Annotated in this window: 105 protein-coding genes and 1 pseudogene (1 of these 106 only partly in view); 59 read left to right on the top strand and 47 right to left on the bottom strand. The window is 67.4% G+C overall.

Going from position 1 to position 112,079, the window contains the following annotated elements; all coding sequences use genetic code 11:
• Positions 1 to 1,152 precede the first annotated feature (1,152 nt).
• The 10 genes from ACLJRL_RS36535 to ACLJRL_RS36490 all read left to right on the top strand — a co-directional run bounded on the left by ACLJRL_RS36535 (position 1,153) and on the right by ACLJRL_RS36490 (position 9,474).
• A complete protein-coding gene (locus tag ACLJRL_RS36535) occupies positions 1,153 to 1,917 on the top strand; it encodes a hypothetical protein (protein WP_410660942.1) in 765 nt (254 codons plus the stop codon).
• A 554-nt stretch (positions 1,918 to 2,471) separates the two neighbouring features.
• On the top strand, positions 2,472 to 3,476 hold the full coding sequence (locus ACLJRL_RS36530; RefSeq protein ID WP_410660941.1) for a DUF932 domain-containing protein: 1,005 nt from the start codon (positions 2,472 to 2,474) through the stop codon (positions 3,474 to 3,476).
• 133 nt (positions 3,477 to 3,609) lie between these two features.
• Positions 3,610 to 4,248: a hypothetical protein gene (locus ACLJRL_RS36525; protein WP_410660940.1), complete on the top strand. Its 639-nt coding sequence runs from the start codon at positions 3,610 to 3,612 to the stop codon at positions 4,246 to 4,248.
• Positions 4,249 to 4,768: 520 nt separating this feature from the next.
• Positions 4,769 to 5,848, top strand: coding sequence for a DUF3560 domain-containing protein (locus ACLJRL_RS36520; RefSeq protein WP_410660939.1), 1,080 nt, complete (start codon positions 4,769 to 4,771; stop codon positions 5,846 to 5,848).
• A gap of 294 nt (positions 5,849 to 6,142) precedes the next feature.
• Positions 6,143 to 6,859, top strand: coding sequence for a hypothetical protein (locus tag ACLJRL_RS36515; RefSeq protein WP_410660938.1), 717 nt, complete (start codon positions 6,143 to 6,145; stop codon positions 6,857 to 6,859).
• Positions 6,860 to 7,012: 153 nt separating this feature from the next.
• Positions 7,013 to 7,342: a hypothetical protein gene (locus tag ACLJRL_RS36510; RefSeq protein WP_410660937.1), complete on the top strand. Its 330-nt coding sequence runs from the start codon at positions 7,013 to 7,015 to the stop codon at positions 7,340 to 7,342.
• 54 nt (positions 7,343 to 7,396) lie between these two features.
• Positions 7,397 to 7,738 (top strand): hypothetical protein, encoded by a 342-nt coding sequence (locus tag ACLJRL_RS36505; RefSeq protein ID WP_410660936.1) that lies wholly within the window; start codon positions 7,397 to 7,399, stop codon positions 7,736 to 7,738.
• Positions 7,739 to 8,049: 311 nt separating this feature from the next.
• A complete protein-coding gene (locus tag ACLJRL_RS36500) occupies positions 8,050 to 8,325 on the top strand; it encodes a hypothetical protein (protein WP_410660935.1) in 276 nt (91 codons plus the stop codon).
• A gap of 98 nt (positions 8,326 to 8,423) precedes the next feature.
• Entirely contained in the window at positions 8,424 to 9,299 is an 876-nt protein-coding gene (locus ACLJRL_RS36495; RefSeq protein WP_410660934.1) for a hypothetical protein, read from the top strand.
• A 34-nt stretch (positions 9,300 to 9,333) separates the two neighbouring features.
• A complete protein-coding gene (locus ACLJRL_RS36490; protein ID WP_410660933.1) occupies positions 9,334 to 9,474 on the top strand; it encodes a hypothetical protein in 141 nt (46 codons plus the stop codon).
• Positions 9,475 to 9,483: 9 nt separating this feature from the next.
• On the opposite strand, the gene ACLJRL_RS36485 is transcribed toward ACLJRL_RS36490, so the two are convergent.
• Together ACLJRL_RS36485 and ACLJRL_RS36480 are read right to left on the bottom strand one after the other, a co-directional pair.
• The gene (locus ACLJRL_RS36485) at positions 9,484 to 10,458 is read right to left on the bottom strand and encodes a hypothetical protein (protein WP_410660932.1); all 975 of its coding nucleotides are present in this window, start codon (positions 10,456 to 10,458) and stop codon (positions 9,484 to 9,486) included.
• A gap of 7 nt (positions 10,459 to 10,465) precedes the next feature.
• Entirely contained in the window at positions 10,466 to 11,497 is a 1,032-nt protein-coding gene (locus tag ACLJRL_RS36480; protein WP_410660931.1) for a replication-relaxation family protein, read from the bottom strand.
• 153 nt (positions 11,498 to 11,650) lie between these two features.
• Here ACLJRL_RS36480 and ACLJRL_RS36475 point away from each other — a divergent pair, with 153 nt between their 5' ends.
• On the top strand, positions 11,651 to 13,378 hold the full coding sequence (locus ACLJRL_RS36475) for a hypothetical protein (RefSeq protein WP_410660930.1): 1,728 nt from the start codon (positions 11,651 to 11,653) through the stop codon (positions 13,376 to 13,378).
• Between the two features lie 103 nt (positions 13,379 to 13,481).
• Here ACLJRL_RS36475 and ACLJRL_RS36470 read toward each other — a convergent pair whose 3' ends face one another.
• Both ACLJRL_RS36470 and ACLJRL_RS36465 read right to left on the bottom strand, forming a co-directional pair.
• A complete protein-coding gene (locus ACLJRL_RS36470) occupies positions 13,482 to 15,983 on the bottom strand; it encodes a type IV secretory system conjugative DNA transfer family protein (RefSeq protein ID WP_410660929.1) in 2,502 nt (833 codons plus the stop codon).
• Between the two features lie 42 nt (positions 15,984 to 16,025).
• Positions 16,026 to 16,862 carry a GP88 family protein gene (locus ACLJRL_RS36465; protein WP_410660928.1) on the bottom strand — a complete coding sequence of 279 codons (837 nt, stop codon included), beginning with the start codon at positions 16,860 to 16,862 and terminating at the stop codon, positions 16,026 to 16,028.
• 285 nt (positions 16,863 to 17,147) lie between these two features.
• Between ACLJRL_RS36465 and ACLJRL_RS36460 the strand changes: the two genes are divergently transcribed.
• The gene (locus ACLJRL_RS36460) at positions 17,148 to 17,792 is read left to right on the top strand and encodes a class I SAM-dependent methyltransferase (RefSeq protein ID WP_410660954.1); all 645 of its coding nucleotides are present in this window, start codon (positions 17,148 to 17,150) and stop codon (positions 17,790 to 17,792) included.
• 113 nt (positions 17,793 to 17,905) lie between these two features.
• On the opposite strand, the gene ACLJRL_RS36455 is transcribed toward ACLJRL_RS36460, so the two are convergent.
• The 5 genes from ACLJRL_RS36455 to ACLJRL_RS36435 all read right to left on the bottom strand — a co-directional run bounded on the left by ACLJRL_RS36455 (position 17,906) and on the right by ACLJRL_RS36435 (position 24,446).
• The gene (locus ACLJRL_RS36455; protein ID WP_410660927.1) at positions 17,906 to 19,738 is read right to left on the bottom strand and encodes a VirB4 family type IV secretion system protein; all 1,833 of its coding nucleotides are present in this window, start codon (positions 19,736 to 19,738) and stop codon (positions 17,906 to 17,908) included.
• Positions 19,735 to 20,892, bottom strand: a complete 1,158-nt coding sequence (locus tag ACLJRL_RS36450) for a PrgI family protein (protein ID WP_410660926.1) — start codon at positions 20,890 to 20,892, stop codon at positions 19,735 to 19,737. Before ACLJRL_RS36450 ends, ACLJRL_RS36455 begins: the two co-directional genes overlap by 4 nt.
• The gene (locus ACLJRL_RS36445; RefSeq protein WP_410660925.1) at positions 20,889 to 22,928 is read right to left on the bottom strand and encodes a hypothetical protein; all 2,040 of its coding nucleotides are present in this window, start codon (positions 22,926 to 22,928) and stop codon (positions 20,889 to 20,891) included. Before ACLJRL_RS36445 ends, ACLJRL_RS36450 begins: the two co-directional genes overlap by 4 nt.
• Before the next feature lie 4 nt (positions 22,929 to 22,932).
• On the bottom strand, positions 22,933 to 23,262 hold the full coding sequence (locus ACLJRL_RS36440) for a pilin (RefSeq protein WP_410660924.1): 330 nt from the start codon (positions 23,260 to 23,262) through the stop codon (positions 22,933 to 22,935).
• Positions 23,263 to 23,423: 161 nt separating this feature from the next.
• Entirely contained in the window at positions 23,424 to 24,446 is a 1,023-nt protein-coding gene (locus ACLJRL_RS36435) for a hypothetical protein (protein ID WP_410660923.1), read from the bottom strand.
• Between the two features lie 530 nt (positions 24,447 to 24,976).
• On the opposite strand from ACLJRL_RS36435, the gene ACLJRL_RS36430 reads away from it, so the two are divergent.
• From ACLJRL_RS36430 to ACLJRL_RS36390, 9 genes are all read left to right on the top strand, one after another.
• Entirely contained in the window at positions 24,977 to 25,966 is a 990-nt protein-coding gene (locus ACLJRL_RS36430; protein WP_410660922.1) for a hypothetical protein, read from the top strand.
• Complete coding sequence (locus tag ACLJRL_RS36425) at positions 25,959 to 26,882, top strand: DNA methyltransferase (protein WP_410660921.1); 924 nt, start codon at positions 25,959 to 25,961, stop codon at positions 26,880 to 26,882. The genes ACLJRL_RS36430 and ACLJRL_RS36425 overlap by 8 nt, the downstream gene beginning before the upstream one ends.
• A 304-nt stretch (positions 26,883 to 27,186) precedes the next feature.
• Positions 27,187 to 27,759 (top strand): recombinase family protein, encoded by a 573-nt coding sequence (locus tag ACLJRL_RS36420; protein WP_410660920.1) that lies wholly within the window; start codon positions 27,187 to 27,189, stop codon positions 27,757 to 27,759.
• Complete coding sequence (locus ACLJRL_RS36415; protein ID WP_410660919.1) at positions 27,756 to 29,006, top strand: DNA-methyltransferase; 1,251 nt, start codon at positions 27,756 to 27,758, stop codon at positions 29,004 to 29,006. Before ACLJRL_RS36420 ends, ACLJRL_RS36415 begins: the two co-directional genes overlap by 4 nt.
• Positions 29,003 to 30,043, top strand: coding sequence for a DNA-methyltransferase (locus ACLJRL_RS36410; protein ID WP_410660918.1), 1,041 nt, complete (start codon positions 29,003 to 29,005; stop codon positions 30,041 to 30,043). Before ACLJRL_RS36415 ends, ACLJRL_RS36410 begins: the two co-directional genes overlap by 4 nt.
• Positions 30,044 to 30,347: 304 nt before the next feature.
• The gene (locus ACLJRL_RS36405) at positions 30,348 to 30,485 is read left to right on the top strand and encodes a hypothetical protein (RefSeq protein ID WP_410660917.1); all 138 of its coding nucleotides are present in this window, start codon (positions 30,348 to 30,350) and stop codon (positions 30,483 to 30,485) included.
• Between the two features lie 61 nt (positions 30,486 to 30,546).
• A complete protein-coding gene (locus ACLJRL_RS36400) occupies positions 30,547 to 33,807 on the top strand; it encodes a molybdopterin-dependent oxidoreductase (RefSeq protein ID WP_410660916.1) in 3,261 nt (1,086 codons plus the stop codon).
• A gap of 1 nt (position 33,808) precedes the next feature.
• Positions 33,809 to 34,012, top strand: coding sequence for a hypothetical protein (locus tag ACLJRL_RS36395; RefSeq protein WP_410660915.1), 204 nt, complete (start codon positions 33,809 to 33,811; stop codon positions 34,010 to 34,012).
• On the top strand, positions 34,012 to 34,173 hold the full coding sequence (locus tag ACLJRL_RS36390) for a winged helix-turn-helix domain-containing protein (protein WP_410660914.1): 162 nt from the start codon (positions 34,012 to 34,014) through the stop codon (positions 34,171 to 34,173). Before ACLJRL_RS36395 ends, ACLJRL_RS36390 begins: the two co-directional genes overlap by 1 nt.
• Here the strand turns inward: ACLJRL_RS36390 and ACLJRL_RS36385 are convergent.
• A complete protein-coding gene (locus ACLJRL_RS36385; protein WP_410660913.1) occupies positions 34,160 to 35,353 on the bottom strand; it encodes a type I restriction endonuclease in 1,194 nt (397 codons plus the stop codon). The genes ACLJRL_RS36390 and ACLJRL_RS36385 overlap by 14 nt on opposite strands.
• 173 nt (positions 35,354 to 35,526) lie before the next feature.
• Between ACLJRL_RS36385 and ACLJRL_RS36380 the strand changes: the two genes are divergently transcribed.
• A complete protein-coding gene (locus tag ACLJRL_RS36380; protein WP_410660912.1) occupies positions 35,527 to 36,360 on the top strand; it encodes an alpha/beta fold hydrolase in 834 nt (277 codons plus the stop codon).
• Between the two features lie 55 nt (positions 36,361 to 36,415).
• Complete coding sequence (locus ACLJRL_RS36375) at positions 36,416 to 37,003, top strand: DUF7010 family protein (RefSeq protein WP_410660911.1); 588 nt, start codon at positions 36,416 to 36,418, stop codon at positions 37,001 to 37,003.
• Here the strand turns inward: ACLJRL_RS36375 and ACLJRL_RS36370 are convergent.
• Entirely contained in the window at positions 36,976 to 37,623 is a 648-nt protein-coding gene (locus tag ACLJRL_RS36370; protein WP_410660953.1) for a response regulator transcription factor, read from the bottom strand. The genes ACLJRL_RS36375 and ACLJRL_RS36370 overlap by 28 nt on opposite strands.
• Before the next feature lie 30 nt (positions 37,624 to 37,653).
• A complete protein-coding gene (locus tag ACLJRL_RS36365; protein ID WP_410660910.1) occupies positions 37,654 to 38,853 on the bottom strand; it encodes a sensor histidine kinase in 1,200 nt (399 codons plus the stop codon).
• Positions 38,854 to 39,025: 172 nt separating this feature from the next.
• Here ACLJRL_RS36365 and ACLJRL_RS36360 point away from each other — a divergent pair, with 172 nt between their 5' ends.
• A complete protein-coding gene (locus ACLJRL_RS36360; protein WP_410660909.1) occupies positions 39,026 to 39,628 on the top strand; it encodes a DUF4190 domain-containing protein in 603 nt (200 codons plus the stop codon).
• Positions 39,629 to 39,754: 126 nt separating this feature from the next.
• On the opposite strand, the gene ACLJRL_RS36355 is transcribed toward ACLJRL_RS36360, so the two are convergent.
• Positions 39,755 to 40,192 (bottom strand): heavy metal-responsive transcriptional regulator, encoded by a 438-nt coding sequence (locus ACLJRL_RS36355; protein ID WP_410660908.1) that lies wholly within the window; start codon positions 40,190 to 40,192, stop codon positions 39,755 to 39,757.
• Between the two features lie 136 nt (positions 40,193 to 40,328).
• Between ACLJRL_RS36355 and ACLJRL_RS36350 the strand changes: the two genes are divergently transcribed.
• The gene (locus ACLJRL_RS36350) at positions 40,329 to 41,126 is read left to right on the top strand and encodes a TIGR03084 family metal-binding protein (RefSeq protein WP_410660907.1); all 798 of its coding nucleotides are present in this window, start codon (positions 40,329 to 40,331) and stop codon (positions 41,124 to 41,126) included.
• 74 nt (positions 41,127 to 41,200) lie between these two features.
• Complete coding sequence (locus ACLJRL_RS36345) at positions 41,201 to 41,842, top strand: histidine phosphatase family protein (protein WP_410660906.1); 642 nt, start codon at positions 41,201 to 41,203, stop codon at positions 41,840 to 41,842.
• Here ACLJRL_RS36345 and ACLJRL_RS36340 read toward each other — a convergent pair.
• The 4 genes from ACLJRL_RS36340 to ACLJRL_RS36325 all read right to left on the bottom strand — a co-directional run bounded on the left by ACLJRL_RS36340 (position 41,839) and on the right by ACLJRL_RS36325 (position 46,204).
• Entirely contained in the window at positions 41,839 to 43,044 is a 1,206-nt protein-coding gene (locus ACLJRL_RS36340) for a cytochrome P450 (protein ID WP_410660905.1), read from the bottom strand. The two genes, ACLJRL_RS36345 and ACLJRL_RS36340, sit on opposite strands and share 4 nt — an antisense overlap.
• 37 nt (positions 43,045 to 43,081) lie before the next feature.
• Entirely contained in the window at positions 43,082 to 43,786 is a 705-nt protein-coding gene (locus ACLJRL_RS36335) for a TetR/AcrR family transcriptional regulator (protein ID WP_410660904.1), read from the bottom strand.
• A gap of 106 nt (positions 43,787 to 43,892) precedes the next feature.
• Positions 43,893 to 44,825 (bottom strand): alpha/beta hydrolase family esterase, encoded by a 933-nt coding sequence (locus tag ACLJRL_RS36330; protein WP_410660903.1) that lies wholly within the window; start codon positions 44,823 to 44,825, stop codon positions 43,893 to 43,895.
• A gap of 137 nt (positions 44,826 to 44,962) precedes the next feature.
• Entirely contained in the window at positions 44,963 to 46,204 is a 1,242-nt protein-coding gene (locus ACLJRL_RS36325; RefSeq protein ID WP_410660902.1) for a glycoside hydrolase family 3 N-terminal domain-containing protein, read from the bottom strand.
• A gap of 258 nt (positions 46,205 to 46,462) precedes the next feature.
• Here ACLJRL_RS36325 and ACLJRL_RS36320 point away from each other — a divergent pair, with 258 nt between their 5' ends.
• The 3 genes from ACLJRL_RS36320 to ACLJRL_RS36310 are packed head-to-tail and all read left to right on the top strand — an operon-like array spanning position 46,463 to position 47,913.
• Positions 46,463 to 46,813, top strand: a complete 351-nt coding sequence (locus tag ACLJRL_RS36320) for an ArsR/SmtB family transcription factor (protein WP_410660901.1) — start codon at positions 46,463 to 46,465, stop codon at positions 46,811 to 46,813.
• Positions 46,814 to 46,843: 30 nt separating this feature from the next.
• A complete protein-coding gene (locus tag ACLJRL_RS36315; protein ID WP_410660900.1) occupies positions 46,844 to 47,329 on the top strand; it encodes an SRPBCC family protein in 486 nt (161 codons plus the stop codon).
• A gap of 5 nt (positions 47,330 to 47,334) precedes the next feature.
• Positions 47,335 to 47,913, top strand: coding sequence for a TIGR03086 family metal-binding protein (locus ACLJRL_RS36310; RefSeq protein ID WP_410660952.1), 579 nt, complete (start codon positions 47,335 to 47,337; stop codon positions 47,911 to 47,913).
• A gap of 4 nt (positions 47,914 to 47,917) precedes the next feature.
• Here ACLJRL_RS36310 and ACLJRL_RS36305 read toward each other — a convergent pair whose 3' ends face one another.
• Entirely contained in the window at positions 47,918 to 48,331 is a 414-nt protein-coding gene (locus tag ACLJRL_RS36305) for a MerR family transcriptional regulator (RefSeq protein ID WP_410660899.1), read from the bottom strand.
• Positions 48,332 to 48,398: 67 nt separating this feature from the next.
• Here ACLJRL_RS36305 and ACLJRL_RS36300 point away from each other — a divergent pair, with 67 nt between their 5' ends.
• Together ACLJRL_RS36300 and ACLJRL_RS36295 are read left to right on the top strand one after the other, a co-directional pair.
• A complete protein-coding gene (locus ACLJRL_RS36300; RefSeq protein ID WP_410660898.1) occupies positions 48,399 to 49,493 on the top strand; it encodes an alkene reductase in 1,095 nt (364 codons plus the stop codon).
• A gap of 28 nt (positions 49,494 to 49,521) precedes the next feature.
• Positions 49,522 to 50,847: an amidase gene (locus ACLJRL_RS36295; RefSeq protein WP_410660897.1), complete on the top strand. Its 1,326-nt coding sequence runs from the start codon at positions 49,522 to 49,524 to the stop codon at positions 50,845 to 50,847.
• Between the two features lie 80 nt (positions 50,848 to 50,927).
• Here the strand turns inward: ACLJRL_RS36295 and ACLJRL_RS36290 are convergent, their stop codons facing one another.
• The 4 genes from ACLJRL_RS36290 to ACLJRL_RS36275 form a co-directional block, all read right to left on the bottom strand.
• Positions 50,928 to 52,061 (bottom strand): cell division protein DivIVA, encoded by a 1,134-nt coding sequence (locus tag ACLJRL_RS36290; RefSeq protein WP_410660896.1) that lies wholly within the window; start codon positions 52,059 to 52,061, stop codon positions 50,928 to 50,930.
• A gap of 118 nt (positions 52,062 to 52,179) precedes the next feature.
• Positions 52,180 to 54,171 carry an SDR family oxidoreductase gene (locus tag ACLJRL_RS36285; RefSeq protein WP_410660895.1) on the bottom strand — a complete coding sequence of 664 codons (1,992 nt, stop codon included), beginning with the start codon at positions 54,169 to 54,171 and terminating at the stop codon, positions 52,180 to 52,182.
• Positions 54,172 to 54,271: 100 nt separating this feature from the next.
• A complete protein-coding gene (locus ACLJRL_RS36280; protein ID WP_410660894.1) occupies positions 54,272 to 54,952 on the bottom strand; it encodes a class F sortase in 681 nt (226 codons plus the stop codon).
• A 27-nt stretch (positions 54,953 to 54,979) separates the two neighbouring features.
• Complete coding sequence (locus ACLJRL_RS36275; protein ID WP_410660893.1) at positions 54,980 to 56,443, bottom strand: SpaA isopeptide-forming pilin-related protein; 1,464 nt, start codon at positions 56,441 to 56,443, stop codon at positions 54,980 to 54,982.
• 314 nt (positions 56,444 to 56,757) lie between these two features.
• On the opposite strand from ACLJRL_RS36275, the gene ACLJRL_RS36270 reads away from it, so the two are divergent.
• The 5 genes from ACLJRL_RS36270 to ACLJRL_RS36250 all read left to right on the top strand — a co-directional run bounded on the left by ACLJRL_RS36270 (position 56,758) and on the right by ACLJRL_RS36250 (position 62,137).
• On the top strand, positions 56,758 to 57,597 hold the full coding sequence (locus tag ACLJRL_RS36270; RefSeq protein WP_410660892.1) for a Bax inhibitor-1/YccA family protein: 840 nt from the start codon (positions 56,758 to 56,760) through the stop codon (positions 57,595 to 57,597).
• Between the two features lie 74 nt (positions 57,598 to 57,671).
• Complete coding sequence (locus ACLJRL_RS36265) at positions 57,672 to 58,214, top strand: hypothetical protein (protein ID WP_410660891.1); 543 nt, start codon at positions 57,672 to 57,674, stop codon at positions 58,212 to 58,214.
• Between the two features lie 223 nt (positions 58,215 to 58,437).
• Positions 58,438 to 58,920: a hypothetical protein gene (locus ACLJRL_RS36260; RefSeq protein WP_410660890.1), complete on the top strand. Its 483-nt coding sequence runs from the start codon at positions 58,438 to 58,440 to the stop codon at positions 58,918 to 58,920.
• 190 nt (positions 58,921 to 59,110) lie between these two features.
• On the top strand, positions 59,111 to 60,379 hold the full coding sequence (locus ACLJRL_RS36255) for a YeeE/YedE family protein (RefSeq protein ID WP_410660889.1): 1,269 nt from the start codon (positions 59,111 to 59,113) through the stop codon (positions 60,377 to 60,379).
• Between the two features lie 225 nt (positions 60,380 to 60,604).
• Positions 60,605 to 62,137: a DHA2 family efflux MFS transporter permease subunit gene (locus tag ACLJRL_RS36250; RefSeq protein ID WP_410660888.1), complete on the top strand. Its 1,533-nt coding sequence runs from the start codon at positions 60,605 to 60,607 to the stop codon at positions 62,135 to 62,137.
• Between the two features lie 238 nt (positions 62,138 to 62,375).
• Here ACLJRL_RS36250 and ACLJRL_RS36245 read toward each other — a convergent pair whose 3' ends face one another.
• Entirely contained in the window at positions 62,376 to 63,596 is a 1,221-nt protein-coding gene (locus ACLJRL_RS36245; protein WP_410660887.1) for an acetyl-CoA C-acetyltransferase, read from the bottom strand.
• A 160-nt stretch (positions 63,597 to 63,756) separates the two neighbouring features.
• Between ACLJRL_RS36245 and ACLJRL_RS36240 the strand changes: the two genes are divergently transcribed.
• From ACLJRL_RS36240 to ACLJRL_RS36210, 7 genes are all read left to right on the top strand, one after another.
• Positions 63,757 to 64,725: a pentapeptide repeat-containing protein gene (locus ACLJRL_RS36240; RefSeq protein ID WP_410660886.1), complete on the top strand. Its 969-nt coding sequence runs from the start codon at positions 63,757 to 63,759 to the stop codon at positions 64,723 to 64,725.
• 53 nt (positions 64,726 to 64,778) lie between these two features.
• Positions 64,779 to 66,149 carry a cystathionine beta-synthase gene (locus ACLJRL_RS36235; RefSeq protein ID WP_410660885.1) on the top strand — a complete coding sequence of 457 codons (1,371 nt, stop codon included), beginning with the start codon at positions 64,779 to 64,781 and terminating at the stop codon, positions 66,147 to 66,149.
• Positions 66,150 to 66,382: 233 nt separating this feature from the next.
• Entirely contained in the window at positions 66,383 to 67,792 is a 1,410-nt protein-coding gene (locus ACLJRL_RS36230; RefSeq protein ID WP_410660884.1) for a hypothetical protein, read from the top strand.
• A 153-nt stretch (positions 67,793 to 67,945) separates the two neighbouring features.
• On the top strand, positions 67,946 to 68,506 hold the full coding sequence (locus ACLJRL_RS36225) for a hypothetical protein (RefSeq protein ID WP_410660883.1): 561 nt from the start codon (positions 67,946 to 67,948) through the stop codon (positions 68,504 to 68,506).
• Between the two features lie 38 nt (positions 68,507 to 68,544).
• Positions 68,545 to 69,021, top strand: a complete 477-nt coding sequence (locus ACLJRL_RS36220; protein ID WP_410660882.1) for a hypothetical protein — start codon at positions 68,545 to 68,547, stop codon at positions 69,019 to 69,021.
• A gap of 108 nt (positions 69,022 to 69,129) precedes the next feature.
• Entirely contained in the window at positions 69,130 to 69,675 is a 546-nt protein-coding gene (locus ACLJRL_RS36215; protein ID WP_410660881.1) for a hypothetical protein, read from the top strand.
• A 51-nt stretch (positions 69,676 to 69,726) separates the two neighbouring features.
• A complete protein-coding gene (locus ACLJRL_RS36210) occupies positions 69,727 to 70,884 on the top strand; it encodes a cystathionine gamma-synthase (protein WP_410660880.1) in 1,158 nt (385 codons plus the stop codon).
• A gap of 124 nt (positions 70,885 to 71,008) precedes the next feature.
• Here the strand turns inward: ACLJRL_RS36210 and ACLJRL_RS36205 are convergent, their stop codons facing one another.
• Positions 71,009 to 71,290, bottom strand: a complete 282-nt coding sequence (locus tag ACLJRL_RS36205; protein ID WP_410660879.1) for a hypothetical protein — start codon at positions 71,288 to 71,290, stop codon at positions 71,009 to 71,011.
• 92 nt (positions 71,291 to 71,382) lie between these two features.
• On the opposite strand from ACLJRL_RS36205, the gene ilvA reads away from it, so the two are divergent.
• On the top strand, positions 71,383 to 72,585 hold the full coding sequence (gene ilvA / locus ACLJRL_RS36200) for a threonine ammonia-lyase (RefSeq protein ID WP_410660878.1): 1,203 nt from the start codon (positions 71,383 to 71,385) through the stop codon (positions 72,583 to 72,585).
• Between the two features lie 64 nt (positions 72,586 to 72,649).
• Here ilvA and ACLJRL_RS36195 read toward each other — a convergent pair whose 3' ends face one another.
• The 7 genes from ACLJRL_RS36195 to hppD form a co-directional block, all read right to left on the bottom strand.
• Positions 72,650 to 73,516, bottom strand: coding sequence for a ferredoxin (locus ACLJRL_RS36195; RefSeq protein ID WP_410660877.1), 867 nt, complete (start codon positions 73,514 to 73,516; stop codon positions 72,650 to 72,652).
• A gap of 11 nt (positions 73,517 to 73,527) precedes the next feature.
• Positions 73,528 to 73,944 (bottom strand): hypothetical protein, encoded by a 417-nt coding sequence (locus ACLJRL_RS36190; protein ID WP_410660876.1) that lies wholly within the window; start codon positions 73,942 to 73,944, stop codon positions 73,528 to 73,530.
• Between the two features lie 61 nt (positions 73,945 to 74,005).
• Positions 74,006 to 74,443, bottom strand: coding sequence for a hypothetical protein (locus ACLJRL_RS36185; RefSeq protein ID WP_410660875.1), 438 nt, complete (start codon positions 74,441 to 74,443; stop codon positions 74,006 to 74,008).
• The gene (locus ACLJRL_RS36180) at positions 74,430 to 78,485 is read right to left on the bottom strand and encodes a hypothetical protein (RefSeq protein WP_410660874.1); all 4,056 of its coding nucleotides are present in this window, start codon (positions 78,483 to 78,485) and stop codon (positions 74,430 to 74,432) included. The genes ACLJRL_RS36185 and ACLJRL_RS36180 overlap by 14 nt, the downstream gene beginning before the upstream one ends.
• The gene (locus ACLJRL_RS36175) at positions 78,485 to 78,799 is read right to left on the bottom strand and encodes a type VII secretion target (RefSeq protein WP_410660873.1); all 315 of its coding nucleotides are present in this window, start codon (positions 78,797 to 78,799) and stop codon (positions 78,485 to 78,487) included. Before ACLJRL_RS36175 ends, ACLJRL_RS36180 begins: the two co-directional genes overlap by 1 nt.
• A 33-nt stretch (positions 78,800 to 78,832) precedes the next feature.
• The gene (locus ACLJRL_RS36170) at positions 78,833 to 79,375 is read right to left on the bottom strand and encodes a YbaB/EbfC family nucleoid-associated protein (RefSeq protein ID WP_410660872.1); all 543 of its coding nucleotides are present in this window, start codon (positions 79,373 to 79,375) and stop codon (positions 78,833 to 78,835) included.
• A gap of 250 nt (positions 79,376 to 79,625) precedes the next feature.
• Complete coding sequence (hppD, locus tag ACLJRL_RS36165) at positions 79,626 to 80,825, bottom strand: 4-hydroxyphenylpyruvate dioxygenase (RefSeq protein ID WP_410660871.1); 1,200 nt, start codon at positions 80,823 to 80,825, stop codon at positions 79,626 to 79,628.
• A 121-nt stretch (positions 80,826 to 80,946) separates the two neighbouring features.
• Here hppD and ACLJRL_RS36160 point away from each other — a divergent pair, with 121 nt between their 5' ends.
• Positions 80,947 to 81,420, top strand: a complete 474-nt coding sequence (locus tag ACLJRL_RS36160) for an Lrp/AsnC family transcriptional regulator (protein WP_410660870.1) — start codon at positions 80,947 to 80,949, stop codon at positions 81,418 to 81,420.
• Here the strand turns inward: ACLJRL_RS36160 and ACLJRL_RS36155 are convergent.
• From ACLJRL_RS36155 to ACLJRL_RS36145, 3 genes are all read right to left on the bottom strand, one after another.
• Positions 81,417 to 82,220, bottom strand: a complete 804-nt coding sequence (locus ACLJRL_RS36155) for an MBL fold metallo-hydrolase (RefSeq protein WP_410660869.1) — start codon at positions 82,218 to 82,220, stop codon at positions 81,417 to 81,419. The genes ACLJRL_RS36160 and ACLJRL_RS36155 overlap by 4 nt on opposite strands.
• A gap of 84 nt (positions 82,221 to 82,304) precedes the next feature.
• On the bottom strand, positions 82,305 to 82,805 hold the full coding sequence (gene greA / locus ACLJRL_RS36150; protein WP_410660868.1) for a transcription elongation factor GreA: 501 nt from the start codon (positions 82,803 to 82,805) through the stop codon (positions 82,305 to 82,307).
• A gap of 201 nt (positions 82,806 to 83,006) precedes the next feature.
• Positions 83,007 to 83,462: a DUF4307 domain-containing protein gene (locus tag ACLJRL_RS36145; RefSeq protein WP_410660867.1), complete on the bottom strand. Its 456-nt coding sequence runs from the start codon at positions 83,460 to 83,462 to the stop codon at positions 83,007 to 83,009.
• Between the two features lie 146 nt (positions 83,463 to 83,608).
• Between ACLJRL_RS36145 and mca the strand changes: the two genes are divergently transcribed.
• Both mca and ACLJRL_RS36135 read left to right on the top strand, forming a co-directional pair.
• Positions 83,609 to 84,508 carry a mycothiol conjugate amidase Mca gene (gene mca / locus ACLJRL_RS36140; protein WP_410660866.1) on the top strand — a complete coding sequence of 300 codons (900 nt, stop codon included), beginning with the start codon at positions 83,609 to 83,611 and terminating at the stop codon, positions 84,506 to 84,508.
• On the top strand, positions 84,509 to 84,832 hold the full coding sequence (locus ACLJRL_RS36135) for a hypothetical protein (protein ID WP_410660865.1): 324 nt from the start codon (positions 84,509 to 84,511) through the stop codon (positions 84,830 to 84,832).
• A 71-nt stretch (positions 84,833 to 84,903) separates the two neighbouring features.
• Here the strand turns inward: ACLJRL_RS36135 and ACLJRL_RS36130 are convergent, their stop codons facing one another.
• Positions 84,904 to 87,396 carry a polynucleotide kinase-phosphatase gene (locus ACLJRL_RS36130; RefSeq protein ID WP_410660864.1) on the bottom strand — a complete coding sequence of 831 codons (2,493 nt, stop codon included), beginning with the start codon at positions 87,394 to 87,396 and terminating at the stop codon, positions 84,904 to 84,906.
• Positions 87,393 to 88,760, bottom strand: a complete 1,368-nt coding sequence (locus ACLJRL_RS36125) for a 3' terminal RNA ribose 2'-O-methyltransferase Hen1 (protein WP_410660863.1) — start codon at positions 88,758 to 88,760, stop codon at positions 87,393 to 87,395. The genes ACLJRL_RS36130 and ACLJRL_RS36125 overlap by 4 nt, the downstream gene beginning before the upstream one ends.
• Before the next feature lie 63 nt (positions 88,761 to 88,823).
• Between ACLJRL_RS36125 and ACLJRL_RS36120 the strand changes: the two genes are divergently transcribed.
• On the top strand, positions 88,824 to 90,836 hold the full coding sequence (locus ACLJRL_RS36120) for a thioredoxin domain-containing protein (protein WP_410660862.1): 2,013 nt from the start codon (positions 88,824 to 88,826) through the stop codon (positions 90,834 to 90,836).
• Positions 90,837 to 90,905: 69 nt separating this feature from the next.
• Here ACLJRL_RS36120 and ACLJRL_RS36115 read toward each other — a convergent pair whose 3' ends face one another.
• Positions 90,906 to 91,100, bottom strand: a complete 195-nt coding sequence (locus tag ACLJRL_RS36115; protein WP_410660861.1) for a hypothetical protein — start codon at positions 91,098 to 91,100, stop codon at positions 90,906 to 90,908.
• Between the two features lie 246 nt (positions 91,101 to 91,346).
• Between ACLJRL_RS36115 and ACLJRL_RS36110 the strand changes: the two genes are divergently transcribed.
• From ACLJRL_RS36110 to ACLJRL_RS36100, 3 genes and pseudogenes are all read left to right on the top strand, one after another.
• The gene (locus tag ACLJRL_RS36110) at positions 91,347 to 91,907 is read left to right on the top strand and encodes a hypothetical protein (protein ID WP_410660951.1); all 561 of its coding nucleotides are present in this window, start codon (positions 91,347 to 91,349) and stop codon (positions 91,905 to 91,907) included.
• A 68-nt stretch (positions 91,908 to 91,975) separates the two neighbouring features.
• Complete coding sequence (locus ACLJRL_RS36105) at positions 91,976 to 93,367, top strand: glycoside hydrolase family 28 protein (RefSeq protein ID WP_410660860.1); 1,392 nt, start codon at positions 91,976 to 91,978, stop codon at positions 93,365 to 93,367.
• Positions 93,368 to 93,434: 67 nt separating this feature from the next.
• A pseudogene (locus tag ACLJRL_RS36100) lies at positions 93,435 to 95,320 on the top strand (acyl-CoA dehydrogenase).
• On the opposite strand, the gene ACLJRL_RS36095 reads toward ACLJRL_RS36100, so the two are convergent.
• The 3 genes from ACLJRL_RS36095 to trhA form a co-directional block, all read right to left on the bottom strand.
• Positions 95,277 to 96,008, bottom strand: coding sequence for an ion channel (locus ACLJRL_RS36095; RefSeq protein ID WP_410660859.1), 732 nt, complete (start codon positions 96,006 to 96,008; stop codon positions 95,277 to 95,279). The pseudogene ACLJRL_RS36100 and the gene ACLJRL_RS36095 overlap by 44 nt on opposite strands.
• A gap of 55 nt (positions 96,009 to 96,063) precedes the next feature.
• Entirely contained in the window at positions 96,064 to 96,429 is a 366-nt protein-coding gene (locus tag ACLJRL_RS36090; protein ID WP_410660858.1) for a pyridoxamine 5'-phosphate oxidase family protein, read from the bottom strand.
• A gap of 151 nt (positions 96,430 to 96,580) precedes the next feature.
• Positions 96,581 to 97,222, bottom strand: coding sequence for a PAQR family membrane homeostasis protein TrhA (gene trhA, locus ACLJRL_RS36085; protein ID WP_410660950.1), 642 nt, complete (start codon positions 97,220 to 97,222; stop codon positions 96,581 to 96,583).
• 131 nt (positions 97,223 to 97,353) lie between these two features.
• Between trhA and ACLJRL_RS36080 the strand changes: the two genes are divergently transcribed.
• Positions 97,354 to 98,130 (top strand): isoprenyl transferase, encoded by a 777-nt coding sequence (locus tag ACLJRL_RS36080; RefSeq protein WP_410660857.1) that lies wholly within the window; start codon positions 97,354 to 97,356, stop codon positions 98,128 to 98,130.
• A 64-nt stretch (positions 98,131 to 98,194) separates the two neighbouring features.
• Here the strand turns inward: ACLJRL_RS36080 and ACLJRL_RS36075 are convergent, their stop codons facing one another.
• Positions 98,195 to 98,434 (bottom strand): hypothetical protein, encoded by a 240-nt coding sequence (locus tag ACLJRL_RS36075; protein WP_410660856.1) that lies wholly within the window; start codon positions 98,432 to 98,434, stop codon positions 98,195 to 98,197.
• Positions 98,435 to 99,164: 730 nt separating this feature from the next.
• Between ACLJRL_RS36075 and ACLJRL_RS36070 the strand changes: the two genes are divergently transcribed.
• Positions 99,165 to 100,451: a PhoH family protein gene (locus ACLJRL_RS36070; RefSeq protein ID WP_410660949.1), complete on the top strand. Its 1,287-nt coding sequence runs from the start codon at positions 99,165 to 99,167 to the stop codon at positions 100,449 to 100,451.
• A gap of 72 nt (positions 100,452 to 100,523) precedes the next feature.
• Here the strand turns inward: ACLJRL_RS36070 and ACLJRL_RS36065 are convergent, their stop codons facing one another.
• The 3 genes from ACLJRL_RS36065 to ACLJRL_RS36055 are packed head-to-tail and all read right to left on the bottom strand — an operon-like array spanning position 100,524 to position 104,632.
• Positions 100,524 to 102,122, bottom strand: coding sequence for an alkaline phosphatase family protein (locus ACLJRL_RS36065; RefSeq protein ID WP_410660855.1), 1,599 nt, complete (start codon positions 102,120 to 102,122; stop codon positions 100,524 to 100,526).
• The gene (locus tag ACLJRL_RS36060) at positions 102,119 to 103,159 is read right to left on the bottom strand and encodes a glycosyltransferase family 2 protein (RefSeq protein WP_410660854.1); all 1,041 of its coding nucleotides are present in this window, start codon (positions 103,157 to 103,159) and stop codon (positions 102,119 to 102,121) included. The genes ACLJRL_RS36065 and ACLJRL_RS36060 overlap by 4 nt, the downstream gene beginning before the upstream one ends.
• A 33-nt stretch (positions 103,160 to 103,192) precedes the next feature.
• Positions 103,193 to 104,632: a GuaB1 family IMP dehydrogenase-related protein gene (locus tag ACLJRL_RS36055; protein ID WP_410660853.1), complete on the bottom strand. Its 1,440-nt coding sequence runs from the start codon at positions 104,630 to 104,632 to the stop codon at positions 103,193 to 103,195.
• Positions 104,633 to 104,667: 35 nt separating this feature from the next.
• Between ACLJRL_RS36055 and ACLJRL_RS36050 the strand changes: the two genes are divergently transcribed.
• Positions 104,668 to 105,138, top strand: a complete 471-nt coding sequence (locus tag ACLJRL_RS36050; protein WP_410660852.1) for a DUF309 domain-containing protein — start codon at positions 104,668 to 104,670, stop codon at positions 105,136 to 105,138.
• Positions 105,139 to 105,308: 170 nt separating this feature from the next.
• Positions 105,309 to 106,538, top strand: coding sequence for an NADH:flavin oxidoreductase/NADH oxidase family protein (locus ACLJRL_RS36045; RefSeq protein WP_410660851.1), 1,230 nt, complete (start codon positions 105,309 to 105,311; stop codon positions 106,536 to 106,538).
• Here ACLJRL_RS36045 and ACLJRL_RS36040 read toward each other — a convergent pair.
• Complete coding sequence (locus ACLJRL_RS36040; protein WP_410660850.1) at positions 106,482 to 107,192, bottom strand: Pr6Pr family membrane protein; 711 nt, start codon at positions 107,190 to 107,192, stop codon at positions 106,482 to 106,484. The two genes, ACLJRL_RS36045 and ACLJRL_RS36040, sit on opposite strands and share 57 nt — an antisense overlap.
• A gap of 115 nt (positions 107,193 to 107,307) precedes the next feature.
• Here ACLJRL_RS36040 and ACLJRL_RS36035 point away from each other — a divergent pair, with 115 nt between their 5' ends.
• The 3 genes from ACLJRL_RS36035 (at position 107,308) to ACLJRL_RS36025 (ending at position 109,022) form a co-directional block, all read left to right on the top strand.
• Complete coding sequence (locus ACLJRL_RS36035) at positions 107,308 to 108,123, top strand: NBR1-Ig-like domain-containing protein (RefSeq protein WP_410660849.1); 816 nt, start codon at positions 107,308 to 107,310, stop codon at positions 108,121 to 108,123.
• Between the two features lie 180 nt (positions 108,124 to 108,303).
• The gene (locus tag ACLJRL_RS36030) at positions 108,304 to 108,645 is read left to right on the top strand and encodes a hypothetical protein (protein WP_410660848.1); all 342 of its coding nucleotides are present in this window, start codon (positions 108,304 to 108,306) and stop codon (positions 108,643 to 108,645) included.
• Complete coding sequence (locus ACLJRL_RS36025; RefSeq protein WP_410660847.1) at positions 108,642 to 109,022, top strand: hypothetical protein; 381 nt, start codon at positions 108,642 to 108,644, stop codon at positions 109,020 to 109,022. Before ACLJRL_RS36030 ends, ACLJRL_RS36025 begins: the two co-directional genes overlap by 4 nt.
• A 60-nt stretch (positions 109,023 to 109,082) precedes the next feature.
• Here ACLJRL_RS36025 and ACLJRL_RS36020 read toward each other — a convergent pair whose 3' ends face one another.
• The gene (locus tag ACLJRL_RS36020; protein ID WP_410660846.1) at positions 109,083 to 110,600 is read right to left on the bottom strand and encodes an ATP-dependent DNA ligase; all 1,518 of its coding nucleotides are present in this window, start codon (positions 110,598 to 110,600) and stop codon (positions 109,083 to 109,085) included.
• A 45-nt stretch (positions 110,601 to 110,645) separates the two neighbouring features.
• Entirely contained in the window at positions 110,646 to 111,488 is an 843-nt protein-coding gene (locus ACLJRL_RS36015) for a helix-turn-helix domain-containing protein (protein WP_410660845.1), read from the bottom strand.
• A gap of 103 nt (positions 111,489 to 111,591) precedes the next feature.
• Here ACLJRL_RS36015 and ACLJRL_RS36010 point away from each other — a divergent pair, with 103 nt between their 5' ends.
• Positions 111,592 to 112,079, top strand: the start of a protein-coding gene (locus tag ACLJRL_RS36010; protein ID WP_410660844.1) for an aldo/keto reductase. Its footprint extends 538 nt past the window's final position; the window shows 488 of its 1,026 coding nt (coding positions 1–488); its start codon is at positions 111,592 to 111,594; its stop codon lies off the right edge, out of view.

The following is a 112,079-nucleotide window of genomic DNA, read 5'->3' as shown; positions in this document are numbered from 1 at the left end:
CGGGCGCTGGCTGGCGCTGTGCGGGTCGCGGTCGCGGGCGCTGGCTGGCGCTGTGCGGGTCGCGGTCGCGGGCGCTGGCTGGCGCTGTGCGGGTCGCGGTCGCGGGCGCTGGCTGGCGCTGTGCGGGCCTTCTCTTCCTCTGCGTCTTACCTGCTCAAGGGCCCGACCGGCCCCGGGTAGCAAGGTCGACGCCGAAGGTAACGGCGAGATAACGGAACGCGCCTGAAGCTTGAAAGTGTATAGGCAGTGTGTCAACCTAGACATGTAACCGATACAGGCCGGAGTGGATGAGGCAGAGAAGGGCGTGAGGACCGGGACACGGCGTCCCGCGAGCGATCTCCTTCCCTTCTTTTCCTCAAAGGTTTGGTCGTTACGAACCATAAGACCCGCACAGCGCGGGCAGCGGCTTGGGCCGCGCGGACAGCAGCGAAACCGTGCAGGGTAGTAGTGGGGAACGACGCGTAGCCAAACGCGCATTTCGGTTTGAGATGCGTAGTAACTGCGCTTGCAGCTCCGTTATGTGAATCCTTGCTATAGAGCGGAGTAGCGCGCATAAAAGGCACGTCTGTCAGAGGTGTGTCCCCAAGACAACTAAATGGTGGTCTAGCACCGACAAACGTCACAACGTGTGGGCGTCCGGATTGTGTAAAGCGGTTGCCGACATTGAACGACTCTCTCAAGCGCGTCGCGCTTTTGTCGTTCATAGCACGCTATGTCTTACGGGCATGGTTCCCTGCGTTGTGTACTAGACATAACGGCTTCCCCTTGGGGAGGTTCAGGGAATGCGCGACCGGCCGACCGGGTGCTATCGCTTGCGATTCCGCATTGCGCGGACATAGAAGATGATCCCATTTGCATGACTTGCACCCGACGGTGTTCATATTTCGGCCCGTACCAGTTCGCAACTGGCCTGAACCGCCAAACAGTATGAGACCACAACAAGATTGGAGAATCTGCCATGACTCGTAAGGACTTCAAAGAGATTGCGGATTCCGTACGTCGGGAAGTTTTCGCCGACGACGAACGAAAAGCGCTCGCCGACGCCTTGTGCACGTACTTCAAATCGGTCAACCCCCGATTCAGTCGCGACCGTTTCTTTGCTGCATGTGGCCTGTGATACGTACTCATCCGCACCCGCTGGGAGTGTCCATCATGAACAATGTTGAAATTTCCCTGTCCGAAGACGCGCACCTGTACTTCAGGCAGAATTTCCGCTACGGGACATGGGACGGTGAAGACTGTGCCCGAGATAATGACTGGTCCGGTTTCGGATTCGCGCTCGGAACGGGCGGTGATCCGCTGCCGATTCCTGGCGACTACCTCACCGGGCACCAGTGCGCCCATTTGGCGGACGTGTCCAATGGGCATGCGGCAATGCGGCTTATGGAGGAGGCTGCACCAGGTAAAGCGGCAGAGTGGAACGGTCTTCTTGCTTACGACTACGGGGATTCCGTCGCCCGTGAGGCTGCTACCCGTATCGGCGCCTCTCTCACGGGATACCCACTGCTCGACGACGAAGACCTGTCCGAACGGGAATCGGAGAACGCCGCGCGCGTTCTGGTCGATTCCTACGATGTTCCGAAAGACATCGCGGCCGACGTCGTGTCCGCGCTGGGCGATGACGGACAGGGCTTGTGCACCGACTGTCACGGTTGGGATATCGACCACATCATGTCCAATCTGGGCTATCGGGAATGCGCTGGATGCGACAAGTGGCTCGCGACAACGGTTGATGAGCCGCTGCATTACGACTGTGCCGAATACTACGCAGAAGACGACTGCGAATGCATTTCCGCCATGGTCGACGGATACCGGCACGGTAACCACGCCGTGACCATGTCCGACGTCCGCGAAACCCTGCGTGGCTGCGAACACTGCTACCCCATTATCTACCCCTACGGCAAGAATGTGGCTTAGGGAACAAGTCAACCGCGCAACAAAGATCGAGCGACACGCGCCCGTGAATACCAACAATCAACCTGCCGGAACGAGCGGGACCGACAAGATGTGATCTTTAGCGACTATGCAGACAGACGCGGAGTCCGGCGCGCTTATCAAGCGCTGTCCATCCCTGGCGCCGACCATGAACTTTATGGTGAGCCTGGTCGTTCGCTGCCTCGCCGAATCAAGTCCCGTGATCGCGAACAGTCCGGCGACGTGTTCGTATTCGCCTACGCCGCCGAACGCGGACACGTGCGGGTCGTTCTTCGATGGCGCGGATTATGGTGAGGGTGGCGTTCTGTTTGGTCGAACTGGACGAAATCGAGGTATGGCACCGGAATTTCATCGATGTCGAACGGTGGCTTACGCAACGCGCCGTACTGAACCAAGCGCAAGAAATTATGAAGTCTCACTACGGCGACTAGGCGCACCGTGTTGTGTCGTTTCAGTGCCGCGCGCGTTGGCGTGCGGCCGCCGCGACCGCATAACGGGTTTCCCGTATCACCTCCGATAACGAAAGTGGGTTCGTCATGTCCAAAGAAACCAGCGAATGGCTCAACAACAATGTGCTGATCGGGTTCACCGACAAGCGCGGGCGCGCGTGGCACTACCGGGCATCTGCACAGGGCAGCGAGCCGAACCACTACATCGGCGCTATCCCGGTAGTCGACGTTCAGCGCCGCCTGTTCCACTGGACCGCCGAGCCGGAACCGGTGCTCGTTGCAGGCAAGTTCGGACTGCGCCGAGTGCCGAACAAGCAGGCCATTACCGCATCAGATACCGGGGACGTCCTCGGTATCTTCGCCGACGGGTACGCCGTGCACCAGTACCAGGAATGGCTACTGGACAAGGTCGGCACGATCCTGGACGACGGTCTGTCGATCGGTTCCGCGGGCTTGCTGCGCGACCGCCGACAGGCCTGGGTGAGCGTGGAAGTGCCCGAGAACATCACCACCCCGGAAGGGGTGGAGTTTCGGCCGAACCTGGTCGCCTGCACTAGTCACGACGGCAGCCTGGCCACCACGTACAAGCGGACTGTCACTAACGTGGTGTGCGACAACACGATGGCGGCCGGTCTGCGCGAGTACGGCCAGCAGTTCAAGGTCAAGCACTCCAAGAACGGCAAATTCCGCATCGTGGAGGCCCGCGACGCGCTCGCGATGGTCCACACCGTGGCCGAGGAGTTCGCCGCCGAGGTCAAGGCGCTGTGCGAAACAACCGTGACCGACCAGGCATGGCGCGCCTTCCTGGACGCACACACTCCGGTGCCTGAGGAGAAGGGACGCGCCCGCACCACCGCGACGAACGAGCGGGCCGCGCTGACCCGGTTGTGGAACAGCGACAACCGGGTCAGCCCTTGGCGCGGTACCGCGTGGGGAGTGGTGCAGGCCATCAACACCTACACCCATCACGAAGCGATCGTGCGCAACGCCTCCCGCGCCGAACGCAACATGTCCCGCGCGGTGGACGGCAAGGCCGACGCGCTCGACCAGGAAACCGTAAAGACGCTCGGCAAGGTGCTGGCTTCGGTCTGAAAAGGACCGTCGCCGCTTCGGTGCCCGCGCGGCCAGCCGCCGCGCGGGTGCCGTGGCCGCGACCAGGGCCACACTCCGCGCCTGAACCGACTACGGCGCAACCAAATCCGACACAGAAAGAAAGGAAACAGCCATGGACATAGGGGAATTCGCGGCAGCGATGGCGGAAGCGCTCGACGGAACGTGGACAATCGAATCGGGCTACCACGGCCAACGAGACCGCTACCTCATCGGCCCAGACAGCGAACAAGTTCACGTGTGCTACTCCGATTGGGAGAAGACACCGCGACTCAGGCTGTCCGCCAGCCTCCCGGCCGAGCTGTCCACTATTCGGCACCGGCGCGGGAACCCGGTGCCATCACACGAAATAACGGTCTCGCCGACCAAGACACCGGAAAAGGTCGCGTCCGAGGCCACCCGGCGGCTGCTTCCCGCCTACCGGGTCACCCTCGCAGAATCCCGTGAGCTGAAACAGCGGCTCGACAACCAATCAGCCGCGCGGGACCGGCTCGCGTACGCCATCGCGGGCCCGCTCGGCGCGACCGTTCAGCATCCCCGGCCCGCCGCGACCGGCTGCGACCCGCAGGAAGCGGTCGTGCGCTACGCGGGCCCGCTGGCCGGCACCGCGACAGTGGCGCGCAACGCCGGACGCGTGGCGTTCACCTTCTCCGTCGCCTCGGATCACGCCGCCCAGGTCGCCGCGTTCCTGGCCACCTTTCCGGCGGCCGAACCGGCCACTGTTCCCGCCCCAGACAGGACGGCGAAGTCATGAGTAAAGGAGATTTCAGCGACGAGTGCGGCACCGAGGGGTGCGACAAACCTCGGCATGGGCGTTTCTATTGCCGTGTCACGACCCAGCATCTAACGGTGCAGCTCTTGCCTGGACGGCATCAACGCGCTGGCGCCGCTGTGGATACCCGGCCTGACCGACCGGGACGCCTACGAAGGCCGCAATCGCGCGATCGGTGAGATGGACGCGGAAACCTTGCACAACGAGGCAGCGCCGATCCTCGCGGCGTCTCACCGCCTCGGGATCGGCACCGTCCGCCGCATCACCGAGGGCGACCGCGAAGCGCTACACCGCTCGCGATTTCACCGGCGGCAACATCCGGCCCGACCTACTGGCCGCCGAGGTACCCACCTACGGCACCCCGCACGAGGCCGCGCGCGCATACGCCACGTGGGCCGCTCGCATGGGATGGGACCAGGACCACTGACCCCGCCCGGAGTCACGCGGTTGTACCGAAACGGCCCGCACCACAAGCGAAACGGAGTCAAGGAGGCACATCGCTATGTCCCTGGGAACCCTGACGATCCACCACGAATACGAGTCCGGCACCACCGTCGAGGGCACCACCCGCAACAGTCCCGCGCACCTGGCACTGAAAGCTCACCCGTCGTGGACTTGGTCCCGCTACGCCACGGCGTGGCTGCTGCGTTCTTCCCGGCACCGCCAGTCCAAGCCGTATGCCATCGACGATGTCGAGCGTGTTCTCAAACGGGTGGGCTACACCGTCGAGCGCGACATCGACGACAACATGCCCAGCGTCGAGCAGCAGGAAGCCGATCGCGCCGAGCGGATGGACGGCCGGGCCGACCGGCTCACCGAACGCGCCGGAAAGCAGCAAGCCAAGGCCGACGCCACGCGCGCCAAAGCCGACGCCGTGTTCGACAACATCCCAATGGGCCAGCCCATGCTGGTCGACCACTACAGCTACAGGGCCGACCGCAACCGGCGCGAACGGGCCTGGAACAACCTCGGCAAGTCCATCGAGCAAGGCGCCCACGCTGACGAGTTGACTTGCCGGGCCGAGACCGCGTCGCACCACATGGGCGCCCGGAACAACACGGTCACCATCGGGAACCGGATCGAGAAGCTGGAGGCCGACCGGCGGCGGCTCCAGCGCGAGCTCGACGGCGAGCCGGGCTGGCTCACAGAGTCAGACCAGTACGGCCAGGACCGGAACCGGTGGGGCATCCGATACCCCACCGAGGAGCGCGCGGATTACCTGCGGCGCGAGATCGCCACCCTCACCGAGCAGATCGACTATTGGAAAGGCGTCTACGTCCAGCTCCAGGCCGCGGGCAAGGCATCCAGGCTGGGCCCGGACACGGTCGCCAAAGGCGACTGGGTGCTCTGCAGCGGCATGTGGATGCGCGTACGGCGGGTCAACAAGAAGTCGGTGACCGTGCCGAACCCGGTGTTCCCGACCCCGCGGCCCGGAGAGAAAGAGGTCACCTGGACCGTCGCCTGGCACAAGCTACGCGGCCACCGGACCACTGAGCAGATGCCGTCGGAGGTCGTCGAGGCGTACGAGGCGCCGGGTAGCGACCGGATCAGCCGAGCCCCGCGCCTCAACGACGCGCAGTGATGACCTGCCGGTAGTGGGCAGGACTTCGGCTCGAAGCATCCACCTGCAACGAAACCGACGGCGGCAGCTCGTTCTGCGTCCTTCCTCTACTGCCTCAGGGTGTGCAACTGGCAAACCGAATTTGGCAACGGAAGTGCGCTGCACTCTGCCGCCGCCGTGCGACCCAGCAGATCAGCGGCGCTGCACACCCCTCTAATGCCGCCACCACGCCCGCATGACGTTCGACCTTTAGGCCTGGACCACCCAGGCGATCACATCCGCCCGATAACCCGGCAACAGAAGAAAGGATCTGACATGTCCACGCCACCGATTCCCACCGCGACCGACGGCGAGGTGTACGTCGCGTTGTACGTGCCCGAGGCACCAGCCTTCCCCGCAGTGATCGATGACAAGCGATGGAACACCTTCGCAGTGCCCAGGTTCTGCCGGGAGACGGCCAACGCCGTCGTGTCCTGGCTCAATACGATGCACGAGCAAGACCCCGACGAGTGGCCAGGCACAGCCAGGTTCGACAATGACATACTGACAGTGCTGGACTCAGACGGGCACGACCCGGTTCAGGTTGAACCCGATGATCACGGCCGATACACAATGGGCGTCCCTGGCTGGAGCTGGGTTCTCGGCACTCCGCCCGCTGACGAGCGCGCGGAAGCCGCGCTTCTAGCCGATACCGCGCGGCTCGCCGCCGAAGACGACGAAATCCTGGTCACGGTCAACGTCGACGGCACAGACCCCGTGTTCCCAGCGCTCGCCTCGGCCACCCACGGATGGAGCAGGGCCGGATGCCCGCGCTTCCGCCGCCCCGTGGCCGAGATGGTGGTCGCCTGGATCAGCGACACCGCCCGGAAACATTCCGCAGGCACCGACCGCGCCTACTGGGACGGTGACACGATCGTTGTGCTCGATTTCCAGCAGGTCGCCGAGGACGGGTACCTGCCTGCCCGGATCACGGCCGACGACGATGGCCGCTACTCGATTGGCGCCACCTGGGAGTGGGAGCGTGCCGACTGAACCACGGTCGGTATTCGACCAAACGCCGGTCATACCCGGCTTTCGAAACAAGGGAGGGCCGTCACCGACGGCCCTCCCTTGTTTCGAAAGCCCTCCTGAAGCGCGGCAATGTCCGGGTGAAGCGACTGAATAGCAGCAGAAGCGGAGAAAGCTATGCAAGACAACCTATATCGCGTTCGTGCCCTACGTGACGTTGTCGTCGAGGAGCTCGACCCGGCGGCGTTCGCAGGTGACGGCGCGCCGCGAGACACCGCCGACCCGAACGACATCATCCACGACAACACCCGCAAGGCCGGATTCGCAGCAGCGGCTCTCAACGCCTACGCCAGCCAGATCGGCGATACCTACGAGAATTTCCAAGCCCTCATCAGCGACTTCCTCGCAGATCTGCACCACCTCGCTGACACTCTCGACGTCGACCTCAAGGCAGCAAGTCAAGGCGGCCGCGAGAACTGCCTGGCCGAGATCAGCGTTTCTCGATAGTCGCCAACTCTGTCGAAAGACATGACACCACAACGCAAGAAGGGAACAATCGTCATGCCCGAAATCAAGATCACAAAACTGACAAAAGATAACGTTCGCGCGCTCAAGGAAATGATGAGCAACGAGCAGGCGGCACAGGTGCGAATGACTGCGACAACTGCCGTCTTCGAGATGAGCGCCAAGGACGCCGCAGTCATGGTCTCCTACTTGCAAAGCCAGGCGGCTCACGATCACGGCGCGACGGGGCACCCGTACAAGTCGCTCACGGCCGTGCGGCGGAAGTTGGAAGCACTCGAAGCCTCCGAGGCGTCGGCAGCACCGTCCGTGCCTTCCTTGCTGCCCTCGCAGAAGGCGCCGAAGGCGCTGGCCGACCTACTCCGCCTGGACGGCAACTAGCGGTAGCTCGAACTGATCTCGAGTGGACCGATAAGCCCCGGCCCTGCTGGGCTCAGGGGCCACTGCGCACGGGATTGGCCATCGCGATCACCCGCGTCGACAAAGCCGCCGTCACACGGCGTTCGGAGACCTGCGGGGCCGTTCGAGGTGGGTCCGACAGAGGGTGGTGTGTCGTGACCAGAGATCCCTGGTCACGACACGCCGTGTACCGCGACCAGGTTGTCTCGCTAGGGTGTCTAGGGTGACACCGCTGCAGGCGGAAGCTCAGCAAGGCCGGAAGATCGGCTGACCCGACGCGAGAGGGGCTGCAAATGGACAAAGAGGAGCACATCGCGCAACTGCGCGCCCGCCGGCGCCGGGTCGAACTGATCGAGACTGCCTTAGAGAGCGTCCGAGACGTGGAAAGTTCGCTACAGGAAATGAAAGAGTTCCTGACTAAGCAGCTGAAGGTCGAACGCACTGAACGACTCTCCGACATCCAGGAAGCGGATAAGGCTGGTGTGCCGAAGACGAAGATCTCTCGCGAGGTCGGCCTCAGCCGCGCGAACCTCTACAACCACCTCAAAGGCGCCTCGGTCGACGGGTAGGCCCATCCGTCCCGGCCGAGGGCGCGATGTTCCTGGTGCCCCTGGGGGTACGGGTCATCGTCCGATCTCGCCGTGCTGTTGGATGCGATACTGGATGGATGATGTTTGACCCGTCGTGGCTGAGGCCGACGACGTCTTGGAACGCGAAGTTGGCGAGGGCGTCGGAGCACGTCGAGTCGCTGCGCGCGCTGGTGCGTCAGTATCGGGAGTCTGGGCCGTATGAGGTGCGGCCGGAGGCGACGGACACCCCGGGAAGACTGGCGTACCGGCTGAGTGTTTGGCGTCCGCAGCCGATCTCGATTAGCACGACGGTTGGTGACATCGTGCATAATCTTCGTGGCGCTTTGGAGAGTCTGGCGTTCGAGTTGGCGCTGCGTAGCCAAGGTGGGACTTTGACTGACAGTCAGGGGCAGGCCTCAACTTTTCCGATATGTGAGACCCCTGAAAAGTTTGACTCGTTCTTCACTGGCAAGCGCGCTGACCTGTTCGACGGTTCGGCGCGTGCGGTGCTTCGAGACGCGCAGCCGTTCAAACGGCATGAGGAAGCAGTTGCGGTTGGAGCCGTCGAAGCGATCGAGATCTTGGGTGCAAAGGCTGGCGGGTTCAAGGAAGATTTCACGCAAAGCCTTCTTCATCGGCTTAATGCGCTGTGGAATATCGACAAGCATCGTCGGCTTGTCCCGACGGAGTGGCTGCCGCGAGACTATTGGTGGTCCAGCAACGGTCCTACGAACAGGCGAATGGAGCATGGTGACCGAGATATTCGTGATGGGGCAGTCTTGTTCTACATGGTCGGCTCCGATGAAGGAATGGAGAACAAGGTTTACCATCAATTCAACCTTGTCCTGAAGGACGATCCTGCGTTTAATGCCTCGCAAGATTGGTCGGTGGATGTGGTGGCACTAATGGAGCAGTTTCTTAGCCACGTTGAAATGATCATCAGAAAAACCGCTTACCTGTTCGGCAACGGATAGCTGTCTAAGACTGTCTGGGCTGTAGGGACGCACAGTGCTGCCGAACAAGTGGTTGCAACACCTCGGCAGACTCGTCCGCGCCGGCGGCGATTTCTCCTTCTCTGGTGGCGCCGAATCCGGCGAAGTTGGCGACCTGGGCTCAACGGATGATTTAATCTCTCTTCTGATCGAATAATTGACAGAATTAATAAATCGAGACGTGAATGTGGTCGTAGTGGCAGCCAGTGAGGTTGTTTGGGTTGGGGCAGCCGTAAGCGCTGGATTGATAGGCGCCCCAGGTTGGGTTGTCAGCTGACCAGTACTTGCCCTGCCAGATGAGGTAGCGGATGCCCAGATTCGCTTGGTGGAAGATGAGCCAGTTTGTGACTTGCCATCCTTCGGCTACCGATGGCTGGCTGTGGGGATTGAACATGATGTCGCAGGCGCGGCCTTGTGGATGGTCGGAGTTCGGGTTGGCTGGTCGGTGAGCGAAGCAGCCGAGGCCGTTCCCGGTCATTCCGTTGGCTCGAAGGGTTTTCGCGAGGGTCAGGGTGCGTGGAGTGATTCGCCCACCGCTTGTGGGATCGGGCACGGTGGCCTGCTCGGATGGCCAGTCGGTCCGTAGCTGGCCCGGCGTACCGGTGGCGCATGTGGCACCCTGTGCGGCGGCCACGATCTGCCGGGCCGCATCTTCGAACTGGGTGTATCGGTCTGGAAATCCTGAGCGCTGAACTGTTTGAGCGGCTTCGGCGACGGGAATGCTTTGCCAGTTCTGCAGGGCGAGGAGGTGCCGGTAGAACTGTTCGCTGCTGTAGCTGGGATCCATGATCTGGTCCGGGGTTCCCCAACCCATGGATGGGCGTTGTTGGAATAGGCCGAGACTGTCGCGGTCGCCGTAGTCGAGGTTCTGCAGGCGGGACTCGGTGAGCGCGGTGGTGACGGCGACGACCCAGCCGTGTTCGGGAACGTGCATACGTTTACCGACGGCTACGATCGTTGCCGCATGCGCCATCTCCTGTGGCCCGTACCCCGCAGCTTCGGTGGTGGAGCCTGCTGGGGCACAGTTCAGGCCACTGCCTGTGGAGCCGAACACGGCCTGTACGACAGCGATTGCTCCGCCGCCGATCAGAAGAATGAGCACCAGGACCAGCGCCACACCAGTCCCGACGATCTTGCCCATGTCTGCTTCACCTCCACTGGCTGCTCGGGTCGGGTGGGGGCATCGGCGGGGGTGGTGTCAGTTCTGGTCGGAGGCTCGGGGGCGCGCTACTCGGCGTGAGCGCTGTGGAGGCTGTCGGTGCGCGGAGACTGGGCCAGAGCGTAGGCAAGTCGGCTAGTGCGGCTCGACCGGTGCTGTCGAGGTCGTCGACTCGTCGCCAGCGGGGTGCGGCCATGTCGAGTGGGTCAGCGGCAGCATCGCCGCTGCTGGTCGCCACCGGCACTCGTGCGGGCCGATCGAGGGCGCGCAGCGCCTCGGTCAGAGCCTTGCGCGCGTTGGCCTCACGCGCTGCGCTGGGCATCCACACCAGCACCGGCGTGGTGATGCCTGTGGTGTCGGCCAGGCGCTCGTATCGGGCGAGCTTGCCCGCCAGCCGGGATAGCTGCTCGGTGCCGAAGTCGAACTCGACGAACCACTCGACGTCCCGACCGTTCTCCTGCCAGCGGCCGTAGCCGTCTGGGGTGACAATGTCACCCCAGTGCCGGCCGCACCGGGCGGCCGACCACCATGCGGCGAGCATGCCAGCGGCATCGGGTTGACGTGCTCGGCGGATCAGTGCGGTGAACAGGCCGTTGCAGCCCACGGTGTGCGCCAGCTGCAGGGAGAAGGCGCGCCCGATCTCGCGTTCACGGCTGTAGCCGAGTTCCTTGGGGTCGATTCCGTTCTCGCGGGCGAGGGCGACTGCCCCGGCGGTGTCGAGGACGTAGTACATCGGGTGCGATCCGCGGTCGCGGTGCGGCTGGAAGCGGTGTACGACGCCCCATTGGTAGAGGTTGCGCAGGCGCAGGTTCGCGGCGCGGCGTCCGGTGAAGGCGATGTCGATGATCTGGGTGCTGGTGAGAACGTGGTGTTCGAACAGCATCCGGCACAGCCACCGGTCGCGGCCGGTGAGATGCCGGGCCAGCCAGGCGTGATGCTCGGCGGAGTTGAGCACCCGCGCAACAGGTCGTTCCGGCCGGTGCGAACGCAATTGTCGCTGCGGAGTGGGATTGCTGACCATGGTGATCTGCACCTCCAATAATGAGTGAACCGTTTGCGGGAAGCAGGCGATGGCAAGGTCTGGCAATTTTCGGAACGTCTGCTTTGTGGTTTCTGTTGGTGACGATGTCATTCGCCTTGACAGGGTGAGGCTGTGACGTGAGATAATTTGGGCATGTCGAGCCCTGAACCGGATCTGCAGCAGCGCATCATTGATAGGTTAGGACGAGGCGAGAAAGAGCTAGCCGATCATGAGCAACTTCTCGACCCGTTTCAATACGTCGCGTCGGCAAATTATGTTGTTCCAATGCTGTTGGACTTGGCTATCAAGCGCGGAGATGAGATCGTTGACCACGTTCCCCGATATAATTCCCTTGATCACGCTGTAAATTGGCAGGTGCTCGCGGCATCTATTGGTCGATTCGATGATTTCGTCGCTCCCTACTTTGATCGTGCAATACTGTCAGATCCGTTCGCGGAGGAGCTCCTCGCTTATGAGAGGCGAAAGTATGAGCGTCGACACGCAATTGCATCCTTCCGGCAAGGTCTGTGGAGACTTGTCTCTGGCGACGATGGGTTGCGGGTGGTGCTGGCAAAACCTGTGCGTCGTTCAGCTCTGCATTTGGTCAGCGAACTCGCTAGTCGTGCTCAATATGCAGCGGAAGTGATTGAGCGGTTCGATCAAAAGTCTGGAGAATTAGATCTTGGTGCGTTGGCACTCAAAGTGGGTTTGCGTGAGCTGGACGTGTTCTCGCAGAGTGCGCCCGATAGCTGGGAAGCGTTCTGTGTGGGAGTTGGATTTCCAATGGGTATGGTTCCGCAATTTCGCTCGTGGGTGATCGATCTGTGGAAGACGCATCCTCGGCGATGGTTCTCGCCAGATGAGCTGTGGGCTGACTGGTGTTCATTTGCAACTGAGAAAGAATTTGAAGTTCGAGAACCTGGACAGTTTGACGCCTTGCTGAGCCTGCACACCGTCACGCCGCAAGAGGCGGTTACTTGGGGGGTTCAAGCTCCGTTTCTTCGATGCGGGGAGTTTCTTGCATCATGGCCCTTCGCGTTCCATGTTCTTTACCCGGATCTTGGCTTCATCAGCTTGCTGGTTCGACGCCACGAACGACTATGGAGTACCACGGTTGGTAGTTCTCTAGCTCTGGCGGCCGACTGGCTCGGAGCGCAACTTCCGCAGCATTCGCGTTTGGCATGGGCTGCGCGTCGTGCTCGCCGTGGCGTCGGTGACGCCGACCTGGTGCTGTGGGATCGACAAACGGATGACGTTGTCGTTGTGGAGCTGAAGACAACTTATGACAAGTTTCGCAGCCATGCGCAGTTGCAGAACTTTGTAGACCAACGAGTCAATTTCCCAAAGGCGATTAAGCAAGCTAATCGCACCGCTGCAGCGATCAGGGACGGCTCGTGGCCCTTGCGAGACATTTTTGGCAAGGCGGCGCCCGCGCTTCCGCGATCTGTCACCCCATGCGTCCTGACTTGGTGGGATACGTACAACCCAACGCTCGGCAGCGAGGATGAGATCGTAAGCTGCAATTTTGCCACCTTTATATATGTGATCAGTCTGGCGCAGGGGGACGTCTCGGCAAGCATTACAACCCTGCGTGAGTTGGCAAGAATCTACTGTCCCGGCGTCCTTAAACGTGTTCACGTAACTCTGGATGGAAGTGAGTTGTCAATCCGACGCGAGGTACAGGGAGCTGATCTACCACCGCAGGCAACATGGCCACCGACGAGCCAATTGACGGACGAGTTGCTCCGGGCGTGGCGGCCGTGGCCGCCCGACTGGCACGAGGAAGACCGCGATGGGTCTCGCCCGCGCCTCTTCGTCTACAACGATAAAGAGGATGATCATGAGGTGTCCACGAGGCCCGCAGCGCGCGAGCAACCATGATCCACGTGTCAGGGAATACTGCATGATACGAATAGCGCACGTTCACCAGTACTCGCAGGACGCAAGAGAACACCCTGCGGGTAAACGGAAAAGCTGAGTGGGGTCAGGCCGCGCGGCGCGGATCGAACGCCGCCGGCTCGACGTTCTCGGCGGGCTCGGGCGTGTTTGGAGGCTCGGTGTTCACGAGCGCGAGGCGACGGATCTCCTTGGCGCGTCCGGGAATCGCGGGCGGAAGCTTCTTGGTGACCGCGGTGAACGGGGGAGCTTCCTCACTGTCGAGCACCAGCCGCGCGGCGATGTGGAATCGCCCGAGATTGGCGAGATCGTGCTCGGAGAGCCGGGGCGCGGTGTGCCGAGCCAAGTGGCGAGCGTCCTCGGGCGACGCCGAGAAAATGATCTTCGAGCGGGCGTTGGTGCTGATGCCTTCCTCCAGTTCGCGCGGCAGCTGCCGCAGGTACTGATGCGCGAGCGTCATCGACATCCGGTAACCCCGGGCTTCGGCGAGCATGTCCTCCATCGGATACGCCAGATTGAGAAAGTTGTGGCACTCGTCGATGTAGAGCGAGGCATCGTGCCGGTCGCGCTGCGGAATCCGGGCACGACGGGTCGCGGCTTGCCATGTTCGAGCCACGACGATCGAGCCGATCAGCCGCGCGGTGTCCATCCCGAGCGCGTCCTTGCCCAGGCGCACCAGGCAGATTCCGCCGTCGAGTACCTCATCCATGTCCACCGTGGACTCGCCGCCGGCGAGGGAGGCCCGCACGAACGGGCGCAGCAGCAGGCCGCGGAGCTTGTTCATCAGCGGCGCGACGACCTGTGCGCGGCTGGCGTCGGACAAATCGTCGTACCAGTGCCAGAAGCCGATCAGGACATCGTCGGAGATCTGTTCGAGCGCACGCTGCCGGAAGGCGGGCACCGTCAACAGTTTCGGCAGGTCCGTCAGCGTGGGCGTGCCGGGCAGCTCGCGCAGGGTCAGCAGCCCCGAGCGCAGGATGTCCTCGGTGCGCGGGCCCCAGCTGGAGGCGTAGACGTGGGAGAAGATGGAGACCAGGTTGTCCACCGTGCGGGCGGTGTCGTCGCCTTCGAGCGGGTTGAGCACCGGTGGGCGGGATCGGCTGTCGGCGTCGAAAAGCACGACGTTCTTCCCGAGCCGCGAGGGCAGCCGCATGAGGGTGTCGGCGACCAGATCGCCCTTGGGATCGATGACGACCAGCCCGCGGCCGGCGTCGGCGTCGTCGAGGATCATTCGCGCCATCAGCTCGGACTTGCCTGAACCGGTCGCACCCAGGATGTGCAGATGATGGCGCGCGTCGGCAACGCGCAGCCCCACCTGCCGGGAGTGACCGGAGTCGGTGATCCCGATCGGTTTCACTCCGGCGCCCTCGGTGGCAATCCCCGGTGGCGGCGGCACCGCCTTTGCTCCGGCGCGCTGCAAACCGGGCACGGCCTCGTCAGTTGGAACGTGCGCGAGCGCGGCCAGCTCGGCGATCGAGAGCAGATCACCGGCCGCCAGACGCCGTTCGGCCACGGATCGGACCGGGTGCGTGAGCCGGACGCGACGGTAGTAGTTGTGTTCGCTGTAAGCCGCGAACGCGCTGGCGATGGCATGCCCGCGCCCGCGCAAGTGTTCACGCACCGGAACCCGCTGCGCACCGGTCGCGTTCTCGTCGACCAAGGTGGCCACGGCATACCGGATGCGGGTCTCGTACTGGGAGCTGCGCTGCTTGGCCACGATGACCCGGTCCTGCGCGGAGTTCTCCAGCGAGGTCTGGTGATCGAAGACCGGCTGCTTCGCGGTTGTGCTGGGCTTGCGCGATCCGGTGTGCGGGGTGATCAGGTCCAGGAGGCGCCCGGCCATCCGGACCGAGCTGCCCGCGCGGACCCGGCGGGCGGCTCGGCGGGCTTTGCGGACACGAGCGCCGGTCACCGGTCGCGCGAGGATCTGCACCACGGCACGTTCGTGGGTGGCCATGCCGACCGGGGCGCCCAGCAAGGCGCGGACCGGGTCGGCGGGGAAGTCCGATCGGATGGGCAGCGCCTCACTGCGGGCCAGGCGCAGTTCGCCGCCCACGGCCTCGACCGCTTTGCCCGGCGGATTGGACAAGGGGATTGGCGGCTTTGCCGGTCTGGTCCGGGTGTGCGCGCCGGGCCAGGCAGCCTCGATGGCGCGCTCGGCCATGCCGGGCGGCACGACGCCCGGCAGCCACAGTCGCAGGGCGACCCCGGCATGGGAAAACACGTACTCCCACACAATGTGTGGCTGACCATGTATCCGGCGCCTCCAACCGGGCCGGAGTAGACCGACCAAATTGGAGTACAGGGCCGCCGCACCGTCCGGATCGACCGTGGGCGGGGCGAGCACCGTGACCACCCTGGCGTCGGCAGCCATCCGGTTATGGCACCGGCGCGTCCACCACCGACGGCCGATCATGACCCCAGCCACCGCAAGCGCAACGGCTGGCCCGACGAGTGGCCCCCAGGCTAATGCGAATTCCCGCAGCGCCGCGACGATAGCGCGCACTGCGGCACCGGGATCGCGGAGGTAGTCCTGCAACGGTGACGCAAGCATCCTCGTCGAAGCGACAACAGACTGAGCGGATGACATCAGAGATCCCCTCTCGCAAGGAAAGTCGAAGGACGCGCGGATTCAGGCCGCGTTTCGCTCGGTGTCGTTCGCGCTAGGTTGGCCCTCCGGCATTGGAGTAGGAGCGGACGGGTCGTTAGGCACGAGTCGCAGATGACGGCGCCGCTTGTGTGTCCGTTCGGCGTCGATCTCGGCCTGCCACTCCGACAGCCGCCGTCCGCCCATGCGCTTCAGGAACTGCGGGATGCGGTTCGCGGACACCCCGACCAATCGCGGGCCGAGTACGGCGAGCAGGTCCGAGGCTTCCTGCGACGACCACCCGGCCTCAGTGATGGCTTCCTCATCGGGAAACACGTCGGCGACCCGGTCGCGGTCGGGGTCGATGAAGGAGTCTTCGCGACCGCCGTAGCTGTATACCCACATGAAGTTCTCGGGTGGGTCAGGTTCGATCAGCCTTTTGAACCGGCGAACTTCCTTGGTATAACAGTAAAAAGTCACCTTTGGGCACGTCTGCATCACGCGACACCACGCCAAAGTGTAGGCATCGCTGAAAAAATCCCCAGCGTCATGCACCCTAACAAATTTCCCGATGAGACGCGGCGCCATCAGTTCGCGGATCATTGCATCTGTCCAGCCGGGTAGATCGTCCAGGACATACGTGAGATTGGCGATATGCTTGGCTTTCACTGCAGGGAAGAGGTAGGTCCCGTTGCGCGCGTAGTAGATCCGAGTGCATGCGCTCGCCGCTGGGCAGGTCACCTGCGTCCGTCCGTCAGGCAACCGGGCGGCCAGCGCAGGCAGAGTCCAGTTCCAGACACCGATTGCCCGCATCTCCCGGTTCTGCGTCAGCAACCGGTTCGGCCGCGCCGGAATCGCGGTCGTGTGGACGGAAGAAGACATACGACACCTCGCAAGGGAATGTCAGTCGAGTACAAGAAACGACTAGAAACGGTTGTGGTTGAGGAGATCCACAGCGGCAGACGGGTTACGCAGTGCTGTCGAGGTCGACGTGGCCGTCGGCGTCCGCAAATCCACGAGCGATGAGCTGCCCGTTGCCACCACCGCACGCCCGCCTGCCGTACAAACCTCTGGGGGACAACAACCATGGTGCTCAGGTGCCTGCCCATCGACGAACAGATCGAGTCGGCTGCCCATGAGATCGCGATCAGGCATATCGTTCCGGTCATGAACACGGACGGCTGGTTGGCCGACACCCGGACCTCGTACGACACGGTCGCAGTTAGCTATGCCAACCAAGTCCGTGGTGCCCTCGCTGGTCACCAGTACCTTCGCGCGGCTCTGGCGGTGTTCGCCGACTGTGTGAGGGCCGGTGGAGGCGGGCCAGTAGCGGACGTCGGCTGCGGCCCCGGAGAAGTCACCGCCTACCTGCACGAGCTCGATGTCGACGCCTTCGGCATCGACCTTTCCCCAGGGATGATCGACGTGGCCCGGCACGAGCACCCCGGTCTGCGGTTCGAGGTGGGCTCGATGACAGACTTGGACCTCCCGGCAGCTTCGGCGGCTGGCCTGCTTGCCTGGCAGTCGTTGATCCACATCCCCGACGGCGATGTGCCGACAGTCTTCGCGCACTTCCACCGAGCGTTGCGTCCGGGCGGACCACTGCAACTCCTGTTTCACGTAGGCGACGGGTCGCAGTTGAAGACCGAGGGTTACGGCGGCCATCCGATGAAGCTCCATGTCCACCGCCGTCGGCCGGAAAGGGTCGCATCCTGGCTGCGTGAGGCCGGATTCGAGGTCGAGGCCCAGTGGCTGCTCGACCCGGACGAGCAATTTCCGCAAGCGATCTTTTTCGCACGTAGCCGTTCCTAACGACTGTATCCATCGCGTTATGGATCGGGCGATACTCGCGCCGGTTGGCAGTACAGGTGGTGCGCTGCCCCAACTACATGCAGTTCCTGAACCCCGGGACCGCGATACCCTCATTACAGCACCACCCACCCTGAGTTCGTGCCGGAATCCTGAAGAGTTGCGAGGAACTTCGGGTCGGTCGTGATGAGCGAGTTTTCCTCTGGAGATGCCAGCGATTGGAAGGCGACCCGTTGTGTCCCGGTGCTCAAGAGACCTTGTCCCTTGTCTGCGGAAATCAGGAACTGTTTCTCGCCTTCGGACAGGTTGAAGGTCGCCACGATCTCGTCGATCGCTTGCGTTGCTTGGCGTAGGAGAATCTGGGTAGCGGCGTTGGCGATGATCGCCTTACCGAGTTCCGTCCCGAGGACGTCGCCGACATCTTGGGTCGCGATCGTCAAGCCCGTCCAGTGTTTCCGGGCGGCTTTGGCCATGCGGTGCAGGAACCGCGCCCCGGCAGGGTCTTGCATGAGCAGCCACGCCTCGTCGACCGTGATCAGCCTCGGGCGCCGGATGGCCGGGTTGGACACCCGCCGCCACACCGTGTCCAGCGTGAGCAGAGTTCCGATCGGCCGGAGTTCGTCGGGCAGGTCACGCAGGCTGAACACGGTCAGGTGGCCCTCGGCCCTGGTTGTGGTCGGTCCGGAGAACATGGTGGAGAACGCACCCTCGACGAACGGGTGCAGCCGGGCGCCCAGGTCCGCCGCGACCGGGTCGGTGGTGCCGGTGAGGATCGTGGCGAGGTCGGCCAGCAGCGGCGCCTGCCGACTCCACGTCCGTGGGTCGCTGGTGATGCCCGCCTGCTGATAGGTGGTCATGATCGCCCGGTCGAGCACGGCTCGTTGCTGTGCGGACAGTTCGGTGCCGAGCATCACTCCGATGACGGTGTGCAGGAACAGTGCCCGGCGTGTCAATGCGTCCTTGGGGGCGGTTCGGCGTCCGTCCGGACGGACCGCGATTGGCAGGTCGAACGGGTTGATGCGGACGCCTGGGCCGCCGAGGTGGATGTAGGTGCCGCCGATGGCCTCGCACAGCCGCCGGTACTCGTCTTCCGGATCGATGATCGATACCTCGACCCCGCGGTACAGACTGCGCAGTGTTTCCAGCTTCACCAGGTAGGACTTGCCCGCGCCAGATCGCCCGAGAACTACCGCGTTGTAGTTGTCCGCGGAAAAGCGGTCCCAATGCACCAAACCCTGCGATCCGACGTTGAACCCGTACAGCACGCCGGCCGGTGCGGCGACGCTGGTCGGGTCGGCGGGCGGAAGGTCCGGGGAGGTGAAGGGAAACGCGGCGGCCAGAGCGCTGGTGTCGAAGGTTCGGCGCATGCCGATCAGGTCCAGTGCCAGCGGCAGGGTGGACACCCAGCCCTGCAACGACCGGTAGGTGGTCGGCTGAGCGTTCATCAGCAGCGACGCCGCGAGCGCCCGTACCGCGGCGACCTGCTCGCCGAGATCGTCCTCACTAGTGGCGTGCACAGTCAGGTACAGGCCAAGCCGGTACAACTTGCCTTCGCCGCGGGCGACGCGGGCCGCCAGGTCGTAAGCGTCCTCGGTGGCGGCTTCGACCATCGGGTCCAGCAACCGCCCCTTCTCGCTGGTGTGCTGGCGGCCTGACTCCAGCTTGGAAAGCTGACGCTTCAGCCGGTTGGCGGCAGTGACGGGATCGATCGGTTCAATGTGTAGCGACACATCGACACGGCCGGGATGGGACAGCAGCGGCTGCAACCATCCTGCATGCACTTCGCGGGGATACCCGGTGATCGCGAAGGACGCGACCCACTCGTTGCCGATCTCCAGGTGTCGACGCCCTTCGGTGAGCGAGTCCGGAGTGAACGCACTGGCCCTGCCCAACGGTGCGTTCGCGTGCTGCGTCCCGCGGCCTCGAGTGCGGCCGAATTTCCTGCTCATAGGTCACCGCCCTCCCATTCATCAAGAGCTGTCGTCTCTGGCGTCGCGCTGCTGCGCGCGCGTTGACTGGCCGTGCTCCGGTGCCGGACTGGCGGCTCGTCGTCGTGGTCCGAGGCGGCGGTGGTGATCACCTCGTCTGCGCCAGCCAGCCCTGCCGAGGGCGGGATCAGGCTGTCGGGGTTGCACGCGGTGGCCAGCACGGCGGTGGCTTGTCCCGCGTCCAGCGGCGTGACTGTGATCCCGGCCGGGGCAAGCAATTCGGTCGCCTCGGCCAGGCGCCGTACGAGCCGGGTTTCCGCGGAGCGCCGCGCGGCCTCGGTGACGTCCCCGGCTCGGCCGCGGGCGTGCCGAGCGCGCAGCGCGGCAAGCGGGGACGTTCCGCCGAGCCCGTCTGTCGGCCCGGTCGCGCGGACTGGCTCGCGGAGTACCAGCAGCACTTGGCGGCGCAGCAGGTCAGTGGAGCGGCGCAACTGGTCGAGATAGGTCGCGTGTTCCAGTGCCGCCGCTTCGAGCATGGGGTGCGGCAGGCCGGGTGCGGCCTCGCGCAGGTCGTTGATCTGACGGCTCAGGTCCAGCCGCTCGGCCCGGATGAGCACCTGCACCGGTGCGGAGATCGAGTGCAGATACCGGCCGAAGGACGCGACCAGCGACTCCTGCTCGCCCGGGGTGCGGAGCGCGAAATTCACCGTGCTTGCCACCGCGACCATGGCGACGCCGTCCATGCCGAGGTCGACGACACCGGCCTCGGTGACCCCTTCCGCGGGCAGCCGCAGCGCCGCCGGAGATACGTCCGACTCGCCCGCGGCACCGGTGGCATTGGTCGTGGTGATGCGGCTGGTCAGCCACTCCGGCGCGGCCTGTATGCCTTCGGGTGCGGCGACCCGGTGGCGGGGTTGCAGCCGCTGGCGGATGGCCGCGAGCAGGAGCCGGTCCAGGCTCACGCCGTCGCGCTGGCCCAACGCCAGCACCGCCGCGGTGACTCCGATCGGGATCGCGACGATCAGGAAGATCGGTAGAGGTACTGCGTTGCGGGCTAGGGTCCAGACGCCGTAGAGCACGATCCCGGTCACCGCGAGGATCGCCAGCTGCCGGGCGGTGAGATTGGCCAGGACGCGATCCTCGCGATCGACGTCAGCCGGTATGCGTACGGTCATGACTTCTCACCTCCACGGGGCGGGGACTTCGGCGGCGCCTCTGGAGGGCTTGGCGCCCGGAACGCGATAAGTGGTACGGACGGCGTGCGCGGGCGGGCGTCCCCGATGCGCGGCTCCGGGCGTGCGATCCGAAACACCGGTGCTGCGGGTGGAGCGATCGCTGGCGTGACCGGCCGGGACCCATGCCCGGGTTCCGGTGTCGGTGGCTGGAACCGCAAGTGCGGTGGAACCGCCGCTACTGCGACCGGCGGAGCCGGGGGCGCTGCGCCGCCGGTGCGCTGCGCCGCGCCGGGACCTTGGAACCGGGGAACCGCTGCGGCCTGCCTGCGACGCCGCGCGGCGGGTGGCGGGACCGGAATAGCGGGCTTAGAAGGGGAACTGAATTCAGGCATGGCGGGTCCCTTGGTGGCTGGGGTGACGGCCGGGTCGTGGGTTGTCTCCTGCGGACCGGCTTGCAGAAACTCCGGTCGCTGCGAGGGCTGGCGCGCCTGCCGGGCCGCGCGGGCGCGGTCGGCGTCGTAGGCCGCCTGCAGCCGCCGGTTGACTGCCTGCGGTGTCGGTGCGATCCGCGGCTGGGGCGGCCAAGGCGGATCGGCAGCAGCACCGTCACGGCCCCCGCCGCCTTTGCCGCCCTTCCCTGCACCAGCGCTGGCGCCGGCTTTGCCGAACCCGCCGGTCTTTCCAGCGACCATCCCGAACGTTTTCGCCGCGATATACGCCTTCGCCAGCCCGCCGAGGAAGGAACGGCCGGTGCCGAGTTTGGTGGCGGAGAGGAACCAGAACGGGATCTTGAACAGGACGTAGAGGAGCCCGAGGACGGCGAAGAGCATCATCAGCCCACCGCCGATGGAGGTGAACAGGCGCACGCTGCCGTTGAGGAAGGTGTTGACCGCGACGATCAGCGTGAGCGACTGGGCGACCTGAATGCCGAGCGTGGCGGCGAGAGCACGCCAGCCCCAGCGGGCGATGCCGTCGGTGTGGGGAAGGGCGTGGCAGGCGACCCACAACGGAGCCGAGACGATCAGGATCAGCGTGAGGATCACCCGCACCACGTAGACCAGAAGCAGCGCGATCACCGCGACGACCAGGACGACCTGCAGCAAGATCACGAATAGCCCGCCGGACGCCATCGCCGAGTAGGCGCCGCTGATCGACTTGGTTAGCCTGTCGCCGAGCTGAGGCGGATCGACCCCATCGGTGAGAACCGCAGCAGACAGTGCGTTGGCGAGCCGGATCGCCTTGTCGATGAGGAACAGCGACAGCATCGAGGCGAAGAAGGAGACGATGAGCCGGGGCGCGATCTCCTTGATCGAGTAGCGGCTCTGGATCGACTCGTGCGACATCACGATGATCCCGCCGATCATGATCAGCCCGCTGTAGCAGGCCAGGACGATCAGCCAGGAGTTGTTCCACAGGTCCGCCACCCCGGGCAGCGAATCCAGCGTCGGCGTCGTGAACGCGGTGTCGCCCAGCAGTTTCAGAAGCGGGTCGAGTGCGGACTTGACCAGCTCACGGAACACCGCGTTGATGGCCTTGTTGATGCAGCCTTCGATGCTGGTGATCCCGCAGTCCGGGTCGTCACCGTCAACTCCAGGGCCGGGCTGCTCTGGAGCTGTGGCAGGCGGGGGAGTACCGGGTTGCGGGATGCAGCCTTCTCCGGTGCATGGCGTGCTGGTGTTCGTTTGCGGTGCAGTGCTCGGACCGCTGGGTGTGCAGCCGATCTGGCCGGGGAAACAACTGGTCGGTGGCGGTAGTTCGGTGATGGGCGGCAATGGGGTCGTCGGCGCCGGCGGATGCGGCGACCCGGTCGGGAAGTGACATGTCGGGTCCGGTGAATCCGGTGCGCATGTGTTTCCCGGCGGGTTGGTCGGCAGGGGTAACGGCAGCGGTGGTTGCTGCGCGACGGGGACGGCGGCTTGCTGCGCGTCGTGTGGCGTGAGCTTCTCGGGTGAGGCCCACGCACTGACCGTCAGCAGGCAACCGAGCACCACGGCCACGCCGAGAGACAGCAGCTGCGACAACCGGGTCTCGGCCATGACCTCAGGCCCCGACAATCCCGCGCAGGATTTCCACGGCGAGCGGCGCCAGTGCCGCCAATCCGTAGCCCCATGCTGCGTTTCTGAAGCACCCCTTCGCCTTCTCGGTTTCGCCGGGGTTGCCTCCGGCCAGGAGATACCGGACCCCGCCGACGGTCAGGAACACCGTCGCCAGGCCGGCCAGGATCCCGACCAGCCAGTTGCGGATGTTGGTGAAGACCTGGTCGACACTGGTCGCGAGCGCGAGAACCTGCGTTGATGCCTGCGCCGCATCCGCGGTGAGCGCGCTGAGCACGACCGCGCTGAGGACCACTGCGGCGACAGACTGGAACACCGACGGCGTCTGTGAGGTCCGATGATGTGGCCGTGCGCCACCCGCTGTTGCCGTCGGCCGCGAGTGGCTGGCGACGCTCGCTCGGGGCCGCGTTTGTCCGGGTGCGTTCGCCGCGGATGAGCGCGACGGCGCGGTGGTGTGCTGGGACTGGGGATGGGGTGTTACGCGCATCGGCGCACCTCCGAAGTCGGCTCGTGCTCGGCGGTAGGCGGAGAGCTGGGTGGGGTTTCCCCGCGCCCCAAGAGGCCGGATTTCGGGTCGTTTTTGGACACCAAGCGTGAAGATTTCTTTGAACCGGCCGGTCGTCCGTTGCGATGGCGGCCGCTTACCGCGCGTGACACGACACCATCGGTGTCGGCGTGCGGGTCGTCTTTCTCGACGGCGAGCATGTACAGAACTGCCTCGGCGACGGGGTCCTCGGGGTCCACCTCGTCGGGGTTGTCGGCCAGCCACGACACAAGTCGGTGTTCGGCTCGCTGGCGGACCTTGTAGGTCGCCCAGAACTCGCTCTGGTGCTCCGCGCCCCAGGCGGTCAGAGACACCTCGCCCAGCCGGGTCGCCGAGATCAGATCCGCCTCGGTCGGTGTCAGGACTCCCTCGCCGACCGCGCGAGCGAGCACCAAATCGGGGTGCCCGTACGGCGGACGGGGAGCGACAGAGTGAAAGTCCGTGTCCACGGGCCGCGGCGCATCGAGGGACTCCTCCAACGCCGCCTGCCCGGCGCGACGTGCGGCGAAGTGCAGCCGGACGACGATGCCGGGATCGGTCAGGTCCACAGTGGCCAACGCATGAACGAACCCGGTAAGTACGGCCGCGTGAGCATCGGCCCGATCGCCCCGATACCGCGCGCCCAGCCACCGCGCGCTGGCGGCCAGCGAGGGCAGCGCCATGCCCACACAGGCGACCGTCCAAGCACCTCCGTGAGCACGCGAGCGCAGCACCAGATGCGCCCACACGTCGTCGCGTGTGCGCGGCGGGCACTGCTTGCTCATCACCCGGTCCCGCAGCTCGTCCAGCGGCACCGGCCGCCGCGGCAACCCGGCGAACCGTGCCCCGTGCACGGCCATCGGCTTCGGCCCGGTTACCAGCCAGCCAAAGGCATCGCGCGCCGTGTCCAAGGGCAGCCATTCGTGCCCTTCGTGGTCGTGGCGAATTGCGCCGGACACGCTCTCGTCGTCAGTCATTTCTTTGCTCCTGTTCGAGTCGCTTGCATCGACCACGTCAGGACGCCAGAACGGCAACAAGAAAAAGACAAGAAAGAACAAGGATGATCCTTTTAGTGACGCCATTCCGCTACTAAAACCGAGCCTCTGTAAGGATTCAGAATGGGTGGCCAGGCTGGTCTCGGTCGGTCGTTCAAGATGAACGTTAGTAGCTGTTGACCTGTGTTTTAAGTGTTTCTTAGCAGGCTTGCGCTCGGCAATCGCGGGACGAATGAGCGCGGTGACGTGATCTAGGCATCGGCATCCAAAATTCTGTCGAGGTCGTTATTGGCGACGGAGCAACGCGTGGAAGCTCGCACTCTTCTTGCTCCTCTTCCTCGCGAGAGTCGCCTGCTCTCTCGAATGGAACCCGTGGCTCGACTTGTTGAGTTTCGGGGCACGCCGAAACTCGTCGAGAAAGTTGAGTTCTTGGTGTCCAAAATCGGCACCGAAACCGGCCTCTTGGGGTGACTTGGCAGACCACGCCGACCACGCCGCGAGGAAGGCCACCGATGACTTCAACACCTCACCACGAGCCCGGCCGCCGCCCCCACCGCACGCCGCATCGCCGGACGCCGGCCCCGGCGCACACCGGCCAGGGCCGACGCCACGCGCTCTCCCGGACAGCCACCGCCGGACGCATCCGCGCGACGCGCCCGACCACTCTGTGGCCCTTCGTCGATGCCGAGGTGCTGCCCGGCACGGCGCTGCTCGCTGGCTGGCTCGGCCGCACGATCCTCACCCTCGTCACGACCTACACCCGCCCCGGCGACCGTGTCCTTCTCCTCTCCCCGCCGACACCCCCGCACACGTCACCACGAACAGCTGGCCGAACCTACGACGGCGACCCGTACACCGGACTCGCCGAAGCGGTCTGGACCGTCGCCCGCCTCGGCCGCGGTGCCGACACCGCGACCGCCGCACCCGCGCCGGACTATCGAAGTGACCGCCCCGACCCGTCCCGGCACGGTGGTGCCGAGTCGGGGTCGCGACACCGACTCAGTCGGCTCGGCTTGCACGCGGTCACCGACTCGAACACCGACTCCGCACAGCCGCGTCGCCGCGCCGGAGACCGACTCCGTAACGGGTTCGATCTGATCATCACCGCGCTCGACCCGCACGCCACCGACTGGCTCGGTCACGCCGACTGGGACGCCCTACTCGCCCCATGCGGCCTCACTGCAGTAGTCACGCACAGTGATTCGCGCGGTGGGCGGTTGCTCGACCCGCACCCCGCCTTGGCGAACACGCTGGGTCATCACGGTTTGCGGTGTCTCGACCACATCGCCGTGCTCACCGCGCCGACACCGGACCCGGTAGCCATCTCCGCCGCTGCCGAGGGGACCGGAACCGCGACGGCCCCGCGCGGTCGATCGCTGCGTGGCGGCTTCGGGGCGCTTCCGCTGCGCTCGGTGCACCACGACCTCGTCCTGTTCCAGCGACTGCCTCTCACTGCCGGGGAGACCGACGTCACCGATCGGAAGGAGGCGTCGGATGTCTAAGCGCGCCAACAAGCAGTTCCCTCGACCGATGGGGGAGGTGCCGGAGGGTCCGGTTCTGGCCTCGGTGTGGCCGACCGGGACGACCAGCGTTGCGGCCCAGCTGGACGAGGGCGGTTACCACAACGCGACCGGAACGGACCCGGCACTGATGGCCCCGGCGATCGCCCGCCACGCCATCGCGACCTTCACCCGGCCTGGCGATGTGGTGCTCGATCCGGACTGCGGAGCGGGGACGGCCATTGTGGAAGCATTGCGCTCCGGGCGGCACGCGATCGGGCTGACCGGGCAGCGCCGATGGTGGCGGCTGGCACGGACGAACGTGACCGTCACGAAGGCGCGCGGTGTGTTCGTCGACGGCATGGTCCTCGTGCTCGACCGACGCCCCGGCACAGCCGTCGCCGCCGCAACGGCAGGACTGACCGGGCGCGTCGACCTCCTGCTGATCACCCTGCGCCCTGCCAGCTCGAACGGCGACGTCGATGGTGCGCTGGATCGGCTGCACAGCCTGCTCTCGCAGTACCGGCCGCTGGTGCGTCCCGGCGGGCACGTGGTCGTCACCTGTGCCCCGCAGCGGCACCCTGTCCGGCACGACCTGCTCGACGTTCCCAGCCAGATCGCCGAGATCGGCAGCGCCGCGGGCCTGGCACCGGTCGCGCGCTGCTTGGCCCTCACCGCCGCCGTGCGGCGACGGCGTGCGTATACCCACGCGACCCTCGCCCAGCGGCGCGCCGCTGGGCGAGCGGAACGCGCTCTCGGACACCAAATCGCGCTGCCCGCGCATCAGACAGTGCTGGTGTTCCGGGCCGACCCGGAGGCCAGTGATCCGGCTTTGACTCAGCCCATCCCGGCGCTGCCTGCGCCGCCTCGACCGCACCGGAGTGCTCGCGGAACACGCCTGGCATCGGTGGCCGCCTGACCGCACGTCCAAGCACGCGGAATCCGTCTACGCGCAGCCATTCCGCGTCGCCGCGGAACTACGCACAGCGGCTCACGAGCAGGCCGCGTCCGCTGTTTCTGACATCCACTCCGCTCGCACGAAGGAGAGAATTTCCATGGACATCACCCCTGAGCCGGGTCGCCGCACGCGCCGCATCAATCCGTTGCTGTACCCATTCGTGAGGTACGGCACGCGGAAGCCTGAATCGCCGACCGGGTGGCAGCGGCTGCGCGTAGCCCTAACCGGATACGTGGCAGGTACGGATGAGGACAACGCCCGGCGCGTGTCTGACGAGCTGAGCGTCTACCGGTACCAGCTGGAGTTGAAGCGACGGTCGCGTTTGGCACTTCGGCAGCGCACCCGCGACGGTTGGTGGACGGGCACCGCGCCCTATGGCTATACCCTGCAGCATCACTGGGTCGAAGCCGAGTCTGGTCGTGCGGGCTGGCGGCACCGGCTGATGGTCGACGAGTTGCGTGCGCCGGTCGTGTCGCTGATCTTCGCCTGGAATTTGTACGGCAAGCGCAGCGAGCGCACCATCGTCCGGCTCCTGAACGAGCAGAAGCACCCTCAGCCTGTCGACCCCGTCACCGGCCGGGCGCGGGCGTGGAGTCCGGCGGTCGTGCGCACCATCCTCAAAAATCCCGTCTACCTCGGGTACGTCGTCCGGGATCGCACGCTGCGCGGAGTGGATCAACCGCCGGAATACTGGACCTGGTCGCAGCAACGGTGCCACCGGGCACTGGTCGAACCAGCGGTGTTCTGGGCGGCCTACAACCGCCGAGCCCGCTGGGTCTCACCGACCCCGGACACCGACACCACCGGACTCACCGACCAGGGCCGGGAGGCGGCATGACCCAGCATCCGACGAGCACCGTCTACTACCGCGATGAGACGGTCACGCTCTACACCGGCGACGCCACCGCCACCCTCGCCGGCCTGGCAGAGAAGTCGGTCGACTGCGTGGTCACCAGCCCGCCGTACTGGGGGCTGCGCGACTACGGGACTGGAACCTGGGTCGGCGGCGATCCCGGCTGCGCCCACCTGGCCTCGGCCGGACGCGGTGGCAACCATCCCCAGCCCAAACATCCCGGTCTTGCCTATCCCGCGTCCGCGGGGCACCGCGACGGCGCGCCGCAGCACTGCCGCCGGTGCGGCGCCCGGCGCGAGGACGACCAGCACGGCCTGGAGCCGACACCACAGGACTACGTGGACCGCCTCCGGGGCGTCTTCGCGCAGCTGCACCGCGTTGTGGTCGACACCGGCACCGTGTGGCTGAACCTGGGTGACTCCTACTCTGCCGAACCGCCCGGCCGCACCGGTGACCCGATGCGGGCCAGCACCCTGTCCGGCCGGAACGCGGCAGTGCCGCTGCGGGAATCGGTACGCCAGGCCGGGGTGGCGCGCACGCGGTCCCTGCCGCGGAAGAACCTGGTCGGAATGCCATGGCGGGTCGCGTTCGCGCTGCAGGCCGACGGCTGGATTCTGCGCAACGCGATCGTGTGGCACAAACCCAACGCCATGCCCGAATCCGTCCGGGATCGGCTGTCGAACCGGTACGAGATGCTGTTCCTGCTGACCAAACAGCAGAAGTACTTCTTCGACCTCGATCCGATCCGCGAACCACTCACCCGTCCCGAGGCGGCCGACGAGGGCATCGTGATCGGCGGCGTGCGCAAGGGCCGCCACGGCGGGATCGACGCGACCGCGCGCCGTCGCGGACACAGTGTGTACGGCAAATACCACGACACCAGCCCGTTCACCGGTAAGACACACGGCGACGCGATGCGGCCGACCGGCGCGCGGCACTCCGCCGCGCACCAGCGTGGCAAGAACCCCGGCGACGTCTGGTCCATCACGACTCGTCCCCTCCGCGAAGCGCACTTCGCAGCCTTCCCGGTCGACATCCCTTTGCGGTGCGTCGCCGCAGGATGCCCGGAGGGCGGTGTCGTGCTCGATCCATTCAGCGGTGCCGCCACCACCGGCATGGCCGCAGGGAAGCTCGGCCGGTCCTACGTCGGTATCGATCTCAACCCGCAGTTCCACGACATCGGCCTCCGGCGCCTCGGCCTCACCGCAGACGAACAGGGGAGGGCCGCATGAACGCCTCCATCGCGACTCATCGCCAGTACGGCGGAGTCACTCTCTTCACAGCTGATGCGGAAGCCGGGATCGCGGAACTGCCCGACAACTCGGTGGACTGCCTCGTCACCAGCCCGCCCTACTGGCGCCTGCGCGACTACGCCCCCGACTCCTGGACCAGCGGGCGAACGGGGTGTCGCCACCGCCCGGTCAGCGCCGGCACCGCATCCGCTGATGGCAGCCGCGATCGGCGGCGGTGCCGAAACTGCGGAGCACTGCGCGAGCATCCGCAGATCGGCCTGGAACCGACTGCAGACGAGTACATCGACACGGTACGTACGGTATTCGGCGCGGCGCGCCGCGTGCTCACCCCGCGGGCGACTGTCTGGATCAATCTCGGCGACAGCTACTCCACCAACTCCGATGGCTACTGGTGCACCACACCCGGCCAAGCCGGACAACCGCACTACCGGCCCATCGCCGACGTGCCACACAAGAACCTGCTCGGCATGCCCTGGCGCCTCGCCCTGGCAATGCAGGACGACGGCTGGATACTGCGGTCGGCGATCGTCTGGCACAAGCCGCACGCCACACCCACGCCGATCCGCGATCGGCTCGCCACCCGCCACGAGATGATCTTCCTATTCGTCACGCAGCCGGACTACTACTTCGACCTCGACCCGATTCGGCAGCCCTACACCGGCGACCGCGCCCTGTCCCGTCGAGCCCATCACGGTGGCAACAAGCCGAACACCGCCCGCGGAACCTGGCCCCGCACCCCGGCGCACGGCCAGCGCGGACGCAACCCCGGCAACGTGTGGACAATCCAGCCGGATCGATCCCGCACCGGTCATCCTGCGCCGTCCCCACTGGAGATCCCGCGCCGCTGCATCGCCGGCGGATGCCCACCCGGCGGTCACGTTCTCGACCCCTTCAGCGGCAGTGGCACTACCGGCGTCGCCGCCCGCGAACTCGGCCGCCGCTTCACCGGCATTGACACCAACCCGGCCTACCACGACATCGCGATACAGCGGATCGTCGCGGGCGGAGCAATCTAGGTCGTCCTCACTCGTTCGGGGCCTCCATTCTGTACTGATCGACGTTACGATTTCGGGCCCACGTAAGCACTTGACTTACTCAAGGCCCAGAGGAGGGTGACCAGTGCCCGGTTCAGGCCAGGACGAGTACTCGCCGCAGGATCGCAGCCATCTCCTCGGAGAGGTAGGGCGCGATGGTGATCAGGTACACGACGACGCGGTGGTGATTCCCTTGCAACGTCGCAATTCTCGCCCGGCTGGCGACAACAAGGCATGGTGCTTCGAACAGTCGTTCCGTGGTGGACATCGCCGTTTTGTCGGAGAGGTGACGTACGTCGGAGGCGCCGAAGGCTGGCGCATGCGCAGGGAAATCGCCGTGGTCCTTGCGGGGCTCCTGCACTGGGCACATCAGCAGAACACCGTGAACGGAACTCCGGACACAGAGAACTACCAGGCCGCCTGACTCCGCTTGCGAACCGCTGAGTGAGTCAAGTCCCGGTGTGGCGAGAGGTGACTGAGTAGAAATGGGAACAGAGGACGGCTTCGTGGTGAACCCGCCTGCTCCGGCGATCGAGCATCGGGGCAATGGGCGCGTTCCGGTGTCAGGGCCCTCTGGGCTGTCTGACTATGCGGTCTCGCCGCTGGGCTCGTCGACGTCGGCGCTTATGCGCGATGAGGTTCGCGTCGCTGTGCTCGGCCGGACCTCGACCGAGGACCAGCAAGACCCGCGGCAATCGCTGCTTCGGCAAGTCGGCAACTGCAAGACTGCACTGCCGGAGTCGTGGGTGATCGTCGCCCATTTCTATGACGTCGAATCCGGCCGCATGGATCTGGATCAGCGTGGCCAGGGGGAGAACTACGAACGGTTCAACATCCCGATCGCCCGTGACGGTGGAATCGCGGACCTGCTCGCCGAAGCCGCGCATTCCGGTCGCCGATTCGACGTGGTGATCGCTGAAAGCATTTCTCGCGTTGCGCGTCGTGCATTCGAGGGCCTTTCTGTTGAGCGGGAGCTAGAGCGCGTCGACGTCCCGCTCTTTGCCTCCAACGAGCCCATCACCCTGTCCGGTAGCCGCGCGCAGCGCGTGCTGCAACGGCGGATCAACCAATCCATCGCCGAGTACGAGGTCCTCAACACCCTCGAACAGTCGTGGGGAGGTTTGTGTACCCACGTCCGTGAGGGCTACAACATCGGCAAACCTCCGTACGGGTACAAAGCGAAGGCCATCCCGCACCCCAACCCGACCAAGGCTGCCAAAGGCCAAACCAAGAGCCGTCTGGAGCGTGACGGCGTACGTGCCGAAACGGTCACGCAGATGGCGAAGTGGCGCTACCACGAGGAGCTCGGCTACGGCGACATCGCCGACCTGCTCAACGCTGATCTGACGCGCTATCCGCCGCCCGAACCGGCGGGAGGCAGACGAGCACGCAGGGCATGGGGCAAGAGCAGCGTCTACGAGATACTCCAGAACCCGAAGTACACCGGCTATCAGGTGTTCAACCGGCGTGCGCGCCGGTCCAAACAGGGAAAGGTCAACGACCCGATCAAGTGGGTGTGGTCGCCCAAACCTAGCCATGAGCCGTTGATAGCGAAATGGATGTACGACGAACTCAACGCTCGTCGCCGTACTCGTCGTGGATCGCGCTCGGACAACGAGCTGAACGTGCATCCGCAGACACGCCGTACCTATGTGTTTCGCGGGATGATCTTCTGCGGCTGCGGGCGGAGGATGTACGGCGTTCAGCGCCACGGCGACGTGTATTACACGTGCTGGCCCAAGGCCAACAACCGCGGTCGGCCTGACACCTATGCGGGGCATCCCAAGGCCGTCTATCTGCGTGAAAAAGCCATCATCGAGGCGGTATCCCAGTTCGCTTCCGATCGGATTTTCGGACCCAGCCGCCGTGAGATCCTGGCGGCAGACCTGGATGGGCTCGACGACAACGCCGCGCAGCAACGCCAAAACGAACGCGAAAGGTTGCAGCGCGCTCTTGCTGAGCTGGCGCGCCGTCAAGCATCGATCTTGCGTCAGGCGCTGGATGGTGATCCGGACGACCCCTTCACACAGGGCCTGCGCGCCACCTACAACGACCTGGAGACTCAGAAGAAGGCAGCGAAGACGGCCGTCGCTGACCTAGATGCAGCCGACGCGACCGAACCCCGCAAACCCGGCGAGGACGAAATCGCCCTGCTCGACGCACTGCCATTCCTCACCCTCGACCTCGCCAACGCACCTGACGATCAACTTCGACGCTTGTTCGAGATCGTGCAGCTCGCTGTACGCCTCCTCGATGACTCCGACGAGGTGAAGATCGAGGCACGACTCCCCGCTCACGACCTCCCGCAAATCGCCGACCAGGCAGTGAGGACCATCCATACCATGCCATCCACAAGCAAAATGCCTGCTCAACGAGCAGGTGGCGCTAGTGTGGATGCTGTAGGAGCCCCCTCCGGGGCACAAGCAGTTCCGCTCTGTGGACGCGCTGGTCCACGTGCACGGCCGCTGCCGAGAATGGCCTGCATGACCGAAAGCGGCCTTACCGACGAAGCCACCTACGACCGGACGCGATGGACGCAGTGGCGCGCGGGAGAGGCGCGGGGTGACGGGATGTCGCGGCGCAGGATGCTCCGGCTGACGGCAGGGGGCGGGCTCGCGCTGACGGCGTTCGGAGCGATCCCGGCGGGAACGGCGTCCGCGGTCACGCCGATCGTGAAGCCGTTGCCGCCCGAGCTTTTCGAGGTTTACGGCACCAACGCGGAAACGCGCTGGGAGGCGTTGAGCGGGCAGGGCTACCTGACGCCGATCGACCGGTTCTTCGTCCGGAACCACACGTCCACCCCGCTGATCGATGCCGCGACCTGGCGGCTGAAGCTCTTCGGTACCGGTTTGCGCGGGTCGCCGACCGCGGACAAGCCCGTCGAGTTCACCTACCGCGACCTGCTCAGGCTGCCCTCGGAGACGATCACTTCGGCGATCGAATGCGCGGGCAATGGCCGGAGCTACTTCACCAGCCAGCAGGGGCAGACGGTGTCCGGCACGGCGTGGAAGCTCGGCGCGATCGGGGTGGCGCGCTGGCGCGGGGTCCGGCTTTCGACCGTGCTGGCCAGGGCCGGGCTGACGCACCATGCGGTGGACGTCCTCCCCGAAGGTCTGGACGCCGACTACGTCACCGGCGGGGTCAACCTGGGGAGGGTGCGCCGTCCGCTGCCGGTCGCGAAGGCGTTGCAGGACGTCCTGCTGGCTTACGAGATGAACGGGCGGCCGCTGCCGCCGGACCACGGCCACCCGGTCCGGCTCGTGGTGCCGTCCTGGGTGGGGATCTCGTCGATCAAATGGCTGGGGCGCATCGAGGTCTCGGAAACGCCACTGGTCTCGCCATGGAACACGCAGTACTACCGGCTGCTCGGGCAGGATTACCCGGCGGAGGGCACGAACGTGACCCGGCAGGTGGTCAAGAGTGCGTTCGAACTGCCGTGGAACGCCGAATTCGAGGCGGGCGGCAGGCACGTGCTGCGCGGCCGGTCGTGGTCGGGCAACGGCCGGATCCGGCGGATCGAAGTCAGTACCGGCGACGGTTGGCAGCAGGCGAAGACGGTGGGTCAGTCGGCGGATCGCGGCTGGCAACTCTGGGAGATCCCTTGGCGCCCCAGCACTCCGGGCGACCACACGCTGCGGGCGCGGGCCACGGACATCACCGGTGTCACCCAGCCGGACGCCGCCGCGTACAACACCCAGGGCTACCTGTTCGGCGCCGTCGTCCGGCATCCGGTCAAGGTGGTGTGAGATGACTCAGTCGATCGCGGTGAGCGGGGAACCGACCGTCGAGCTGACCCTCGCCTTGCGGGTGAGCACCGACTCCGAGCATGCCGCCGCGCGCCTGCTGAAGTCCTTTGAGGACACTGTCGACGTCACCCTGACAGCCCGGACTTTTCACGACGACGAAACGACTTCCGGCCAGGTCATCGAGCTGGCCGGGGCATCACGCTGATGGCGCAGGTTTGGGGATTGAGCGGCGGCAACGTGCAGGCCGTCGACGTCCACATCCGCAAGATCCGCGGCAGACTGGAGCCCGTGCTGACGCCGATCGCGACCGTGCGTGGCGTGGGTTACCGGTTCGACGGCGCGGGCCAGGTCTTCATCGCGGACTGAGTTGCGGCTCGGCAGGGTCCGATCCATCGATTTCGATTTTCTCCGGCGCGGCGGAGAAGCTGGCCGAGGAGTTGTATCGGGCAACGGTCGTCCGGAGCTGATCGGCGTACTGGTAGATATCTTCGGCAGCCGTAAGGGGAATGCGGGTCTCGACTTTGTTCTCATCGAAGATGCCGAGGTACTTCTTCGACCGGTTGAACCACAAACGTGCGATGGGTTTGCGGTTGTTGTCATCCAGAAGCACGCCGAAATAGGTCTTCGTGTCACGCGCGACGACCCTCGCGGCGGGCACTTCGCTGCAGACGATCGCTCGGACGATCCGGTACCCGTCAAGTTCTTCCTCGGTGGTGACCACGTCGCCGTCGCGTGTGCCGGGTTCCGTGGGCGACGTGGGCCGGCTCTCGGCCGAGCTTGGCTGCTCGGCAAGTTCGGACGCGCCGGCGGAGACACTGACGAAGGAATCAGGTCCACCCAGCGCGTTCTTCAGCCGGTCGTTGACCTGCTCATTGAGGAACTGGCGGGAGGCCTTGTCCACCAGGGGAGCGAACTGTTCGCGAACTCGTTGGGTGAACGATCCTTCGTAGACTCGGCATGCCAGAAACTTCACCCATTCGTCCTCGGGCGTCTTGAACTGGGTCGCGAGGATGCGCTTGATCTGCCCGATGTACTTGAGCTCTTCGGCGGCGTTGATGACCGAGTCGAGGTTGAAGGACTCCTTGCTCAGCTTCGCGAGTTCGGGGATGAGCGTGTCGTCGATATCCGAGAAATCGAGTACCAGGAAGGGCTTCGCGTCCATCCGATTCGGCGCGTCCAGGTCGGTGTAGAACTGGTACGTCTCGCCGTTCGTGAGGATGGCGATCCTGGCATTGGTCACGGCGAAGTACCGGAACAGCTGAGACGCGTGCTCGATGCGGAGAGGGTCATTGACCTTCTTGGCCTCGACCAGGACTTGTACTTGACCGTCATGGACGATCGCATAGTCGATCTTCTCGCCTTTTTTCGTGCCGACGTCGGCGGTGAACTCCGGGATGACTTCGGCGGGGTTGAAGACGTCATAGCCGAGGACCGTGCTGATGAAGGGCATCACAAAAGCGTTCTTGGTGGCTTCTTCCGTCTGGATGTCGGCCTTGTGCTTGCGGATCTTCAGAGCTAAAGCCTGTGCACGCTCTGCGATCTCCATGGTGATGTCCTCCGTGCCGACGTATTCGCTTTCCTCTGTCCTGTGGTCATAGGTCGTCGAGGTGAGTACACGTGTTACACGTGTTGGTGTGGTGTCCAACCGGGGGTACGGGCACCTGTTCAGGCCTGCCAACACGATCATCACCGGCAAAGCACGGATGCCAGGATGGAGTCGTGACTCCCACTTTCGTCCTGGTCCACGGATCCTTCAGCAACTCGTTCACCTGGGCGCCGCTGCAGCGCGAGCTCGCCCTGCTCGGTCACCGCTCGCTGCCGGTCGATCTCCCCGGGCGCGGCTTCGCGGCCAGTTTTCCTGTGTCGTACCAGGCGCCACAGGACCTCGCCGCACTCGCCACCGCGCCCTCCTCGATGACCGGCGTGAGCTATGCGGACACCGTCGAGCACCTGGTCGGCGTCGTGCGTCAGGCCGCCGAGCACGGCCCGGTGGTCCTGGTGGGACACAGCCGCGGCGGGCTCGCACTCACCGGCGCCGGGAACGCGGTTCCCGAACTGATCGACCGGATCGTCTACATCTCGGCGTGGTGCTGTGTGGACCTCACCGTGGGCGAGTACATGCAGGAACCGGAGCACGCGAGCAGCGCGACCCTCGGCGCCGCGGCGGCGATGGCGGCCGACCCGGCGACCCTCGGCGCGCTGCGGATGAACTGGCGTACCGCCGACCCGGAGCTGATCGCGGCCATGAAAACGGCGATGCACGACGGGCCGGACCACGAATTCTTCGCCTATCTCAACACTCTCGAGCCCGACGAGAGCCTCGACGCAGGTACCGAACGAACCGACGCCGCCACGTGGGGCGGGATCCCGCGTACCTACATCCGGCTCACCGACGACCGGTCGATGCCGCTCGCGCTGCAGGATCGCTTCATCAAAGAGGCGGACGCGCTCACCCCGGACAACCCCACCGACGTGCGTTCACTCGTGAGCAGCCACGTCGGCTTTCTCATCCACCCGAAGGAGGCTGCGGGCATTCTCGCCGGGCTCGCCTGACACCGAAAGCCGTCCGGGTACTGTCTCGCCGGGGGGAGGAGGAGACCCGAGTGCGATGACGGACCGACAGTTCACCAAGGGGCACCTGATCACGCTGCTGATCAGTTCCGCGATCGGAGTGGGATTCGGTGCCGGGTGGTGGTTCTTCGGTGCCTCCTCGGTTTCCGGCGCGTCGACGGCGTTGGTCGTCGTAGGCGTCGTGACGGTACTGGGACTGGCCGGCTGGCTCGTCCTGACCGCCCGCCGAGGTGCCGGGCTGCCCGCGGGCGGCGGCCGGGAGGAAAGCCCGTTCGGCAAGCAGTACGGAATCGCCGTCTTGCTGATGCTGGTGGGGATCTTCGCCGGCGCCAGGGTGCTTTCGGCGGTGTTCGAGTTTCCCGAAGCCGTGCCCGCGTGGGTGCTCTTCGTGGTCGGCCTGCATTTCCTGCCGTTCGCGAAGCTGTTCGGATCGCGACGATTCCTGGTGCTGAGCGCTTTGTTGTGCGTGGTCGCCGTGCTGGCGGTCGTGCTCGCGGTCGTCGGATGGACGGCGGCCTGGCAGCTCGTGCCGGGGTTCGGCGGCGCCGTGGTCCTCTGGGCGACCGTCGTGGCCGGATTGCTCGACGGGACAAGCCGTCAGGGAGCGACGAGTCCGGCTTCGTAGGCGAAGATCGTCAGCTGGACCCGGTTCGTGGCGTCGAGTTTCGCGAAGATCCGGGTGATGTGGGTCTTCACCGTGGCTTCGCTCAGGTATAGTTCGATGCCGATTTCGGCGTTGGTCATGCCCTGGGCGACCGCGGTGACGATCTCCTTTTCGCGTCCGGTCAGCGTGCCAAGCCCGGCTTGCGCCCGGTGCCGCCGGGGGCTCATCCGGGTAGCGACGAAATGCCCGATGAGCTTCCGCGTCGTCCGTGGCGAAAGCATCGCCTCGCCCGCCGCGACCACGCGCACCGCGTCGATGATCTCCTGCGGCGAGCACTCCTTCAGCAGGAACCCGCTGGCGCCCGCGCCGAGGGCGTCGAAGACGTATTCGTCGAGGTCGTAGGTGGTCAGCACGAGAACTTTCGGCGGATTGGCCAAGGCGGTGACGGCGGCCGTCGCGGCGAGGCCGTTCATCCGCCGCATCCGGATGTCCATCAGCACGACGTCGGGGGCGTGCATCGTCACTCTCGGCACGGCCTCGTCGCCGTCACCGGCTTCCGCGACGACTTCGATGTCGTTCGTGCTGGACAGGATCATCGACAGTCCGGTTCGCACGAGGGGGTCGTCGTCGACGAGCAGCACTCGCAGTGGGCGCTGGTTCACCCGACCAGGTTAGTGGTGTCCCCACGGTAGCCAAGCCCGGACGGCGAATGTGCGTTCTTCGGTCGGTCCGGCACTCACGTTGCCGCCGACCAGCGTGACGCGTTCGCCGATCCCGGTCAGCCCTGTTCCCGCTCCGGGCGCTTTCCCCACGACGGCCGTAGCAGGCAGGGGATTGACGACTTCGACGGTGAGCCCGTTCCCCGGTCCGCCGCGGACCGCGACCTCGGCCGCGGCGCCTGGAGCGTGTTTCAGGACGTTGGTCAGCGATTCCTGCACGATCCGGTACGCGGTCGTGCCGAGCAGCGCGGGGGCGCCGCCGGCGTCGTCGAGCAGGATCGTCACATTGACGCCCAGCCCGGAACGGCGGGAGTTGGCGACCAGTTCGGGGATGTCCGCCAGTGTCGGCTGCGGCGGCTCGGGATGGTGTCCGCCCGCGCCGTCTTCCCCGAAACCCTGGCCGTCCCGGAGGACGCCGATGACCTGCCTGAGATCGTCGAGCGACTGACGAGCGGTGGTGCGGACGGTCTTCGCCGCCTCCGACGTCGTGGGTCCCTGGCTGACTTCGAGCGCGCCGGCTTGCAGGGACAGCAGGGAAAGCCGGTGTCCCAGGACGTCGTGCATCTCGCGCGCGATCCGCGTGCGCTCCGCCCGGCGGGTCATTTCGGCGCGGAGTTCCTCTTCCTTCGCCTCACGGATCGCCAGTGTGTCCTGCATTCCGCGGACGACGCCGACGGTGAGCGGCACGGCCGTCATCACGACCGCGACGGTGAGCGTTCCCATGATCTGCACCGCGGAGATCTGCTTGCCGACGATCTGGCCGGCGATGGTCACGTCGGCGTGGCGGTTGGCATCACCGAACAACGCCCACGCCGTCGCGAGGTAGACCAGCACACTTCCGGTCCACAGTAGACGGTCGCGGCGATGGGCGGCCAACGCGGCGAGCGCGATCAGTGCGGCGAGCGCGTCGGAGCGGAACAACAGTGGTGGCACCAGAGCGATGGCGAGGACGAGTTCCGGCCACTTGTGCCGCCAGCAGAGCATGACCGCCGCGGCGATTCCGGTGAAGAACCCGAGAATCGACCACCACGTCGGGTCGAACGACTTGGTCTCCGGGAGATAGCCCTGGGTGCTGAACACGAACACGCTGCTGACCACGCTCGCCGCGACGGCGAACACGGTGAGCATCACGCCGAGTACACGCCTTCCCATGGGAAGAGCGTACGCACTCCGCCCGGTCCGCCCGCATCGGCGGAACAGGGCCTTCCCCGCGCACGGATTACGACTTTCGTCGTAACGGGTTGGCGCGCCGAGTACGACGCGGAGGCCCTGCGATCGCTGGTTGTATCCCGCCTCGTTCAATTCATTGGAAAGGAAATACCCCGTGACCCAGCAAACCCCGTACACGCCGGCCCCGCAAGCTCCCGCCGCCGCTTTGCCGCCCCGCAACGGCATCGGCGTCACGGGCTTCGTCCTCGGCCTCGTGGGGCTGGTCTTCTCCCCGATCCCGTTCATCGGCGTCATCGCCTGGCCGCTGGTGATCCTCGGCCTGATCTTCTCGATCATCGGCCTGATGCGCGTCAAGAGCGGGAAGGCCTCCAACAAGGGGCTCTCCATCACCGGCATCGCGCTGTCGGCACTCGGGCTCGTGGTCTGCGTCGTGTGGATCTTCGTGTTCAACGCCGCCGTCGACGAGGTCAACACCGAGCTCAACCGCACGGCCAAGGTGTCCTATGAGGTCACCGGCGATGCGGCGAACGTCGAGGTCATCTACGGCGAGGTCCTCAACCCCGTCACCGAAACGATTCCCGCGCTGCCGTGGAACAAGGACGTCGAGAACAAGGGCGTCTACAAGGGCGGCACGCTCACCGTCACCACCGGTGAGACCGGCGGTTCGGTCACCTGCAAGATCACCGTCGACGGCGCGGTGGTCTCCACCAAGACCGCGTCCGGGGAATTCGCCATGGCCGCCTGCACCGGTGTCTGATTCCGCTGATACCTCCGCGACGTGTGGCCGGCCGGGTGACGTCAAGCCCGGCCGGTCATGCGAAAGCGGGTCAGCAGCAGCCGGTACCGCGGCAGTCGCAGTCGCAGCAGTCGTCGATCCTCATGGTCATCCACCTCCTCTCGTCGGTTCGCAAGCAGGCGGGCACCAGGCGCCGGGCAGCGGATCGGCGCAGTCATCGGTGGACATCCTGGACAGCATCGAGGTGAGTTCGGCCCGCAAGTCGCCGAGCCGCGCCATCTCCGCTTCGATTTCGGCGAGATGGCGTTCCAGCATGGTTTCAGCGGGCTCGCAAGGACACACCCCGGTGTCGCGGACGCTCAGCAGGTCGCTGATCTCGGCCAGTGTCAGCCCGAGCCGTTGGGAACCGCGGATGAACCGCAGCCTGTCGATGACGTCTTCGCCGTAGCGCCGGTGAGCCCCGGTCGTCCGCGCCGGAGTGGGCAGGAGGCCGATGCGCTCGTAGTAGCGCACGGTGTCCGGCCGCACACCGGCGCGGGACGTCACCTGGGACATCGTCAGCGCCGTCGTCGCGTCGGTTCTCATATCTCGAGGGTAGAACCTGGACCCGGCTCCAGAGTCAAGCCCGGGTTTCCCGGCCGGGCAGCGCTCGCGAGGAGAAGACGGTGGCTTGGCGCGTCCGCATCATCGGAAAGGGTGCAAACGGAGAGAGGACGGCAAGGTGACTGACTTCCGGCACGTGATCAGGGATCTCACCACGGAGGGCGAACAGGTCGACGGCCTGGTGTCCGATTTGGACGCCGCGGGCTGGGATCTGCCCACACCGGCCGTCGGATGGTCCGTCAAGCACCAGATCGCTCATCTCGCCTTCATCTTCAAGATCGCGGGGCTGGCCGCGGCCGAACCGCGGCAGTTCACCGAACTCGCGAAGGCCACGCAGGCGCGTGGCTTCGACGCCGCCGTCAACGCGGCGCTCGACGACTACCTCGGCGATCCCAACGAGGTCCTCCTGACCCGGTGGCGCGCCGAACGCGACGCGGGCATCAAGGCGCTCGCCGCGGTCCCGGCGGACCAGGTCGTGCCGTGGCTGGTCAACCCGCTGCCGCCGGCCATCCTCGCCTGCGCCGGGATGATGGAACTGTTCGCCCACGGCCAGGACGTCGCCGACGCGCTCGGCGTGCGGCCGGAGCGGACCGACCGTCTCGCGTACCTCGTCGGCTTCGCCGTCCGGGTGCGGGACTTCGGTTACGAGGCCCGGGGGCTGACGCCGCCGGAGGAGGAGTTCCGGTTCGAGATCACCTCGCCGTCCGGTCAGGTGTGGACGTTCGGTCCCGAGGACTCGGGGCAGCGGATCACCGCCAGTGCGGAGGACTTCTGCCTCCTGGTCACGCGGCGCCGTCACCGTGACGATCTCGACGTGCGTGCCGAGGGTGCGCTCGCCGATCACTGGGTGGGCATCGCGCAGGCGTACCGCGGTCCCGCGGGCGAAGGCCGCAAGCAAGGTCAGTTCGACCGCTGATTACGCACAGGGGAAGTCGCGATCAACTCGCACTCGGTGCGATCGTCAGTGCACACGGGGTCTAGGAGGCGATCGTGGCACGGGTGTGGTTGATCAGGCACGGAGAGAGCGAGTCGAACGCGGGTCTTCCCGGTGGCGAACCGGGGGTTTCGCCACTGACCGAAGCCGGTCGGCGGCAAGCCGTCGAAATCGCGGAATCGCTCGCCTTGGAACCTCGGTTGATCGTGACGTCGCCGTTCCTGCGGGCGCGGCAGACCGCACAGCCGACGATCGAGCGGTTCCCCGGCGCGACGTGTGAAGAGTGGCCTGTCCAGGAGTTCACCTTTCTCGGCGAACTCCATGGACAGGTCACCTCCACCGCCGACCGCAGGCCGTTCACCGAGGCCTACTGGGACCGGGCCGATCCACACCACGCCGTGAACGGCGCGGAATCCTTCGCCGGCCTCTTCGCCCGGACCCAGGACTTCCTGACCCGGCTGGGAGAACGGGAGCCGGGGCCGATCGCCGTCTTCACGCACGGGCTCTTCATCCGCGCGGTGATGTGGTCGGTGCTGACCGGTATCCGCACCCCGGACAGCGAAGCCATGCGCGGATTCCGCACGTTCGCCGACACCTATCTCGTGCCGAACGGCAACGTCACCGAACTGCGGTACACGCCGGGGAAGCGGATTCCGCGGGTCGTGGTCCCGCTCGCTTCCCGGTACGCGGACCGCTAGGGCTTCAGCAGCAGCTGGAGCTCGTCGACGCCGGTCATGTTCGGGCTCGGGATGAACGACGGCGGAACGGCCGGATCGGTGCGCAGATCAGGGAACCGGTCCAGCAGGATGTTGAGCGCCGTCTTGCCCTCCAGTCTGGCCAGCGGAGCGCCGATGCAGAAGTGGATCCCGCGACCGAAGGCCAAGTGCGGGTTGCGCGCCCTGGCCGGGTCGAAGGTGCCCGGATCGGTGAACGTGCGCGGATCGCGGTTCGCGGCCGCGACCCAGACGAGGAGCATGCGGTCGGCCGGAATCGTCTTGCCGCCCAGTTCGACCTCGGTCGTCGTCGCGCGGGCGACGAGCGCGAACGGGCTGAGGAACCGCAGCGATTCCTCGATCGTCGCGGGAAGCAGCGAGCGGTCTTCCCGGACACGCCGGAATGCGTCCGGATGGGAATCCAGGCACAACACGGTGTTCCCGAGCAGCATCGTGGTGGTGATATGCCCGGCGAGCAACAGCACGTTCGCGAAGTTGACGATTTCGTTCTGGGAAAGCCGCTCGCCGTCGACCTCGGCTTCGACGAGTTTGGTCAGCAGATCCTCGCGCGGGTTCCGCCGCCGGTCGTCGACGTGTTCGGACAGGTAGTTCACCAGATTCTTCAGCTGCTCGACGGATTCGTCGGAGGCCTTCTTCTGTTCCTCGGTCTGTCCCAGCAGCGAAGTCTGCTGGCTGCTCTTCAGCATCTTGTCGACCCACTGCTTGAACAGGTCGCGATCGCTCGCCGGAACGCCGAGGAGCTCGGCGATCACGATCACCGGCAGCGGGTAGGCCAGATTCGCCACCAGCTCCATCGCGTCCTGGCCGTCGACGGCGTCGAGAAGTTCGTTCGTCAGTTCCGCGATCCTGGGTTCGAGATCCGCCACGACCTTCGGGGTGAAGGCATGACTCACCAGCGTGCGGAGCTTCTTGTGGTCGGGCGGATCCATCTGGAGCAGATTGCCGTCGACGAACTGGTCCTTGTCCGGCGCCAGCTCCGGTGGGAACAGTCGTGCGGTGTCGGAGGAAAAGATCTTCGGATCACTCAGGGTCTTCAGTGCTTCGGCGTGGCCGTAAACGTTCCAGATTCCCGTTTCAGCGTCGAACCGGACCATTTCGTCCGGTGTCTCGTCCCGTAGCCAGAACTGGTCTTTGTGCGTTCCCCAGCTTTCGGCGAGGGTGGTCATGTCGTACCCCCTTCTTCTCAAGGTGAAGGAGCTCGGATCAGACGGGCTCCTCTGTTTCGTCCCGCTGGTAGATCCAGGCGCGATAGGTCCCGATCAGGTCCTGGAACATCTCGCTCACCTCGGCCGCGGTGGCGGTCAGGTCCGGCGGGGACGTTTTTTCCGGCGGCTCGAACGCCGACCGGATGATGTGCGCGAGGGCGTCGGCCTTCTCCTCGGCGGTGAGGCCGGCGCCTTCGGGGCTGAAGGCGTCTATCAAGTAGAAACCCAGCGCCGAGGAACGCAGGGCGAACAGCAGGTTCGGGATGTCGTCGCGCAACAGTCCCCGGTCGGTCATCGTCTTGAGATACCGCTCGGTGACGACGGCGTCCTGATCCTGCAACGGGTGTTTCTTCAGCCGGCCCAGGAGTTCGGTGTTGCCGGCGATGAGGGCACCGAGCAACGGATTCCGCTGGACGTGCAGGAAGACCGCCCGCTGGAACCGATGCGGGACGACTTCCGAAGGATCCGTGTCCAGCCGTTCGAGCAGATTCTCGGCGGCCCGGAGGGACTCACGCAGGAGCAACGCGTGGAAGAGGTTTTCCTTGGTGCGCCAGTGCAGGTAGATCGTGCCCTTACCGATGCCGGCCTGGTTCGCGATGTCCTCGATGGTCACCTTGCGATAGCCCAGCCGCGACAGCAGGACGCCGGCCGCGTCGAGAATGCGGTCGGCGCGGCCGGCGGTGCGGTCCGGACGTTCTGCCACGTACGCTCCCAGTCTCTGACTTCGTGACCAGATTCGCTTATCTGGTCATCCAGTCAGGTCGACTGTAGCGCCGTTCGGCCAAGCCCGGCAAGGAGAGCGGTGGGATTTAACGCGAACGGTGGGCTAGGAAGAAGCGCCAGATCACCGGTGTCGCGTTCATGACGGTCGGCGTGGCGGAGTCGTTGTTCGGTGCGGTGCTCGGCCAGACGTGCGCGGCGCCTTCGATCCGGTAGTGCTCCAGCGAGCAGCCGATCCAGCGCTGGACGGTGACCTCGGCTTTCGGTGAGTATTCGATCGGGCGGGAAAAGCAGCCGTTCCGCTTCGCCCAGCCGGCGAGCCAGTCCTGCAGCGCGGGCAGGCCCTTGGCGGGGTTTCCGGTGTACGGGATCGTCTGGTCGGCCTTGCCGTGGAAGTCGAGGATCGGCGCCGGGCGCGACGGGTGGCATGCCCCGCCCTGCGGGTAGAACGCGCCCGCGACCGGGGCGAACGCCGCGATCCTGCCAGGCATCCGGCAAGCGAGTACGCCGACGAATCCGCCGCCGTTCGATTTGCCCGCGGCGTAGATCCGGCGCGAGTCGACGCACAGTTCCCGCTGGAGCGTGTTCAGCAGGTCGCTGGTGAAGAGCACGTCGTCGGCTGCCGCCGAATAGGGCGCTCCGGTCCAGGCCGACTCGCCGTCGGTACCCACAAGTCCTTGCGGGTAGACGGAAATCGCGTCATAAGCGGAAAAGCCGGACAGTTCCTCCTGATACTTCGACGTCCGTTTGTGGCCGTGGAACGACAACACCACGGGGTACTGCCGCGACGGCTGGTAGTGCGCGGGAATGTGCACCGCGTACTCGCGGACGATGCCGCCGGACGTCAACGTCCGCAGCGTCGTCTCGCCGGCGGGCACCGGTGCTTGACGGTGGCAGCCGGTCGTCCGCACCGGGTGATCGATCGGCGCTGCCGACGCCGCCGGTGCGACGAGCAGGCTCACTCCGGCCGCGGCGGCGGCCACCATCGCGAGACGGCGTATGTGCTTACTGGGACCAGGCACGCGATCCTCCTTGATCGGGCGGCGGGGCGGTGATCAGAGTCACTCCTGCCGTCTGCCTGGTCAGCATTGTGTTCATAGAGTTTTCGGACCGCTTTTCGGACCACCTGTCCGGGTGAGCCCGCCCGACCTGCGGTCCGTCAGCCGCAGGCCTGCTTCGCCGCGAGCACTCGAGCCAGTGCCTCGTCGACCCGCGCGGCAGGGAGTTCGCCGGACGCAAGCGCTTGCTCCAGCCTGTCCAGCACCGTGCCGGCGTTGCCACCGGAGGACCACAGCGCCTGATCCGCACCGGCCTGCAGCGCCTTGAGCACCGCCGTCGGCAGCGGGTACTGGGCGGTGATCGCCTTCATCGCGCCCAGATCGTCCGTGATGACCGGGCCGTTGAACGCGTAGTCCTTCCGCAGTAGCCGGTACGCCGGTGCGGACAGGGTCGCCGGCGTGCCGCCGGTCAGATCGGGCACGTCCAGATGTCCGACCATCACGCCGACTTCGCCGTACTCGCCGATGTCTCGGTACGGCACCAGGTCCACCTTGCGCAGCGAGGCGAGTGGCGGGGTTCGCACCAGTCCCTTGTGCGAGTCGCCTGTGGCGTGCCCGTGTCCGGGGAAGTGCTTCAGCACCGGCTGCACCCCGGCGTCGCGCAGGCCTTGGGAGAACGCGAGGACGTACTTGCGTGCGGCCTCCGGGTTCGAGCCGAACGAACGGTCACCGACGATGTCGCGGTCCGGCTGTTCGGTGATGTCGGCGTCAGGTGCGTAGTCGACGGTGACCCCGCGGGCCCGCATCTGGCGGCCCCGCTCGGCGGCCTTCGTCCGCACCTGGGCGGGTGTCATCGTCGCGGCCATCTTCCGAGCGCTCGGCATGGAGCCGTCGAGGTCGTCGATCCGCTGGACGCGACCGCCCTCTTCGTCGATCGCTACCGACACCGGGACCTTCGCGGCCTTCTGGACCCCGTCGAGCGCGCGGTTCTGCAGAAGTGCCGTCTCGTTGCCGCCGAGGAAGATGCCGCCGACCTGCTGATCGCGTACCAGCTTCACCGCCGCCGACGGATCCCCGGCGTTCACTCCGACCACTACGAGCTGAGCCAGCCGTTGCCGGGGGCTCATCCCGGCCGCGACCGCCTTGCACTCCTGCGCGGGCACCTGCTCCGCCCTCGGTGACGGCGAGGAAGGAGCCGGGATCGTGCTGGACGGGCTTGGCACAGTGCTGCTCGGCGGCGGAGGCGTGGTCCCCGCCGGCTGTGCCGACCCCGCCTGTTCGTTCGCCGTACCGCACTGCACGCTGGTGAGCAGTACGGTGGCCGCTCCCAGGATGACGGTCGCCCATCGCTTAGTCGTCTTCGGTCGCCCGGCGTTCATCGGCTCGTTTCGTTCGTCGTCCATGCCAGTACCGACGGTAACCCCCTTCGCTCCGCGGTACGCGTTCGCATCGGCCGGGGCTTGCCTCATCTCCTTGTTCTTCGGTCTTGTTCTTCCGTGTTCCGCCTCGTCGAGCCCGGCGCCGGACTTGACAGTTCGATCTGCTCCGACATAGATTACCACATGGTTATGGAACCGCAAGGTTATTCAAGGATGCGGCCGGTGCCGCGGAAGAACCGATCGTGAGAACCCGAACCCGTGAGAACTGAAAGGCGGGCGACCGTGGCACAGGATCTGCTCGATGTCACCTTCGCGGCGCTCGCCGACCCCACCCGCCGCGCGATCCTCGCGCGGCTCGCGCACGGCGAGGCCACGGTGACGGAGCTGGCCGAACCGTTCGCGATGAGCCAGCCCGCCATCTCCAAGCATCTGAAGGTGCTGGAGCGGGCGGGGCTGATCGCGCGGGGCCGTGACGCGCAGCGTCGCCCCTGCCGGCTGCTGGCCGAGCCCCTGAAGGACGCGACCGAGTGGCTCGGCGGCTATCGCCGCTTCTGGGACGAGACCTTCTCGCGCCTGGACCTCGTTCTCGACGAGGAGCTGAAGCATCCGGGACACCGGGACGGAACCGATTGACCACCGCACGAGCGGAAAGGGAGCAGCACGATGGGACGAACTCTCAGCGTGGCGAAATCCGGCGATCTCGAGATCGTCATGACGAGGTCCTTCGACGCGCCGAGGGCGCTCGTGTTCGATGCCTGGACCAAACCGGAACTGGTGCGCCGCTGGTTCGGTCCGCACGGCACCGAAGTCCTCGAATGCGAGATCGACCTGCGGGTCGGCGGTAGATGGCGCTATCTGCTGCGGCACGGTGACGGGATGGAGATGGTGCTGCGCGGCGTCTACCAGGAGATCGAGCGACCGGAACGGCTCGTGTCACTCGAGGTCAACGAAGACTGCGACGCCTCCGAGGGGCAGGCTCTGGCGATCTTGACGCTGGTCGAGAGGGACGGGATCACCACGGTGACCCAGGTGCTGAAGTACGGCTCGCAGCGGATCCGGGACGCCGTCCTCGAGTCCGGAATGGAGCGAGGTGTCGGCGAGGGCTACGACAGGCTGGCCGAAGTCGTGGCCGTCCCGGCGGGGGCGTGAGCGAGATGAACGCCATCGCCGATCGCTACCGCATCCGGGCCGATGCCTTCGAGGGCAAGGTCGCAGCCGTCCGACCCGGGCAATGGGGGAATGGCTCCCCTTGCGACGAGTGGACCGCCAGGGATGTCGTCGGGCACATCGTCGACATGCACGGCGCGATGCTGCGCCCCTTCGGCCGTGACCTCAGCTCGGCGTCTTCGGTCGAGGAAGACCCGCTCGGTGCGCTCCGGGCGGCCCGGGCGGACGTCGAAGCCATCCTCACCGACCCGGTACTCGCCGCCACCGAACAGGAGACACCGATGGGGAAGGTGACGGCCGAGCAGCACATCGACCAGGTCGTCAGTGCCGACATGGTGATCCACGGCTGGGATCTGGCCCGTGCCACGGGCCAGGACGACACGATCGATCCCGGCGAGGTCGCCCGGATGTGGCCCGAGGCCCAGTCGATCCCCGAAGTAATGAGAACTCCAGGCGCTTTCGGGCCCGGCATCGTCGTCTTCGGTCCCGAAGTGAAGGTGCCCGAGGACGCTCCCCTGCAGGACAGGCTGCTCGGACTGATGGGCCGCGATCCGCAGTTTCACTAGCGGATCAGACGTGAATGCCCCGGTGCCGCCGGACGGGCCGGGAAGGGACGGGTACCTCGGCGGTATCGGTTCCGTTGGCCGCGGCCAGGACACGCTCCAGAACCGACAGAGAGGTGGTGAGCAAAGAGATCTGGTTCTGGATCCGAGACCTGGCGATCTCCAGTTCGTCGGTCAACCCCGGCGATGGCACGAGGTGGGTGTCGTCACCCGAAACACAAGGAAGGAGTTCAGCGATCTTGCCACTGCACAACCCGGCCGAATAGAAGAGCTGAATCTGCAGCACCTTGGCGACGTCGTCTTCACCGAAGGCCCGGTAGCCGTTGCCGCGGCGGTCCGGGCGTAGCAGCCCTTCTGTTTCGTAGTACCGCAGCGAGCGCACGCTCACTCCGGTTCGTTCCGCCAGTTCGCCGATCCGCATGAGTCCACATTAACCGCGGAAAACAGGGTTGACCGTGACGCCGGTGTCAAGGTTTAGCTTCGCGTTCATGAGGTTGCTCGAATCATTTCGCGGCGCAGCGATCCAGTTGCCGAACCGGATCGCGATGGCTCCGATGACCAGGGGACGTGCCGACGACAAGACCGGTGTGCCCCATCCACTGACGGCGGAGTACTACGCCCAACGTGCTGGTGCCGGCCTGATCGTGAGCGAAGGCGTATGGGTGTCCCGGACCGGTAAGAGCGGCCCGGGTATCCCCGGGCTGGTGACAGGCCGGCAGATCGAGGCCTGGCGCGCGGTGACGAAAGCCGTGCACGAGAAGGGCGGTCGCATTTACGCCCAGCTGTGGCACGCGGGCCGTGTCAGCCACCCCGAAGTGGTGGGCCGGACGCCGGTGGCGCCGTCGGCGGTCCGGCAGGCCGGGCGGATCTTCGTGTCCGAAGGCTTGATGGACGCGGTCGAGCCCCGGGCACTCAGTGAGCTGGAGATCGGCGAGGTCGTCCAGGACTTCGCCGCGGCGGCGCACGCGGCCGTCGAGGCCGGGTTCGACGGGGTGGAACTCCACGGTGCCAACGGGTACCTCATCCAGGAGTTCCTCGCCCAGAACACCAACCGCCGAGAAGACCGCTATGGCGGCTCGCTCGCCGCTCGGCTCAGGTTCCCGCTCGAGGTGGTGGCGGCCGTGGTCGAGGAGATCGGTGCGGAGAGGGTCGCTTTGCGGATCTCGCCGGGCAATCCGGAGAACGACATCGTGGAAGACGACTGGAAGGAGGTGTACCCACGGTTGCTCACGGAACTCCGCCGGTACGGGCTCGCGTACCTGCACGTCATCGACACCCCTGGGCATGAGGCGTTGTCTCATCTCCGGCCGCTGTGGCCGGGGACGCTCATCGCGAACCTGCGTTCCGACGAGCCGACGTCCCAGGACGAGGGCGAGTCGCTGATCGAGTCCGGGCTGGCCGATGTGGTCGCCTTCGGGAGGCTGTTCATCGCGAACCCGGACCTGCCCGCCCGATTCGCGCTTCGTGCCCCGCTCGCCCGGGCCGACCACGAGGTCTACTACGGCGCCCGGCTCGACGGCTTCACCGATTTTCCGGCGATGGAAGCGGAATCGGCGAAGTTCGCCTGTTCGGCGCGCAGCTGATCTTCGTCGTCCGCTCTACAGTGCGGGGATGGTCAAGACGGCAGTGGAAATCGCGGCGGCGGTGCGTGCCAAAGAGCTCGATCCGGTCCAGGTGACTCGCGAGGCATTGGACCGGATCGCCGCGGCGGACGGGGTGATCGGCGCGTTTCGCCGGGTCCGGACCGAGGAGGCGCTCGCCGAGGCGGCCGCTCTCGCCGAACGACCGGACCTTGCCGAACTGCCCCTGGCCGGCGTGCCGGTCGCGGTCAAGGACGTCACACCGGTCGAGGGCGAATACGCCTCGTGGGGATCCCAGGCGGGCTCTTCGAAGGTGTCCACAGAGGACGGCGAGATAGCGCGGCGGCTGCGAGCGGCCGGTGCGGTGATCGTCGGCCTGACGAGGGTGCCGGAGCTGTGCATCTGGCCGTCGAGTGACACCCCGGACGGGATCGCGCGTAATCCGCGCAATCCGTCCTATGCCGCGGGTGGATCGTCCGGTGGAAGCGCTGCGGCCGTCGCGGCCGGGCTGGTGCCGATCGCGCACGGAACCGACGGCTTGGGCTCGATCCGGCTGCCCGCGGCGATGTGCGGGATCGTCGGGCTCAAACCGGGGAAGGGCGTGGTCCGCGAGCCGGGGGAGGTCGGCTGGTTCGGCCTGTCCACCCACGGCCCGATGACGACCACCGTGGCCGACGCGGCTGTGCTGATGTCGGTCCTCGCAGAGCAGCCCGCGCTGGCGGACATCGCCGACCCGAAGCGATCACGGATCGCCCTGTCGACCCAGGTCCCCCTGACCAGGGCGCCGCTGCCGCGCGCCTTCTCCCGCGCGGTCGCGCGGGCGGGGGAGCTGTTCAGCGCGGCCGGGCATGATGTCGCGCCCGGAACGCCGCGATACAACGCGGGAGCCATCGGCGGTCTTCTCACGCGCTGGCTCGTGGGCCCGGCCGAGCAGGCGGCAGACTTCGATCTCAACGCGCTCCAGCCACGGACGCGCACGCACATCCGGCTCGGCCGCTTGACGGCCGTGCGGGTTCGGGAGAGCACCCGTGAGCGGTGGCGCGAGCGGGCCGAAGAGTTCTTCGCCGACCACGACGTCCTGGTCACGCCGATGCTCGCGACCCTCCCGCTCAAGGCCCGTACCTGGCACGAAAGCCGATGGATCGCCAACGTGCTGCCGTCCGTCCGCGTCGCCGGTTTCGCCGGCCTGTGGAATCTCGCGGGCTACCCGGCGATGTCGGTCCCGGTCGGCGTGCATCCCTCAGGTATCCCGGCCTGCGTTCAACTGGTCGCCGCGCCCGGCGGAGAAGGGCTCCTCCTCGGCCTGGCCGCGCAGCTCGAAGCGGCCAATCCCTGGCCGCGCACCACCGCCACCTGACCCCGAAAGAGAGCAAGGGACCTTTGCTATCACTCTCCTGAAGAGAGTGATAGCAAAGGTCCCTTGCTACTTTCTGCTGGTCAGGAGCCCGTTTTGGCGGGTGACGGCTTCTGGCCGTTCGCCTTCGGACCGTTCTGCTCGCTCTGTCCGTTCTTCGGCGCAGCGGCGGCAGGCGCCGAAGAAGCGGACTTGGCTGGAGCGGGCTTGGCAGGGGTGGTGGCAGGGGACGCGGGCTTCGCGGCGGCGGCGGCGTTCTCGGCGGGCTTGCCGGCCGGCTTCGTCTCCTCGGCCTTGCTGTCGCCACCGACGAGCTTCGAAGCGTGCGGGATCACCGATTCCTCGGGAAGCGCGGCGAGCATCGCTTCGCTGCCCTTCAGCACCGCGTCGGCCTGCTGCAGGCTCTTGCGAGCCTGCTCGCGGATCTCCGCGAGCCGCTCGACCTTGCGCTGAGCGGCCGTGGTGCGCTGGGCCGCCGTCGTGGTGGCCTCGTCGAGACGGCGCTTGGCCTCCGCGGTCGACTCGTCGACGCGGCGCTTCGACTCGGCAGTGGCCTCCGCGATCCGGCGTTCGGCCTGGTTCTTGCTGGCCGTCTGCTGGTCGACGATGTGCTTTTCGAGCGAATTGCGCTGTGCCGTCATCGTCTGATCGAACTCGCGCTCGATCTTCCGGCGCTTGCGCTCGGCCTCGTTGTCCAGCAGCTCTCGGCGCTGGGCGGCCTCGACGGTCAGCCGATGGACCTCGGCCCGCGTCTCGGCGAGGGCGGACTCGTGCTCGGAGTGCAGCGCGTCCGCCTGCTTGTCCAGCTCGGCGACGAGCCGCGTGTAGCGCTCACGCAGCTTCTTCGACGCCTCGCTTGAGGACGCCCAGTGCTTCTCGGCAGCGACCTCGGCACGTTTCGTCACCTCGGCGGCGCGCGCCTGCGCGAGCGTCACGGTGCGCTGCATCCGCTCGTCGAGGTCTTCGAGCCGCTCCGGCGGCTTCTTCAGCTCCTCGATTCTGGCGTTCAGCTTAGCCACCTCGTGGCGCACGGTTTCGAGTTCGCGTGTGGCCGACGTCGCCTGCGCGATCGCGGCATCGCGGTCGGTGATCACGCGGTGCAGCTGGGCTTCGAGATGATCCAGGTACTGGCGCACTTCGTTCCGGTCGAAGCCGTGCCAGGCCTGGGTGTACTCGCGCCGCAGGGGCAGCAGGCCGTTGTCTCGCTCGGGAACCATGGTCCCGACGGTACCTGCGCACACGGCGTCGCTGATGTCAGGCTTGGTGATTCACCGACGTGTGTCGGCTCTCAGCTGGTCTCCCTCACCTGAACGGCCGCCACCCGTGTGCGCAGTGTCACCAGTGGAAGCCGCGGCTGAGCCGGGCGAGTGCCATTGCCGCGCGGGACAGATGCTGATCGCCCTTGCCGATCTTCAGCCCGCCGCCGCCACCGGCGGCCGCGGAATCCGGGAACACGCGGAAACCTTGGTAGGCCACGGCATCCGTGAGTCCGGGGGTGAGCGTGTAGGCGAGCCCGATCGCCTGCCCGGCGGGCGTGCCGATGTGCTTCGGCCGTTCCTTCAGTGCCTTCATCACCATGTTCGCGGCCTGGTCCGGCGACTTCGTCGGAAACGCGTCATAGATCTTCGTCGGCCGGATCATCGGCGTGCGCACGAGTGGCATGTGGATGGTCGTGAACGTGATCCCGTCGCCGTGGGTCTCGGTCGCGGCGATCCGGGAGAAATAGTCCAAAGCGGCCTTCGATGCCGCATAAGCCGAAAAGCGCGGCGCGATTCCCTGCACACCGATCGACGAGACGTTGACGATATGTCCGAACTTCCGCTCGGACATATGCGGCAGCACCGCCAGGATCAGCCGCACCGCGCCGAAGTAATTGATCGCCATCGCGCGCTCGTAGTCGTGGAACCGGTCGTACGACAGTTTGATCGACCGCCTGATCGAACGGCCGGCGTTGTTGACGAGCATGTCGATCCGGCCGTGTTCGGCGAGCATCGCGTCGACGGCCTTGTGCACCGATTCCTCGTCGGTCAGGTCGGCCGGGTACACCGACGCCGTACCTCCGGCGGCGATGATCTCGTCCCGTACCTCTTCGAGTTCGTGCTGCCGTCGCGCCACGAGCAGCGGTATGCCGCCCGAAGCCGCGACCTTGATCGCGGTCGCGCGGCCGATCCCCGAAGACGCGCCGGTGATGATCACGCGGCGGCCGTCCAGTTCGCCGCGAGGACCGTGCTTGCGCGCGCGGAACGGGTCCAGGTGCTCGCGCCAGTAGCGCCACAGCGTGGGCGCGTAGTCCTCGATCCGGGGCACCTCGACACCCGAGCCGATGAGCGCCTTACGCGTCGACGCCGACGAGAACACCGACGGGAAGGCCATGGTCTCCAGCAGCACCGGCGGGATTCCGAGCCGCTCCATCACGGCGTCACGCGCGATCGTGAAACCGGGGATGTGCTCGCTCAGCTTCACCAGGTTGACGATGCCCCTGGACACGCGTTCGTTGAGCTGCAGGGAGATCGTCGGCGCGCCCGCGGCCTTCGCGAAGGCGTTGTACACGGAGACGACCGGCTGCGGTTCCGGGTTGACCAGGTGGAACGCGCGCCCATCGAGCCCCTTCGTGGTGATCAGCGCGAGCAGCGACTTGGCCACGTAGTCGACCGGGACGACGTTGGTGTCGCCGAGGTCGGGGCCGACGATCGGCACGTCGGGCAGCCCGGCCAGCCTGCTGATCGCGGGGAACAGGTAGTACGGGCCGTCGATCTTGTCCATCTCGCCGGTCTCGGAGTTCCCGACCACGACCGCGGGCCGGTACACCCGCCACGGCACGTCCTGCTGTTCGCGTACGAGGCGTTCCGCTTCGAACTTCGTGCGGTGGTACGGCGTGATGAGCCGCTGGCCGACGTCGAACATCTCCTCGGTGAACATGCCCTCGTGATCACCGGCGACGGCGACCGAGGACACGTGGTGCACACCGCCGGCGTTCAGGTCGGCGGCGAGCGCGATCATCTGCCCGGTGCCTTCGACGTTGGCCTTGACGCTGGCTTCGTCGTCGGCGGTGATGTCGTAGAGCGCGGCGAGGTGCACGACGTGGTCGACGCCGCGAAGCTTCTCTCGATCCCCTTCGCTGACGCCGAGCAGCGGCTCGCCGAGGTCACCGGTGACGAGGGTGACGCGCTCCGGGTGCGGCCAGGTGTTCACCAGTTTCGCGAGTTTGTCCTGTGAGGACGCACGGACGAGGAGCGCGACCTGGTCGACGTCCTCCCTGGCGAGCAGCAGCCGGGTGAACTGGCGCCCGATCAGTCCGGTCGCGCCGGTCACCAGAAAAGTCGCCATGTTCTTCACCCTTCACCATGCTCGCCCGCGTCCCCTGGGCATTCTGCTGCATCACGACGGCGCTGACCACCATGGCACCCGTGAAGTTACTCACGGGTAACTAGATCGGTTCGGCGATGACGACCCGGTTTTCGGCGTAGCCCGTCGATCCGCCGACCCAGCGGCCGCCGCAGGTGACCAGGACTATCCGATGTGGACCGGACTGGCCGAACAGCTCGTCGGCCCGCTGCGGCAGCTCGTCCTTCTTCAGCGTGATCAGCTGGGAAACCTTGTACCGCCAAGACTTCCCGGCCTTGTCGACGACGGTGACGGCGCCGCCGACGCGGTCGTTCCACAGCTCCGCGAACGGTCCTGTCGCGCCTTTCCAGTTCACGTGCCCGGCGAACACGCTCGCCCCGGTCGCCGAAGTCAGCTCGGCGCCCCACCAGGTCACCTCGCCGAGGTTCTCCGGTACCGGAAGCTCCGCGCCCGGCCCGAGGTCCTTTTTCACCAGCTTCGCCGACCCGCCTGCCGGCAGCTGGATCGTCCCGGGCCCCTGATGCGCTGGGGGTTCCGGTTGCTTCTGCGGCGGGGCGGGCGGAGGTGTCGTCGGGACGATCTCCGGCGAGGGAGGGGTCTGCTGCTGTGCGGGCGCGGCCGGCGCGCCGCCCGCGACGGAGACGGAAACGGGCTGAGCCGTCCCCGCCACCACGGTCGTCGGCGGCCAGATGATCAAGGCCGCGACGAGGTCCGCGCACAGGACCGTGACGGCTCCCAGCGCGAACCCGCGTCGTACTGACATTCCTGAAACCTCTTAGCTCGAAGCCACTCAGCGCCGCGAAGACCGTCGCGCGGCCGCACCCACCAGTGCCGAGCCGAGCAGCGCGAGCACGCCGATACCGATGATCCCGGCGGTCGACGCGGAGTTCTCGACGGTGCCCTGCATCATCGCCACCGGCCGGTCGCCGGCGGGAATGGTGCGCGGTACCTCGTTGGGCGTGTTGGCGACCTTGAGTGCCAGCGTCTCACCCGGTTTGACCTCACCGCAGGCGGACGGCGGGTTCTTCGGGTCGAACGAGTTGGTGTAGCCCGGCGGCGCGTTGACCTCGACCACGCAGATCTCCTGCGGGGTCCGCAGGTTCTCGACGGTGACCGTGCCGTTCTCGCCTTCGGTGGTGACGACGGCGGGTTTGCCGTCGGCGCCGTTGAGCGGCTTGCCGTCATGCCCGACGGCGGCCGTGGCCTTGTCCTTGGCGGTGATCCGCAGAGCAGCGCCCGCGATGCCCTTGCCGGTCTTCGCGTCGACCTTGGTCACCTGGACCTTGCCCGGCTTCGAGACGACCGCGACACCCTGCGCCTTCAGTTCCTTCTCGCCGCCTGTCGAGACGACCTTCTGCACGCCGGTTTCGACCGGGAACTGCACGTACGGCCGGTCCGCGGGGGCGGACAGCGAGCTGGCCAGTTTCGGCTGGTCGCCGGTCGGCGTCAGCTTGACCTTCACAGTGCCGTTTTCGCCGGTCTTCACCGTGACGGCCTTCTCGGCCTTCGTGGTGGAGGCGGGCTTCGTGGTCTCGCCGCTGTCGATCGTCGCGTCGGACGGCGTGAGTTTCACCGGGACGTCGGAGACGCCCTTGCCCTTGGCGTTCTTGACGCTGATCGTCCATTCACCGGCCGTGCCGATGTGCTGGTCGTCCTTCGGCGGGGTGATCGCGCTGGTCCACGGCCCGCGGTTGGCCTCGGCGTCCTTGGTCAGCTTCTCGACGGCCGTGGCGGCGTCGGAGTGCTGCGCCTTCAGCTTGTCGAGGTGACCGGCCACGTCGTAGCCGATCTTGTCCGCGGGCAGGTTCTTGTCGAGGTCCGCGGCGGAACGCGGTTTCGAGGTCCACGAGTGCAGCAGGTGCGCGAGCGCCGCCGCCTCGGATTTGTCCTGGGTGCCGCCGTAGCGCAGCAGCAGGTAGGAGATGTTGGCCGCGGTGTCCTCGGGGAGCTTCGTGCCCCACTTGTCGAGCAGTTCGTCACCGGGCTTGTACTGCTCGTTCGTGTCCGGGGCCTTCAGCTGGAAGCTCACGCAGAACACGTGCTTGCCGTTGACGACGTAGGACCCCAGCCAGTCCCGCTTGACATCGAGACCGGCGTAGGGCTGGCCCGGTGTGACTTCGTAGCCGATGCCTTCTTGTTTCGCGGCTGCCGCCGGTGTCGCCGCGACGGTGGCGGACAGGGTGCCGAGCAGGCACGTCGCGATCAGGCCGGTGAATGCGCGCAAACGCACGCTCGGGCGTGTGGTCCACCCCATGGTGTGTTGACTCCTTGGCCGTGCTCTGCCCCCGGCGCATTTACGTCGACGCAGGTCACACGATCGATAGGTTCCCCGACACGCCTTCGGTGATTATCCGAACACGCAACGTGCAGGGTGGCCTGTGATCAGCGGTTTTGGCAATAGGGCATCAGGTGGGGTATCGGTGAACGGTTGGTGATCTCCACCGCATACGGTGTGGGGGATGGGTATCTCCCCGAATGTGAGTAAAGTCGTCTTTACTTCGACGGGAACCGGGCGGCCCCCGCGGTCGTTGAACCCCATGCAGGTGCCAGTAGATCCAGGAGGATCAGGTGCGATCCAGTAGCAACCCGGCGTTCCGGAACCTGCCGCGTGGCGCGGCAGAGCACGGACCCCACGTAGGCTTCAACCAACCCCAGGGCGGGGTCCCCGGCTACGGCCCTCCGCAGACTTCCGCCGGTGCCGACGACCGCCCGATGACCGTCGACGACGTCGTCATCAAGACCGCGCTGAGCCTCGGCACGGCGCTGGTGACCGGCGTGCTCACCGCGATCTGGGCGATCAGCCAGATCCCGATGTCGGCGTCCGGCAAGATCCTCGGCATCCCCGGTGCCGTGATCGGCACGCTCGTCGGCGCGATGATCGTCGGCCTCGTGATCTCGCTGGTCATCATCTTCAAGAAGATGCCGAGCGGCCCGCTCACGCTGGCGTACTCGGCCGTCGAGGGTGTCTTCCTCGGTGCGATCAGTGGTCTCTTCGAAGCGCTGTACCCCGGTATCGCGCTGCAGGCGATCGTCGGTACCGCCGGTGTCTTCATCGCGATGCTGGTCGTCTACAAGACGGGTGCCGTCAAGGTCACCCCGAAGCTGACCAAGTGGATCATCGGCGCCGTGGTCGGTGTCGCGATCATGATGCTGGTCAACCTCGTCACCAGCCTCTTCTTCAACTTCAACCCGCTGCGTGACGGTGGCCCGATCGCGATCATCTTCAGCCTCGTGGTGATCGGTGTCGCGGCGTTCAGCTTCCTGCTCGACTTCGACCAGGCCGACCGGATGATCCGCGAAGGCACGCCGTCGAAGTGGGCCTGGTACGTCGCCTTCGGCCTGATGACCACGCTGGTCTGGCTGTACCTCGAGATCCTGCGTCTGCTGTCGTACTTCCAGAGCGACTGACCCAGGACCTGAACGACAAGGGCGCCCCGAGCGATCGGGGCGCCCTTTTTCGTGGTGGTGAATACTCTGCTGGCATGACCGAGCACGAGGGTGAGCAGGCCCGGCCGAAGCGTTCGAAGTGGTTCTGGGTGGGCATCCTGGTGCCGGTCGCGATCGTGGTGATCAGCGCGACGACCTGGGTCGTCGGCTACCTGTCCAGCACGGACAACGCGCAGGTGGGCGATTGCTACGCGATCACCACCTTCGGCGATGTCGGCGTCGATCCGGCGAAGACGGATTGCGGTGCGACCGAGGCCAACGCGAAGGTCGGGGCGAAGACCGAAGGCGGCGTCGCCTGCCCGGATGGTGAATACGACGAACTCACCGTCGACGGGACGTTCTCCTCGTACAAGCTCTGCATGATGATCAACGCCAAGCAGGGCGACTGTCTGGTGAACTTCCTGGCTGACAGCGTGGCGTATCAGAAGGTGCCGTGCACCGATCCCGCGAAGGACGCGGAGATCGTGAAGGTCGCCGATGGCGTTGCGAGCGACACGGCGTGCGAGGACACCGAAGCGACCCATCTTGAGGTCTACTCGACGCCGCCTTCGACGCTCTGTATCAAGAGCAGTAAATAGCGCCCGACCAGGGGAATTCACCCTTTCGGGGGCCCGGTGCATGCGGTTGCTCACCGTGAGTGTTTGATACCGAGGTTCTTATTCCTCTTCACAACTGTGAGGTTTCTCGGTGACCACTTCCCAACCGGCCCCTGGGGGCCAAATGCCGGTGGGACAGCCCGACGCATTCGGTCCGCCTCCCGGTGGTCAGCCGCCGGCACCCAAGCGGTCCAAGCTCGCGTGGTTGAAGTTCGCCATTCCGGTGATCATCGTCGTGCTCGTCGCCGGCGGATACGCCGTCAACTACTTCACCGGCACGGTCAACGCCCAGCCCGGCGAGTGCTTGACCGTCAGCGAATTCTCGAAGACGGCCGACGAGCCGACCAGGGTCGACTGCGGGTCGCAGGAGGCGAACGTCAAGATCGGCGCGCGCGTCGACGGCGACGCGGCCTGCCCGGACGGCGACTACGACACCATTTCGATGTCCGGCCGGATGTCGTACAAGCTCTGCCTGACGGTCAACGCCAAGCAGGGTGACTGCCTCTCCGGCTTCCTTTCGGACACCGCCGGCTACAAGAAGGTCGCCTGCACCGACCCCGCGAAGGACGCGGAGCTGGTGAAGGTCACCGACACGGTGGACAAGGCTGTCTGCGAAGGCACCGAGGCGAGGTACGCGCAGTCGTACTCGACTCCGCCCACCACGCTCTGCATCAAGGCGGACAAGTAACTCCGTAGTTCCGTGAAGGCCCCCTTCCCTCGGCTCATCCGAAGGAAGGGGGCCTTCACGCGCTAAGGGTGCGGCCATCTGGTCTGGCGGGAGCGGCCGTTCGTCGCACAGTGTGGGACGGGCTGCGACCGGGCGGTCACCGGTCATAACGTTGCTCGTCCCCCACCCCGCCGAACGACCTGGAGTCCTGGTGGCGACGACAGACACCCAAGCCGGAGAGAAGAAACTCCTCGACTTCCCGACCTCTTGCGCCGCCCCGGTCCCGCAACCGGAGGAGCCGGTCAAGATCGTGCCGCTGGCGGTCGCGAGTGCCCTCGCGGTCGGTCTGACCTGGTACGTCTGGGCGGCGCACGGGGCGAAGTTCGGGGTTCTGCTCATCCTCGGCCTGTTGCTCGGCCTCGCGCTCTTCCATTCCCGCTTCGGCTTCACCTCCGCCTGGCGCCAGCTGATCGCGGTCGGCAACGGCCAGGGCCTGCGGGCGCACACGCTGCTGCTCGGCACGGCCGCGACGCTGATCGCGCTGATCGTCGGCACCGGATCCGGACTGTTCGGCAGTACGCCGAATCCGACCGCGGGCGGGCTGGGGATCGCGCTCTTCGTCGGCGCGACGATCTTCGCGATCGGCATGCAGCTGGGTGGCGCCTGCGCTTCGGGAACGCTGTTCGCGGTCGGCTCCGGCCAGTCGACGATCGTGCTGACCCTCGGCGGATTCATCACCGGCTCGGTGCTCTACACCTGGGCCTACCCGCTGCTGTCCGGCTGGCCGGAGTTCAAGGGGATCCTGCTCGCCGACCACGTCGGCTGGTTCGGTTCCTGGGCGATCACCGTCGCCGTCCTCGCCGCGATCGTGCTGGGTACCCGGTTCGTGCAGAAACGCCGCAACCCGCCGCCGGTCGGCGTCGTCCCCACCGCCCGCGGGTTCGCCCGGGTCTTCCGCGGTTCCTGGCCGATCCTCGTCGGCGCCGTCGTCCTCGGTGTGCTGGCCGGCGCGGTCTTCCTGGTCTCCGGCGGGATCTGGGGTGTCACCAGCGCGTTCAGCCTGTGGGGTGCCAAGATCCTTCAGGTGTTCGGCCTGCACCCGGAGACCTGGGAGTTCTGGCGGCTCAAGGCGAACGCGGCTTCGCTCGCGGGGCCGATCTGGAAGGACAAGAACAGCCTCACCGACATCGGCATCATGATCGGCGCGGGGGTCGCCGCCGCGGCCGCGGGTGCCTGGAAGATCCACAGTTCGATCCCGTGGCGTACGGCGCTGGCCGCGGTGCTCGGCGGGATCCTGATGGGTGTCGGCGCGCGGATGGCGGGCGGCTGCAATATCGGCGCCTACCTCGGCGGTATCTCGGTCGGCAGTCTGCACGGGTGGCTGTGGGGCGTGTTCGCGCTCGGTGGCACCTGGATCGGGCTCAAGCTGCGGCCGCTGTTCGGGCTCGGCAATCCGGTTCCGACGGACAGCATCTGCTGATCACTCGGTGTGACGGGCTGTACGCGGACTTGCCCTTTAGGTCCGCGTACGGCCAAATCGTTGGCATGTGAAACCTTCGTTCGGCTACCCTCGGCTACATGTTCACGCTTGTGCCTTAATGCACAAGCGGGTGGGGAAGGCCTGGCGGAGCCGCCGGGCGTCAATTCCGCAGTCGCGACCGGCGGGGGTCGTCGCGTCCGCTGAGACTTCAGGGACGGTTTCTTCATGTCTACGCAAGGCCAAGCCGCGGCGAGCGACAAACTCGACGCCGGCGTGCTCAAGATCGCCGGCGTCGTCATCCTCGGCGCCATCATGGCGATCCTCGACACGACGGTCGTCAACGTCGCGCTCCAGAAACTGACCATCGAGTTCCAGACGTCGTTCGACACCATCCAGTGGATCGCGACCGGCTACATGCTGGCGCTGGCGACGGTCATCCCGGTCACCGGCTGGGCCTCGGACCGGTTCGGCACCAAGCGGCTCTACATGACGGCGATCGGGCTGTTCCTGATCGGCTCGATGCTGGCCGGCATGGCGTGGGACGTCGAATCACTGATCATCTTCCGGGTCCTGCAGGGCTTCGGCGGCGGCATGCTGATGCCCGCCGGAATGACGATCCTGACCAGGACCGCGGGTCCGCACCGGATCGGGCGCGTGATGGGCGTGCTCGGCGTTCCGATGCTGCTCGGCCCGATCGGCGGCCCGATCCTCGGCGGCTGGCTGGTCGACGCGGTGAGCTGGCGCTGGATCTTCTACATCAACCTGCCGATCGGCCTGATCACCATGGTGCTGGCCTGGCGCCTGCTGCCCAAGGACCGGCCGGAGCCCAGTGAGCGGTTCGACTTCGTCGGCATGCTGATGGTGTCGCCGGGTCTGGCGGCGCTGATCTACGGCGTTTCGAACATCCCGGCGGCGGGTGGCGTCGGCGCGGTTGAGGTCTGGCTGCCCGCGGTGGCCGGGGTCGCGCTGCTGGTGGCGTTCGTGTTCCGGGCGAACCGGGTCTCGAACCCGCTGGTCGACTTGAGTTTGTTCAAGAACAGGTCGTTCACCGTCGCGATGGTGACGATGACCTTCTTCTGCGTTGCGTTCTTCGGCGCGATGCTGTTGCTGCCGACGTACTTCGTGCTGGCGCGCGGCGAATCGGCGATGAACGCCGGGCTGTTGCTCGCTCCGCAGGGTCTCGGCGCGATGCTGACCATGCCGATCGCGGGCAGGCTGGCGGACAAGATCGGCGCGCGCAAGATCGTGCTGCCCGGTCTCGTGCTGATGCTCGCCGGGCTGATCGCCTTCACCCAGGTCACCGCGGTGACGCCGTACTGGCTGCTGCTTTCGGCCTTGTTCGTGATGGGGCTCGGCATGGGCGCGACGATGATGCCGATCACTTCGGCCGCGCTGCAGACGTTGCAGCCGAAGGACATGGCGAAGGCGTCGACGGCGACGAACATCTTCCAGCAGACCGCCGGCGCGATCGGCGCGGCCGTGCTGTCGATCATTCTCGCCGCGCAGCTGGCCGGGAAGTTCGGCGTGTCGACCGCGCAGGGGCAGCTCGCCGCGACGGGCGCGATCATGAACCCGGCCACGCACGAAGCGGCCTCGGGATTGGCCGCCGATTCGTTCTCGACGACGTTCCTGTGGTCGATGATCCTGCTGGCGCTGTGCCTGATCCCGGCGGCGTTCCTGCCGAAGACCAGGCCTGCCACGCCGATGGGCGACGTCGACGGCGAGGTTCCTGCGGCGCCGCCGATCATGACCCACTAGCTCCGGAAAGGGAGCGGGGGACCTTTGCTGTCACTTTCCCAAAGAAAGTGACAGCAAAGGTCCCCTGCTTCTTTTCGCAGGTCAGCGCCCTGTATCGGGAAACGCGAAGGCCCTGCGAAGCATGCAGGGCGAATCGAAGGTCCGTGAAGGCCTCCTTGAGGGACTCAGAGTCCCTCAAGGAGGCCTTCACGGACCACTGGCCCGGGGTCGCAGGCGGCCGTGCGCCCGAACGCGAAGGTCAGGAGAGACGTTCGAGCACCATCGCCATGCCCTGGCCGCCGCCGACGCACATGGTCTCGAGGCCGAACTGCTTGTCGTGGTGCTGCAGCGAGTTGATCAGCGTCGAGGTCAGCCGCGCGCCGGTCATGCCGAACGGGTGGCCGACGGCGATCGCGCCGCCGTTGACGTTCAGCTTGTCGAGGTCGATCCCGAGGTCCTTGTACGACGGGATGACCTGCGCGGCGAACGCCTCGTTGATCTCGACGAGGTCGATGTCGCCGACCGACATCCCGGCGCGCGCGAGCGCCTGCTTGGACGCCTCGACCGGGCCGTAGCCCATGATCTCCGGCGAAAGCCCGGAAACCCCGGTCGAGACGACGCGCGCGAGCGGCGTGAGGCCGAGTTCCTTCGCCTTGGTGTCGGACATGATGACCACCGCGGCGGCGCCGTCGTTGAGCGCGCAGCAGTTGCCCGCGGTGATCCGGCCGTCGGGGCGGAAGACCGGCTTCAGCCCGGAGACACCTTCGACGGTGACGCCGGCGCGCGGGCCGTCGTCCTTCGAGACGACGGTGCCGTCCGGCAGGGTCACCGGGGTGATGTCCTTGGCCCAGAAGCCGTCCGCGATGGCCTTCTCGGCGAGGTTCTGCGAACGGACGCCGAACTCGTCCATCTCTTCGCGTGAAACGTTCTTCACCCGCGCGAGGTTCTCGGCGGTCTGGCCCATCGCGATGTAGACGTCCGGAACGTCGCCGGTCTCCCGCGGGTCCGTCCAGCCATCGGCGCCCGCGGCGGCCACCTGCGCGGTGCGGGCCTCGGCGTCGGCGAACAGCGGGTTGTGCGTCTCGGGCCACGAGTCCGAGCTGCCCTTGGCGAAGCGCGAGACGGTCTCGACACCGGCGGAGATGAACACGTCGCCTTCGCCGGCCTTGATCGCGTGCAGCGCCATCCGGGTGGTCTGGAGGCTGGACGAGCAGTAACGCGTGATCGTGCAGCCGGGCAGGTGGTCGTAGCCGAGCGCGACGGCTACCGCGCGGCCCATGTTGAAGCCCTGCTCGCCGCCGGGCAGACCACAGCCCAGCATGAGGTCTTCGATCTGCTTCGGGTCGAGCTCGGGGACCTTGTCGAGCGCGGCGCGGACCATCTGCACGGTGAGATCGTCCGGGCGGATGCTCACCAGCGATCCCTTGCCGGCGCGGCCGATCGGGGATCGGGCGGTGGAGACGATGACGGCTTCGGGCATGGAACGACACTCCCTTGTTTTCGATCCAGACACACGCGCTAAGCGGTTGCTCACCCGCATCTTCCACCGCCGGGCGGGGCGGGTCAAAGGAGAACGCGACCCACGCCACTCTTGAGAAGGCACTGCTGGACACCCTGCGCTGGTGGCACAATCACCGGCCGTGGGGAGCGAATCAGCCGTTGGTGAACATCGTGTCCTGTCCATTCGTACTATCGCGTTGTGGAGCGCGGGGACCCTCGTCCTCGCCGGGCTGGCGGCGATGCTCCTGCTCTGGCGGCTGGGCGGCGGAAGCCCGCAGGATTCCGCGAAGCTCGACGCGCTGCGGACCGCGGCGAACATCCTCGTCGGCACCGGTGGCGCCGCGGCCCTGCTGCTGGCCGCGCGGCGGCAGCGTTCGGCCGAACTCGACCTGGTGCAGAAGGATCACGACGCCACCGAGCGCCGGATCACCGAGATCTACAGCAAGGCCGCCGATCAGCTCGGCAGTGACAAGGCCCCCGTGCGGCTCGCCGGGCTGTACTCCCTCGAACGGCTGGCCCAGGGTTACGAACCGCAGCGCCAGACCATCGTCAACGTCATCTGCGCCTACCTGCGCATGCCTTTCGAGCCGGACGGCGAAGATCCGGAAGTCCGGCAGGAACTCCAGGTCCGGCAGACCGCGGAACGGCTGCTCGGCCTGCATCTGCGTTACGTCGAGGGCGAGGGCAACGGTGCCTACTGGCCCAACATCGACCTCGACCTCGTCGGCGCGAAACTGACGAAACTCAGGCTCGTCAGGTGCCGGATCCGCTCCGCGATGTTCCACGAAACCGAGTTCCATGGCCCCACTTCGTTCCGGTTCACGACCTTCACCAGCAAGGCCGACTTCACCAACGCCACGTTCCTCGGTCCCGTGGACTTCCGCGACATGCTCTTCGAGAACATCGGTTCCACCTTCATCGGCGCGACCTTCGAGAACGAGACCGACTTCGGGGAGGCGACCGTCGCGCGGTTGACCGGCGCGATCACCCGGACGGATCTCGGCCTGCGCCGGAAATGGCCGGAGGGCTGGACGGAGCGGGCGATCCCCGGCCGGGACGCGTACGCCGATCTGGTCACCATCGTGGAGCCCGCGCCCGCGACGGCGTGACCCTGCCCGATTGAGTGGACAGATCCCGACCTGCGCGGATTAGGCTGTCCACCGTGGATTACGTCGAGCACATCGTGGACCTCGTGGGCAACACCCCTCTGGTCAAACTGAACTCCCTGGCCGAGGGCCTGCAGCCGCTCATCCTGGCCAAGGTCGAGTACGTCAACCCCGGCGGCAGCGTCAAGGACCGCATCGCGCTGCGGATGGTCGAAGCCGCGGAGCGCTCCGGCGAGCTGAAGCCCGGCGGCACCATCGTCGAGCCGACGTCGGGCAACACCGGTGTCGGGCTGGCCATGGTGGCGCAGCGCAGGGGCTACAAGTGCGTGTTCGTCTGCCCGGACAAGGTCAGCGAGGACAAGCGCAACGTGCTCAAGGCCTACGGTGCCCGCGTCGTGGTCTGCCCGACCGCGGTGGCGCCGGAGCACCCGGACTCCTACTACAACGTCTCCGATCGCCTCGTCCGCGAGATCGAGGGCGCCTGGAAGCCGAACCAGTACGCCAACCCGGAGAACCCGCTCAGCCACTATCACTCGACCGGCCCGGAACTCTGGACGCAGACCGAAGGCAAGATCACGCACTTCGTCGCCGGCGTCGGCACGGGCGGCACGATCTCGGGCACCGGCCGGTACCTCAAGGAGGTCAGCGACGGCCGCGTCCAGGTCATCGGCGCGGACCCCGAAGGTTCGGTGTACTCCGGCGGGACCGGACGCCCGTACCTGGTCGAGGGGGTCGGCGAGGACTTCTGGCCGGAGACCTACGACCGTGACGTCGCCGACCAGATCATCCCGATCTCGGACGCGCACTCCTTCGACATCACCCGCCGTCTCGCGCTCGAAGAGGGCCTGCTCGTCGGTGGCTCCTGCGGAATGGCCGTCGCGGCCGCGCTCAAGCTCGCCGAAGGCCTCGGCCCGGACGACGTCGTCGTCGTGCTCCTGCCCGACGGCGGCCGCGGCTACCTCACCAAGGTGTTCAACGACACGTGGATGTCCTCCTACGGCTTCCTGCCGCCCGATTCGAGCGGTGCGACCGTCCGCGACGTCCTGATGAAGAAGAGCGGTTCGCTGCCCAGCCTGGTGCACAGCCACCCGAACGAAACGGTCGCCGAAGCGGTGGCGATCCTGGCGGAGTTCGGCGTCAGCCAGATGCCCGTGGTCAGTGCCGAACCACCGGTCATGGCGGCCGAGGTCGTCGGGGCGGTCAACGAGCGTGACCTGCTCGAAGCGCTCTTCACCGGCAAGGCCCAGCTGGCCGACAGGCTCGAGCAGCACATGTCGCCCCCGCTGCCGACCATCGGTGCCGGCGAACAGGTCGGTTCGGCGATGAACGCGCTCTCGGGCGCCGACGGCGCGCTGGTGCTGGTCGACGGCAAGCCCGCCGGCGTCGTCACCCGGCACGACCTGCTCGCGTTTCTCGCAGGACGGTAAAGAGGCATTTCATCGAGCGGACGGGCCGGGGCGTTACGAGCGGCCCACCCACCTATCCGATAGCGTGTTCGGTGAGTTGAACTTTCATGTCCTCGTCAAGGGGGTTCAAGACCCAAATGAGTGCTCCGCAGCCACCGAATCAGCCTTGGGGTGGCGCCCAGCCACCCCAGGGACCCCCGAGTGGCCCCCAGCCGCAGCAAGACAACCCGTTCGGTTCCCCGGAACCGACCCAGGTGGTGCAGCCCGCACAGCCTGGTCAGCCCGACTACGGACAACCGCAGTACGGGCAGCCCTCGTACGAGCAGCCCCAGGGTGGCGGGTTCGGCGACACGCCGGAGCCCACACAGGTCGTGCAGCCGGCGCAGCCCGGCTCCGGTGACGCGAACGCGACCCAGGTCGTCCAGCCGGTGAGCGGCGGCGGGGATTCCCCCGGCGAGTCCACCCAGCTGGTGCCGCCGGGTTCGCAGCCGCCCGCCATCCCCTATGCCCCGCCGCCGAGCGCGGCCGACAACCCGGCCGGTGCCTACGGCGCCCAGGGCGGCGGCTTCGGTCAGCAGCAAGGCTTCGGTGGACCTCCGCAGGGAGGTTTCGACCCGTCGCAGGGCCAGCAGCCCGGCTACGGTCAGCCGCAGCAGGGCTTCGGCGGACCGCCTCAGGGCGGTTTCGGCCAGCAGCCCGGATTCGGCGGACCGCCCCAGGGCTTCAGCGGCGCCCCGGCCGGTGGCGGCGGGAGCAACCCGCTGTTCGGCTTCATCGCCGGTGGCCTCGTCGGCCTCCTCGGTCTGCTCGCGCTGATCTTCTCGTTCGTCTACTTCGGCGACGCGAGCGACTACTCCAAGGGCTTGGAGGGTGCTCCGAGCGATCAGGCTCTGCAGGAGTTCCTCGACAAGGCCGGGACCGTGGGTCCGGGTGTCGTCTGGCTCTACGTGATCCTGCTGCTCGTCGCCTCGCTCATCGCGACGGCGTCCGGCGCCGGGCTCGCACTGGCGGGCAAGCTTCCCGCCACGTTCAAGAAGATCGTGCCGATCGCGGTCGTCGCGGGCGGCGCGCTGCTGTTCGTCTTCGGCCTGCTCCTTCTGCTCGGCACGACGCCTTCGGAGGAGTTCAAGCGTGAGCTCGGTTCGCTGGGTGACAAGGTCGGCATCGGTATCGGCCTGCCGCACCTGATCTTCGGCATCCTGATCCTCATCGTCGGGGTGCTCGGCCTGATCCCGCAGACCGCGCAGTTCATCGGTCTCGGTGCCGGCGGTTCGGTGCTGGGTGCTCCGCAGCAGAGCGGACAGCCCGGTGGTTTCGGCGGCCCGCCGCAGGGTGGCTTCGGTCAGCCGGGGCAGCCCGGCCCGTACGGCCAGCCGCAGCCCGGACCCTACGGTCAGCCTGCGCCGGGCTCGGGTGGTTTCCCGCAGCCGGGGCAGCAGCAACAGCCCGGTGGTTTCGGGCAGCACCCCGGTCAGCCCGGCCCGCCCAGTGGCGGTTTCGCGCAGCCGGGTCAGCCGCCGCAGCAGGGTGGCTACGGCCAGCCGCAGCAGCAGCAACCCGGTGGTTTCGGGCAGCAGCCCGGCCAGCCCGGCCAGCCCGGCCAGCCCGGTGGTGGTTACGGCCAGCCGCCGCAGCAGCCCGGTCAGCCGCCGCAGCAGTGGTGATTCGTAGTCACTGAACGGTTTTGAGCATGATGCCTCCGGCCTTTTGGCCGGGGGCATCATGCTTTCGCCGGTGTCTCCCGATTCCTCCGCCAAGGCCGGGCTCACCGGTCTAGGGTGAGCGCCGTTAACCCACACCCGGCCGATGGGGGCGATGTGACCGGTCCGTACGGATATCCCGCGCACCAGCCCGGACCGGCCGGCTACGGGCCCCCCGCCATGACACCCCGCCCGAACGGGGCGACGGCGTTCCTCGCCGCGCTGCTCGGTCTGGTCGGCGCCATCACCGCCGGGTACATCCCGATCTACTTCTTCATCGCCCTGCCGTCGGGCTTCAGCATCGGCGACCTGCCCGGCCTCGTGCTCACCGTCCTGGGGCTGTACCTCTTCGCCGCGCTCCTGCTGTTGATCGGCGCGCTGTCGGCATTCTTCCGCTCGGTCGCCGGCGCCGTCCTGCTGATACTCGGATCCCTGCTCGTGATCGCCGCCGTTCTGGTGGAGCCGCTCGCCTTCAACGCGCCCTACGGCCTGTACTTCCGGTTCCAGTTCGACTTCGATACCTTCGTCGCCCTCGTCCGCGTGGTCATGTTCGCCGTCGTCCCCCTCACGCTGATCTTCGCGATCATCCCGCCGACGCTGAAGTACCTGCGCTGGAAGCCTTCCCCCGTTCAACCCTCTTCGCAGCAGCACCCGTATCCGCGGCAGGGCGGTTGGTGAGAGGCTGAGCGGCTCAGACCGTTAGTGGGGGGATTTCCATGAACAGGCAATACTCGGCGACGCCCGGTACCGCGATCGGGGCGGCGGTGCTCGCCTTCCTGTGCGGTATGCGCTGCCTCTCCGAAGCGGCCGCTTTCCTGGTGCAGCTCGTCGTCCTCGGCGCGGCTCCGGAGTACGTCGTCGGGATGGTCTGGAACGGGCTTCTGACGGCGACCTTGTTCCTGGGGGGTGTCCTGCTGCTGATGCGGAAGAACCTCGGGCGGGTGCTCGTGGTGATCGGCGCCGCGCTCGCGCTGGTGGTCACGGTTCTCGCCAACGGTGAGGCCGGGTCGTATTTCTTCGCCGAGATCGACGGGCAGGCGATGGTCACCGGCGACGTCGCGCCGTTCCTGCTCTTCGCGATGACGGTGGCTGTTCTGGTGCTGGCGTTGATCCGGCCGACCTCGGACTGGCTGGAGGGTAAGCGACTCGACGACGAGGAGCCGTCGAAACAAGATCGGCTTCCCGGCTGGTAGCCAGGCCTGCGAGGATGGGCCCGGGAGTCCGACAGGGGGAGTCATGACGTATCACAGCAGTACCCGCCGCAGGGGTATCCGCCACCGGGCGCCTACCCGCCGCCGGGAATGCCGTCGAAACCGAACGGCGCCACCGGGATCATCGCCGGAATCCTCGGGATCCTCGGCGGGGTCTGGTTCCTGTCCGGGCTGGTCTGGGCCGTCATCAGGATGTCCGACAGGTTCCATTCTTACGTCATCGTCGGCGGGATTCTCGACCTCTTGGTCGGGGCGCTGCTGCTGATCGGCGGAATCCTGCTGCTCATGGGCAAGGGCGCCGGGCGCATGCTCGTGGTGATCGGCGCGGGTGCGGCGATCTTCTTCGGGCTCGTCTCGGTGGTCCTGAACGAGAGCGGGTCGCATTTCTTCTACATGTACGGCGGGGTGTCCGTCCTCTACGGGTTCTTGGGGCTCCTCATCCAGCTCCTGATCCCGGCGATCGCGACGATCGTGCTGGCGCTGATCCCGCCGACGGGGCGCTGGCTGGCGGCCAAGAAGCAGCCCGCGGTGCTCATGCCGCCGCCGAACCCCGGCTATCCGCAGCCGCCTCCCGGCTACCCTCCGGCCGGGTATCCGCCGCCGCAGCAGCCGGGACCGCCACCGGGTCGGTGGTGAGTTCGATCCCAGACGATGGGATCCCGGGGGTGTGGTCGTACCCTGGACCGTATGGCCGATGACTACTCCCTCCTGGGCTTCGAGACGCGCGCGATCCATGCCGGGCAGACGCCTGATCCCAGGACCGGCGCGGTCATCGTGCCGATCTATCAGACCTCGACCTACGCGCAGGACGGCGTCGGCGGCACACGCGAAGGGGACTTCGAGTACTCCCGTACCGCGAACCCCACGCGCACCGCGCTGGAGGTCGCGCTGGCGGCGCTCGAAGGCGCCCGACACGGTCTGGCCTACGCGTCGGGGATGGCGGCCAGCGACGTCCTGCTGCGCGCGACCCTGCGTCCCGGTGACCACCTCGTGCTCGGCAACGACGCGTACGGCGGCACCTTCCGGTTGATCGACAAGGTGCTCAGCCTGTGGGGCGTCGAGCACACGGTCGCCGACCTGGGCAACATCGCCGAGGTCCGCGCCGCGATCCGGCCGGAGACGAAGCTGATCTGGTGCGAGTCGCCGACGAACCCGATGCTGGGGATCGCCGACATCGCCGCGCTGGCCGACGTCGCGCACGGCGCCGGCGCCCGCCTGGTCGTCGACAACACCTTCGCGACCCCGTACCTGCAGAACCCGCTTTCGCTGGGTGCCGACGTCGTCCTGCACTCGACGACGAAGTACCTCGGCGGTCACTCCGACGTCGTCGGCGGCGCGGTGCTGACGAACGAGGACGAACTGCGCGAGCAGCTGTTCTACCTGCGCAACGCCGCCGGTGCGGTACCCGGCCCGTTCGACGCGTGGCTGACCCTGCGCGGGATCAAGACGCTCGCGCTGCGCATGGAACGGCACAGCGACAACGCCGAACTGATCGCCCGGATGCTGCTGAAGCACCCGAAGGTCGAGCGCGTGTACTACCCGGGCCTGCCGGAGCACCCGGGCCACGAGGTCGCTTCGAAGCAGATGCGGCGCTTCGGCGGGATGATCTCGTTCACCCACGTCGACGGCGAGCAGGCCGCGCTCGACGTCGCGTCGAAGACGAAGCTGTTCATCCTCGCCGAGTCGCTGGGCGGGATCGAATCGCTCATCGAACATCCCGGCCGGATGACCCACGCGAGCACCGCCGGCTCCACCCTCGAGGTGCCGGACAACCTGCTGCGCCTCTCCGTCGGCATCGAGGACGGCAGCGACCTCGTCAACGACCTGGCCAAAGCTCTCGGCTGACCGGCCACCGGGTCCGGAACGAAGCAAGGGACCTTTGCTCTCGCTCGCTTAGCATGGCTAAGTAAGCGGTAGCAAAGGTCCCTTGCTTCGTTCCGCAGGTCAGCGCGTTGAAGGTGTCGCCCGCTCAGGGGCGGTAGTTGCTGGGCTGCACGCCGCCGGTCTTCGCGTCGGCCTCATGCGAGGTCCCCTGCGGCGCGGCGGGCAGTTCCGAGCCGTCGACGCAACCGCCGACGAGTTCGATGTGGTTGTCGTGCCGGATGTACTGGCCCGCGTCCCCGCACCCGGCGCGATCGACCGTGTAGACGGCGGCGCCGGTCAGGAGGGCGGCCGAGGTGATGGCCAGCACGACCGGCAGCATCCCGGCGGAACGGGTCGCCCGGGCCCTGCCGATGTTCCCCAGTGCCATGCGCGCTCCCTCATCGCCGTCGCTGCCGAGTCAAGAGTACCCGGACGGTGAACTTGTCACGTGGAGTATCCGCCAGGTGGCATCATCCGGTCATGGAACTGGTCGGCATCGACAGCGTCCGAACGGCCCGCGAGCTGCTGGAAGGCGTGACTCGCGTGACTCCGATGGAGCACGCCAGAGACCTCCGAAAGGTGCACGGCGGGCCGGTCCACCTCAAATGCGAGAACCTCCAGCGCACCGGTTCGTTCAAGATCCGCGGCGCGTACACCCGCATCCACGGCCTGTCCGACGAGGAACGGGAGCGCGGGGTGGTCGCGGCCAGTGCGGGCAACCACGCGCAAGGGGTCGCGCTCGCGTCGGCGCTGCTCGGTATGAAGGCGACGGTCTTCATGCCGCACCGCGCGCCGCTGCCGAAACTCGCCGCCACCCGGGCCTACGGCGCCGACGTCCACCTGCACGGCGGGGTGCTGGAGGAAGCGCTGGCCGAGGCGATCGCGTTCGGTGAGCGGACCGGGGCGGTGTTCATCCACCCCTTCGACCACGCGGACATCATCGCCGGGCAGGGCACGGTCGGGCTCGAGATCCTCGATCAGGTCCCCGGCGTGCGGACGATCCTGGTGGCCACCGGAGGCGGCGGGCTCGTCGGAGGGGTCGCGTCAGCGGTGAAGGCGCTCCGCCCCGGCGTACGGATCGTCGGCGTCCAGGCCGAGGAGGCCGCCGCGTACCCGCCCTCGCTGGCGGCGGGTGCGCCGGTCCGGCTGCGCGAGATGCACACGATGGCCGACGGGATCGCCGTCGGAGAGCCGGGCCCGGTCAGCTACGCGCACGTCGCCGAGTTGGTCGACGACGTCGTGACGGTGACCGAGGAGTCCCTGTCACGTGCGGTGCTGCTGTGCCTGGAACGGCGGAAACTCGTCGTCGAACCGGCCGGCGCGGCCGGGGTCGCGGCGCTGCTGCAACACCCGGGCGCCTTCGAACCGCCGATCGTGGCGATCCTTTCCGGCGGGAACGTCGACCCGGTGCTGTTGCTCCAGATCATCCAGCACGGCATGACCGCGGGCGGCCGCTATCTCAAGCTGCGGCTGCGTGTCCCGGACCGGCCGGGTTCACTGGCTTCGGTGCTGTCGCGCGTCAGCGAACTGGGTGCGAACGTGCTCGACGTCGAGCACTCGAGGGTCTCGGGCAGCCTCGCGCTCGGCGAGGTCGAGATCTCCCTCGCGCTGGAGACCCGGGGGCCGGAGCATTGCGCCGAGGTGGCGGAAGCGTTGCAGGGGGCGGGTTACACGGTCATCTGACTGTTATGAACGGACCTTTCATAACAAATTTCGTTATGAAAGGTCCGTTCATAACATTGGTGTCCTATGTGGACTGTTGGTCGGTGATGGCGGCGACCGCGAGTTCGCGTTCGGGCTCGCCGACCTCCGGCAGGGTGAACCGCAGCGCCCGGATGTGGGTGAGCAGGTCGGGATCGGGCGCCACGTCGTGCTCGCGCAGGTAGTAGGCGACCGCGCCCGGCCAGTACCATCGGCCGTCGGTGCGGAAGTTCAACGGCACCAACGGTTCCCGGCTCGGGGCGAACGCGTCGGCGTCGTAGGTCCGCGACGCCAGCACCACCGGTGCGGCGTCGAGGTACTCCAGTACGCGGTCCCGCTCGGCCGGGGACAGCGCCTCGCGGTTCACCACCGGGCGGCCCGACTCGTCGACACCGTCATAGACGCGCGGCGAACGCAGGCCCTCGGGTGCGTCGGCGGGCGGGGTGGCCACCAAGGGTTCGGCCACCGGAGCGGATTCGAGTCCGGCCCGCTGCCGCAGCCACGGTGGGATGTTCTGCTCGGCGCGCGGGAAGAACCGGAGTTCGTCCTGGAAACCGATCGGCGGCGGCGCCTGCCGCCAGGGCGGCTCCACGTCGGTGAGGAAGTCGGTGCTGAGCACCGTCGCCGAACCGAAGACGAGGATGGCGTTCAGCCAGGTCCCGCCGCCCGGCCGGTACATCCCGGCGCGGAGATTGCCGAGCAACTGCACGGCCTCCGGGCTCGGCTGCGCCGGACGCGGCAGACCGTCCTGCCCGGTGACGAGCAGATCGACCTCGACGTGCCTGCCCGCCGCCCGGTACTCGACGCGCATCTGCTGCCACCCGGGCGGAAGCGGGGTCGCGAGGGCATGACCGATCTGCCAGACGAGTTGTTGTTGCTGCTGCTGGTTCAACGGCACCGGCGGCTGGGTCATGTCGAGGGCTCCTAAAGCTTGCTGCGGAACCAATCCGGCAGGTTCTCGTCGGTGCGGGGAAACCGCTCCTGCTCCAGCGTGTACTGCTCGGCGGCGGTAGGTGCCGGGAAAGTGGGCTCGGCGTCCCGGTTGAATTCCGCGCGGTAGGTCGCGGGCGGATCGATCACCAGTCCGACGGAGAACCAGGTGCCGAGCCCTTCGGCGTACATACCCTTGCGGAGCTTGGACAGCGGCTTGGAGACATCCTTCGGCGTGCTGATCTGCTGAGTCGAGCCGTCGGCCAGCCTTGCCGCGAAGCCCGGGCTGGCCTGTCGCCCGATGACCTTGAAGTCGAAGATCAGCCGTTGCCAGCTCGCCGGTGCGGCGTCGATGAGCGTCTTCGTGATTTCGCCGAGTAGTTCGTCCTGCTCGACAGGCGTCAGCGTCATGCTGTGCGGCCCTCCGGTGTAGTGCGCTCGGTCGGTGATCGCCGTGGTTTCTGAGCCAACCCTAGTCACCCGGCCGGGGCGCCATGGCTTCCGCGTCCGCCAGCGTTTGGCGCAGCCAGACGGGAATGTGCTCATCGGATCGCGGGAAAACGTCGAGATCACGGGCGAACGCGATCGGGGGCAGCTCGGGGAACCACGCCGGATCCTGGTCGAGATTGAATCCCGCCTCGGGCGGCTCGCCCGCGCGGAGTTCGAACCACGCCGAGAGCCAGGTTCCCCGGGCCGGCAGGTACATCGCCATGCGAAGTTCGCTGATCAGGTCCGTGACTTCGGGCGGCTGCGTCGCCGGTGAAGAACCGTCCGCCAGCACGACCGTCAGCTCCACCTGCTGCACGACCACACTGGCCCAGACCCGCAGGACGATCCTGCGCCAGCCGGCGGGCGCCGACCGTTCGGCGGTGTCACACACCGCCTGGATCAGCTGATCAGGGTTCGCCATAACGCCTCACCGTCGCGTTGGGGTCCATGTTTTCCGGCACGTTGATGAACTTCCGCTCGTACACCCTGGTGACCGGCTCACCGGATGCCGGATCGATCTCGGTGATCTGCCACCGGTAGGTGTCGACCTCCGAGAGACCGTCCGCCCGGCGCGGTGAGTCGAACTGCAGGAGTTCGACGACCCGTTCCGGCGGGGAGTGGTATTCGGCGAGCTGTTCTTCCTGCCTGCGCCACGTGTCCGCGGGCTCCCAGCCGTCCCTGCTGTGCCCGCTGTTGGACGAGGCCATCTGCCCGTGCATGTTCCCGTAACCAGGTGGTCCACCCCCCTCGGTCGGGACGAAGTGGCCGCCCGCCCACTGGACTTTCTTGTGGTCGGGATCGTTGCTGTAGGCGTTCTGACCTTCGTGCCCGGCACGTCCCTGCCCGGTGTACTTCCCGCCGGAGTCCCGGAAGTCCTTGTTCGAGTCCGTGTACTCGGGTTGTCCGGTGACCCGTTCCGTCTGCCCCCGGCTGTCCGTTTCGACGTCGATCTTCTTCGACGGATCGTTGAAGTTGTCGACCCGGTACTGGGTGTTGGGCAGCAACGGGTAGTTGAAGTCCGGGTTGGCCTGCAGTTTGACCCCCTCGGGGGTGCGGCCGCCGCCAGGAGTCAATTCCACCCACTTGATGTCGCCGTTGGCGTCGGTGAAGAACCGCGTCTCCGAGGCGACGACGCCGTTCCTGCCCTTGTTCACCACGTGGTATTCGGTGTTCGGCGTCAACTCGACGCCGTCGAGCACCTTCGGCTTGGTGGGAACAGGTTGGCTGAAGTCGCCCGGCTCCGTCTTGTCGGCGTTCCGCCTCCCGACCTCGATCTCCTGAGGCGAGTCCGGTGGCCTGTTGTACGGGTTCTCCGGCGGGCCGGCGTCGGGACTGTCGTGGCCGGGCCGGTTGTAGTCGACGAACCTTTCGTTGATCCGCGGGTCGTCGCGCGGGATTTCGTGCTCATCCCAATTACTGCTGTCGAAATCGTCGTCATCGTCGTCGGCGCGATTGTCCGGCTCGTCGCCGTCTCCCCGGTCGCGGGCGCTGTCGGCGTCCACGTCCTGCTTGTCCGCGTGCGATGTGTCGGGCGTGAAGCCGTCGTCGCTCGCCCGGCGGGAGGTGCCGTCGGGGCTGTGGATGTCCCATTCGCCGTTCGGCGGGATCCGGGGCCGGGTGCGGCCGTCGGGGCCGATCTCGTAGTCGGACGAGAAGACGCGCCCGTTCGAGTCGGTCCACGCTGGCCTGCTCGGCGCCATCACCTCGGTGTCGAGTTCCCGCGACAGACGGCGCGCGAAGTCGTTCGAGCCGGCGTCGCAGCCGATCAGCCGGATCGGGCGGCCGTCGTAATCCCCGTTGCGCCGCAGGATGTCCGCGAACTCTTCGGGGGTGTACGTGCGGTTGCCGATACGGGCGTGGCCGTCCGGGGTCACGTGCACGTCGACCGTGTGGCGGCCGTCCGGGTCCGGCTGGACGCGGTGCGGCAGGTCGCCCATGTCTCCGTCGCCGCGGTGGTACGAGCTACCCGCGGGGGTGCCTTCGGAATGCCGCTGGTTGACCTCGTCCGGGGTCAGCGGGCGATCGGGCTCGGCGTCGGGGCCGCGGTCGTGCGGCGAATTGTCGGGGTGGCCGTTCGGGTCCTGACGCGGGGTGTGCCCGTCAGGGCCGGGACCGTCCGGCGAACGCGGCGGGCCGGACTGACCGCCGGGGCCACGGCCGCCGGGGCCGGTGTTCCCGGGACCCGTGCCGCCGGGCCGGTTGCCCGGGCCATGGGTGCCGGGAGCGTGGGGAGTACCGGTGCCGGGGCCGAAGTCGTTGCCACGGGCGACCGGCGATGGCTGATGCGGCTGGTTCGGCCGTCCGCCGGGGCCGGTCTGGCCGGGACCCCGGCTGGGACCGGTGTTCGTGTCGGGCGTGCGCGGGGTGTGCCCGTCCGGGGTGCGCGGCGAGCCGGGCGTACCCGTCCAGCCGCCGCCCGGCGGCCTGCCGCCGGGCGAACCCGGAGAGCCGGGGGAGCCAGGGGTGCCACCAGGAGCGCCTTGGGGCGGCATTCCGCCCGCGACCGGCTGACCCTGCGGCGGGACACCGGACGGGGAACCGTCGCCACCCGTTCCGCCGCGCTGCGACGGGAGGTGTGACGGGCCGGCGTCGCCGACGCGCGGTGCCGTGGGCGCGGTACCGCTGGTCGTCGTGCCGCTGTCGGTCGGCCTTGTCGGGCTGCCGCCACCGTCGTTGCCGCCGTGGTGGCCGGGCGACGGGTCGGAACGCGGAGTGGGTGAGCCGCCGCCGTCCCCGCCGTGGGTCCGGGGCGAGCCGCCGCCGTCGCCGGCGTGGCTCGGTGAGCCGCCGGTGTCCGTGCGGGTGGGGCTGGGTGAGCCGCCGCCGTCGCCGCCGTGGGTCCGGGGTGCGCCGCCGCCGTCTCCAGCGTGGCTCGGTGAGCCGCCATCACCGGTACGGGCGTGGCTCGGGGAACCGCCGTCGGACGCGTGACTGGGCGAGCCGCCGGTGTCCGTGCGGGTCGGGCCGGGTGAACCGCCGTCGGGTGCCCGGTTCGGGGCGCCGGAATCGCCGGTGTTGCCGGGGGATCCGCCGTCGGACCGGGTGTGGGGAGCCGAAGCGTCGGCGCGGGCGGCACTGGGGGAGCCGCCATCGCCGGTACGGGCGTGGCTCGGGGAACCGGAATCGCCGGGGGAACCGCCGTCGGATCGCGGGGACGAGCCGCCGCCGTCCGGGGTGCGGCCGAGGCCGTTGTCCGGAGTGGACGGTGCGTCGCCCTCGCCCGTGCGGCCGGGAGAACCGCCGTCGGAACGGGCCGGCGAGCCGCCACTGTCCCTTGTGGACGGTGAGCCGCCTCCGTCGCCACCTCGGGTCGAGGTGCTCGGCGGGGTGTCCGAACCGCTGCCGGAATCGCCGGAGCCGTCCGAGGAGCGACCCGATCCGCCCGAATCGCCGTCGGAACCGGTGGAACCCGAACCGCCGTCGCCCGAACCGCCGGAGCCCGAATCGTTCGAGCCCGAGCCCGAGCCCGAGCCCGAGCCGGAGTCGCCGGAGCCCGAATCGCCGGAGTCGCCGGAACCACTGCCGGAACCGTCGCCGTCCGCGCCGTCACCGGAGCCTGAACCGCCGCCGTCGGGACCGCCGGAGCCACCGCCGCGGCCACCGCGCTGGACGAACCCGCCCGCCTTGATGTTCTTGGGGTTGAGCGCGTCGAGCCCGGTGATCTTGCCCGCGATCTTGCCGAAGATCTTGATGATCTTCTCGAAGACATCGACCAGCTTGCCGAGCAGCGGCGAGACCCGCCGCATCGCGTCGCACAGTTCCTTGAGCTTGTCGGCGATCTTCGCGGCCCACTTGGCGATCGCGGTGACGGCCTGCGCGACCACGATGGGCGTGCCGAAGCCGAGGGAGAACACCGTCTCCATGACCCACGCGATGAGCTTGCCGACCGCGTCCGCGATCAGCTGGCGGATGAATTCGCGGACGAACGCGACGATCTCGCCGAAGATCATCACGACGGTGCTGATCCCGCCGGCGACCGTCGACGCCCCGCTGATCGCCTCCGCCTGCTCGGCGGCCTGCTTGCGGTACTGGTCGGCCGCCTCGCCGGTCCAGCCGGAAGTGCCGTTCTTGACCGTGTTCGAGAACTCGACCTGGGTCTCTTCGAGCTTCTTGGCTACGTTGCCCCAGGTCTCGGAGTAGGACTGGATCACCGGCGGATCGCCGGCCACCGCGTCCAGCATGTCCTTCAGCGGCTGCATGTGCTCCATCAGGAACGACGCCACCGAGGACAGCAGGTAGCCGAACGGGTCGATCGCCGCGCTCGCGATCTCGCCCGCGAGGCTCAGCACACCGAGCCCGCCGCCGACCCAGTCGCCGCTGGAGATGCCGTTGAAGGCGTCCATGGCCGACTCGGCGACGCCGATGCCCGCCGCATACCCGTATTCGCTGTTCCCGGCTGTCAGCGGCCCTGGGCCGTCGCCGTCCGTCGGCGCCTTCGCGACGAGCGGATTCCCCTCGGGCATCAGTCAGGCACCTGCGCGTTCTTGAACTCGGAGGCGAAGTTCTCGTCCTGGGCCTGATAGGCGTTGGACGCGGACCGCACGTTGTTCGCGACCGCGGTCGCGGCCTCCACGGCCTTGTTCAGCGCGTTGATGCCGAACTCCTCGACCGGGTCGAGCATCATCCGGAACGGCTGGCAGATGATGCCGTACGCGTCGGTGGGCATGCTCACCTGCTGCGCGGCGTCGACGGCGGTGCGCAGACCGTCGGCGATACCGTCGATCTGCTTGGCGTGCGCGTCGAGGTCGGAGCCGAGCTCGAAACCCTTGGGTGCCATGGTGTCTCCCCTCTACCAGGCCGGATGAACGTCTTAAGAAAGAATGCTGCCGCCGAAATCGTCGTCATCGTTGTCCTGCGAGCGGCGGCGGCGCGGGATCGGTTTCGGCTGCGGCGGGGCCGACGACGCAGGCGGCGGCGGTTCCTCGTCGTCCGGCCCGAACCGGTGGTGCCGCTCGGGTTCCGCCGGAGCGAGGTTCTCCTCCGGTGGCGCCTCCGGGAAGGTGCTCTGCGCTTCCGCGATCACTCGGCTCGCCGTCTCATCGGTGGTGCCGACAGTTTCGGCCATCGCCTGCTGCAGCAGTTCCGGGATCCGTGACTGCGCGAGCTGCACGAGCCGCATGACCTGCGCCGACACCTCCGCCATCTTCTTGCCGCTCGCGGCCTCGGAGATGGCGAGGTTGGTGAGCAGGCCCTTCGCGTCGATCGTCACCTCGATGGTGTTGTCCTTCGACCGCTCGGTCACGGTCTGCCCCTGCATCCGGGCAGCCATCGCCTGATAGCGCGCGGCGGTCTCCTGGATCTGCTTCGTCCAGTTGTCCACCATCTGTTCGCTGGCGTCGACGTTGTCCGGCATCAGGGCCCTTCCACAAGCTGCTTGCTGACGTCTTCACACTGACGGTTCGAAGACGCCACCGGTTCCGGTGTTCTGAAAGTTCGTCGAACAGCCTAGTGCTCATCCGGTGTACCACCCCCGGCCGACAAAGTCGGCCCCATCACGTAGCGAAAGGGCCCCTCACCGCACAAAGTGCGATGAAGAGCCCTTTCACGCCCTGCGAACTGCCGGGGTCAGAGGTTGCCGCGACCGTTCTGACGACGCCTCGGCGTCAGAGATTGCCCCGGCGTTCCTGCTCACGCTCGATGGCCTGGAACAGAGCCTTGAAGTTGCCCTTGCCGAAGCCGAGCGAGCCGTGCCGCTCGATGAGCTCGTAGAACACGGTCGGCCGATCGCCGATCGGCTTGGTGAAGATCTGCAGCAGGTAGCCGTCCTCGTCGCGGTCGACCAGGATGCGGTGCTCCTTCAGCTTCTCGATCGGCACCCGGACCTCGCCGATCCGCGCGCGCAGCGCCGGGTCGTCGTAGTAGGAGTCCGGGGTGTCGAGGAACTCGACGCCCGCCGCGCGCATCGCCTTCACCGTCGTGACGATGTCGTTGGTGGCCAGCGCGATGTGCTGGCAGCCCGCGCCGCCGTAGAACTCGAGGTACTCGTCGATCTGCGACTTCTTCTTCGCGATCGCCGGCTCGTTGAGGGGGAACTTGACGCGGTGGTTGCCGTTGGAGACGACCTTGCTCATCAGCGCCGAGTACTCGGTCGCGATGTCGTCGCCGACGAACTCCGCCATGTTCACGAAGCCCATGACACGGCGGTACCAGTCGACCCAGTAGTCCATCTTGCCGAGTTCGACGTTGCCGACACAGTGGTCGACGGCCTGGAACAGCCGCTTCGGCGCACCCGCGGGCCGGACGATCTTGCTCTCGCGCGGCTCGTAGCCGGGCAGGTAGACGCCTTCGTACCTCGACCGGTCGACCAGGGTGTGGCGGGTCTCGCCGTAGGTCGCGATCGCGGCGACGCGCACGGTGCCGTGCTCGTCGGAGACGTCGTGCGGCTCCTCGAGGACGGTGGCGCCCTGCTCGCGGGCGTGGGCGATGCACTTGTCGACGTCGGCGACCTCGAGCGCGAGGTCGATGACACCGTCACCGTGACGGCGGTGGTGGTCGAGCAGCGGGGAATCGGGCTTGACGCCACCGGTGATCACGAAGCGGGCCGAGCCGGACTTCAGCACGAACGACTTGCGCTCGAAGTTCCCGGTCTCGGGGCCGGAGTACGCGATGAGCTGCATGCCGAACGCGACCTGGTAGAACCACGCGGTCTGCGTGGCGTTGCCCGCGATGAAGACCACCGCGTCCATCGACTTCACCGGGAAGGGGTCCGTGGACGAGTCGTGATCGACGAGCCCGACGAGCTGACGCAGCTGGTCGTAGCTCACGTCGTCAAGAGCAGCCTGGGGTTCCACTGTGTGCGTCATGACTGAAGCATCTGATCGCGAGGCACAATGTGCAATGGTCGAAGATTTTGCTGCACACTATGCCCAGCGACGATCGCGGTGACGTCGTCATAGTGGACAACCTGCGCAGGAGGTAGAGACAGTGTCGGAAATGCTCGACGCGCTGGACGCCCGGCTGCTGCTGTTGCTCACCGATTCACCGAGGCTCGGCGTGCTCGAATGCGCCCGGCGTCTCGGTGTCGCGCGGGGCACCGTGCAGGCCCGGCTGGACCGGCTGACCGAACGCGGGATCCTCGGCGGTTTCCCGCCCGAACTCGACCTCGCGGCGATGGGCTACGGGCTCACCGCGTTCGCCGTCCTCGAGATCGCGCAGGGGCGCCGCGCCGAGGTCGCGGAGGCGCTGGCCGCGATCGACGAGGTGTGCGAGGTGTACGCGACGACCGGTCAGGGCGACCTTTTCGTGCGGATGGTGGCGCGGAACAACGACGACCTGCAGCGGGTGGTCGACGAGGTGGTCGGCGCGCCGTACGTGCGGCGGACGTCGACGTCGATCGCGTTGTCGACACCGGTTCCGCCGCGCGTACGGCCGCTGCTGGAGCGGTTGGCCAGGAGCTAAAGCACCTGTCCCAGGTACCGCCTCGCCGACCGCTGGACCGCTTCGTGCCCGTCGGTGCGGATGATCGCGTCCCACCAGGCGCCGTAGATCGTCTCGAACTCGTAGGGATCCAGCATCTCGGCCGCGCGGCGGACGATTTCGGGCCGCTCGGGGATCAGGTTGGGGTAGCTGTACATGAAGCCGACGAACCGGCGGTCCGGGATGACCTGCAGGATGTCGCCCGAGAGCACCGCGCCGCGGCCGTTCTCCCCGCCCGGCCAGTGCAGCACGGTCCCGCCGGCGAAGTGCACGCCCAGGTTGAGCAGCCGCAGGTCGGGGGCGACGTCGAGGGTCGCGCCGCTCCACAGCTTGATCGCCGGGTCGGGCCTGCCGATCCACTGCTGATCGCCCTCGTGCAGGTAGATGGGGGCGTCGAAGGCGTGGGCCCATTCGACCATCGTGGTGTAGTAGTGCGGGTGGCTGATCGCGATGCCGGTGATCCCGCCCAGCTCACGGACCCCGGCGATGAGATCGTCGTCGATATAGCCCGCGCAGTCCCACAGGAAGTTGCCGGATTCGGCCTTGACCAGCAGTGCCCGCTCGCCGATGGCGAAACCGGGATGGGAACCGACGCCGACGAGGCCGGGTCCTTGTTCTTCGATGCGCGCGGTATATGTCCCGCTCGCGCGCACGGTGTCCAGATCGGTCCACTGCTGTCCCGCCTGCGGGATGTACTGACGTTCGTCCTCGCAGACGGGGCAGTCGGACCTGGGTTCCGCGTACTGCATGCCACAGGCGACGCAGAGAGGTAGCTCGCTCATCGTGTCCCTCCAGAAGTGCTTCGAGGGTCACGCTAACGGCTCATATGCGCGCCCGGCCATCGATCCGGCCGGGCGCGCCAGGGCTTACTTGTCGGTGTAAGGCACGGCCTTCACGAGAGTGACCTTCTGGATGCTGCCGTTGGGCAGCTCGTACTCGCGGGTCTCGCCCTCTTTGGCGCCGAGCAGCGCCTTGCCGAGCGGGGATTCCGGCGAGTAGACGTCCAGGCCGCCTTCGGTGCCCTCTTCACGAGTCGCCAAGAGGAAGTTCTCGTCCTCGTCGTCACCGTCGTAGCGGACGGTGAGGACCTTGCCCGGTCCCGCGCTGCCGTCGTTGGCGGGCGGCTCGCCCACCTTGGCCCCGCGGAGGAGCTCCTGGAGGTGGCGAATGCGGGCCTCGTGCTGGCCCTGCTCTTCGCGGGCGGCGTGGTAGCCGCCGTTCTCCTTGAGGTCGCCCTCTTCCCGGCTGTCGTTGATCTTCGTGGCGATGACCGGGCGGAGCTCGATGTAGTGGTCGAGTTCCTGCTTGAGCCTGTCGTAGGCATCCTGGGTCAGCCAGGTCACCTTAGTGTCGCTCACGGTCACCATCTCCTCGTAGGGGCCTGCCAGGCTTGGGTGTACAAGCCGGCCGCCAGGTTCGGCATGGCGTGCCGACCTGGGTGAGATAAAAGGAAAAACACGGCCCGTCTTGGGCCGTGCCGGTAGATCAGAGTAACACGGCGCGAACCATCGCCGCCGGTCATTTCGGTCGCGCCTCGGCGTTGGGCGCCTGTTTCACCCCGTTGGCCGCTATGGCCTTGACAAGTACCGTGGTACGTCGTACGAGCACCCGAAGATATCAGCCGTCACGGGTCGTCCAATACCTTTGATGGTGGTAGTCACCCGGCTGTTCTTCGCGCCGGGCTGGACGAGGACCTCTTTTCGCCCGCTTTCGGCACCGGCCTTGTCCCGGACCCGGACGACGCAGACCCCCGCGCGGTTCGGGTCGTCCCTGGTCACGTTGATGGTGATCTCCATCGCGTCGCCCGGCTTCTCTTCGAACAAGACGCGCTCGCCCTCGATGGGGGCGCTGCCGAAGTTCGTGTACGCGACGTAGGCGATCGTGCCGCTGAACAGCAGCGCGATGACCAGGAACACCAGACGGCGCAAGCGGCTCGGCCGCGCGGCGCGCGTCTTGCCGTACCGGCCCTCGGGCAGGTCCGTCCGGGTGCTTTCCGCGGTGGGAGCATCCTGTCCCGTGCTCAACCCGGGCCTCCCGGTAGGTCTCGTCGTACCCGCAGGGACAATGGACGTCGAATGCGAGTGTTTCCTGCTCGAGTATCCGCGCCCGGCCGCGCGGGCCGGCAGGCAGGGTCGCGGGGAATACGGAACGAGAAGGGGACGTTCGGAACATGGTGCGAGCCGATGAACCGCCGAAGTCACGCCTCCGCCTGATGGCGGTACACGCGCACCCCGACGACGAGTCGAGCAAGGGCGCCGCCACGATGGCCAAGTACGCCGCCGAGGGGCACGAGGTCATCGTCGTGACCTGTACCGGTGGCGAGGCCGGCAGCGTGCTGAACCCGGCGATGGACCGTCCCGAAGTGCTGACCAACATGACCGAGATCCGCCGGGAAGAGATGGCCCGCGCGGCCAAGATCCTCGGCGTGAGCCACACCTGGCTCGGCTTCCTCGACTCGGGCCTGCCCGAGGGCGACCCGCTGCCGCCGGTGCCGGAGGGCTCGTTCGCGGTCATCCCGCTCGAGGAGTCCACCGGTGCGCTGGTGCAGGTCATCCGCGAGTTCCGTCCGCACGTGATCGTCACCTACGACGAGAACGGCGGATACCCGCACCCTGACCACATCCGTACCCACGAGATCTCGGTCGCGGCCTTCGACGCCGCCGGCGAGGCCGGGCGGTACCCCGACGCGGGCGAGCCGTGGCAGCCGTTGAAGCTGTATTACGTGCACGGGTTCTCACGCGCCAGGATGACGCTGTTCCACGAGGGGCTGCTCGCGCGCGGCCTGGAGTCGCCGTATGCGGAGTGGCTCAAGTCGTGGGACCCGGAGAAGGCCGACGTCATGGAGCGGGTGACCACCCGCGTCGAATGTGGCGAGTACTTCGAGCAGCGTGACGACGCGCTCAAGGCGCACGCCACCCAGATCGACCCGAACAGCCGCTGGTTCGCCGTCCCGCGCGACCTGCAGCGCGAGGTCTGGCCGACCGAGGAATACGAGCTGGTCCGCTCACTGGTGGACAGCACCTTGCCGGAGGACGATCTGTTCGCCGGTCTGACGGAGAAGGTGGGCTAGATGAGTCTTTTGGTGCCGGCGTTCGCCGTCGTTCCGGTGACGGCGGCGTCGCAGTTCCTGGCACAGCAGCCCGGCAACGGCGACAACGGCGGCCAGGGCGAGGACTTCGGCAAGTCGTCGCCGGTCGGTTTCCTGATCTTGATCCTGTTCCTGATCGCCGTCGCGCTGCTGGTGCGGTCGATGACCAAGCACCTGAAGCGGCTTCCGGAGAGCTTCGACGAACCTGCTTCGGACGCCGCGGCTCCCTCAGGTGACGTGCCCGTCGAGAAGGCCGTCGCCGAGGAGCCCGCGAAGGCGGAGAAGCCGGTCGCTAAATCTGACTGAACGCTGCTATGAACGGGCCTTTCCTTGCAAAATTTGCAAGGAAAGGCCCGTTCATAGCATTTCGGAGCGGGTCAGAGGCGCGGGTCGACCGGATCCGACTCCAGCGCCAGCACGGCGAACACGCACTCGTGCACCCGCCACAGCGGTTCCCCGCGCGCCAGCCGCTCCAGTGCCTCCAGTCCCAGCGCGTACTCGCGCAGCGCCAGCGCCCGCTTCCGGTTCAACCCGCGCTTGCGAAGCCGCGAAAGGTTCTCCGGCAGCGTGTAGTCGGGCCCGTAGATGATCCGCAGGTATTCCCGCCCGCGCACCTTCACCCCCGGCTGCACCAGCCCGCGCGTGCCGCGGGCCAGGTTCACCGACGGCTTGACGACCATTCCCTCGCCGCCCGCGCCGGTCAGGCCCTCCCACCAGGCGACGCCGCGCGCCACCGACGCCGTGTCGGTGGTGTCGACGGCCAGCGTCCGCGTACGCGTGAAGAGGTCGCCGGTGAGCCGGTCCAGCAGCGAGAGGTGCCAGTCGTGCGGCCGGTCGTGGTACGTACGGCCTTCTGATGCCAGCACCTGGAACGGCGCGAGCCGGACGCCGTCGAGGCCGTCGGTCGGCCAGCAGTAACGCCGGTACGCCGCCCGGTAGGCGTCCACAGTGGACTCTCGGGTCCGGGTCCGCGTGAGCAGCCCGGACACGTCGACCCCGCGTGCGGCGGCCGCGTCCAGCGACGCGACGGCGGCCGGAAGCACCGACTGGGCCGCCGCGCCGACGGCCGCGTACTGGCCGGAGATCAGCTTCCCCGCCTTCGCGCTCCACGGCAGCAACTCCGCGTCCAGCAGCAGCCAGCCAGTGTTCAGCTCCTCGAACAGGTCCGACGCGGCATCGCGCACACCCGCGAGCAACCGCGCGTTCTGCTCCGGAGAGAAGAACGGCCGCCCGGTGCGGGTGTACACCGCTCCGGCGCCGCTGATCCCGAATCGCGCGGGCGCCACGTCGTCGTCCCGGCACACCAGGACGACCGCGCGGGAGCCCATGTGCTTTTCTTCGCACACCACGTGATCCACGCCCGCCGCACGGAACTCGGCGAACGCCTCTTCGGGATGCTCCAGGTAGTCGTCCGAAGTGGACGTCGAGCACGGTGCCATCGTCGGCGGCAGGTACGGCAGCCGACGCGGGTCCACCGCGAACCGGCTCATCACCTCCAGCGCGGCCGCGGACTGCTCGGCCGAGACGCCGACGCGGCCGTGGTGCTGGGTCTGGATGATCCGCTTCCCGGTGACGTCGCCGAGTTCCAGTACCGCGGGCTCGCGTCCGCCCAGCGGCCGCTCAGGTTCGAGCGGGCGTGTCGGCTCGTACCAGACCTTCTTCGCCTTCACCGAGACGACTTCCCGCTCCGGGTAGCGCAGGGCGGTCAGCTTCCCGCCGAACACGGCGCCCGTGTCGAGGCACATGGTCTTGTTGATCCACTCCGGTTCCAGCGTCGGAGTGTGTCCATAAAGGACCATCGCGGTACCGCGGTAGTCGTGCGCCCACGGCAGCCGCACCGGCAGGCCGTACTCGTCGGTCTCGCCGGTGGTGTCGCCGTAGAGCGCGGTGCTCCGCACGCGGCCGGACGCGCGTCCGTGGAACTTTTCGGGCAGCCCGGCGTGCGCCACGACGAGCTTCCCGTCGTCGAGGACGTAGTGCGCGATGAGCCCGTCGCAGAAGGCGAGCGCCTTCGCCTGGAACTCCTCGTCCTGTGTGGACAGTTGCTCCAGCGACTCCGCGAGCCCGTGCGTGATCTGGACCTTGCGTCCGTTCAACGCGCGGACCAGCTTCTGTTCGTGGTTACCGCAGACCACCAGCGCGTTGCCCGCCTCGGCCATCGCCATCACGCGGCGCAGCACACCCGGCGTATCGGGTCCGCGGTCGACGAGGTCGCCGACGAACACCGCGGTGCGGCCCTCGGGATGCGCACCGTCCACATAGCCCAGTTCGGTGAGCAGTTCCTCCAGCTCTTCGCGGCAGCCGTGGACGTCGCCGATGACGTCGAACGGCCCGGTCAGCTCGCGGCGGTCGTTGCGCAGCGGTTCGACGACGATCTCCGCCTCGGCGATCTCGGCCTCGCTGCGCAACACGTGTACACGACGAAAACCCTCACGCTCCAACGACTTCAGTGATCGGTGGAGTTCGCCGCGCTGACGCCGGACGACGTGCTCGCCGAAGTCGCGGTCCGGCCGGGACGCGTTGCGGTCCTGACAGACCTTCGAAGGCAGGTCGAGGACGATCGCCGTCGGCAGGACGTCGTAGTCCTTCGCCAGCTTCAGCAGGCTCGCCCGTGAAGCACGCTGGACGTTCGTCGCGTCGATCACGGTGACTCGTCCCGCTTCGAGCCGCTTCGCCGCGACGTAGTGGAGGACGTCGAAAGCGGCGGCCGACGCGCTCTGGTCGTTCTCGTCGTCGGCCACCAGGCCGCGGAAGTAGTCGCTGGAAAGCACCTGTGTCGGCGCGAAATGTGTCCGCGCGAACGTCGACTTGCCGGATCCGGAGGCTCCGACGAGCACGACGAGGGACATGTCGGGAATGGTCAGCTTCATGCCATGGCCTCCTTTCGAGACGTGAACACGGCCATTTGGGTCGGAGGTCCTGAATCTTGGGACTCAGGTCCTACAGGCAGGTGGCGGACTTCGTAGCCGCAGCGCGACGCCACGCCGTCGGCCCACGAACGGAACTGCTCGCGCGTCCATTCGAAGCGGTGGTCGTCATGCCGGAAACGGCCCTCTTCGAGGAACTCGAAGTGCCGGTTGTACTCGGCGTTCGGCGTGGTGACGAGCACCGTGCGCGGGGCGGCGATCCCGAACACGGCGTGTTCCAGCGCGGGCAGGCGCTCCTCGTCGACATGCTCGATCACCTCCATCAGCACGGCCGCGTCGTACCCGGCCAGCGACGGGTCGGCGTAGGTCAGCGCGGACTGCCGGAGGGTGATCCGCGACTTGTCCTTGAGCCGCTTCTCGGCGATATCGAGCGCACTCGCCGACACGTCGACGCCGACGATCTCGGTGAACGACGGCTCCTTCTGGAGTACCCGAAGCAGCGCGCCGCCGCCGCAGCCGAGGTCGAGCACGCGCCGCGCGCCCGCCGCCCGGAGCGCGGCGAGCACGCTGCCCTGTCGTTGCACGGCCAGCGGTTCGGGCCGGTCAGGCACTTCGGTGACCAGGGCTTCGGTCTCGGCCGGCACGTCGTCCGCCTCGGCCAGTTGCGCGAGCGCGTACGAGACGATCGGGCGACGCCGTTCGAGGTACCGGTTGGTGATCAGTTCTCGTTCCGGGTGGTCCGCGAGCCAGCCTTCACCGGAGCGCAGCAACTTGTCGGCCTCGTCCTGGCCGACCCAGTAGTGCTTGTCGCCGTCGAGCGCGGGCAGCAGGACGTACAGGTGCCGGAGCGCGTCGACGATCCGCTGCGTACCGGTCAGGCGGAGGTCGACGTAGCGCGAATCGCCCCACTGCGGGAATTCCGGGTCCAGGGGGATGGGCGTCGCCTCGACCTGCCAGCCGAGCGGTTCGAACAGCTTGTGCACGACCTCGGGGCCGCCCCGCGCGGTCAGCGATGGCACGCGGACCTCCAGCGGGAGCCGCTCGTCGACCAGTTCCGGCCGGTTCGCGCACCGGCCGGACAGCGCCGTGGCGAAGACCGCCCGCAAGGCCACCGCCAGATACGAGCCACCCGCGTACGGCCGGTCGTTGACGTACTGGGTCAACGAAGTCGCGCCGTTGCGCACGAGGTCGATCGGGTCGATCTCGACGAGCAGCGCGACCGTGCAGCGGGCGTCGGACGCCTCCGGGTAGAAGACGTGCGCCGTCCCGGCCGAGAGCGTGAACGACTGCGCCTTCTCCGGATGTTTGTGCAGGAGGAAGCCCAGGTCGGTGGCGGGTGTCCGGGTGGTCGTCAGGGTCAGCAACACCCCGCCATCCTCGCGCAGTCGGCCGTCGTGCGCGCGGGGATTTCGGCGTGCGACCCTGAACTCATGTCGAACCGCCTGAAGGCCGCGACCAGTCCGTACCTGCTCCAGCACGCCGAGAACCCGGTGGACTGGTGGCCGTGGGGCGCCGAAGCGCTGGCCGAGGCGAAGCGGCGGAACGTACCGATCCTGCTTTCCGTGGGGTACGCGGCGTGTCACTGGTGCCATGTCATGGCGCACGAGTCCTTCGAGGATGACGCCACCGCGACTCTCATGAACGCGAACTTCGTCACCATCAAGGTGGACCGCGAGGAGCGTCCGGACATCGACGCGGTGTACATGGGCGCCACGCAGGCGATGACCGGCCAGGGCGGCTGGCCGATGACGTGTTTCCTGACCCCGGAGGGCGAGCCGTTCCAGTGCGGCACCTACTACCCGCCGACACCGCGGCCGGGGATGCCGTCGTTCTCGCAGTTGCTCGTCGCGGTCGCCGAGGCCTGGGCCGAACGCCCGGACGACCTGCGCTCGGGCGCCCAGCAGATCATCGCCCACCTCACGGAGAAGAGCGGTCCGCTGCCCGAGTCCGTTGTGGACGGTGAGGCACTGGACGCCGCGGTCGCCTTGCTGCGCAAGGAGTACGACCAGGAGCACGGCGGTTTCGGGGGAGCGCCGAAGTTCCCGCCGACGATGGCGTTGAACTTCCTGCTCCGTCATCACGAGCGCACCGGTTCCGAGGATGCCCTCGCCCCGGTGAAGGCCACGGCCGAGGCGATGGCGCTCGGCGGGCTCAACGACCAGCTCGCCGGCGGGTTCGCGCGCTACTCGGTCGACGCCGGCTGGGAAGTGCCGCACTTCGAGAAGATGTTGTACGACAACGGATTGCTGCTGCGTTTCTACGCGCAGTTCCACGGTGTGACCGGACTCGAGTACGCGCGCCGTACGGTCGAGGAGACCGCGGAGTTCCTGCTGCGCGACCTCGGGACGGCCGAGGGCGGGTTCGCCGCCTCGCTCGACGCTGACACCGAGGGCGTCGAAGGACTCACCTACGTCTGGACGCCGACGCAGCTCGCCGAAGTTCTCGGTGCCGAGGACGGCGCTTGGGCGGCCGAACTGTTCCAGGTGACCGAGCGCGGCAACTTCGAGCACGGCGCGTCGACGTTGCGGCTGCGCGAGCCGCATCCCGCCGACGGCGAGCGCTACGACCGGGTCCGCCGGGCGATGCTGGCCGCGCGTGACGGACGCCCTCAGCCCGCTCGCGACGACAAGGTCATCGCGGCCTGGAACGGGCTCGCGATCGGCGCACTCGCCAAGGCGGGTTCCCGGCTGGACCGTCCACAGTGGATCGACGCGGCCGCCCGTGCCGCCGCTTTCCTGATGGACACCCATTTCGTGGACGGAAGGCTGCGGCGGACTTCGCGCGACGGCGTCGTCGGCACGACCGCCGGTGTGCTGGAGGACTACGCCTGCCTCGCCGAAGGGCTGCTCGAACTCCACCAGGCGACCGGGGAACCGCGCTGGCTCGCCGACGCGATCACGCTGCTCGACCTCGCGCTGGCCCACTTCGGCGTCCCGGACTCGCCAGGCGCCTACTACGACACGGCCGACGATGCGGAAGTCCTCGTGCAGCGTCCTTCCGACCCGACCGACAACGCGAGCCCGGCGGGGGCTTCGGCGCTGGCGAACGCGCTGCTGACCGCGTCGGTGCTGGCCGGGCACGACCAGGTGGGCCGGTATCGCGAGGCCGCCGAGCAGGCGCTGTCCCGCGCGGGACGCCTCGCCTCGCACGCGCCGCGGTTCGCCGGGCACTGGCTCACCGTCGCCGAAGCGGCCGCGGCCGGTCCGGTCCAGGTCGCTGTGGCCGGGGCGGATGCATTGTCGCGCAAGGATTTGCTGGCCGAGGCCCTCGCGTCACTGCCGGACGGCGCGGTCGTCGTGAGCGGTGTTCCCGATGCCGACGGTGTTCCGCTGCTCGCGGATCGCCCGCTGGTGGGCGGTGCCGCCGCCGCGTATGTGTGCCGCGGTTACGTGTGCGAGCGGCCGGTCACGACCGTGGACGACCTGCGCGCCCAGCTCACCTAAGGGCAGTGGGTGTCATGAAAGGGTCTTTCAGGACAAATAGTGTCCTGAAAGACCCTTTCATGACACTTCTCATCCGAGGGCGAGCGCGCCGCCCCCGGTCTGCGGTGCCCCCACCGGCTTCACCTCGACCTGCGGCGCCTTCGGCTTGGCCGAGGTCGTCTTCGCCGGCTTGGGCTTCGACGGTTTCGTGGTCGCGGGCGGTTTCGTCTTCGTGCCGTCCAGGCAGGTGAAGGTCGCCGTGTACTTGCCCGGTGTCTTCCCCACCGATCGCCGCCCTGGTCTCCGCGTAGAGCTCGCCGCCGGGTTTCACCTCGCCCGGCGTGATGACCCACTGGATGTCCCATGAATTGCTGCCGTCCACTCACGTCCGCGCAGGTCATCAGGTTGCCCCGGGTTTCGCCGGGGGAGAACACGAGTGCTTCTCACCTGTCACAGGCGTAGCGTCGGTAGCGTTGTAATCATGTAATCGCGGAGGCGAGCATGCACACCTACTTCAAGGCGGCGAGACATATGGGACGCGGTGGATGGAAAGGCCGGGGCGGCTGGCAGCAGGCCGAGACCCCGTCGGCGGATGACGCGGCCGCCTGGTTCGGCGGACGGCTCCCGGACGACTGGTTCGCCGGCGACCCCGAGGTCACGGTGGACCGCGAGGAGATCGTCATCGTCGGCGAACTCCAGCCGTTGACCGGCGAATACGCCGATGACGCCGCCCGCGCCGCGGCCGAGGACGGCCGGATCAGCCGCTATCGGGAGGACACCCGCGACGCTCGTATCGAGATCGCGCGCCAGGCCGAGCACCGCTACCAGCGCAAGGTCGCGTGGGGCGCGAGCCTCGGCGGCACGAGGCACCTGTTCACCACGCATTCGGCCCCGGTGATGACCAGGCTGCGGCAGCCCGAACGCCTGGTCCTCGACACCCTCGTCGACGCCGGCGTCGCGCGGTCGCGTTCGGAGGCGCTGGCCTGGGCGGTGCGCCTGGTCGGGGAGCACGCCGACACCTGGCTCGCCGAACTCCGGGAGGCGATGACCAAGGTCGACGATCTCCGCTCACAGGGACCGGACCTTTCCTAAGCCGGAATTCGCCCCTACAGTCGGGATTCCGCCGTCTTGACCGAAGTCCTCTTGCGAAAGAAGGCGTCATGGACGGCAGATTCACCCGGCGGCAGCTGATCAACGGTGCGCTGGCGGTGGCGGGCGCGGCGGCGGCGAGCCCGTTGCTCGCGCCCACCACATCGGCGGCTACGCGCCCGTACCCGGTTACGGTCCCCACGCTTCCCTGGCCCGCGGCCAACGACATCGTCGCGCGGACGAAACTCCCGGTCTTCCCGGACCGGACGCTCTCCGTCCTCGACTATGGCGCCAAAGGCGACGGCAAGACCGACAACACCGCCGCGATCAAGAAGGCGATCGAAACGGCCAACGCGCGAGGCGGCGGGCACGTCGTCGTGCCGAAGGGCACTTTCGTCACCGGCGCGGTGTACCTCAAGAGCAACGTCGACCTGCACCTGGCCGCGGGTGCGGTGCTCAAATTCGGTTCGGACGCCTCGAAATTCCCGAACGTCCTCACCCGGTACGAGGGCATCGAGTGCGTCAACCGGTCACCGATGATCTACGCCTACAAGGAGTCCAACATCGGGCTCACCGGACTGGGCACGCTCGATGCCGCCACGACGTCGTCGTGGAACAAGGGCAAGGACCGCGAGTACCTCGAATCCCTGGTCGCCGACGGGATTCCACCGGAGAAACGGATCGTGCTCGGCTCCGGGTACGCGATGCGGTCGTCGTTCGTCGAGCCGTACGCGTGCGACACCGTGCTGATCCAGGGCATCACGTTGAAGAACCCGCAGTTCTGGCAACTGCATCCCACGCTGTGCCGGAACGTCACGATCGACGGCGTCCGCACGGACGCGAGCACCGCGCGCTCCAACACCGACGCGTGCGACCCCGAATCGTGCGACCACGTCGTGATCGTGAACAGCAACCTCGGCGCGCACGACGACAACATCGCCCTCAAAGCGGGCCGGGACGCCGACGGGCGGCGGATCGGCGAGCCCTGCCAGAACATCGTCGTCGCCGACTGCGTGATGAACGGAAACTGGGGCGCCATCACCTGCGGCAGTGAGCAGACCGGCGGCATCCGCAACGTCTACGCGTACAGGCTCACCGTCACCGGCGAGACGAAATACGCGCTGTACGTCAAATCGAACACCCTGCGCGGCGGGTTCTCCGAGAACATCAACCTCGACAGCGTCTCCGGCACGTTCGTGCGCTCGATCGTGTACGTCCTCCCGGACTACAACGGGCAGACCGGTTCGTTCGTCCCCCGGTTCGGGCCGTTCACGGTCAGCAACTCCTCCAGCACGAAATGCGGGCAAGCGGCGTTCAACGTCCGCGGGTTGCCGAACTCACATATCCGGGGGCTGCGGGTGAGCGATTGCCGCTTCGACGGGGTCGCGAACACCGACAACACGCTGAGATACGTCGATGACCTGCGGTTCACCCGCACCACGATCAACGGTGAGCCCGTCTGATTCGTCCTGCGCTCCCCGATGCGGTGCGGCAGGCTGGATCCGGAGACCGCACCGCATCGGAGGAATCGTGGACACACCAGGACTTCCCGCGAAGATCGACCCGGACGCGCTGACCACCGTCCTCGATGGACGGTGGGCCGAGCTGCGCGGCGCGGTACGCGCGCAGATGGCGGCGGAGGACTTCAAGGACCCCGTCGACCTCGACGTCGAGGCCCACCGTGCCCAGGTCCTCGCATGGCTGCGCCTGCTCGCCCGCACCGACCGGCCGGGACTCGGTTTCGACCCGGCCCACGGTGGCGGCGGCGACGTCGGCGGCTCGGTGATGTCGTTCGAGATGCTGGGGTTCGGCGACCTCTCGCTGATGGTCAAGGCCGGTGTCCAATGGGGCCTGTTCGGCGGCGCGGTGCAGTTGCTCGGCACCGAACGCCACCATGAGCGCTACCTGCGCAAGATCAAGGATCTGGAGGTGCTCGGCTGTTTCGCGATGACCGAGCACGGCCACGGCTCGGACGTCCAGCACCTGCGCACCACCGCTACCTACGACCCGGCCACCCGCGAGTTCGTCATCCACACGCCCGACCGCGGCGCGATGAAGGAGTACATCGGCAACGCCGCCCGCGACGGGGAACTCGCGGTGGTGTTCGCGCAGCTGATCACCGGGGCGAGTCGCGCGGTGTGCACGCGTTCCTGGTGCCGATCCGCGGCGAGGACGCGCGCGGTGTCGAGATCGAGGACTGCGGGCGCAAGGCCGGGCTCAACGGCGTCGACAACGGGAGGCTCACCTTCACCCAGGTGAGGGTTCCGCGCGAGGCGCTGCTCAACCGATTCGGTGACGTCACCGAGGACGGTACGTACACGAGCCCGATCGAAAGCGACGGCCGCCGGTTCTTCACGATGCTCGGCACGCTCATCCGCGGGCGGGTCAGCGTCGCGGGCAGCGCCGGCAGCGCGACGAAACGCGCACTGGCGCTGGCCGTCCGGTACGGCGAGCAGCGGCGGCAGTTCGCGCGGCCGGAGGGCGAGGAGGTCGTGATCCTCGACTACCGCGCCCACCAGCGGAAACTGCTGCCCGCGCTGGCGACGTCGTACGCGCTGCACTTCGCCCAGGAAGTCCTGGTCGCGAAGCTCAACGACATCGCGGAGGACGCGCCGGAAGAGGAGCAGCGGGAGCTGGAGTCGCGCGCGGCCGGGATCAAGGCCGTCACCACCTGGCACGCGACGGCGACCATCCAGACCGCGCGCGAGGCGTGCGGCGGCTCCGGATACCTGTCGGAGAACCTGCTCGCCGGGCTGAAGGCCGACACCGACGTCTTCACCACCTTCGAGGGCGACAACACCGTGCTGCTGCAGCTGGTCGCGAAGGGCCTGCTGACCAGCTACAAGGACCAGTTCGAGGACCTGAGCCCGCTCGCGACCGCGAGGTTCGTGGCGGAGCAGTTCGTCGAGGCCGTGATCGAACGGACGTCGGCGCGCAAGGTCATCGAGCGGCTCACCGATGTCGACGACAGCGAGGTGCTGTTCGATCGGGAGTGGCACGTGAAGCTGTTCGAAGACCGCGAAGAGCACGTGCTCGGCGGGGTCGCACAGCGCCTGCGGAAGGCCGCTTCGGATCCCTTCGGCGTCTTCAACGAGGCGCAGGACCACGTGCTGCGGGCCGGGCGGGTGCACGTCGACCGGGTGGTGCTGGAGGCGTTCGTGGACGCGATCGAGCGCTGCGCCGATCCGGACGCGCGCGAGCTGCTGGAGCGGGTCTGCGATCTCTACGCGCTGGCGAACATCGAAGCGGACCGCGGCTGGTTCCTCGAACACGGGCGCCTGACTTCGGGGCGTTCGAAGGCCGTCACCGCGGCGGTGAACGCGTTGTGCGCGGACCTGCGCCCGCACGCGCGGACCCTGGTGGACGCCTTCGCTATCCCCGAGAAGTACCTAGCGGCTCCGATGCTGCGGGACTGATCTCGCCCCGCTGCTCGGCGAGCTCGGCCCGCAACGCCTTGACCTCGCGGGTCAGCTCGTCGAGGTGCTCGCGGGTGACGGCCTGCGCGCTCTCGTCGGCCTCGGTCACCCGGCGGATCAGCCACGACGCCAGCGTCGCGGTGACCACACCGAGCAGCGCGATCCCGGCCACCATCAGCCCGACCGCGACGATGCGGCCGGCGCCGCTGATGGGATACCGGTCGCCGTAGCCGACCGTGGTGATCGTCGTGACCGACCACCACAACGCGTCCGGGAAGTCGGTGATCGGCGCGTCCGGCGCCGTGCGCTCGGCGTCGAGCACGGCGAGCGCCGAACAGAACACGATGAGCGCCGTCGCGCCCACCGTGTAGACCACGACGCGGCCGCGCAGCGACAGGCCGGCGTTGCGGTTGAGGATGTTGAGCACCGTGACCAGCCGGAGCAGGCGCAACTGCCGGATCAGCGGCAGCACGATGATCAGCAGGTCGAAGATGTTGTTCTTGAGGAACACCCGTTTGTCTTCGGCGTGCCTGAGGCGGACGCCGTAGTCCAGGGCGAAGACCGCCCAGGAGATCCAGGTGACCACCTCGCACCAGACCCGGCCGGTGTGGCCGAGCGAGGGTTGGAGGATCGGCCACGCGTAGGCGATCAGGAACAGTACGGCGGCGCCGTTGAGTGGCCACTCCATCCGCTTTTCCCACATATGGGGTGTCTCCTCACCTGGCCCTGCCCAGGTGCGTACGTTAAGCGATGTCGAGCGCAGTGCCATAGAGCCGCTCGGCCCGAAGGGTGATGTCGAGCCTGCGTTCGGGTGTCCGAGCGACTGCGGAGAGTTCCGCTTTGCCCTCCGCGACCGCGAACGACCAGTTGTCGGCGCTGGAGACGTGCAGGGAGACGTGCGGATTGGTACGGATCTGCTTGACCTTGAGGCGGTCCTCAGTGGTGCTGATCCGGATCTCTCGCGTGTCGGGGTCCCAGGTGTAGACGACGGTGGAGAGGTGCGGGCGGCCGTCGCGCTTGAGGGTCGCGAGGACGCCGAAGGTGTGCTCGGCGAGGAAGTCGCTGAGGGTGGCGTCGTCGAGGGGGCGGGGCGGCACGTTCTTGGTCATGACACCGAGCATGTCCGGAGATCCAGGACGGCGTAAGAAGGCACTTTCTTGTGCCAGAGGGAACACGCGTGTGTCCATCCAGGTCACGGTGATCCCGCGGCTCGCAATTAGTCCTCTAAATGCGGCTTGAGCGCCCTAGGCGTACATCGCCTTAGGCGTACATGGCCAGCCAGATCGCGATGTAGTGCGAAACGGCGGCCAGGACCGTGCAGGCGTGGAAGTACTCGTGGTACCCGAACGTATCCGGGAAGTGGTTCGGCCACTTGACGGCGTAGAACACCGCGCCCAGCGTGTACAGCAGCCCGCCGACGCAGAGCAGCACGAGCGCGGCGACACCGGCGTGCGCGCCCAGCTCGGGCAGGATGAAGACGGCGACCCAGCCGAGCGCGATGTAGACCGGCACGCCGACCCAGCGCGGGGCGTTCGGCCACAGCATCTTCAGGGTGACACCGCCGATGGCGCCGCCCCAGACGATGGCCAGCACGATGTACCCGCTCGGCTGAGGCATCGCCAGAAGGGTGAACGGCGTGTAGGTGCCGGCGATGAACAGGAAGATCATCGAATGGTCGGCGCGCTTCATCCATTCGTATGCTCGCGGGCTCCACAAGCGACGGTGGTACAGCGCGCTGACGCCGAAGAGGCCGAGCACGGTCAGGCCGTAGATCGAGGTGGCCAAAGCGGCTATCGGCGACACTGTGGACGCCGCCAGGCTGATCAGGGTCGCGGCTCCGGCGACTGCGCCGAAGAAGGACCAGAAGTGGAGGTGGCCCCGCAGGCGAGGACGTGTGTCCACCAAGGGCGTGGGCCCGGACGGCTGCTGTTCGGTCGCTACGCTCACTCTCCCAGGTTACGGCACCGTAGGTTTTTTGCCAGTGTCCGTGGCGCGTCCCACTGAAGCGCGCGGGGTGCGTACTCTCCGGTGGCGTGAGTCTTCGGTCCTTCTTGTCAGACGTCGTGTACAGCGCCTACGGCAGGCGCCTGATCCAGCAGGCCAAGGGGCGCCATCCGCGCCACATCGCCATCATGCTGGACGGGAACCGCCGCTGGGCGCGCGAAGCGGGCTTCACCGACGTCGCCGACGGCCATCGCGCCGGCGCCAAGAAGATCGCGGACTTCCTGAGCTGGTGCAACGAGGCCGACGTCGAGGTCGTCACCATGTGGCTGCTCTCGACCGACAACCTCGGCCGCGCGGTGGAGGAGCTCAGCCCGCTGCTGAAGATCATCACCGACGTCACCGACGAACTCGCCGCCCCGCAGACGCCGTGGCGGCTCCGGATCGTGGGAGCCCTCGATCTGCTGCCGCCGGAGGTCGCGAAGGCGCTCAGCGCGGCCGCGGAGCGCACCGAAGGCCGCACCGGGATGGAAGTCAACATCGCGGTCGGTTACGGAGGGCGTCAGGAGATCGCCGACGCCGTGCGCAAGCTTCTGCTCCAGCACGCCGACGAGGGCACGTCGATCCGGGAGCTCGCGAAGATTCTGGACGTCGACCATATTTCCGAGCACATGTACACCTCGGGGCAGCCGGATCCGGATCTGATTATCCGTACCTCAGGTGAACAGCGGCTTTCCGGATTCCTGCTCTGGCAGTCGGCGCATTCGGAATTCTGGTTCACCGAGGCGTATTGGCCGGCATTCCGCCGGGTCGATTTCCTCCGGGCGATGCGTGATTACGCGTGGCGGCACCGGCGCTTCGGTTCCTGACCCGAGACAGACGAAAGCCCCGGAGTGGAAACTCCGGGGCTTTCGACGTCCATCCACCCTGAGATCAGTGGTGGTGGTGCTCCAGCGAGTGGAGGATCAGGGCCGGGGTGGTGGCGATGCCCGCGTAGGCACCGGCGACCAGGGAAGCAGCGCCATAGCCCAGCGCGCCGCCGCCCTCGATGAAGGTGTTGTAAGCGTCGCCGAACGTGGGGTCCGGGGTGCCTTCGGTCGCGGCGAACGCGGTCCCGCCGACCATCATGAGACCCGCGGCGACGGCGGCTACGAAACCAGCCTTCTTCAGCACTACGCACACTCCTTGGTAGAGACAATCAGGGATCCGGGGCACCGAAGTTTCCGGTGGTGTGTCCCGCAGTGAGAAAATTACTCGCTATTGAGGACTTGTGACCGTTGTGTACGCCCATTGTGTGAGGCAAAAATCGCCTCCTTCACTCGGTACGGTTCTCTATCTCGGTCACAAAATGCGCTCCGCTACCAAGCGTGGTAGAAGCCTGAATCTCATCGAGTGAACGCCCTCTGTTGCGTTAATCCATCCGGGTCGCGTCAACGAGCGTCCCTGAATGGAGATCGTCACTACACACGGTGACGGTGACGAGGCGTTGATGTCGGACGACCGACAGTGAGATGACGGTTTGACGAATCACCGTGGTGGCTGCCTGCGCGATCGCCTCTTCGCAGGTACCTTCCGAAAGTGAGGGTTCGCGTCCCATGCGGACTCTCGCGGGAGGCCCTGGTCGTGGTGGTTATCGACAGGGCGGCACAGCCGCCCAGTGGATGCACGAGGGGGCCGGCACCCGGCCCTCGCGGCCGTGCCGACTGACGCGTACAGCGTCAGAAGGAGCGGTTAGCCAGGGAGGTGCCCGGCCCAGCGAGTGCGGGCGTGGTGCCACGCCCACGAGGGAGATGCCGTCGTGACTGCGCAGCGTTCACCCCGCAAGGCCTCTGGCCGTTCTTCGACCGGTGCCCCTGGCCCGGAGAAAGCCTCGATCTCGCCCGAATCCCAGCGGTCCACCTACGTGCTCGACACGTCGGTTCTGCTCTCTGATCCCTGGTCGGTGACTCGTTTCGCCGAACACGCGGTCGTGCTCCCGCTGGTCGTCATCAGTGAACTGGAGGCGAAACGTCACCACCCCGAACTGGGCTGGTTCGCGCGCGAAGCGCTTCGCATGCTCGACGACCTGCGTCGTCAGCACGGCAGGCTCGACGCGCCGATCCCGATCGGCGAGCACGGCGGCACCCTGCAGGTGGAACTGAACCACTCGGATCCCACGGTGCTCCCGGTCGGCTTCCGCACCGACTCCAACGACCATCGCATCCTCGCCTGTGCGCTCAACCTGGCGGCGGAATACGCGTCGGTCACGCTGGTGACCAAGGACATCCCCCTGCGCGTCAAGGCGGGCGCCGTCGGCCTCGAGGCCGACGAGTACCGCGCGCAAGAGGTGACGCCCTCGGGCTGGACGGGGATGGCGGATGTGGACGTCCAGCAGGACCTGGTCGACGCGCTGTTCAGCGGGTCTTCGGTGGATCCTGCGGAGTTCGGGATGCCGGAAGTGGGTGAACTGCCCTGTCACACCGGTCTGAGGCTGCTGGCGGGGACGTCGAGCGCGCTGGGCCGGGTCACCGCGGACAAGCGGATCCGGCTCGTCCGGGGCGACAAGGAGGCGTTCGGCCTGCACGGTCGCTCGGCCGAGCAGCGGGTGGCGCTGGATCTCCTGCTGGACTCCGACGTCGGCATCATCTCGCTGGGCGGACGCGCCGGTACGGGTAAGTCGGCGCTCGCGCTCTGCGCGGGGCTGGAATCGGTGATGGAACGCCGCCAGCACCGCAAGGTCGTGGTGTTCCGGCCGGTGTACGCGGTCGGCGGCCAGGAACTCGGCTACCTGCCGGGTTCCGAGGCGGAGAAGATGCAGCCATGGGCGCAGGCGGTGTTCGACACCCTCGGCGGGCTGGTCAGCCAGGACGTCCTCGACGAGGTCTTCGACCGCGGCATGCTCGAGGTGCTCCCGTTGACGCATATCCGCGGCCGGTCGCTGCACGACACGTTCGTCATCGTCGACGAGGCGCAGTCACTGGAGCGCAATGTGCTCCTGACCGTGCTTTCCCGGCTCGGCACGGCTTCGCGGGTGGTGCTCACGCACGACGTCGCGCAGCGTGACAACCTGCGGGTCGGGCGGCACGACGGCGTTTCCGCGGTGATCGAGAAGCTCAAGGGGCATCCGTTGTTCGCCCACGTCACGCTGACCCGCTCGGAGCGATCGCCGATCGCCGCGCTGGTCACCGAGATGCTGGAGGACCACGGATAGGCGCATGTTATGAACGGACCTTTCATAACGGATTTTGTTATGAAAGGTCCGTTCATAACAGCCATTCGCGGGTCAGGTGACCGGTTTCGCCCAGGGGAGCGGCCGTCCGTCCACATCGTCGTCGAGTTCGACGCCGAGCATGGCCGAAAGGGTCGCGCCCAGGTCGACGACGTCCAGATCCGGCAGCTTCGTGCCCGGCTCGAAACCGGGGCCACTGGCCAGAAGCAGCCCGTCCGGGCGGTGGTCGCCGGTACGCCAATGCTCGTCCGGGCCGTAGACGACGCCGGTCTTGGACGACCACACCGTCTCGATCGGACCTGTGCGCGCCCAGTCGATCAGCAGATCCGGCAGGGTGTCGTCGGCCTCGCGGTCGTAGTGGTCGCTCGTGCGCGAAACCTCGCGCACGACGGGTTTCCCGTTCGCGACGTTCACCAGTGAGAGCAGGTCCTCGGTCAGCTGCGCGCAGACGGCCTCGTACTCGGCGCCGGGCCGGACGACGCCGTGCGGCTCGCGGCCCACCAGGTTGATCCGCACGCCGCCGAAGACGAAGTTGTTGGGGGACAGGTAGAATCGCTGCTTCGACCGTTGCTCGGCGGTCGCCCAGTTCGGCACCGCGGGCAGCGGTGCCGCGGCGAGCCGCTTGCGCAGCAAGGGCATCCCCGCCGCCGCCAGGATCCTCCTCAGTGGACCGGGTAGCGCGGAATAGCCGCGTTTCGCCAGTGTCATCGGGCCGCCGCCGCGCAGCCCCTCGGATGCCACGCCGTCCAGCAGTCGCAGGATCTCGTGCAGCAGATGGCTTCCCTCGTACCGCGGCCCCATGCCATGGCTCAGCAGCACGAAGACCGTGGTGTCCGGTCCGGCCAGTGCGAGGTGCTCGCCGATCGCCGTGTCGAGGCTCCGGTACACGGAGCGGATCGGATCCAGCTCGACGGCGAGCGCGGTGTCGTGGTCGCGGTGCGCGGGATCGTGCAGATGCCACTGCTGATGCCCGATGCTGTGCGATTCCCCGTACACCGAAAGGAAAAGGTCCCACTCGCCCTGTGCGAGCAGATCGGTCGACACCCGGGTCTTCTGCCCGATCCCGTCGACGAGCCCGTGCGTCAGCGCGCGTTCTTCGTCGGCTGTCCGATGTGGACCTTCGCGGTGCAGGTAATCGTCCGGCGCCCAGTCCCGGACCAGATCGGGTTCGGCGGTGAGGATCGGGGTGAGGCCGACCTCCGCCTCGATCTCCTTCGCCAGCTCCGGCGGGGAGGTGTGGAAGCCGAAATGCCGGTCGTGGCAGGCGTATTCGCTCACCACGACCCCGTTGAGGGGGACGTCCGCGCGGGAATGCGGGACGTCGAGCACGGCGACGCGTTTGCCCGCCGCCGAAAGCGTCTCCCAGAACGGGGTGCCCCGGATCTCCAGCGGGCTGGTCAGCCGCCGCTCGTAGGTCTTGGTGTCGACCTCTTCCCAGCAGTGGAAACCGGTCCGCGCGGCCGTGCGCGCGGTGAAGAAACTGCTCCACAACGAGCCGACGAACAGGCCGTAGGGGTTGTGCGTGGTCGCCGACGCGCTGCTTTCGAGCAGGCGTGCCAGCGTCGGCACTTCGCCCGCCGCGGCGAGATCGCGGATCGTGCCGGGGTCGCAGGCGTCGAGCGCGACGACGAGGATTTTCGCGGGATCGGTCATGAGCGGTCTTCCGTTCCGGAATGCTTGCGGCGGACGGCGGCGAAGTCGGCGTCGTAAGTCGGCCCGTGGGAAAGCCGATCCGCGGATGTCGTCGAGTAGTAGCAGGAGATCGCCGGGACGACCAGCGGAGCGCGCTCCGCGGTCAGCGCGAGGAGCAGGTCCCAGTCGCCCATCTCGACCAGGGACTCGTCGAACCTGGCTTCGGGAAGGCCCGCGCGGTGTGCGACCGCGCCGATGTCGGCGAGGTTCTCCTCCAGCAGCGTTTCCCGGTCGTAGCGCCGCAGGAACAGCGTCGGCAGGCCGCCGATGTCGTCGATGACGAACCCGCCGTACGCCGCGGTGATCTCCGGATGTTCGCCGAACGCCCAAGCCAAGGCCTTGAGCCACAACGGATGCATGGTGTTGTCGTCGTCGAGGTAGGTGACGATCTCGCCGGTGGCCTCGGCCAGCGCGGCGTTGCGGGCGGCGCAGACACCGCCGTGCGCCACGCGGATCGAGCGGACGCGCGGGTCTTCGAACCCGGCGATCACCTTGGGCGTCGAGTCCGCGCTGGCGTCGTCGACGATCACCAGTTCCCAGTTCTCATAACGCTGCGCCTGAACCGAGGCGACGGCGCGGGGCAGCAGCGCGGCGCGGTTGTGCGTCGGCAGGACGATCGAGATCTTCGGCGTGGCCGTGAGTTCGTGCCGGTCCAGCCAGTGGGTGAACGTGCGGACGTCACGGGCCGCTTCGAGTTGCCCTGCACGGAGGTGAAGTCCTTCGAGCGCGGTGTCGTGACTGCCGAGCCAGCCGTCGAGCACCTGCTGCCGGGAATCGAGGGCTTCCTGCTTCGCCTCGACGGTGGTGGTGCGCGCGTCGCCGTCCCGCAGCCCGCGGTCGTGGTCCTCCAGCCAGGCGGTGCGGTGTTCCAGCACCGCACGCAGCCGCTCCAGTTCCGCGGCCTGGGACGCGACCATGGAACGCAGTTCGGCGAGTTCCCCGCTGCTGTCGTGGCGGCGATCCATCGCCGCCGCCACGATGCGTCTTACGCGCTTCATGCGCCGCACTCTAGTGCTGCCGGGGGGTGCCGATCACCAGCCCGTCGGCAGCGGGCGGCCTTCCGCGAAACCGGCGGCCGACTGGATGCCGAGCAGCGCGCGCTCGTGGAACTCCTCCAGCGTCCGCGCGCCCGCGTAGGTGCAGGCGGACCGGACACCGGAGCCGATCGAGTCGAGCAGGTCCTCGACGCCGGGGCGTGCCGGGTCCAGCGCCATCCGCGACGCGGAGATGCCCTCTTCGAACAGGCCCTTCTTTGCGCGCTCGAAGACGTTGTCGGTGCGCGTACGGGCGCCGACGGCACGCTTCGACGCCATACCGAAGGATTCCTTGTACGGCTTGCCCTGCTCGTCGTAGCGCAGGTCGCCCGGGGACTCGTGGGTGCCGGCGAACCAGGAGCCGACCATCGCGGCGGACGCGCCGGCCGCCAGGGCGAGCGCGACGTCGCGCGGGTGCCGCACGCCGCCGTCCGCCCAGACGTGCTTGCCCAGTTCACGGGCCGCGGCCGCGCATTCGGCGACGGCGGAGAACTGCGGCCGGCCGACGCCGGTCATCATCCGCGTCGTGCACATGGCGCCGGGGCCGACGCCGACCTTGATCACGTCCGCGCCCGCGTGGATCAGGTCGCGGGTGCCTTCCGGGGTGACCACGTTGCCCGCGACCACGGGGACCCGCGGGCTCACCGAGCGGACCGCCTTGAGCGCGGAGATCATCTTCTCCTGGTGACCGTGGGCGGTGTCCACGACCAGCACGTCGACACCCGCCGCGAGGACGGCCTCGGCCTTCGCCGCGACGTCGCCGTTCACGCCGATCGCGGCGGCGACCCGCAGGCTCCCGGCGGCGTCGACGGCCGGGGTGTAGATCTCAGCGCGCAGCGCCGCGATCTCCGTCAGGACGCCCGCGAGGCGTCCTTCGCCGTCGACACCGAGCGCGATCCGGCCGCCGTGGTCGTGCAGGCGCTCGAACACCTCGCGCGGCGGAGTGTCCAGCGGCACGGTGACGACCGCCGGCTCCGCGATTTCGGCCAGCCGCGCGAAGCGGTCGACACCGGCGCAGGCCGCTTCGTCGACGACGCCGACGGGCCTGCCGTTCTCGTCCACCACGACGACGGCGCCGTGGGCACGCTTGCCCACCAGGTTCAGCGCGTCGGCCACCGCGTCTCGGCCGGTCAGCACGAGCGGGGTGTCCCACACCGTGTGACGGCTCTTGACCCAGGTGACGATGTCGGCGACGGCGGCGGTGTCGACGTCCTGGGGGAGTACGACGAGACCGCCGCGCCGGGCGACCGTCTCGGCCATCCGGCGGCCCGCGACGGCGGTCATGTTCGCCACCACGATCGGGATCGTCGCGCCGGTTCCGTCCACAGTGGACAGGTCGACATCGAAGCGGGACTCCACGTCGGAACGGTTCGGCAAGAGGAACACGTCGTCGTAGGTCAGGTCGTGAGCGGGCCGATGCCCGTCGAGAAAGCGCACGAGGCCCCAGGATACCCGCGTGGGACACTGTCGGCATGACCGACCGGGATCGCGACGAAGCCGGACGAGCCCGCAACGCGCGCCCCAGGGACGGCCTCGGCAGGCCGCTCCCGTATGGCGCCGACGGGGTCGAGAGGCAGCCCGAGGGCATCGCACGGACCCCTGAAGACACCATCGCCGAGGCCCAGCGCCTGCTCGACGAGGGCCGCCCGTTCCACGCGCACGAGGTGTTCGAGGACGCGTGGAAGGCCACGGACGGGCCGGTGCGGGAGCTGTGGCGCGGCCTCGCGCAACTGGCGGTCGGGCTCACCCACGTGGCCAGGGGGAACGGGAACGGCGCGGTCTCCCTGCTGGAGCGGGGAGCGGCCAACATCGAGCCGTTCCGCGAGGCCCGGCCGCACGGGGTCGACGTCCCTGGCCTGCAGGAATGGGCGCGGACGATGGCCGGCGAGGTGAAGGTGCGGGCCCGGGTGGAGCCGGTCGCGCCTCGCCTGCTCGGCGAGTGATGGGTGGTGGTCCGTGAAGGCCTCCTTGAGGGACTCAGAGTCCCTCAAGGAGGCCTTCACGGACTTGGGGAATGCGGGTCGGGCGGCGAACCTTGAGTACTCGACATACCGCGAGTATGTTACTTCCAGTAGGACTACTGCCGAGTAGGTAACCGCCGGGAGGAAGCGCGATGAGCGAGTCCAAGGAACTGCTGGCCGAGCCGCTGAAACTGCGGTGCGGCGCGCTCCTGCCGAACCGGCTGGCCAAGGCCGCGCTGAGCGAGCAGCTCGGCGACCGCCGCAACCGCCCGACCCCGGAACTGGCCGAGCTGTACCGGACCTGGTCACACGGTGGCGCGGGGACGCTGATCACCGGCAACGTCATGGTCGATCCGACGGCGCTCGGCGAGCCGCGCAATGTCGCCGTGCCGTCGGAGCCGGACGCGACCGAGTTCAAGTCCTGGGCGCGCTCCGCCGACGGGACCGAGACCCGGCTGTGGGTCCAGCTCAACCACCCCGGCCGCCAGAGCCCGCGCTTCCTGTCCCGTCAGCCGGTGGCGCCGTCCGCGGTGCCGTTCGGCGACCGCGGTATCCGCTCGGTGTTCGCGACGCCGCGGGCGCTCACCGGTGACGAGATCGAGGCGATCATCGACCGCTTCGGCGTGGCCGCGCGGACCGTCGTCGACGCCGGATTCAGCGGCATCCAGATCCACGGCGCGCATGGCTACCTCGTCTCGCAGTTCCTCTCGCCGCTCACCAACCAGCGCACCGACGGCTGGGGCGGCGACGCCGTGCGCCGGCGCCGGTTCCTGCTCGAAGTGGTCGCCCGCGTGCGCGCCGAGGTCGGCGACGCCGTCCCCATCGCGGTCAAGCTCAACAGCGCCGACTTCCAGCGCGGTGGGTTCAGCGAAGAGGAATCGCTCGAGGTCGTCCGCGAACTGGGTGAAGCGGGCATCGACCTGCTGGAGGTCTCCGGCGGTACCTACGAAAAGGCCGTCATGATGGGCTCCGGCAAGGCGAGCACGGTCAGCCGCGAGGCCTACTTCCTCGACTACGCCGCGAAGGCGCGGGAGATCACCGACGTCGCGTTGATGGTCACCGGCGGGTTCACCAGTCCCGAAGGAATGGCGGACGCGCTGCGCTCGGGAGCACTGGACGTCGTCGGCCTCGGCAGGCCGCTGGTCGTCGACCCGGCGCTGCCCGGCCGTCTGCTCGGCGGCGAGGACGTCCGTGCCGAACGCAAGGCCCCGAAGACCGGCATCCGGCTGGCCGACAGCCTGCTCGAAATCCAGTGGCACACCCAGCAGATGCACCGCCTCGCCGCCGGGAAACCGGTGGACCGGCGGCTCGGCGCGGTGCGGACGCTAGTGCGCGCCGGTGTCGCCGATCCGCTCAACGCGTTCCGCCGGGTCCGGGGCTAGTTCGTCGTCTTCGTCGTCCAGTTCGTCCCGACGACTGAAGGTGCGGTCGAAGCCGACCGCGGCCGCCGCGAGCCCGGTGAAAAGCACGCCGATCAGCACGCAGTTGAAGGCGACCCCGCCGTAGCCGTTGATGCCCGGGTCGACGAACGGGTACGGGTAGAACCCGATGAACGCGCCGCGCACCAGCGTGACCCCGAGCCAGACCAGCGGGTACAGCAGCGACCAGCCCAGGATCCGCCACGACAACTGGCCGCGCGGACCGAACAGCAGCCAGCCCGCGACGCACATCAGCGGGGACACCTTGTGCAGCATCGTGTCGGCGAACACGGCCCAGCCGTGCAGCTCGTAGAGGTCGGCGAGCGCGACCTGGAAGACGACGCCGGTCACGGTGATACCGGTGAGGCCGGTGAGCCGCAGCACGCCCGAGAACGTCGAGCGGCCGGCGACGCCCAGCGCGAGCAGCAGGCCGCCGATGCCCACCAGGATGTTCGAGTCGATGGTGAAGAAGGCGAGCAGATTCGCCACGCGGCCGGCCGGGGTGGTGAAGGTGCCGCCGGTGGCTCCCGCCGAGACCGGGATCTGGGCGGCCAGGCCGGCGATCACCACCAGCGCGGTCGCGCCGAACCAGGCGCGCGCGATCTTGGAAGCCTGCATTCTCCTACTTTATGGGTGATCGTGCCGGAACGTAACGTCACGACCGCAAGCTGCCACCCGATCGGGGTGGGCCGCCGCCGGGGCAAGCCGGGTGCCGGGTCATATCGTGGAAGCGATGGACGTCGAGCGCAGGCCTGGGCGCCGCGGGCGGGTCGCTCGGGGCCCGGTGGAGGACAGCGGGCCCGTCGCCGGGTTCGCGCGGCGGCTCTGGGAGCTCAAACGCGCCGCCGGTGACCCCTCTTACGACCGGATGCGCGACGAATACGGTGCGCTAGCTTCGAAATCCGCGCTTTCGGCCGCCGCGCGAGGACAGCATCTGCCCAGCTGGGAGACGTCCTGGGAGTTCGTGCGCGTGCTGGCCGTCGGGGTGCTGGACGGCGACGAGGACGAGGTCCGGCACGACTGGCGCGGCGAATGGGAACGCGCGCGGGACGCGTTGACCGTCGGCCCCGTTCCCGAACCCGCTCCGGAACGAGCGCGGCGGACGGCGTTCGTGCTCGCCGGGGCCGTGGCGCTCGTACTCGTGGCGGCGCTGGTGTTCGTCTTCGTGAATCCCTTCGGTGCGGAGCCTGCTTCGCCTTCGGGTGACGTGTCCGAATTCGTCTCCGACGTGACCGTGCCCGACGGCAGCGAGGTGGCGGCGGGATCGACCTTCGTGAAGACGTGGGAATTCCGCAACGCCGGAACGGTCGGATGGGTCGGCCGTTATCTCGTGCGCGCCGGTTCGTTCGGCAACCCGGGCGAATGCGTGACCCCGGAGCGCGTCCCCGTCCCGCAGACCGCGCCCGGCGACCACGTGCGCGTCTCGGTCGAGGTCCACGCGCCCGGGAATCCGGGGCATTGCCAGGTCTACTGGAAGATGGCCGACGAACAGGGTCACATCCTGCTGCCGCACAGCCGCGCGGTGTACTTTTCGGTCCGCGTCCTTTGACCTTCGGGCCCGATGGCCAAAGCGTTGACCTGCACGGACGTTCTTCGGCCGGCCATGGCCATTTCCCGGCCGAGAATCGCTTTCCGAGCACCCGTGAGTGTCTTTAACGTCATCGGCGTCCGGTGATTCCGGATGGGGATTTTCCGAAACACTCTCACATTATTCTCGGAAAGGGAATCCATGCGTCCGTACGTCAAGGTCGCCGCACTGGCGGGGGCCGCGCTCACCATGGCGCTCCTGCCGGTCACCGCCGCGCAGGCGGCTCCGGCGCCCGCCTCGGGCAGTGATCCGATCATTACCTGCGAATCCGGGTACCACGGCTGGATGCGGCGGGCCGGAAAGGACGCGATCTGCCTGAAGCCGGGCACGCGTACCTGGGATATCAAGGTCTTCGAATGCGCCGGGGACCTGACGCTGCACTTCAAGAACGGCCAGAAGGTCTATTGCGGCGGGAACATGAAACTCGGCCTCGATCTGGCCAACCAGACCAATGTCGTCAAGAGCGTGGTGGGGAACCGATGATGAAGAAGAAGCTGCTCGCCGTCGTCCCGGTCGCCCTCGCGGGCACCCTGCTGATGGCACCGTCCGCTTCGGCGGCGTCGAAGGTCTGCTCCGGCGGGCCGCTGATGGGCGCGTCGACCAAGGTCGTCCAGGTGAGCGCGGGTCAGAGCATCGACATCACCGTGCACAACCACGACTACCGGGGAATGCTCGTCCAGATCATCGACGACACCTTCGACAAGGGACTCTGGAGCGGGGCCATCGCGCCCGGCAAGGAGCGCACCGTCAAGCACGGCATCCTCGGGGAGCCGCCGGTCGGGCACAAGATCCGGTTCGAGGTGACGTCCAACCTCTCGAACAACTACACCTACCGGATCTCTTCGGACCGGTGCTACTGACCTGATGCGTTTAGTCCTCTACTTGCGGTAGTTGCACGCGCAAGGACCGCGAGTAGAGGACTAATTGCGGGGTTTTAGGAGGCCCCGCACGGTGTCGATGGTGTCGGCGTCGGCGGCCTCTTTGTCGGGCCGGTATCGCACTACCCTCGCGAAACGTAAGGCCAGGCCGCCGGGGTACCGCGTGCTCACCTGGGCGCCGTCGAGTTCGATCTCGACGACGATCTCCGGCCGTACGTGCACCGCCCAGTCCGTGCGATGGGTCTCGATCTCCTGGAACGTCTTCGTCTGCCACGCGAGCAGTTCGTCGGTCATGCCCTTGAACGTCTTGCCGACCATGATCGGCGGCCCGCCGTCGGGGTCGCGCGCGCCGAGGTGCAGGTTCGACAGCGTGCCGGTGCGCCTGCCGTGTCCCCATTCCGCCGCGAGGACGACCAGGTCGATGGTGTGCACCGGTTTCACCTTCAGCCACGCGCGCCCGCGCCGCCCCGCCGCGTACGGCGAGGCGAGGTCCTTCACCATCACGCCTTCGTGCCCGGCCTCCATCGCCGCTTCCAGGACCTCAGCGGCGGAGGCGGGCGCGATCTCGCCGGGGATCACGTGCTCGCCGGCGACCTTGTGCAGCGCGGCGTTGCGTTCGGACAGGGGCGCGTCCAGCAGGTCGACGCCGTCCAGGTGCAGGCAGTCGAAGAAGTACGGCCGCAGCAGCAACGCCTTGACCTGCTCCTCGCGTGTGCTGCCGAACCGGCTCATCGTCTCCTGGAACGGCCGCGGCCTGCCGTCGTCGGTCAGGGCCAGCGTCTCGCCGTCCAGCACGACCGACGTGCAAGGCATCGAGCGCACCAGCTCGACCAGTTCACCGACGCTGCCGGTGATCTCCCGCAGCGTCCGCGTGTAGATGTGGACCTCGTCGCCGTCCCGGTGGACCTGGATCCGCGCGCCGTCCATCTTGTACTCGACCAGGGCTTCGGCGTGCTCGGCGATCGCCTCGTCCAGCGATTCCGCCGGTGACGCCAGCATCGGCCGGATGGGCCTGCCCAGTGCCAGCCGGAACTCCGCCAGCCGCTCCTGGCCGCCGGTCATCGCCGCCAGCCCGGTCACCGGCAGCTGCCCGGACAGCATGAACGCGCGCCGGACATGCTCGACCGGGATCTCGGACGCCGCCGCGATGGCGTCCACCATGATCCCTTCGAGCGCGCCCTGCCTCAGCTCACCGGTGAGCAGCCGGAACAGGAACTCCTGCTCGGCCTTGGTCGCCTTCGTGAACAGCGCCCGCAACGTCTCCGCCCGCAGCTTCACCGAACCCGAACCGGACGCCGCCCCGACCGTGCCGAGTGCCGTGTCGATCTCCGCCACGGTCAGCGACGGCTCGGCGGCCGGTGCCGCGTCCAGCTCCGCCAGCGTCCGCCAGCCGGTGCCGATCCGGCCCTGGGTCGGCTGCCCGGTGAGGAACGCGACCACCGCGGGCAGCTCCAGCTCCCCGGCGGCACGCAGCAGTGCGGCCAGGGTGGCGATCTTCGCCTTCCTGGACCTCGTGGCGGCCAGTTCGGCCGACGCGGTCACCACCGCGGTGAACAACATGGGTCCATCATCACCCCGGCCACCGACAGTTTCGCGCCGAGCGGGTCAGGCGTGGGCGGGATCCGCGACCCAGCTGGCGAGCAGGCGGAGCGCGCGTTCGCTGTCGGAGCCGGGTTCGGGGGTGTAGATCACCAGCGCCTGGTCCGGGTCGTCCGGTAGCCGCAGCGTCTCGTAGCGCAGCCGCAGTTCGCCCACGATCGGGTTGATCATCACCTTCCACGCGTGCGCCTTCTCGCGCACCGTGTGCTTGGCCCACAGCTTCCGGAACTCCTCGCTGCCGAGCGAGAGCTCACCGACCAGCTGGGCGAGGTACGGGTCGTCCGGGTACTTCCCGCTCTCGGCCCGCAGGTTCGCCACGACCTCTTTCGCCACGGTTTCCCACTCCGGGTGCAGGTCGCGGGCGCGCTCGTCGAGGAAGAACATCTTCGGGATGTTGCGTTCCCCCGGCGCGCAGCCGGTGAAATCGAAGGACAGCGCGGAGCCGAGCGGGTTCCAGGCCAGCACGTCCAGATAGCGGCCGAAGACGAACGCCGGGGTCTGGATGGCGTTCAGCATCAGCTGCAGTTCCGGCCGGACCCGCTGGGCACGCGGCCGCGCGACGCGCTTGCGTTTCGGGGCGGCCAGATTGCGCAGGTAGGTCGCCTCGTCGTGGTGCAGCCGCAGCGCCCGGCTCAGCGCATCGAGGACGGAATCGGACACGTTGCGGGCCCGGCCCTGCTCGAGCCGCGTGTAATAGTCGACGCTGATCCCGGCCAGCTGCGCCAGTTCCTCCCGCCGCAGCCCCGCGACCCGCCGCTGGTTGAAGCCGGTCGGCAGGCCGAGGTCGGACGGGTCCAGCGCGGCCCTGCGTGCCTTGAGGAAGTCGCCCAGTTCGGCCGTGTCGGTCATGTCGACAAGTATCCAGGATCCGGGGACCGGCGTGCCTGGTCCTGACAGACCCAGGTTGCGTTCGCCCTGGTACGGCGCTGGTCAGGGCACCAAGGTCGAGCTCATGCGACGACGAATTCTGGGCGGTACGGGCATTTCGGTCAGCGAGTACGCGCTGGGCACGATGATGCTGGGCAAATGGGGCAATCCCGATCACGAGGACGGCGCCCGCATCATCCACGCGGCGCTCGACGGCGGGATCAACTTCGTCGACACGGCCGACATGTACTCCGACGGTGAGAACGAGCGGATCGTCGGCAAGGCGCTCAAGGGCCGCCGCGACGACGTCGTCCTCGCCACCAAGGGGCATTTCCCGATGGGCGACGATCCCGGCTCGCGCGGCAACTCCCGCCGCTGGCTGACCCGCGCGCTGGAGGACAGCCTGCGCCGGCTCGGCACCGATCACGTGGACCTGTACCAGATCCACCGGCCCGACCCGACGGTCGACATCGACGAGACGCTGTCCGCGCTGTCGGATTTCGTGCGTTCGGGCAAGGTGCGCGCGGTCGGTTCGTCGATGTTCCCGGCGGAGCAGATCGTCGAGGCGCAGTG

Source organism: Amycolatopsis sp. lyj-112 (assembly GCF_046549055.1).
Taxonomy (GTDB): domain Bacteria; phylum Actinomycetota; class Actinomycetes; order Mycobacteriales; family Pseudonocardiaceae; genus Amycolatopsis.
The sequence above is the reverse complement of the archived record's forward strand: the minus strand, read 5'-3'. Positions and strand labels throughout refer to the sequence as shown.

What these genes read in the sequence shown, in the direction of transcription:
- ACLJRL_RS36535 (WP_410660942.1), top strand. Translation starts at nt 1,153, where the DNA reads ATGAACAATGTTGAAATTTCCCTGTCCGAAGACGCGCACCTGTACTTC.
- ACLJRL_RS36530 (WP_410660941.1), top strand. Translation starts at nt 2,472, where the DNA reads ATGTCCAAAGAAACCAGCGAATGGCTCAACAACAATGTGCTGATCGGG.
- ACLJRL_RS36525 (WP_410660940.1), top strand. Translation starts at nt 3,610, where the DNA reads ATGGACATAGGGGAATTCGCGGCAGCGATGGCGGAAGCGCTCGACGGA.
- ACLJRL_RS36520 (WP_410660939.1), top strand. Translation starts at nt 4,769, where the DNA reads ATGTCCCTGGGAACCCTGACGATCCACCACGAATACGAGTCCGGCACC.
- ACLJRL_RS36515 (WP_410660938.1), top strand. Translation starts at nt 6,143, where the DNA reads ATGTCCACGCCACCGATTCCCACCGCGACCGACGGCGAGGTGTACGTC.
- ACLJRL_RS36510 (WP_410660937.1), top strand. Translation starts at nt 7,013, where the DNA reads ATGCAAGACAACCTATATCGCGTTCGTGCCCTACGTGACGTTGTCGTC.
- ACLJRL_RS36505 (WP_410660936.1), top strand. Translation starts at nt 7,397, where the DNA reads ATGCCCGAAATCAAGATCACAAAACTGACAAAAGATAACGTTCGCGCG.
- ACLJRL_RS36500 (WP_410660935.1), top strand. Translation starts at nt 8,050, where the DNA reads ATGGACAAAGAGGAGCACATCGCGCAACTGCGCGCCCGCCGGCGCCGG.
- ACLJRL_RS36495 (WP_410660934.1), top strand. Translation starts at nt 8,424, where the DNA reads ATGATGTTTGACCCGTCGTGGCTGAGGCCGACGACGTCTTGGAACGCG.
- ACLJRL_RS36485 (WP_410660932.1), bottom strand. Translation starts at nt 10,458, where the DNA reads ATGGGCAAGATCGTCGGGACTGGTGTGGCGCTGGTCCTGGTGCTCATT.
- ACLJRL_RS36480 (WP_410660931.1), bottom strand. Translation starts at nt 11,497, where the DNA reads ATGGTCAGCAATCCCACTCCGCAGCGACAATTGCGTTCGCACCGGCCG.
- ACLJRL_RS36475 (WP_410660930.1), top strand. Translation starts at nt 11,651, where the DNA reads ATGTCGAGCCCTGAACCGGATCTGCAGCAGCGCATCATTGATAGGTTA.
- ACLJRL_RS36470 (WP_410660929.1), bottom strand. Translation starts at nt 15,983, where the DNA reads ATGTCATCCGCTCAGTCTGTTGTCGCTTCGACGAGGATGCTTGCGTCA.
- ACLJRL_RS36465 (WP_410660928.1), bottom strand. Translation starts at nt 16,862, where the DNA reads ATGTCTTCTTCCGTCCACACGACCGCGATTCCGGCGCGGCCGAACCGG.
- ACLJRL_RS36460 (WP_410660954.1), top strand. Translation starts at nt 17,148, where the DNA reads ATGAACACGGACGGCTGGTTGGCCGACACCCGGACCTCGTACGACACG.
- ACLJRL_RS36455 (WP_410660927.1), bottom strand. Translation starts at nt 19,738, where the DNA reads ATGAGCAGGAAATTCGGCCGCACTCGAGGCCGCGGGACGCAGCACGCG.
- ACLJRL_RS36450 (WP_410660926.1), bottom strand. Translation starts at nt 20,892, where the DNA reads ATGACCGTACGCATACCGGCTGACGTCGATCGCGAGGATCGCGTCCTG.
- ACLJRL_RS36445 (WP_410660925.1), bottom strand. Translation starts at nt 22,928, where the DNA reads ATGGCCGAGACCCGGTTGTCGCAGCTGCTGTCTCTCGGCGTGGCCGTG.
- ACLJRL_RS36435 (WP_410660923.1), bottom strand. Translation starts at nt 24,446, where the DNA reads ATGACTGACGACGAGAGCGTGTCCGGCGCAATTCGCCACGACCACGAA.
- ACLJRL_RS36430 (WP_410660922.1), top strand. Translation starts at nt 24,977, where the DNA reads ATGACTTCAACACCTCACCACGAGCCCGGCCGCCGCCCCCACCGCACG.
- ACLJRL_RS36425 (WP_410660921.1), top strand. Translation starts at nt 25,959, where the DNA reads ATGTCTAAGCGCGCCAACAAGCAGTTCCCTCGACCGATGGGGGAGGTG.
- ACLJRL_RS36415 (WP_410660919.1), top strand. Translation starts at nt 27,756, where the DNA reads ATGACCCAGCATCCGACGAGCACCGTCTACTACCGCGATGAGACGGTC.
- ACLJRL_RS36410 (WP_410660918.1), top strand. Translation starts at nt 29,003, where the DNA reads ATGAACGCCTCCATCGCGACTCATCGCCAGTACGGCGGAGTCACTCTC.
- ACLJRL_RS36400 (WP_410660916.1), top strand. Translation starts at nt 30,547, where the DNA reads ATGGGAACAGAGGACGGCTTCGTGGTGAACCCGCCTGCTCCGGCGATC.
- ACLJRL_RS36395 (WP_410660915.1), top strand. Translation starts at nt 33,809, where the DNA reads ATGACTCAGTCGATCGCGGTGAGCGGGGAACCGACCGTCGAGCTGACC.
- ACLJRL_RS36390 (WP_410660914.1), top strand. Translation starts at nt 34,012, where the DNA reads ATGGCGCAGGTTTGGGGATTGAGCGGCGGCAACGTGCAGGCCGTCGAC.
- ACLJRL_RS36385 (WP_410660913.1), bottom strand. Translation starts at nt 35,353, where the DNA reads ATGGAGATCGCAGAGCGTGCACAGGCTTTAGCTCTGAAGATCCGCAAG.
- ACLJRL_RS36375 (WP_410660911.1), top strand. Translation starts at nt 36,416, where the DNA reads ATGACGGACCGACAGTTCACCAAGGGGCACCTGATCACGCTGCTGATC.
- ACLJRL_RS36365 (WP_410660910.1), bottom strand. Translation starts at nt 38,853, where the DNA reads ATGGGAAGGCGTGTACTCGGCGTGATGCTCACCGTGTTCGCCGTCGCG.
- ACLJRL_RS36355 (WP_410660908.1), bottom strand. Translation starts at nt 40,192, where the DNA reads ATGAGAACCGACGCGACGACGGCGCTGACGATGTCCCAGGTGACGTCC.
- ACLJRL_RS36340 (WP_410660905.1), bottom strand. Translation starts at nt 43,044, where the DNA reads ATGACCACCCTCGCCGAAAGCTGGGGAACGCACAAAGACCAGTTCTGG.
- ACLJRL_RS36325 (WP_410660902.1), bottom strand. Translation starts at nt 46,204, where the DNA reads ATGGACGACGAACGAAACGAGCCGATGAACGCCGGGCGACCGAAGACG.
- ACLJRL_RS36315 (WP_410660900.1), top strand. Translation starts at nt 46,844, where the DNA reads ATGGGACGAACTCTCAGCGTGGCGAAATCCGGCGATCTCGAGATCGTC.
- ACLJRL_RS36310 (WP_410660952.1), top strand. Translation starts at nt 47,335, where the DNA reads ATGAACGCCATCGCCGATCGCTACCGCATCCGGGCCGATGCCTTCGAG.
- ACLJRL_RS36305 (WP_410660899.1), bottom strand. Translation starts at nt 48,331, where the DNA reads ATGCGGATCGGCGAACTGGCGGAACGAACCGGAGTGAGCGTGCGCTCG.
- ACLJRL_RS36300 (WP_410660898.1), top strand. Translation starts at nt 48,399, where the DNA reads ATGAGGTTGCTCGAATCATTTCGCGGCGCAGCGATCCAGTTGCCGAAC.
- ACLJRL_RS36295 (WP_410660897.1), top strand. Translation starts at nt 49,522, where the DNA reads ATGGTCAAGACGGCAGTGGAAATCGCGGCGGCGGTGCGTGCCAAAGAG.
- ACLJRL_RS36290 (WP_410660896.1), bottom strand. Translation starts at nt 52,061, where the DNA reads ATGGTTCCCGAGCGAGACAACGGCCTGCTGCCCCTGCGGCGCGAGTAC.
- ACLJRL_RS36285 (WP_410660895.1), bottom strand. Translation starts at nt 54,171, where the DNA reads ATGGCGACTTTTCTGGTGACCGGCGCGACCGGACTGATCGGGCGCCAG.
- ACLJRL_RS36280 (WP_410660894.1), bottom strand. Translation starts at nt 54,952, where the DNA reads ATGTCAGTACGACGCGGGTTCGCGCTGGGAGCCGTCACGGTCCTGTGC.
- ACLJRL_RS36275 (WP_410660893.1), bottom strand. Translation starts at nt 56,443, where the DNA reads ATGGGGTGGACCACACGCCCGAGCGTGCGTTTGCGCGCATTCACCGGC.
- ACLJRL_RS36265 (WP_410660891.1), top strand. Translation starts at nt 57,672, where the DNA reads ATGACCGAGCACGAGGGTGAGCAGGCCCGGCCGAAGCGTTCGAAGTGG.
- ACLJRL_RS36250 (WP_410660888.1), top strand. Translation starts at nt 60,605, where the DNA reads ATGTCTACGCAAGGCCAAGCCGCGGCGAGCGACAAACTCGACGCCGGC.
- ACLJRL_RS36245 (WP_410660887.1), bottom strand. Translation starts at nt 63,596, where the DNA reads ATGCCCGAAGCCGTCATCGTCTCCACCGCCCGATCCCCGATCGGCCGC.
- ACLJRL_RS36220 (WP_410660882.1), top strand. Translation starts at nt 68,545, where the DNA reads ATGAACAGGCAATACTCGGCGACGCCCGGTACCGCGATCGGGGCGGCG.
- ACLJRL_RS36215 (WP_410660881.1), top strand. Translation starts at nt 69,130, where the DNA reads ATGCCGTCGAAACCGAACGGCGCCACCGGGATCATCGCCGGAATCCTC.
- ACLJRL_RS36210 (WP_410660880.1), top strand. Translation starts at nt 69,727, where the DNA reads ATGGCCGATGACTACTCCCTCCTGGGCTTCGAGACGCGCGCGATCCAT.
- ACLJRL_RS36205 (WP_410660879.1), bottom strand. Translation starts at nt 71,290, where the DNA reads ATGGCACTGGGGAACATCGGCAGGGCCCGGGCGACCCGTTCCGCCGGG.
- ilvA (WP_410660878.1), top strand. Translation starts at nt 71,383, where the DNA reads ATGGAACTGGTCGGCATCGACAGCGTCCGAACGGCCCGCGAGCTGCTG.
- ACLJRL_RS36195 (WP_410660877.1), bottom strand. Translation starts at nt 73,516, where the DNA reads ATGACCCAGCCGCCGGTGCCGTTGAACCAGCAGCAGCAACAACAACTC.
- ACLJRL_RS36190 (WP_410660876.1), bottom strand. Translation starts at nt 73,944, where the DNA reads ATGACGCTGACGCCTGTCGAGCAGGACGAACTACTCGGCGAAATCACG.
- ACLJRL_RS36185 (WP_410660875.1), bottom strand. Translation starts at nt 74,443, where the DNA reads ATGGCGAACCCTGATCAGCTGATCCAGGCGGTGTGTGACACCGCCGAA.
- ACLJRL_RS36180 (WP_410660874.1), bottom strand. Translation starts at nt 78,485, where the DNA reads ATGCCCGAGGGGAATCCGCTCGTCGCGAAGGCGCCGACGGACGGCGAC.
- ACLJRL_RS36175 (WP_410660873.1), bottom strand. Translation starts at nt 78,799, where the DNA reads ATGGCACCCAAGGGTTTCGAGCTCGGCTCCGACCTCGACGCGCACGCC.
- ACLJRL_RS36170 (WP_410660872.1), bottom strand. Translation starts at nt 79,375, where the DNA reads ATGCCGGACAACGTCGACGCCAGCGAACAGATGGTGGACAACTGGACG.
- hppD (WP_410660871.1), bottom strand. Translation starts at nt 80,825, where the DNA reads ATGACGCACACAGTGGAACCCCAGGCTGCTCTTGACGACGTGAGCTAC.
- ACLJRL_RS36155 (WP_410660869.1), bottom strand. Translation starts at nt 82,220, where the DNA reads ATGAGCGAGCTACCTCTCTGCGTCGCCTGTGGCATGCAGTACGCGGAA.
- greA (WP_410660868.1), bottom strand. Translation starts at nt 82,805, where the DNA reads ATGGTGACCGTGAGCGACACTAAGGTGACCTGGCTGACCCAGGATGCC.
- mca (WP_410660866.1), top strand. Translation starts at nt 83,609, where the DNA reads ATGGTGCGAGCCGATGAACCGCCGAAGTCACGCCTCCGCCTGATGGCG.
- ACLJRL_RS36135 (WP_410660865.1), top strand. Translation starts at nt 84,509, where the DNA reads ATGAGTCTTTTGGTGCCGGCGTTCGCCGTCGTTCCGGTGACGGCGGCG.
- ACLJRL_RS36130 (WP_410660864.1), bottom strand. Translation starts at nt 87,396, where the DNA reads ATGAAGCTGACCATTCCCGACATGTCCCTCGTCGTGCTCGTCGGAGCC.
- ACLJRL_RS36120 (WP_410660862.1), top strand. Translation starts at nt 88,824, where the DNA reads ATGTCGAACCGCCTGAAGGCCGCGACCAGTCCGTACCTGCTCCAGCAC.
- ACLJRL_RS36110 (WP_410660951.1), top strand. Translation starts at nt 91,347, where the DNA reads ATGGGACGCGGTGGATGGAAAGGCCGGGGCGGCTGGCAGCAGGCCGAG.
- ACLJRL_RS36105 (WP_410660860.1), top strand. Translation starts at nt 91,976, where the DNA reads ATGGACGGCAGATTCACCCGGCGGCAGCTGATCAACGGTGCGCTGGCG.
- ACLJRL_RS36095 (WP_410660859.1), bottom strand. Translation starts at nt 96,008, where the DNA reads ATGGAGTGGCCACTCAACGGCGCCGCCGTACTGTTCCTGATCGCCTAC.
- ACLJRL_RS36090 (WP_410660858.1), bottom strand. Translation starts at nt 96,429, where the DNA reads ATGACCAAGAACGTGCCGCCCCGCCCCCTCGACGACGCCACCCTCAGC.
- ACLJRL_RS36065 (WP_410660855.1), bottom strand. Translation starts at nt 102,122, where the DNA reads ATGACCGATCCCGCGAAAATCCTCGTCGTCGCGCTCGACGCCTGCGAC.
- ACLJRL_RS36060 (WP_410660854.1), bottom strand. Translation starts at nt 103,159, where the DNA reads ATGAAGCGCGTAAGACGCATCGTGGCGGCGGCGATGGATCGCCGCCAC.
- ACLJRL_RS36050 (WP_410660852.1), top strand. Translation starts at nt 104,668, where the DNA reads ATGACCGACCGGGATCGCGACGAAGCCGGACGAGCCCGCAACGCGCGC.
- ACLJRL_RS36045 (WP_410660851.1), top strand. Translation starts at nt 105,309, where the DNA reads ATGAGCGAGTCCAAGGAACTGCTGGCCGAGCCGCTGAAACTGCGGTGC.
- ACLJRL_RS36040 (WP_410660850.1), bottom strand. Translation starts at nt 107,192, where the DNA reads ATGCAGGCTTCCAAGATCGCGCGCGCCTGGTTCGGCGCGACCGCGCTG.
- ACLJRL_RS36035 (WP_410660849.1), top strand. Translation starts at nt 107,308, where the DNA reads ATGGACGTCGAGCGCAGGCCTGGGCGCCGCGGGCGGGTCGCTCGGGGC.
- ACLJRL_RS36030 (WP_410660848.1), top strand. Translation starts at nt 108,304, where the DNA reads ATGCGTCCGTACGTCAAGGTCGCCGCACTGGCGGGGGCCGCGCTCACC.
- ACLJRL_RS36025 (WP_410660847.1), top strand. Translation starts at nt 108,642, where the DNA reads ATGATGAAGAAGAAGCTGCTCGCCGTCGTCCCGGTCGCCCTCGCGGGC.
- ACLJRL_RS36020 (WP_410660846.1), bottom strand. Translation starts at nt 110,600, where the DNA reads ATGTTGTTCACCGCGGTGGTGACCGCGTCGGCCGAACTGGCCGCCACG.
- ACLJRL_RS36015 (WP_410660845.1), bottom strand. Translation starts at nt 111,488, where the DNA reads ATGACCGACACGGCCGAACTGGGCGACTTCCTCAAGGCACGCAGGGCC.